At 73.0% G+C, this 96,396-nt stretch carries 88 protein-coding genes, 2 tRNA genes and 2 pseudogenes (1 of these 92 cut by a window edge); 45 read left to right on the top strand and 47 right to left on the bottom strand.

What is annotated here, in order from left to right; translation table 11 throughout:
• Positions 1-81 precede the first annotated feature (81 nt).
• A complete protein-coding gene (locus tag DV20_RS32485; protein ID WP_051736226.1) occupies positions 82-897 on the bottom strand; it encodes a glycoside hydrolase family 5 protein in 816 nt (271 codons plus the stop codon).
• Between the two features lie 69 nt (positions 898-966).
• On the opposite strand from DV20_RS32485, the gene DV20_RS32480 reads away from it, so the two are divergent.
• Positions 967-1,704 carry a GAF domain-containing protein gene (locus tag DV20_RS32480; RefSeq protein WP_043786893.1) on the top strand — a complete coding sequence of 246 codons (738 nt, stop codon included), beginning with the start codon at positions 967-969 and terminating at the stop codon, positions 1,702-1,704.
• 4 nt (positions 1,705-1,708) lie between these two features.
• Entirely contained in the window at positions 1,709-3,118 is a 1,410-nt protein-coding gene (locus DV20_RS32475) for a PP2C family protein-serine/threonine phosphatase (RefSeq protein WP_043786891.1), read from the top strand.
• Between the two features lie 6 nt (positions 3,119-3,124).
• Here the strand turns inward: DV20_RS32475 and DV20_RS32470 are convergent, their stop codons facing one another.
• Both DV20_RS32470 and DV20_RS32465 read right to left on the bottom strand, forming a co-directional pair.
• Positions 3,125-3,520 carry an STAS domain-containing protein gene (locus tag DV20_RS32470; protein ID WP_043786890.1) on the bottom strand — a complete coding sequence of 132 codons (396 nt, stop codon included), beginning with the start codon at positions 3,518-3,520 and terminating at the stop codon, positions 3,125-3,127.
• Positions 3,521-3,622: 102 nt separating this feature from the next.
• Positions 3,623-4,399 carry an ANTAR domain-containing protein gene (locus DV20_RS32465; protein ID WP_043786889.1) on the bottom strand — a complete coding sequence of 259 codons (777 nt, stop codon included), beginning with the start codon at positions 4,397-4,399 and terminating at the stop codon, positions 3,623-3,625.
• A gap of 276 nt (positions 4,400-4,675) precedes the next feature.
• Between DV20_RS32465 and DV20_RS32460 the strand changes: the two genes are divergently transcribed.
• The gene (locus DV20_RS32460; RefSeq protein ID WP_235191042.1) at positions 4,676-5,617 is read left to right on the top strand and encodes a PfkB family carbohydrate kinase; all 942 of its coding nucleotides are present in this window, start codon (positions 4,676-4,678) and stop codon (positions 5,615-5,617) included.
• Positions 5,618-5,622: 5 nt separating this feature from the next.
• Here the strand turns inward: DV20_RS32460 and ligD (DV20_RS32455) are convergent, their stop codons facing one another.
• The 6 genes from ligD (DV20_RS32455) to DV20_RS32440 all read right to left on the bottom strand — a co-directional run bounded on the left by ligD (DV20_RS32455) (position 5,623) and on the right by DV20_RS32440 (position 10,005).
• Complete coding sequence (ligD, locus tag DV20_RS32455; RefSeq protein ID WP_043786887.1) at positions 5,623-7,200, bottom strand: non-homologous end-joining DNA ligase; 1,578 nt, start codon at positions 7,198-7,200, stop codon at positions 5,623-5,625.
• 17 nt (positions 7,201-7,217) lie between these two features.
• On the bottom strand, positions 7,218-7,352 hold the full coding sequence (locus DV20_RS47075; protein ID WP_268747458.1) for a hypothetical protein: 135 nt from the start codon (positions 7,350-7,352) through the stop codon (positions 7,218-7,220).
• Positions 7,353-7,357: 5 nt separating this feature from the next.
• Positions 7,358-7,912, bottom strand: coding sequence for a hemerythrin domain-containing protein (locus tag DV20_RS32450; protein ID WP_043786886.1), 555 nt, complete (start codon positions 7,910-7,912; stop codon positions 7,358-7,360).
• Positions 7,913-7,979: 67 nt separating this feature from the next.
• On the bottom strand, positions 7,980-8,156 hold the full coding sequence (locus tag DV20_RS45675) for a hypothetical protein (RefSeq protein WP_160169770.1): 177 nt from the start codon (positions 8,154-8,156) through the stop codon (positions 7,980-7,982).
• Entirely contained in the window at positions 8,156-8,344 is a 189-nt protein-coding gene (locus DV20_RS32445) for a hypothetical protein (protein WP_043786884.1), read from the bottom strand. Before DV20_RS32445 ends, DV20_RS45675 begins: the two co-directional genes overlap by 1 nt.
• A 101-nt stretch (positions 8,345-8,445) precedes the next feature.
• On the bottom strand, positions 8,446-10,005 hold the full coding sequence (locus DV20_RS32440; RefSeq protein WP_051736225.1) for a glycoside hydrolase family 13 protein: 1,560 nt from the start codon (positions 10,003-10,005) through the stop codon (positions 8,446-8,448).
• A 25-nt stretch (positions 10,006-10,030) separates the two neighbouring features.
• Here DV20_RS32440 and DV20_RS32435 point away from each other — a divergent pair, with 25 nt between their 5' ends.
• The gene (locus DV20_RS32435) at positions 10,031-10,825 is read left to right on the top strand and encodes a class I SAM-dependent methyltransferase (protein WP_043786882.1); all 795 of its coding nucleotides are present in this window, start codon (positions 10,031-10,033) and stop codon (positions 10,823-10,825) included.
• Here DV20_RS32435 and DV20_RS32430 read toward each other — a convergent pair.
• Genes DV20_RS32430 through DV20_RS32410 form a run of 5 tightly spaced genes read right to left on the bottom strand, consistent with a single transcriptional unit; the run spans position 10,809 to position 16,866 of the window.
• Positions 10,809-11,174, bottom strand: a complete 366-nt coding sequence (locus DV20_RS32430; protein WP_043786881.1) for a hypothetical protein — start codon at positions 11,172-11,174, stop codon at positions 10,809-10,811. The two genes, DV20_RS32435 and DV20_RS32430, sit on opposite strands and share 17 nt — an antisense overlap.
• Before the next feature lie 8 nt (positions 11,175-11,182).
• A complete protein-coding gene (locus DV20_RS32425) occupies positions 11,183-14,656 on the bottom strand; it encodes a WXG100 family type VII secretion target (RefSeq protein WP_043786880.1) in 3,474 nt (1,157 codons plus the stop codon).
• Positions 14,656-14,973, bottom strand: a complete 318-nt coding sequence (locus DV20_RS32420) for a hypothetical protein (protein ID WP_043786878.1) — start codon at positions 14,971-14,973, stop codon at positions 14,656-14,658. Before DV20_RS32420 ends, DV20_RS32425 begins: the two co-directional genes overlap by 1 nt.
• Positions 14,970-15,245 carry an acyl carrier protein gene (locus tag DV20_RS32415; protein WP_043786876.1) on the bottom strand — a complete coding sequence of 92 codons (276 nt, stop codon included), beginning with the start codon at positions 15,243-15,245 and terminating at the stop codon, positions 14,970-14,972. Before DV20_RS32415 ends, DV20_RS32420 begins: the two co-directional genes overlap by 4 nt.
• Positions 15,226-16,866, bottom strand: coding sequence for a fatty acyl-AMP ligase (locus DV20_RS32410; protein ID WP_043786875.1), 1,641 nt, complete (start codon positions 16,864-16,866; stop codon positions 15,226-15,228). Before DV20_RS32410 ends, DV20_RS32415 begins: the two co-directional genes overlap by 20 nt.
• Positions 16,867-16,935: 69 nt before the next feature.
• Here DV20_RS32410 and DV20_RS32405 point away from each other — a divergent pair, with 69 nt between their 5' ends.
• The gene (locus DV20_RS32405; protein WP_043786874.1) at positions 16,936-17,415 is read left to right on the top strand and encodes a DUF2087 domain-containing protein; all 480 of its coding nucleotides are present in this window, start codon (positions 16,936-16,938) and stop codon (positions 17,413-17,415) included.
• Here DV20_RS32405 and DV20_RS32400 read toward each other — a convergent pair.
• Positions 17,379-18,347: a sigma-70 family RNA polymerase sigma factor gene (locus tag DV20_RS32400; protein ID WP_043786915.1), complete on the bottom strand. Its 969-nt coding sequence runs from the start codon at positions 18,345-18,347 to the stop codon at positions 17,379-17,381. The two genes, DV20_RS32405 and DV20_RS32400, sit on opposite strands and share 37 nt — an antisense overlap.
• Positions 18,348-18,426: 79 nt before the next feature.
• Positions 18,427-18,942: a bifunctional nuclease family protein gene (locus tag DV20_RS32395; RefSeq protein WP_043786873.1), complete on the bottom strand. Its 516-nt coding sequence runs from the start codon at positions 18,940-18,942 to the stop codon at positions 18,427-18,429.
• A gap of 161 nt (positions 18,943-19,103) precedes the next feature.
• On the opposite strand from DV20_RS32395, the gene DV20_RS32390 reads away from it, so the two are divergent.
• From DV20_RS32390 to DV20_RS46790, 3 genes are read left to right on the top strand one after another with little or no spacing between them, the layout of a single operon-like run.
• A complete protein-coding gene (locus DV20_RS32390) occupies positions 19,104-19,577 on the top strand; it encodes an SRPBCC family protein (protein WP_043786872.1) in 474 nt (157 codons plus the stop codon).
• Positions 19,578-19,623: 46 nt separating this feature from the next.
• Positions 19,624-19,986 carry an MFS transporter gene (locus DV20_RS46795; protein ID WP_051736224.1) on the top strand — a complete coding sequence of 121 codons (363 nt, stop codon included), beginning with the start codon at positions 19,624-19,626 and terminating at the stop codon, positions 19,984-19,986.
• Between the two features lie 20 nt (positions 19,987-20,006).
• Positions 20,007-20,303 carry a hypothetical protein gene (locus DV20_RS46790; protein WP_235191040.1) on the top strand — a complete coding sequence of 99 codons (297 nt, stop codon included), beginning with the start codon at positions 20,007-20,009 and terminating at the stop codon, positions 20,301-20,303.
• On the opposite strand, the gene pdxR is transcribed toward DV20_RS46790, so the two are convergent.
• Positions 20,231-21,646 (bottom strand): MocR-like pyridoxine biosynthesis transcription factor PdxR, encoded by a 1,416-nt coding sequence (pdxR, locus tag DV20_RS32380; RefSeq protein ID WP_043786871.1) that lies wholly within the window; start codon positions 21,644-21,646, stop codon positions 20,231-20,233. The genes DV20_RS46790 and pdxR overlap by 73 nt on opposite strands.
• Before the next feature lie 81 nt (positions 21,647-21,727).
• Between pdxR and DV20_RS32375 the strand changes: the two genes are divergently transcribed.
• The gene (locus DV20_RS32375; RefSeq protein ID WP_043786869.1) at positions 21,728-22,948 is read left to right on the top strand and encodes an MFS transporter; all 1,221 of its coding nucleotides are present in this window, start codon (positions 21,728-21,730) and stop codon (positions 22,946-22,948) included.
• Here the strand turns inward: DV20_RS32375 and DV20_RS32370 are convergent.
• From DV20_RS32370 to DV20_RS32360, 3 genes are all read right to left on the bottom strand, one after another.
• Positions 22,938-23,753 (bottom strand): hypothetical protein, encoded by an 816-nt coding sequence (locus DV20_RS32370; RefSeq protein WP_235191039.1) that lies wholly within the window; start codon positions 23,751-23,753, stop codon positions 22,938-22,940. The genes DV20_RS32375 and DV20_RS32370 overlap by 11 nt on opposite strands.
• A 67-nt stretch (positions 23,754-23,820) precedes the next feature.
• Complete coding sequence (locus tag DV20_RS32365) at positions 23,821-25,329, bottom strand: CehA/McbA family metallohydrolase (RefSeq protein WP_152603782.1); 1,509 nt, start codon at positions 25,327-25,329, stop codon at positions 23,821-23,823.
• Between the two features lie 67 nt (positions 25,330-25,396).
• Positions 25,397-25,717: a hypothetical protein gene (locus tag DV20_RS32360; protein ID WP_043786866.1), complete on the bottom strand. Its 321-nt coding sequence runs from the start codon at positions 25,715-25,717 to the stop codon at positions 25,397-25,399.
• Positions 25,718-25,945: 228 nt separating this feature from the next.
• Here DV20_RS32360 and DV20_RS32355 point away from each other — a divergent pair, with 228 nt between their 5' ends.
• The 4 genes from DV20_RS32355 (at position 25,946) to DV20_RS32340 (ending at position 35,216) form a co-directional block, all read left to right on the top strand.
• Positions 25,946-27,571, top strand: a complete 1,626-nt coding sequence (locus DV20_RS32355) for a DUF6345 domain-containing protein (RefSeq protein WP_043786865.1) — start codon at positions 25,946-25,948, stop codon at positions 27,569-27,571.
• 147 nt (positions 27,572-27,718) lie between these two features.
• Positions 27,719-27,958: a hypothetical protein gene (locus DV20_RS32350; protein ID WP_043786864.1), complete on the top strand. Its 240-nt coding sequence runs from the start codon at positions 27,719-27,721 to the stop codon at positions 27,956-27,958.
• A 248-nt stretch (positions 27,959-28,206) separates the two neighbouring features.
• Positions 28,207-33,684 (top strand): ATP-binding protein, encoded by a 5,478-nt coding sequence (locus tag DV20_RS32345; protein ID WP_043786863.1) that lies wholly within the window; start codon positions 28,207-28,209, stop codon positions 33,682-33,684.
• A 209-nt stretch (positions 33,685-33,893) separates the two neighbouring features.
• Entirely contained in the window at positions 33,894-35,216 is a 1,323-nt protein-coding gene (locus tag DV20_RS32340; RefSeq protein ID WP_043786862.1) for a M14 family zinc carboxypeptidase, read from the top strand.
• A gap of 1 nt (position 35,217) precedes the next feature.
• Here DV20_RS32340 and DV20_RS32335 read toward each other — a convergent pair whose 3' ends face one another.
• The 3 genes from DV20_RS32335 to DV20_RS32325 all read right to left on the bottom strand — a co-directional run bounded on the left by DV20_RS32335 (position 35,218) and on the right by DV20_RS32325 (position 38,175).
• Complete coding sequence (locus tag DV20_RS32335) at positions 35,218-36,249, bottom strand: class I SAM-dependent methyltransferase (RefSeq protein WP_043786861.1); 1,032 nt, start codon at positions 36,247-36,249, stop codon at positions 35,218-35,220.
• A gap of 137 nt (positions 36,250-36,386) precedes the next feature.
• A complete protein-coding gene (locus DV20_RS32330) occupies positions 36,387-37,217 on the bottom strand; it encodes a PadR family transcriptional regulator (protein WP_043786860.1) in 831 nt (276 codons plus the stop codon).
• A gap of 73 nt (positions 37,218-37,290) precedes the next feature.
• Positions 37,291-38,175: an SDR family oxidoreductase gene (locus tag DV20_RS32325; protein WP_043786858.1), complete on the bottom strand. Its 885-nt coding sequence runs from the start codon at positions 38,173-38,175 to the stop codon at positions 37,291-37,293.
• 122 nt (positions 38,176-38,297) lie between these two features.
• On the opposite strand from DV20_RS32325, the gene DV20_RS32320 reads away from it, so the two are divergent.
• Positions 38,298-39,200 carry a LysR family transcriptional regulator gene (locus DV20_RS32320; RefSeq protein ID WP_043786857.1) on the top strand — a complete coding sequence of 301 codons (903 nt, stop codon included), beginning with the start codon at positions 38,298-38,300 and terminating at the stop codon, positions 39,198-39,200.
• Here DV20_RS32320 and DV20_RS32315 read toward each other — a convergent pair.
• Positions 39,197-40,096: a LysR family transcriptional regulator gene (locus DV20_RS32315; RefSeq protein WP_043786855.1), complete on the bottom strand. Its 900-nt coding sequence runs from the start codon at positions 40,094-40,096 to the stop codon at positions 39,197-39,199. The two genes, DV20_RS32320 and DV20_RS32315, sit on opposite strands and share 4 nt — an antisense overlap.
• A gap of 70 nt (positions 40,097-40,166) precedes the next feature.
• On the opposite strand from DV20_RS32315, the gene DV20_RS32310 reads away from it, so the two are divergent.
• Positions 40,167-41,135, top strand: a complete 969-nt coding sequence (locus tag DV20_RS32310) for a YeiH family protein (RefSeq protein ID WP_043786854.1) — start codon at positions 40,167-40,169, stop codon at positions 41,133-41,135.
• Positions 41,136-41,247: 112 nt separating this feature from the next.
• The gene (locus tag DV20_RS32305; protein ID WP_043786852.1) at positions 41,248-42,732 is read left to right on the top strand and encodes a sialidase family protein; all 1,485 of its coding nucleotides are present in this window, start codon (positions 41,248-41,250) and stop codon (positions 42,730-42,732) included.
• Between the two features lie 83 nt (positions 42,733-42,815).
• On the opposite strand, the gene DV20_RS32300 is transcribed toward DV20_RS32305, so the two are convergent.
• The gene (locus DV20_RS32300) at positions 42,816-43,424 is read right to left on the bottom strand and encodes an MmpS family transport accessory protein (RefSeq protein WP_051736222.1); all 609 of its coding nucleotides are present in this window, start codon (positions 43,422-43,424) and stop codon (positions 42,816-42,818) included.
• Between the two features lie 168 nt (positions 43,425-43,592).
• Between DV20_RS32300 and DV20_RS32295 the strand changes: the two genes are divergently transcribed.
• On the top strand, positions 43,593-44,792 hold the full coding sequence (locus DV20_RS32295; RefSeq protein WP_200876542.1) for a sensor histidine kinase: 1,200 nt from the start codon (positions 43,593-43,595) through the stop codon (positions 44,790-44,792).
• Positions 44,793-44,801: 9 nt separating this feature from the next.
• The gene (locus tag DV20_RS32290) at positions 44,802-45,461 is read left to right on the top strand and encodes a response regulator transcription factor (protein WP_043786851.1); all 660 of its coding nucleotides are present in this window, start codon (positions 44,802-44,804) and stop codon (positions 45,459-45,461) included.
• 1 nt (position 45,462) lies between these two features.
• Here DV20_RS32290 and DV20_RS32285 read toward each other — a convergent pair whose 3' ends face one another.
• The 3 genes from DV20_RS32285 to DV20_RS32275 form a co-directional block, all read right to left on the bottom strand.
• Complete coding sequence (locus DV20_RS32285) at positions 45,463-46,734, bottom strand: MFS transporter (RefSeq protein WP_043786850.1); 1,272 nt, start codon at positions 46,732-46,734, stop codon at positions 45,463-45,465.
• 79 nt (positions 46,735-46,813) lie between these two features.
• Positions 46,814-47,320, bottom strand: coding sequence for a flavodoxin domain-containing protein (locus DV20_RS32280; protein ID WP_043786911.1), 507 nt, complete (start codon positions 47,318-47,320; stop codon positions 46,814-46,816).
• A gap of 92 nt (positions 47,321-47,412) precedes the next feature.
• Positions 47,413-48,546, bottom strand: coding sequence for a nitric oxide synthase oxygenase (locus DV20_RS32275; RefSeq protein ID WP_152603784.1), 1,134 nt, complete (start codon positions 48,544-48,546; stop codon positions 47,413-47,415).
• A gap of 447 nt (positions 48,547-48,993) precedes the next feature.
• Between DV20_RS32275 and DV20_RS32270 the strand changes: the two genes are divergently transcribed.
• The gene (locus DV20_RS32270) at positions 48,994-50,019 is read left to right on the top strand and encodes a CobW family GTP-binding protein (protein WP_043786849.1); all 1,026 of its coding nucleotides are present in this window, start codon (positions 48,994-48,996) and stop codon (positions 50,017-50,019) included.
• Between the two features lie 68 nt (positions 50,020-50,087).
• Positions 50,088-50,342: a hypothetical protein gene (locus DV20_RS32265; protein WP_043786847.1), complete on the top strand. Its 255-nt coding sequence runs from the start codon at positions 50,088-50,090 to the stop codon at positions 50,340-50,342.
• Here DV20_RS32265 and DV20_RS32260 read toward each other — a convergent pair.
• Positions 50,339-50,899 carry a TetR/AcrR family transcriptional regulator gene (locus DV20_RS32260; protein ID WP_043786846.1) on the bottom strand — a complete coding sequence of 187 codons (561 nt, stop codon included), beginning with the start codon at positions 50,897-50,899 and terminating at the stop codon, positions 50,339-50,341. The genes DV20_RS32265 and DV20_RS32260 overlap by 4 nt on opposite strands.
• A 98-nt stretch (positions 50,900-50,997) precedes the next feature.
• Between DV20_RS32260 and DV20_RS32255 the strand changes: the two genes are divergently transcribed.
• Positions 50,998-52,128: a YbfB/YjiJ family MFS transporter gene (locus DV20_RS32255; protein WP_235191038.1), complete on the top strand. Its 1,131-nt coding sequence runs from the start codon at positions 50,998-51,000 to the stop codon at positions 52,126-52,128.
• Here the strand turns inward: DV20_RS32255 and ligD (DV20_RS32250) are convergent, their stop codons facing one another.
• A complete protein-coding gene (ligD, locus tag DV20_RS32250; RefSeq protein ID WP_043786844.1) occupies positions 52,129-53,133 on the bottom strand; it encodes a non-homologous end-joining DNA ligase in 1,005 nt (334 codons plus the stop codon).
• Positions 53,130-54,209 (bottom strand): ATP-dependent DNA ligase, encoded by a 1,080-nt coding sequence (locus DV20_RS32245; protein ID WP_200876541.1) that lies wholly within the window; start codon positions 54,207-54,209, stop codon positions 53,130-53,132. Before DV20_RS32245 ends, ligD (DV20_RS32250) begins: the two co-directional genes overlap by 4 nt.
• A gap of 54 nt (positions 54,210-54,263) precedes the next feature.
• On the opposite strand from DV20_RS32245, the gene DV20_RS32240 reads away from it, so the two are divergent.
• The gene (locus DV20_RS32240) at positions 54,264-54,770 is read left to right on the top strand and encodes a DinB family protein (protein ID WP_043786842.1); all 507 of its coding nucleotides are present in this window, start codon (positions 54,264-54,266) and stop codon (positions 54,768-54,770) included.
• Entirely contained in the window at positions 54,770-55,693 is a 924-nt protein-coding gene (locus DV20_RS32235; RefSeq protein ID WP_043786840.1) for a squalene cyclase, read from the top strand. The genes DV20_RS32240 and DV20_RS32235 overlap by 1 nt, the downstream gene beginning before the upstream one ends.
• On the opposite strand, the gene DV20_RS32230 is transcribed toward DV20_RS32235, so the two are convergent.
• Positions 55,690-56,850, bottom strand: coding sequence for a DUF1015 family protein (locus DV20_RS32230; RefSeq protein ID WP_043786909.1), 1,161 nt, complete (start codon positions 56,848-56,850; stop codon positions 55,690-55,692). The genes DV20_RS32235 and DV20_RS32230 overlap by 4 nt on opposite strands.
• A 121-nt stretch (positions 56,851-56,971) precedes the next feature.
• Between DV20_RS32230 and DV20_RS32225 the strand changes: the two genes are divergently transcribed.
• On the top strand, positions 56,972-58,480 hold the full coding sequence (locus DV20_RS32225; RefSeq protein WP_043786839.1) for an MDR family MFS transporter: 1,509 nt from the start codon (positions 56,972-56,974) through the stop codon (positions 58,478-58,480).
• A gap of 71 nt (positions 58,481-58,551) precedes the next feature.
• Here the strand turns inward: DV20_RS32225 and DV20_RS43250 are convergent, their stop codons facing one another.
• A complete protein-coding gene (locus tag DV20_RS43250) occupies positions 58,552-60,771 on the bottom strand; it encodes an ATP-binding protein (protein WP_051736221.1) in 2,220 nt (739 codons plus the stop codon).
• A 189-nt stretch (positions 60,772-60,960) separates the two neighbouring features.
• Between DV20_RS43250 and DV20_RS32215 the strand changes: the two genes are divergently transcribed.
• A complete protein-coding gene (locus DV20_RS32215; protein ID WP_043786838.1) occupies positions 60,961-61,749 on the top strand; it encodes a hypothetical protein in 789 nt (262 codons plus the stop codon).
• On the opposite strand, the gene DV20_RS32210 is transcribed toward DV20_RS32215, so the two are convergent.
• Both DV20_RS32210 and DV20_RS32205 read right to left on the bottom strand, forming a co-directional pair.
• Complete coding sequence (locus DV20_RS32210; protein WP_043786837.1) at positions 61,746-62,627, bottom strand: TIGR03854 family LLM class F420-dependent oxidoreductase; 882 nt, start codon at positions 62,625-62,627, stop codon at positions 61,746-61,748. The two genes, DV20_RS32215 and DV20_RS32210, sit on opposite strands and share 4 nt — an antisense overlap.
• Before the next feature lie 53 nt (positions 62,628-62,680).
• On the bottom strand, positions 62,681-63,118 hold the full coding sequence (locus tag DV20_RS32205; RefSeq protein WP_043786836.1) for a MarR family winged helix-turn-helix transcriptional regulator: 438 nt from the start codon (positions 63,116-63,118) through the stop codon (positions 62,681-62,683).
• A 70-nt stretch (positions 63,119-63,188) separates the two neighbouring features.
• Here DV20_RS32205 and DV20_RS32200 point away from each other — a divergent pair, with 70 nt between their 5' ends.
• The 4 genes from DV20_RS32200 to DV20_RS32185 all read left to right on the top strand — a co-directional run bounded on the left by DV20_RS32200 (position 63,189) and on the right by DV20_RS32185 (position 65,963).
• The gene (locus DV20_RS32200; RefSeq protein ID WP_043786835.1) at positions 63,189-63,581 is read left to right on the top strand and encodes a DUF5313 domain-containing protein; all 393 of its coding nucleotides are present in this window, start codon (positions 63,189-63,191) and stop codon (positions 63,579-63,581) included.
• Positions 63,582-63,602: 21 nt separating this feature from the next.
• Positions 63,603-64,538, top strand: coding sequence for an RluA family pseudouridine synthase (locus tag DV20_RS32195; RefSeq protein WP_043786834.1), 936 nt, complete (start codon positions 63,603-63,605; stop codon positions 64,536-64,538).
• A gap of 112 nt (positions 64,539-64,650) precedes the next feature.
• On the top strand, positions 64,651-65,226 hold the full coding sequence (locus DV20_RS32190) for a dihydrofolate reductase family protein (RefSeq protein ID WP_043786832.1): 576 nt from the start codon (positions 64,651-64,653) through the stop codon (positions 65,224-65,226).
• 110 nt (positions 65,227-65,336) lie between these two features.
• Positions 65,337-65,963, top strand: a complete 627-nt coding sequence (locus DV20_RS32185) for an alpha-ketoglutarate-dependent dioxygenase AlkB (protein ID WP_043786830.1) — start codon at positions 65,337-65,339, stop codon at positions 65,961-65,963.
• Between the two features lie 44 nt (positions 65,964-66,007).
• On the opposite strand, the gene DV20_RS32180 is transcribed toward DV20_RS32185, so the two are convergent.
• The 3 genes from DV20_RS32180 to DV20_RS32170 form a co-directional block, all read right to left on the bottom strand.
• Positions 66,008-67,285, bottom strand: a complete 1,278-nt coding sequence (locus DV20_RS32180; protein WP_043786828.1) for a cytochrome P450 — start codon at positions 67,283-67,285, stop codon at positions 66,008-66,010.
• Positions 67,286-67,338: 53 nt separating this feature from the next.
• Positions 67,339-67,950 (bottom strand): class I SAM-dependent DNA methyltransferase, encoded by a 612-nt coding sequence (locus DV20_RS32175; protein WP_084093782.1) that lies wholly within the window; start codon positions 67,948-67,950, stop codon positions 67,339-67,341.
• 98 nt (positions 67,951-68,048) lie between these two features.
• A complete protein-coding gene (locus tag DV20_RS32170; protein WP_043786825.1) occupies positions 68,049-69,707 on the bottom strand; it encodes a peptide-N4-asparagine amidase in 1,659 nt (552 codons plus the stop codon).
• Positions 69,708-69,835: 128 nt separating this feature from the next.
• Between DV20_RS32170 and DV20_RS32165 the strand changes: the two genes are divergently transcribed.
• On the top strand, positions 69,836-70,831 hold the full coding sequence (locus tag DV20_RS32165; RefSeq protein WP_043786823.1) for a LacI family DNA-binding transcriptional regulator: 996 nt from the start codon (positions 69,836-69,838) through the stop codon (positions 70,829-70,831).
• Between the two features lie 65 nt (positions 70,832-70,896).
• A pseudogene (locus DV20_RS32160) lies at positions 70,897-72,104 on the top strand (MFS transporter).
• A 47-nt stretch (positions 72,105-72,151) separates the two neighbouring features.
• On the opposite strand, the gene DV20_RS32155 reads toward DV20_RS32160, so the two are convergent.
• From DV20_RS32155 to DV20_RS32140, 4 genes are all read right to left on the bottom strand, one after another.
• Positions 72,152-73,042 (bottom strand): ROK family protein, encoded by an 891-nt coding sequence (locus tag DV20_RS32155; protein WP_043786821.1) that lies wholly within the window; start codon positions 73,040-73,042, stop codon positions 72,152-72,154.
• Positions 73,039-75,852, bottom strand: a complete 2,814-nt coding sequence (locus DV20_RS32150; protein WP_043786820.1) for a glycosyl hydrolase 2 galactose-binding domain-containing protein — start codon at positions 75,850-75,852, stop codon at positions 73,039-73,041. Before DV20_RS32150 ends, DV20_RS32155 begins: the two co-directional genes overlap by 4 nt.
• Positions 75,849-77,273: an APC family permease gene (locus DV20_RS32145; protein ID WP_043786819.1), complete on the bottom strand. Its 1,425-nt coding sequence runs from the start codon at positions 77,271-77,273 to the stop codon at positions 75,849-75,851. The genes DV20_RS32150 and DV20_RS32145 overlap by 4 nt, the downstream gene beginning before the upstream one ends.
• A 287-nt stretch (positions 77,274-77,560) precedes the next feature.
• Positions 77,561-77,791, bottom strand: a complete 231-nt coding sequence (locus DV20_RS32140) for a hypothetical protein (RefSeq protein WP_043786818.1) — start codon at positions 77,789-77,791, stop codon at positions 77,561-77,563.
• Between the two features lie 170 nt (positions 77,792-77,961).
• Here DV20_RS32140 and DV20_RS32135 point away from each other — a divergent pair, with 170 nt between their 5' ends.
• The 5 genes from DV20_RS32135 (at position 77,962) to DV20_RS32115 (ending at position 82,794) form a co-directional block, all read left to right on the top strand.
• Positions 77,962-78,786, top strand: a complete 825-nt coding sequence (locus tag DV20_RS32135) for a class I SAM-dependent methyltransferase (protein ID WP_051736220.1) — start codon at positions 77,962-77,964, stop codon at positions 78,784-78,786.
• A 42-nt stretch (positions 78,787-78,828) separates the two neighbouring features.
• The gene (locus DV20_RS32130) at positions 78,829-80,319 is read left to right on the top strand and encodes an MFS transporter (protein ID WP_043786817.1); all 1,491 of its coding nucleotides are present in this window, start codon (positions 78,829-78,831) and stop codon (positions 80,317-80,319) included.
• Between the two features lie 2 nt (positions 80,320-80,321).
• Positions 80,322-80,879 carry a TetR/AcrR family transcriptional regulator gene (locus tag DV20_RS32125; protein ID WP_043786816.1) on the top strand — a complete coding sequence of 186 codons (558 nt, stop codon included), beginning with the start codon at positions 80,322-80,324 and terminating at the stop codon, positions 80,877-80,879.
• A gap of 145 nt (positions 80,880-81,024) precedes the next feature.
• Positions 81,025-81,576, top strand: coding sequence for a snapalysin family zinc-dependent metalloprotease (locus DV20_RS32120; RefSeq protein WP_043786815.1), 552 nt, complete (start codon positions 81,025-81,027; stop codon positions 81,574-81,576).
• A 102-nt stretch (positions 81,577-81,678) separates the two neighbouring features.
• Positions 81,679-82,794, top strand: a complete 1,116-nt coding sequence (locus tag DV20_RS32115) for an alpha/beta hydrolase family protein (RefSeq protein WP_043786814.1) — start codon at positions 81,679-81,681, stop codon at positions 82,792-82,794.
• Between the two features lie 30 nt (positions 82,795-82,824).
• Here DV20_RS32115 and DV20_RS32110 read toward each other — a convergent pair whose 3' ends face one another.
• Positions 82,825-84,732: an alpha-galactosidase gene (locus DV20_RS32110; RefSeq protein ID WP_043786813.1), complete on the bottom strand. Its 1,908-nt coding sequence runs from the start codon at positions 84,730-84,732 to the stop codon at positions 82,825-82,827.
• A gap of 137 nt (positions 84,733-84,869) precedes the next feature.
• On the opposite strand from DV20_RS32110, the gene DV20_RS32105 reads away from it, so the two are divergent.
• From DV20_RS32105 to DV20_RS32095, 3 genes are read left to right on the top strand one after another with little or no spacing between them, the layout of a single operon-like run.
• Positions 84,870-85,028: a ribbon-helix-helix domain-containing protein gene (locus tag DV20_RS32105; protein WP_043786812.1), complete on the top strand. Its 159-nt coding sequence runs from the start codon at positions 84,870-84,872 to the stop codon at positions 85,026-85,028.
• Between the two features lies 1 nt (position 85,029).
• Complete coding sequence (locus DV20_RS32100) at positions 85,030-85,374, top strand: VOC family protein (protein ID WP_043786811.1); 345 nt, start codon at positions 85,030-85,032, stop codon at positions 85,372-85,374.
• A gap of 1 nt (position 85,375) precedes the next feature.
• A complete protein-coding gene (locus DV20_RS32095) occupies positions 85,376-86,251 on the top strand; it encodes a class I SAM-dependent methyltransferase (RefSeq protein ID WP_043786810.1) in 876 nt (291 codons plus the stop codon).
• Here DV20_RS32095 and DV20_RS32090 read toward each other — a convergent pair.
• Positions 86,205-86,813 (bottom strand): TetR/AcrR family transcriptional regulator, encoded by a 609-nt coding sequence (locus DV20_RS32090; protein WP_043786809.1) that lies wholly within the window; start codon positions 86,811-86,813, stop codon positions 86,205-86,207. The genes DV20_RS32095 and DV20_RS32090 overlap by 47 nt on opposite strands.
• 137 nt (positions 86,814-86,950) lie before the next feature.
• Here DV20_RS32090 and DV20_RS32085 point away from each other — a divergent pair.
• From DV20_RS32085 to DV20_RS32075, 3 genes are all read left to right on the top strand, one after another.
• Positions 86,951-87,019: transfer RNA gene (locus DV20_RS32085), tRNA-OTHER, on the top strand.
• Between the two features lie 9 nt (positions 87,020-87,028).
• Positions 87,029-87,106 (top strand) — tRNA-Asn (locus DV20_RS32080).
• A 20-nt stretch (positions 87,107-87,126) separates the two neighbouring features.
• Positions 87,127-89,349: a hypothetical protein gene (locus DV20_RS32075; protein ID WP_043786808.1), complete on the top strand. Its 2,223-nt coding sequence runs from the start codon at positions 87,127-87,129 to the stop codon at positions 89,347-89,349.
• Between the two features lie 256 nt (positions 89,350-89,605).
• Here DV20_RS32075 and DV20_RS32070 read toward each other — a convergent pair whose 3' ends face one another.
• Positions 89,606-91,075 (bottom strand): FAD-dependent oxidoreductase, encoded by a 1,470-nt coding sequence (locus DV20_RS32070; protein ID WP_043786806.1) that lies wholly within the window; start codon positions 91,073-91,075, stop codon positions 89,606-89,608.
• A gap of 1 nt (position 91,076) precedes the next feature.
• Entirely contained in the window at positions 91,077-91,979 is a 903-nt protein-coding gene (locus DV20_RS32065) for an AurF N-oxygenase family protein (RefSeq protein WP_043786805.1), read from the bottom strand.
• 106 nt (positions 91,980-92,085) lie between these two features.
• Here DV20_RS32065 and DV20_RS32060 point away from each other — a divergent pair.
• A pseudogene (locus tag DV20_RS32060) lies at positions 92,086-93,655 on the top strand (adenylate/guanylate cyclase domain-containing protein).
• Between the two features lie 60 nt (positions 93,656-93,715).
• Here DV20_RS32060 and DV20_RS32055 read toward each other — a convergent pair.
• On the bottom strand, positions 93,716-94,729 hold the full coding sequence (locus DV20_RS32055) for a zinc-dependent alcohol dehydrogenase (protein ID WP_043786804.1): 1,014 nt from the start codon (positions 94,727-94,729) through the stop codon (positions 93,716-93,718).
• A gap of 137 nt (positions 94,730-94,866) precedes the next feature.
• On the opposite strand from DV20_RS32055, the gene DV20_RS32050 reads away from it, so the two are divergent.
• Positions 94,867-95,475, top strand: a complete 609-nt coding sequence (locus tag DV20_RS32050; RefSeq protein WP_043786803.1) for a TetR/AcrR family transcriptional regulator — start codon at positions 94,867-94,869, stop codon at positions 95,473-95,475.
• Positions 95,472-96,396: the 5' portion of a CocE/NonD family hydrolase gene (locus DV20_RS32045; protein WP_043786802.1), read on the top strand. The gene runs 692 nt beyond the window's last position; 925 of the gene's 1,617 nt are visible here — the first part of the coding sequence; the start codon lies at positions 95,472-95,474; its stop codon lies beyond the right edge, outside the window. Before DV20_RS32050 ends, DV20_RS32045 begins: the two co-directional genes overlap by 4 nt.

Raw genomic sequence — 96,396 nt, 5'->3', positions numbered from 1 at the left:
CCCGCCGCAACGGCTCGCGCCACGCGCCCCGCTCGAGGTCGAAGGCGCCGAAATCCGTGCCGAACTCCCAGTAGGCCCAGCTCATGCCGAGGCGCTCGGCTCGGCCCGGACGCACGCCGTCCACCGCGCGCGGGAGAGCATGTCCGCCTCGGCGTAGGCACCGAACTCCCCGATGAACAGCGGAAGCCGCCGCGCCCGCCCCCAGGCCGCGGCCCCGGCGAGATCGGCGCGGACGGCGTCCTCGTCGGCGGCGCCGCCCCAGGTGCGGCCGAGCCGGCGCCCGGCCCCGGCCACCCAGCCGGCGCCTTGGTGGGTGAACTCGAACGGGGCGTAGTAGTGGATCGTGGCGACCAGGTTGCCGTCGTCGGGCACGGCGAGCGCGGAGAGCGCGTCGAGGCCGTTCATCCCGGCGGGCCCGATGATCACGGTACGTCCCGGGTCGGCCGCCCGGACGACGGCGAGGGCCTCCGCCAGTACGGCGTTCCACCGGGACGGTGTGAGCCGGCCGCGGGGTTCGTTGAGCAGTTCGAAGCAGAGCCGTTCCGGGTGGCCGGCGTAGCGGACCGCGATCTGCCGCCAGAGGGCGAGGAAGCGCGGAAGCTGCTCGTCCGGCGCGGCGCAGAGCTCGTGGTGGTGGTGGACGTTCAGCACCACCCGCAGACCGCGGTCGAGCGCCGCGCCCACGGCCGCGTCAACGCGGCGGAAGAGCGCCGGATCGATCGCGTACGGCGGCGCGGCCCCGGCGTGCGCCGGCCAGCGGACCGGCAGGCGGACGGTGGCGAAGCCGGCCTCGGCCACCTCGTCGAAGTACCGCTCCTCGAGCGGCAGCTCCGGACCGCCGCCCAGCGCGTCGAGCGCGTTGCCGAAGTTGATTCCCCGCCCCAGCCTCCGGTGCACCGTGCCTCCCGGGCCAACATAGCGGTCCGGACGGGTTTACCGGCGACCCCGGATTGGTAATCACCCGCCATGTCGTCGGAACAGGCCTCGCCGGGCGCCTTGCCGCTGGACGGTGAGCTGGCCGTGGTCGCCGCCCGGATGTCCGGGCTGCTGCTGTCGCGCGAATCCGTGGACTCGGTGCTGGAGCTGATCGTGTCGCTGGCCGGGACGACGATCCCCGCCGCGACCGGGGCGGGGGTGACCCTCGTCGACGCCGAGGGCGGCTTCGTCACGACGAGCGCGTCGGGCCCGCTGGTGCGCGAGGCCGACACCCTGCAGTACGACCTGGGCGAAGGCCCCTGCATGACCGCGCTGGCCGCGGGTTCGCCGCAGCGGGTCGACGACATCACCACCGAACGGCGGTGGACCGGGTGGTGCGCCGCGGTCGCCGGCTCGGGCCTGCGTTCGGTCATCACCGCCCCGATGGTCACGGAGGAAGGCTGCCACGGCGCCATCAAGATCTACGCGACGACGCCGGGGGCCTTCGGGCCCAGCGACGAGCGGACGCTGGAGACCTTCGCCGACCGCGCCGCGGTCCTCGTCGCCAACGCGCGGGCCTACGAACGAGCCGGGCGGTTCAGCGAGCAGTTCCGGGACACCGTCCGCGACCGGGATCTGATCGCCATGGCGAAGGGCTTCCTCATGGGCCGGGACGGCCTCCGTGAGGACGCCGCCTTCGACCACCTGCTGGCGTTGGCCCGCACCCGCGGCACCAGCCCCGCCGAAGCCGCCGCCCACCTCGTCGGCCCCGCGCCGCGGGAAGGGTGAGCGCATGCGTTTCCTGCCCGAGGAGGAACAGCGACGGCTGAGCGCCGCCTGCTTCGCCCGGAGCGACCTGACGCTGGAACAGCTGTGGATGCGGTACTTCGCGCTCGGCGGCAGTCTGAGCCTGCTGGAGCTGGACGCCTACCTCAATGGGCTGGTCCCGCTGCCCCGGGTCGACCGGGACATGCTCGCCCACGCCGTCAACGAGCGGCTCGACGAGGTGACCGGCCCCGCCCGCGCGCCCTACAGCCACTCGGCGCAGGACGCGAAGCCCTTGCACGGCCCCCTGAAGGCGCTCGTCGACCTGCTCGACGGCGCTCACCGCGCCCCACCCGAGCGGCTGCCGGCTGTCGTCACCGAAGCGGGCCGCGCGCTCGACCTGACCATCAACGTCTACCTGGCCGACTACGACCAGCGCACACTCGTGCCCCTGCGGCCGGGAGCGGCGGAACTCGACATCGAGACCACCGTCGGCGGCGAGGTGTTCCGCAGCTCCGGGACCACCCTGACCCGCGACGGCACGCTGTGGACGGTGCTGCTCGACGGCGTCGAGCGGCTGGGCGTCCTCGAGATCGTCCCGGCCGACGGCACCGACCCGGAGGATCCGGCGCTGCGGGAGCAGTGCCGGTGGCTGGCCGCGCTGCTCGGGCACCTCGTCACCATCACGACCAAGTACGGCGACGGCTTGGACCGCCGTCGCCGCCACCGGCGCCGCGGTTCGCCTGCCGAACTGCTGTGGCAGAGCCTGCCGCCGCTGACCGGCGCGACCGACAGCGTCGTCGTGGGCGTGAGCGTCCAGCCGGTGTACGACCTTTGCGGCACCGTGTTCGACTACGCGCTCTCGGAAAACCTCGCGCAGCTGGCCGTGTTCGACGCCGGTGTGCGGTCCCAAGAAGCGAATACCGCGGTCGTGAGCGCCCTGTCGGCCTATCGCGCGGCCCGCCACGCCGGAGCGTCCCTGGCCGAGCAGTTCGCCGCGGTCGGCGCCGAGCTCGAAGGCCGGCCGGGCGCCCCCGCCGTCGACGGTGTGGTCGCCGAACTGGACCTGGCCACCGGGGTCGTGCGCCTGTTCCGCGCCGGGCACACCGCGCCCCTGGTCGTCCGCCGCGGCGAATCGGTCCCGGTCACCGGGCCGGCGGCCCCGCGGTTCGCCTCGGCCGGCCGTCCGGCGGCGGCGGAGCTCCGGCTCGAACCGGGCGACCTGCTCGCGTTGTGCTCCCGGGGCATCGCCGAGACCGCGAACTGCGCCGGGGAGCCCTTCGGCCGGGACCGGATCACCGGGCACCTCGGGCAGCACGCCGGGGAGCTGCCCCCGGAGATCGCCCGCCGGCTGACCCGCGCCGTCCTCGACCACGGCGAGGGCGAGCTGCGGCAGGACGCCGGGGTGCTGATCACCCGCTGGGTGCCACCGCGCTGAGGCCGGTCAGCAGGCCGTGTGGTGCACTCCGGCCGCCGACAGCTCCCGCAGCGCGTCCGACAACGACGCGAACATCGGCACGACCGCCGCCAGCCCGGTGACCCGGAACAGCCGCGCCAGCGTCCGGCTGTTCGCCACCACCCCGAACCGCCGCCCCGCGGCGCCGGCCCGCTCGGCCGCCGCCGCGAGCGCCCGCGCGCCGGCCAGGCCGACGAAGGCCACCTGGGTGAGGTCGACCACGGTCGTCCCCGGTGGGGCCGAACGGAGCTCGCGCTCGAGGATCGGCAGGGTCAGCGCGTCGATTTCGCCGGCGAAGGTGAGCACCAGGAAACCGGGGCGGTACTCCGTCCGGCGCGCCGTGAGGGGCGCGGACCGGGTGGGGACCGGAAAGGCAGGGGACACGGGTTCAGTTGGCCTTCCGCGCCGGCCCGGGGCCGGCGACGCAGTGACGTGATCAAGGACGGGGTCTTGATACCCAAACGGCTGGTCCGGAAACGCTGTTCCTCACGGCGAGACGCTCGTGAAGGCCGACCAGAGCCGTTCCGCGGCGTGGTGGGCCGGGGCGCCGGGCCGGATCTCGCGGCCGCCTTCCGCCGCGGCCGTCACCTCGCCTCCGAGGTGCTCGACGAGGGCGACGGCCAGCTCGCGGACCTTGACGTTGAACTCCTGGCTGGCGCGGCGCAGCGTCTGCCAGGCCTCTTCCGGCGGGCACCGCCGGGTCGCCATGATCGCGCCTTTCGCCTGCTCGATGGCGGCGCGGGAAGCCAGCAGGTCCAGCATCTGGTCGGGGTCACCCGCGGTCGCGGTCTCGGCGACCACCAGGGTCATCTCGGTGAGCTTCGCGTAGCGCCGCAGGACGTCGAGGGTGTCCGCGCCCGGCGGCCGGTCCAGCGTGATCGACAGCACGAAAGCGCCGTCCTCGTCCCAGAACCCGGGCAGCGCGACGGCGCCGGCGATCGCTTCGACCGCCGGGCCGCCGTCGAACACGGTCTCGCGGGTCAGCTCCGGCCAGCGAGCGTCGCCGAAGAGGCGATCGGTGACGACCGGTGCGCCGGTGGCGTCCGCGACCGGAACCGGCCCGCCGTGCGCCAGCTGGGCGGGGAGAACGTGCTCGGCGACGCCCGCGGTCGCCAGCACCCGCAGCGGCCGGCCGCCGCGGGTGACGGTCAGCCCCGCGCCGAGCCACCCGGGCAGCTCGCCGGCGATCCGCTCGAGCAGCGCCTGCAGCAATTCGGCCAGCGGTCTCCAGCGATCCGCCGCGTTCATCAGTGTCTCGGTCACCGAACCTCCACCGGTCTTCGTTCCCTTGATTTACCGCAAGCCGCGGCCCTTCGCCGCGCGGCGGCGCCGGGGCTGTGGGACCGGCCACGCGGACCCCGGAACGGCACCGCCGTCCGGCGGAACGTGCTCACCCGGCTGCGCTGAGCAGCCGCCGGGGAGCTCCCTTACCCGCCGTCGGCGGGAAACCACCGACCCGAACGAGCGGTTTACCCGCCTTCGCGTCCGGGGTAGCCGATCGGTGATCCGAGGAGGCGCCATGACCCACCGGTGGTCCCGATGATGTTCAGCGAAGTCGTCGTCGCCGGGCAGATCGCCCGCGACCTGGTGATCGAGGTGCCGGACGCGCCCGACGCGGACTCTTCGGCGCCCGTGCGGCACCGGCAGGAGCTGCTCGGCGGGAAGGGCGCCAACCAGGCCGTGGCGCTGAGCCAGCTCGGGATGTCGGTGTCGCTGGTCGGCGTCGTCGGCCGCGACCGCACCGGGGACTCGCTGCTCGCGCAGGCCCGGGCCGACCGGATCGGCACCTCGCACGTGATCCGCCGGCCGGGCACCGAGACGGCGCTGCTCGTCGACGTCGTGGACGACCACGGCCGCCGCCGCTACCTCGAGCACGTCCCGGACGGCACGCTGCTGACCGAGAACGACGTCTTCGCCGCGTCCGCCCCGATTTCGGCCGCCGCCTCGCTGATCGTGCAGCTGCAGCAGCCCGCGCCGGTGGCCCTGCTGGCGGCCCGGCTCGCGCACACGGCGGGCACCCGGGTGGTGCTCGACGGGGCACCGGAGTCCGACACGCTGACGGCGGACCTGCTCGCCCTCGCCGACGTCGTACGCGCCGACGGCCACGAAGCCGAGCTGCTCACCGGGCAGCCGGTGGACGATGTCACCGCGGCCGCGCGAGCCGCGGCAGAGCTCCGGCGGCGCGGGCCGTCCCTGGTCGTGCTCGAGGTGTCCGGGCAGGGGAACCTGTTCGCCGGCCCGGAAGGGACCTGGTTCGTGCCCGACGTGGAGACCGACGTCGTCGACCCCACCGGTGCCGGGGACGCGCTCGTCGCCACCCTGACCGCGGCGCTCACCCGCCGCCGTCCGCTGGAGACGGCGGCGAGCCTGGCCGTCGCGGCCGCCGCGGCGACGACCGAGCACGCGGGGGGCCGCCCCAACCTGTCCCGCGCGGAACTCGACCGGCTGCAGCCGCGGGCGCTGGAAACCGTCCGGGCCTGAGGGGCTTACAGGCCCGGCAGCCGTTGTTCCAGGCCCAGCAGCACCGAGAACGGGTCACCGCGCTCGGCCAGGCGAGCCGGCACGTCCCGGATCGTCCACCGGTCCGGCGCGAGGTCCGGGTCGTCCAGCTCGTCCCACTCCAGCGGCACCGAGACCGGCCCGCCGGGCCGCGGCCGGACGCTGTAGGGCGCGACGAGGGTCTTGTTCAGCACGTTCTGCGTGTAGTCGAGCCGGGCGCGGCCGCGGCGCTTGTCCTTCGTCCAGGCCCAGCTGACCAGGTCGGGCAGCACCCGCCCGATCGTCCTGGACACCGTCTCCGCCCACGCGCGCGTCTGCTCGAAGGTGCAGTGCGGCGCGATCGGCACCCACACCTGGATGCCGCGCTGCCCGGTCACCTTGGGCCGGCCGGTGAGGCCGAGGTGCTCGAGCGCGGTGCGGTGCAGCCGGGCCAGCTCCAGGACCTCTTCGAACGTCGTCTCGGGGCCGGGGTCGATGTCGAACAGCACCCAGGTCGGGTGGTCGACGTCGGCGGCGCGGGAGGTCCAGGCGTGCAGCTCCAGCGCGCCGTAGTTCGCCAGCCAGGCCAGGGTCGCGACGCTGTCGGCGACGACGTACCGCTGGCTCTCCCCCGGTTCGGCGCGTTCGTTGCGCCAGGTGGTCAGCCAGTCCGGCGCGTGCCGCGGGACCTCCTTCTGCCAGAAGCCCGGTTCGGTGACGCCCTGCGGGAACCGGTGGGTGTTGAGCGGGCGGCTGGCCAGGTACGGCAGCATCGCCGGCCCGGCGGTGACGTAGTACCGGATGAGATCGCGCTTGGTGACGGGCTTCCCGCCCTCGGCGGCGGGGAAGAGCACCTTGTCCAGATTGGTCAGGGCCAGCTCGCGGCCCGCGACCGACCAGCGGCCCTTGGCGCCCAGTGCGTCGAGGGCGGCCAGTTCGTCCTCGGCCGGGGCCTGCCACCCGCCCACGGGCTCCTCGGCCTCCGCGGCCGGGCGGTCGCCGTGCCACAGGGCGTCGGGCGCGGCCGCGACCTCGTCGTTGGTGCGGCCGCTCTTCACCGAACGCGGGTGGTCTTCGGCGTCCCAGCCGGCCTGCGCGTGCTCGTCCTGCTTGTGCAGGAGGAACCACTGGTCCTTCTCGCCGCGGCTGGTGCGGACGAGGACGAACCGCCCGGCCAGCTTCTCGCCTTCGAGGTCGAAGTGCAGCGTCCCGGCCTCGATCGCGCGCGCCGGATCGGCTTCGACCGGCCGCCACACGCCGCGGTCCCAGACGATGACGTCCCCGCCGCCGTACTCGCCGCGCGGGATGACGCCCTCGAACCCGGCGTACTCGATCGGGTGATCTTCGACGTGCACGGCCAGCCGGCGGGCCTTGGGGTCCAAGGTGGGCCCCTTCGGCACCGCCCAGCTGACCAGCACGCCGTCGAGCTCGAGGCGGAAGTCGTAGTGCAGCCGGCGGGCCCGGTGCCGCTGCACCACGAACCGGTGGCCGTCCGGACCGGCCGCCCCGCCGGCCGGCTCGGCGGTACGGCCGAAGTCGCGCATCTCCTGGTAACGCCGCAGTTTGCGGGCCGGGTCTGCTGCCATGCCGCGGGAGTACCCACTCAGTCCGGTGCCGACCAGGGCGGGTTCTTCTTCGCGAGCTCTTCGTATTCGGCGACCTCTTGCGGGGTCGGGTCGGTGCCGGCCTCCTCGGCGAACTCCTCGGGGTCGGTGCGGTCCTCGTCGGGCTCGGTCATCACGCTCAGCCTCCCAGCGCGCCGCGGATGAGGTCGCGGGCCCGGTCCATGATCGCCGCGGGCGCGCCCAGCAGCAGGTTCGCCTTCGCGCTCTCGACACCGGGGTGCGGACGGGTCGGCCCGACCGCTTCGGCCACCTTCGCCGTCGCGGCCATGGCCCGCAGCCGCTCCGGCGGGCGGTGCGCCCGCAGCAGCGGGAACTCTTCGCGCTCCTCGTGCTCGGCGTGCGCGAGCACGTCTTCGCGCAGCTGGGCGAGCAGGGTGTCGAAGCCGTCGGCTTCGACACCCACCTTCTGCAGGGTGGTCAGCAGTTCCTTGGCCCGGTGCTCCTCGCCCAGCCGCGCGTCGACGACGGACTCCGCCGCGGGCTCGAGGTCCCGGATTTCGGGGTGCACGACCAGTTCTTCCGCCGTCTCGTGCACGGCCAGCAGCCGCACGAGGTCGTGGAACAGCTCCTGCCGCCGGTCGCCGTCCGCGGTCTCCAGCGCGGCGAACAGCTCGCGGATCTCCCGGTGCTGGCGCTGCAGGAACTCGATGACGTCCTCGTCGTTCTCCGCCATGGCCGTCCTCCTCCTCGGTCTCGATCTCGATCCTCGGTCGGACCCGGCGTTCCCCGTCCCGGACCGGTTACTCCTCGCGGTGGGCGACTGTGAGCCACAGCGCGCCCGCGGCGGCCAGGCCGAGGCCGGTGACGGCCCACCAGGACCACCAGCCGAAGAAGGCGACGACGAGCCCGACAGCGAGCAGCACGCCCCCGCCGACCGAAGCGGTGTCTTCGTTCCCGGGCCGTGCGGTGAACGCCATCAGCCCACCCGCCCGTCGACGGCGGCCACGACGAGCGCGGCGCACCGCGCCACGGTCTGGCCACGGTCCTGGGCCATGGCGACCAGGGCGGCGTGCGCGGCCGGCCGGCTGAGTCCCTGCGCGGCAAGGACTTCCAGCGCCAGGCCGACGACATCGGTGGCGGGCGGGGTGGCGGCGCGCAGGGGCATCGGAAGACCTCCGGCTCGATCGGCGGCGGAACGAACACGACCGGATACCCCGCCGCGCCGGGTTTCACACCCCTCATCGAACCCTTCGGAGTGGGGCCGGTTCACCTCCTGTCGAGCCACACCGCCGTGTCCGGCGGCACGCGGTCACCGTCGAGCGGCCCGCTGGCCAGCAGCACCCGTGCACCGGCGGGCAGCTCGCCCGGCTCCTCCCCCAGGTTCACCACACAGCCGAACCCCGGCTCCCGCGTGAACGCCAGCACCCCCGCCGGGGCGGGCGACCACGTCAGCGTCCCGTCCCCCAGGGCCGGGTGTTCCCGGCGCGTCGCGAGCGCCGCGCGGTACAGGCCGAGCATCGAACCCGGATCGGCCGCCTGCGCTTCGGCCGTCAGCGTTCGCCAGTGCGCCGGCTGCGGCAGCCAGGCCGGCACGCCGTTGCCGGTGAAGCCGAACGGTGGCTCCGTGCCCGACCACGGCAGCGGCACCCGGCAGCCGTCGCGGCCGCGGCGGGTGCGGCCGGATCGTTCCCAGGTCGGGTCGGCCAGCACGTCCTCCGGGAGGTCCTCGACCTCCGCCAGGCCCAGTTCCTCGCCCTGGTACAGGTAGGCGCCCCCGGGCAGGGCCAGCATCAGCAGCAGGGCCGCCCGCGCCCGCCGCGTGCCGAGCGGTCCGCCGCCGAAGCGGGTGACGTGCCGGACGACGTCGTGGTTGGACAGCACCCACGTCGCCGGGGCGCCGACGGCGTGCAGCGCCCGCAGCGTCCCGTCGATCACCTCGCGCAGCGCGGCCGGATCCCAGGCGCAGCGGAGGAAGTCGAAGTTGAACGCGGTGTGCAGCTCGTCCGGGCGGACGTACCGCGCGAGCCGGTCCGGGCGGTCGACCCACGCCTCGGCGACGAACACCCGGTCCGGGCCGAACCCGGCCGCGATCCGCCGCCACGAGCGGTAGATCTCGTGCACGCCGTCGCGGTCCCAGTGCGGGTGGCGGCTGCGGTCGGGCGGCCGCACGATCTGTTCGCCGTCGGCGCCGAGGTCGGGGAACTCCGGGTCCTTGAGCAGGCCGTGGGCGACGTCGATGCGGACGCCGTCGACCCCGCGGGCGAACCAGAACCGCAGCAGGTCCGCGAAGTCGGCGCGGACCTCCGGGTGCTCCCAGTCGAGGTCCGGCTGTTCCGGGGCGAACAGGTGCAGGTACCACTCGCCGTCCGGCACGCGGGTCCAGGCGGGCCCGCCGAAGACGCTGCGCCAGTCGTTCGGCGGCCCGTCGCCGCGCCCGGGCCGGAAGTGGTAGCGCGCGCGTTCGGGCGAGCCGGGACCGGCGGCCAGTGCGGCGCGGAACCACCGGTGCCGGTCGGAGGTGTGGTTCGGGACGACGTCGATCACGACGCGCAGCCCGAGCCGGTGCGCCTCGGTGATCAGCGCGACGGCGTCGTCGTCGGTGCCGAACAGCGGGTCCACGGACCGGTGGTCCTCGACGTCGTAGCCGCCGTCGACCATCGGCGAGCGGTACCACGGCGTGGTCCACACGGCGTCGACCCCCAGCTCGGCCAGGTAGCCGAGGCGGGCGCGGAGACCGGCGAGATCGCCGGTGCCGTCGCCGTCCGCGTCGGCGAAGCTGCGGACGTAGACCTCGTAGACCACGGCATCACGCCACCAGTCGTCCATGAACCCGAGTATCTACGCTGGGGCCGTGACCGACGCGTGGGAATGGGACCCGTCCCTCTATTCGGGCAGCGCGCGGTACTACGCACGCGGCCGGGTGGCCTATCCCGCCGAACTCCCCGCGGCCTTCGCCGCCGAGCTCGGGCTGGACGGTTCGGGACGGCTGCTCGACGTCGGCTGCGGCCCGGGGTCGCTGACGTTGCCGCTGGCCGGGCTGTTCGAGGAAGCCGTCGGGCTCGACGCCGACGAGGACATGCTCGCCGAAGCGGCCCGGCTCGCGGCGGACGGGGGTATCGGCCGCTGCCGGTGGGTGCACCGGCGCGCCGAGGACCTGCCCGCCGGGCTGGGCCGGTTCCGGCTGGTCACCTTCGCGCAGTCGTTCCACTGGTTCGACCGGCCCCGCGTCGCCGCCGCGGTGCACGGGATGCTGACGCCGGAGGGGGCGTGTGCCCACGTGCACGCGTCGACGCACGAGAGCGTGCACCCGGTGATCGCGGACCTGGTGCGCGAGTACCTCGGCCCGGAGCGGCGCGCGGGCCGCGGTTCGCTGCCGGACGGCCTCCCCAGCGGCGAAGCGGAGGTCTACCGCGCGGCGGGTTTCGCCGGCCCGCGGCGGTTCACGGTGCCGGGGCGGGAGGTGACCCGCACGGTCGACGAGGTCGTCGCGGGGGTGTTCTCGCTGTCGAGCTCGGCACCGCACCTGTTCGGCGAACGGCGGGCCGGGTTCGAGGCGGAGCTGCGGCGGCGGCTCGCCCCGGCGGAGACGTTCACCGTGCGGTTGCCCGAGATCGCCGTCGACCTGTGGTTCACCAGGGGTTGTTGAAGTCCTCGTCGTCTTCGACGGCGGCACGCGGCCGGCGCGCGGCCCGCGGCTCGTCCCGCACCGGCCGCGGCGCCGGTTCGAACCCGCCCGGGCCGGGATAGGCCTCCGCGTCGAAGGCGGAGGCCGGCTCGGCGTGCGACCGGTCGGTGCTCCAGCCGGACTTCGTCTTGCGCTGGGCCATCTCGCGGACGTGCTGGACGTACCGTTCGGCCGCCTGGACCTGCTTGGTCATGTACTCGTGGGAGCGGGCCTTGATCTCCTCCCCCTGCTGTTCGCGCAGGGTACGGCGATCGGCCTGTTCGCGGACGAGGCTGTCGAGTTCGGCCTTCATCCCGGCGATGTCGGTCATGCGTCCTCCTACCAGGTCCGCACGGACGGCGGGTCTTCGTCGTCGAGCGAGCCGATGATCCGCCGCCCGGGCTCACCGAGGTTGTCGAAGACGGCGCCTTCGATCCGGTAGGCCGGCGCCCGGCGTTCGGTGTCGCCGCCCCCGCCCTGGGCCCCGCCCATGGCACCCATGCCGGGCATCCCGGCCATCGACGAGCCGGGTGCGCCGGCCGTTCCGGACGCCCCGGCCGCCGCCGCGAACGCGGGCTGGGCCTGCCCGGGACCGGCGCCGGTGTGGGCCCCGCCGGAGACGGGGGATTCGCCGAGCCCGGCACCGGCCGGGTCGAAGCCCGCCCCGGCGAAGCCGGGACCACCGTGCGAGCCGCCGAGGCCGGCCGCCGAGGGGGCGGCGTGGGAACCACCGCCGGGGGAACCGTCGCCGCCGGGGTGGCCGCCCGGGTCGCCGGGGCCGCCGCCGTGGGAGCCGGCGCCGTGGCCGCTGTGGTCCGAGCCGCCGTGCGAACCGGCGCCGTGATCGGAGCTACCGCTGTGGTCTGAGCCGCCGTGGGAGCCGGCGCCGTGATCGGAGCCGGCGCCGTGCGAGCCGTCCGCGCCGCCGGGGCCGTCCGGGCTGTCACCGACGTGCGATGCGAAGTCCTGGAGGGTGCCTCGGTGCGTCGGAAGGTCGTCCAGCCGCTTCTCGGGGGTGGTGCCGAGGGCGTCAGCGGGCTTGTCGTCCTCGCCGAGGGTGTAGGTCGTCGGAGTGCCCTTGCCGTCGTCGACCGTGACCACCGTCGGGCCGTCCGGGCCGTCGGGACGCTCCGCGGTGATCTCGAGGCCGCCGTCGCGGATGTGGATCTTGCCGTCCGCACCCGGGCGGTACGTGTCGGTGTCCGTCCCCTGTGGACCGTCGGTGGCCTTGCCGTCCGCGGACCAGTCGAGCTTGAAGTCCTTCGGATCGCCGGGCCCGTCGCCGACCTTGATGTCCATCTTGCCGTCGTGGTCCGGCTCGGTCATCTCGAAGGTCTTGTCGCCTTGCTTGACCTTCAGGACATCCGGATCGTCGTCGCCGAGCAGGCTGCCGGGCTTGTCGCCGGACTCCGTCTCGATGCCGGGGCCGCCGAAGTCCTTCAACGCATCCGCGGCCTTTTTCTTCGCCTCTTCCGCGGCCTGCTCGGCCGTGGCCTTGCCGTCCTCGCCCGAGCCGGTACCGCCGTCGCTGCCACCGGCGCCCGCGCCGTCGCCGGAGTCCGTCTCGATGCCCGGGCCGCTGAACTCCTTCAACGCGTCCGCGGCCTTCTCCTTCGCCTCTTCCGCAGCCTGCTCAGCCGCCGCCTTACCATCCTCACCCGAGCCCGTGTCGCCGCCACCGCCACCCAGACCGCCGGCGCCGGACTCCGTCTGGATGCCCGGGCCGCTGAACTCCTTCAGCGCGTCCGCGGCCTTCTTCTTCGCCTCTTGCGCAGCCTGCTCGGCCGCCGCCTTGCCGTCTTCACCCGCGCCCGTGTCGCCGCCACCACCACCCAGGCCGCCCGCGCCTGCGCCCGACTCCGTCTCGATGCCCGGGCCGCTGAACTCCTTCAACGCGTCCGCGGCCTTCTTCTTCGCCGCCTCGGCCGCCGCGGCCGCGGCGTCCTGGCCGCTGTCGGACGGTGGTGGTACCGAAGACGGGGTCGTGCCGTCGGGTCCCGCGTCCGGGCCACCAGCCGAACCGCCGCCCGAACCACCGGCCGAGCCGAGGCCGGCGCCGGCGCCGGATTCGGTCTGGATGCCCGGGCCGCTGAACTGGTTCAGGGCGTCCGAGGCCTGCTTCTTCGCGGCCTCGGCGGCCTGCGCCGCCTGTTGCTTGGCCGCCTCCGCGGCCTGCTGCTTGGCCGCCTCCGCCGCGGCCGCCCCGTCGTCCTGGCCCCCCGACGAGCCGGAGCCACCGCCCGAAGCGCCGCCACCGGACGACGCGGACCCCTCCGGGATCGGCGGCACCGAACCGCCGCCGCCCGCGCCCGAGCCACTGCCCGAGCCCGAGCCGCTGCTGCCCGAGCCACTGCCGGCGCCCGCGCCGCTCGGCAGGTCGATGCCCGAACCGCCGCCGGCGCCCGAACCCCCGACCGGCGCACCGGACCCCGAACTCGTCTCGGGAATCGACGGCACCGCACCACCGGCGCCCCCGGCCCCGGAGCCCGCACCACCGGAACCCGAACCACCCGAACCGGAGCCGCCCCCGAACCCGGAGCCGCCGGCACCCGAACCACCGGGCCCACCGCCGGAGCCGCCGGCCGTCCCGGAGCCGCCCGAGCCCGCACCTGCGCCGCCGCCCGCACCGCCCGTCCCGGAGCCGCCAGGCAGCGAAACGCCCTCGAACTCGTTCCGGATGCCGCCCATGACCTTGTCGAGCGCGTCATAGGCCTGGTCGACCAGGTCCTTCGTGTCCTTGCAGGTCTTCACGAACCCCTGGTACAGCCGGTCCCACATGTCCGGGTTGAACTGGTTCTGCACCCACTGCTTGGCCAGGTCCTGGCCGTGCTTCTTGATCTCGTCGCCGTCGCAGCAGCCCTGGTCGTTGAGCGTGTTGACCAGGTTGGTCCCGAAGTTCAGGTCCATCCAGCCCGCGATCTGGGCCAGGTCCTGCTCGTTGCCGTGTTCGCCGTTGGCGACGGCGACGACCTTCTGCGCCATCGTGTAGTCGGCCTTGCCGACCAGGTCGGTGTACATCCCGATGACCGCGTCGGCCTTGCCCTTGCACAGCTGGAACACCGTCGTGGCGGTGTTCAGCGTCGCCTCGCTCGCGGCGGCCAGCGTCTGGGACAGCTTCGCGGCCTTCGGCTGGATCTTGTCGTTGTAGGTGTCCGACGCGGCGTCGGCACCGGCGCCGCTCCAGCTCTGGTACAGCGTGCCCAGCTGCGAGCCGGTGTCCTGGAGCGTCCGGTCCACCGTTTCCGAACCGCGCTTGAAGTGCCCGGCGTCGGCGACGAAGTCCGCGAAGCTGATCCCGCGCTGTTCGTCGAACGGGGTGCGGATGTCCTTGTCGAGGTCGAGCGCACGGGTGTTGCCGCGGCAGTCGGCCGGGATCTTCGCCAGCAGCGACCCGAACGTCTCGAACAGCTTGAGCGCGGGCGCGGCGGCGTCGAAGATCTCGTCGGACGTCTTGGTCCCGCTGGTGCTGTCCGCCGCGGGCGGCTGCGTCTCGTCGAGCTTCTTCTTGCCGTCGTCGACGGCCTTCTTCTCCTGGTCCTCGTTGTAGCTGTTCTGGTCACCGCTCTTCTTGGCCTTGTCGTAGGCCTCGTCGACCGACTGGCCGGCGAAGAGCGGGTTCGCGCCGTACGCCTGCGCGTACTTGCCGGCCTCCGCCCGCTTCTGCTTGATCTCGTCGGGCTCCTGGTCGGCCAGGAACGGCGGCGGTGGCGGGTTTTCCCGCAGCCAGCTGCTGATCAGCGCGCTCTTCTGCGCCGCAGGCACGCTCGGGTCGTCGAGCAGCGCCTTGACGTCGGACCACTTCTTCTCGGCCATCAGAGCGAGCCCCCGGCGTTCGTGATCGCGCCCGCCTGGCTGTCCTCGTTGGCGCTGTAGCTCGAACCGGCGGTGCCGAGGTTCGTGCCGAAGGAGCCCAGCGTGCTGCTGTAGCCGGAAACCGCGGCCCACAACGCCTGCGCGCCGGCGGTGTACTTGGTCGCGTGGGCGCCGTGCGCCCGGCCGAACTTCTCCGCCGTCACCTGCGGTGTCTGCAGGTCCGGGTTGTCGTCCAGCAGGTGCTCCGCCAGGTCCCCGATGGTCTTGGACGCCGCCGACAACGCCTCGGTCGTCGCGGTGTACCCCCCGCCGCTCATTTCCGCGCCTCTCCTGAAGATCCTCGAGTTGCCCGTGCTTCCGCGAGCACGCCGGCCACGGACGCCACGTCGGTGAACCGGTCGAGCCGGTCCAGGTCGATCGTCACCCCGTAATAGATCTCCAGCGCCGCCAGCAGCTTGATCCGGCCCTTCGAGTCGATGCCCAGCTCCTCCAGGGGCGCGTCGGGCTCGACGAGAGCCGGGTCGAGCCGGAAGGTGTCGCAGACGACCTTCGTGACCTCGGCGCGGTGATCACCCACGGTCGCCACCATAACGTGCTTTCGCGGCCGACCGGGCGACCTTGCCGCTCGATGTGCGCGGAAGTCCACCGGAAGGGACCAGACGTACCGCGCGCAGCGTGAGCCCGTGTTCCCGCGACACCGCGCGCAGCACCGCGCGGGTCACCTCCCGGTCGTCGGCGTCGGCGCCGCGCGCCCGCTCGGCCACCACCACCGCGCCCTCGCCGTCTTCGTCGGTGACGCCGAACGCGGCGACGCGGTCGCGGCGGACCGCGGGGTGGGCCTCGGCGGCCGCCGCTTCGATGTCCTGCGGGTGGAAGTTGCGGCCGTCGACGACGATGAGGTCCTTGAGCCGCCCGGTGACGTACAGGTCGCCGCGGTGCACGACGCCGAGGTCGCCGGTGCGCAGCCAGCCGGCGAGGCCGTCGAGTTCGGCGCCGAAGACGGTGGCGTCGCCGCGGCCCCAGTAGCCGTCGGCGACGTTCGGGCCGTGCACCCAGATCTCGCCGACCCGGCCTTCGGGCTGCTCCCGGCCGTCCCGGACGATCCGGACCAGCTGCCCGACCGGACGCCCGACCGACACGAGTTCCTGCCCGCCCGCGGTTTCCACGGCCCGGCCCTGCGCGAGGGCTTCACGGTCGAACACCGCCCCGCGCGGCCCTTCCTCGCCCGCGCTCGCGACGTACACGGTGGCTTCGGCGAGCCCGTACGACGGCCGGTGCGCCTCACGCCGGAAGCCGCGGGGCCCGAAGACCTCGTGGAAGCGCTCGATCGTGCGCGGCCGGACGGGTTCGCTGCCGTTGAGCGCGACCCGGACGTCCGACAGGTCGAGGTCTTCCCCGGTGTCGGCGTCGGCGGCGAGGTCGTAGGCGAAGTTCGGCGCGGCGGTGAACACGGCGGGGTGGTCCGCCAGCTGCCGCAGCCACCTCGCCGGGCGGTGCACGAACTCGGCCGGCGCCATGAACACCGACCGCCCGCCGGAGAAGACCGGCAGGCACAACAGCTGGATCAGGCCCATGTCGTGGAAGAACGGGATCCAGCCGGCGCAGGTGGTGCCCTCGTCGACGGCGTAGGCGAGGCTGCCCTGCCAGCAGGCGGCGACGATCGCGCGGTGCGGGATCACCGCGCCGGCCGGCTCCCGGGTCGAGCCGGACGTGTACTGCAGGTACGCGGGGCTGTCCGGCGTCACCGGCACCGGATCGGCGCCGGGCCCGGTGAGCTCGTCGACCACCACGACGGGCTCGTGCGCGGGCAGCCCGGCCGCCGCGGCCGCCGACGTCAGCCACACCCGCGCGCTCGCGTCGGCCAGGACGCCGGCGAGCCGGTCCGCCTGCGCGGGGTTCGCGGGCACCATCAGCGGAACGGCGACCAGGCCGGCGGCCAGCGCGCCGAAGAACGCCAGCGGGTAGGCGAGGTCCTGGCCGGCGAGGATCGCGACGCGCTCCCCCGGCCCGGCCACCCGGCGCAGCTCGCCCGCCACCACGCGGACGCGGGCGGCGAACTCCGCCCAGGTGAGGGTGTGCTCGACGCCGCGAGCGTGGTCCTGGTGGGTGAACAGCGGACGGTCGTCGCCGTCACGGGCGAACAGCCGCTCGACGATCGAGGTGCGCAGCACCGCGTCGGGCACGGTCACCGGCACGGTCGGACGGGGCACGCCGGGCAACCTACCGGCCCGCGGAAACCGGGTTCACCCCCGGGGCGAGCGCGGGTACGGTCGCAGACCATGGCCGTACCGGAAGCGCTGGTCTCCGCTCTCGCGGACGAAGACCGGCTGCAGCTGTTCGCCCGCATCTGCACCGCCCCCGACGGGCTCGACGCGTCCCACGCTCCGGCCAAGCTCGCGAAGCGGCTGGTCGGCGCGGGACTCGTCACCGAGGCCGGGGGCCGGTACCGGGCGGTGCCTTCGGTGTTCCGCGACGCGCTCGTCAAGGCCCCGGTCGATCCGCTCGACGCGCTCTTCCGCCACGGACGGCTCGTGTCGATCCCGCACTCGGGCAAGCGGCGGCAGCTGCTGCTGGCGTACCTGGCCGAGCGCTTCGAACCGGGCCGCCTGTACACCGAGCAGGACGTCCGCGAGAAGCTGTCGATGGTCCACGACGACCACGCGACGCTCCGCCGCTACCTCGTCGACGAAGGTCTCCTCCAGCGCAGCAACGACGGCGGCGCCTACGGCCGCCCCTCGGAAGCCCGCGCCGCCGGCTGAGCCGCCGGGAGGCCGAACGGCGCCAGCACGGCGGGGTCGGCGAACACGACGTTGTGCGCCACCCGTCCGCCGCGCACGGTGAACGCCTGCAGGGTGTGCAGGCGGTACACCCCGGCGTCGTCGCGGCAGTACGCCACCAGCGCGGGCTGCCCGTTGGCGGCCGTGCGGGTCATGCGCCACTCCGGGCCGCGCATCCCGAACAGCCGCGCCAGGAAGCGGCCGTAGTCGTCGCGGCCGCGGAACCACAGCGGCACCGGCGGCATCTCCAGCACAACGTCGTCGGTGAGCAGCTCGACCAGCCCGGCGACGTCCGCGCGTTCGAACGCGCGGACGTAGCGGTCCAGAACGGCCTCGACCGCGGCGTCGTCCGGTTCGGGCACCTCGTCCGCCGACAGGCCGCCGAGCCCGGCGCGGGCGCGCTGCAGGGCGCTGTTGACCGCGGCCGGAGTCGTGCCGAGGAAGCCGGCCACCTCCGCCGCGCTGAACTCCAGGACGTCCCGCAGGATCAGCACCGCGCGCTGCTTCGGCGGCAGGGTCTGCATCGCCGCGAGCAGCGCCAGCCGGAGCGTGCCGCGGCGGGCCAGGCGGCGGCCCGGGTCGTCGAGGCGGGCGTCCGGGAACGGGTGCAGCCAGGGGATCTCGAACGACGGCGTCAGTGGTGCGTGCGGGTCGTCGCCCGGGCCGCCCAGCCCGGACGGCAGCGGCCGCCGGGCGCGCCCGGCCAGGGCGGTGAGGCAGGCGTTGGTCGCGATGCGGTAGAGCCAGGTGCGCACCGAGGCGCGGGCCGGGTCGTAGCCCTCCCACGCTTTCCACGCGCGGACCAGCGTCTCCTGCACCAGGTCCTCGGCTTCGTGGACCGAGCCGAGCATGCGGTAGCAGTGCGCGAGCAGCTCTCGCCGGTGTGGTTCGGTACGCGTCGCGAAGTCCTGCATCGTTCTCCCGTCGCCGGCGGCTTCGGTGGGTGTACCGGCGCCGCCGCCGGAATTCATCGCCGGCGGGAGAGCGATCTTCCTACAGGTCGTCGAAGTCCTCGGGCCGCAGGTCCTCGAGCTCGGCGCGGAACCGCTCGACCTCGGCTTCGGCGTCCAGCACGTCGGTGGCCGGGCCCTCGGTCTCCTGCTCGACCTCGAGCTGCACGGACGCGACGTCCAGCACCTCTTCGGCGACCCGGATGGGCGCGCCCTGGCGCAGGCCGAGCGCGACCGCGTCGCTCGGGCGGGCCGACACGCGGGTGCCCGAGGCGAGCACGAGGTCGGCGTAGAAGATGCCGTCCCGCACCTCGGTCAGCTCGACCGCGGCGAGCCCCTGGCCGAACGCCGCGAGCACGTCGCCGAGCAGCTCGATCGTGCCCGGGCGCGGCTGCTCGATCTGTTCCCGCGCGCGCACCAGCGCCTCGGCCTCGCCGTACCCGATCATGATCGCCAGCCAGCGTCGCGCCCCTTCCGGTTCGCGCAGCAGCATCAAGGGCGCCTCACCGGGCACCGGGACGGCCATCCCCACCACTTCGATCGGGATCACGCTGACCACCGCACCCTCCGTGTCGCGGGACTCCTCCGCGCGCGTAGTACCCACAACGCCGGGTTCGCAACCCCCTCCGGCGGCCGGGTTCTCCGAGGTGGGCTCTTCTCGGCTGCGGACTCCGCCCCGGTGCCTTGCCCGGACGCGGCGGGCGCTGTCACCGTCGGAGCGTGGAACCGACGATTTCGCGCAGTGTGACCGTCTCCGCCGGCCCGGACACGGTGTGGTCGTGGGTCACCGACCTGCCGCGGATGGGCGAGCTGAGCCCGGAGAACGTCGGCGGCCACTGGCTGGACGGCACCGGGCCCGCCCTCGGCGCGCGGTTCCGCGGCCGCAACCGCAACGGCGAGCTGCGGTGGTGGACGCGGGTGCGGGTGGTCGCCTTCGAGCCGGGGCGCCGGTTCGCCTTCGACGTGCGCACGCCGTTCGGGTCGCGCGTCTCGCGGTGGGAGTACGTGCTGGCGCCGGCCGCGGACGGCTGCGTCGTCACCGAGAACTGGTACCGGATCGGCAGCTGGGTGGTGCGGAAGTTCATGGGCCCGCGGGTCACCGGCCGCGCCGACCGGCCCGGGTACAACGTCCGGTCGATCGAGCACACCCTCGCGGCGCTGAAGGCTCGCGCCGAGGAGCGCGCCGCCGCCTGAGCCTTCCCCGGCATCCGGGCCGCGTTCCCGGGCGACCCTGTCGTGGGTGCTCAACGGCTACACGGCGCTGTTCGCCACCTGCCTCGCCCCGGCCGGGCGGCTCGCCGACCGCTACGGCCGCCGGCGGCTGTTCCTCGCCGGTGTGGCGGTGTTCACCGTGGCCTCGGCCGCCTGTGCGGCGGCGCCGTCGATCGGCCTGCTCGTCGCCTTCCGCGCGGTGCAGGCGATCGGCGCCGCGCTCGTCATGCCGACGTCACTGGCGCTGCTGCTGACGGCGTTCCCGCCGCACCGGCGTCCGGCCGACCCGATCCTGGTGGCCGGGCTGTCACTGGCGCCGGGACCGCTGGTGGCGGTGGTGCCGGTGTCCGTCCTTGGCGGCCGCTTCGTGCACCGCTTCGGGCCGGGCTGATCCTGCCGAGCCTGTCGGGTGTGGTGGGCACGGTCCTGCCGCCGTCCCGCTGGGGCGCGGGCTCGTCGATGGTCACCACGGCCCGGCAGATCGGCACGGTCCTGGGCACGGCGGTGCTGGTCGCGGTCTTCGCGGGCACCCCGGACCTGGCGGACTTCCGCCGGGGCTGGCTGGTGATCCTGACGACGGCGGCGGCCCCCTGCGCCGGCGGCGTCCTCATCGCCGCGCGGCGGCGGACGGACCACTACGCCGAGCCCCAGGCCGCGTCCAGCACCGCCAGCCCGGCGTCGATGCTGTCGAGGGGGATCGAGCCGTAGCCGAGGACCACGCCCTGGCGGGGGAAGCCGCCGGAGAGGTCCGGCAGTGTCTGGATCGCCGCGCCGGCCGCCGCCGCGCGGGACACCACCGGTGCCAGGTCCGTGTCGTCGTCCGCGAGGGCGCACAGGTGGAGGCCCGCCGCCGAGGGCACCCGGGTCAGGCGGCCGGCGAACACCCGGTCCAGGGTTGTCGTGATGCGCTCGTGGCGGTCCGCGTACACCTTCGTCGCGCGGCGGAGGTGGCGCGCGAACAGCCCTTCGTCGATGAACCCGGCCAGCGCGGCCTGCGCGGGCAGGTCGCCGTGCCGGCCGGACAGCCGCCGGGCGTGGTGCAGCGCGTCCCGCAGTGACGCCGGGGCGATGAGAAAACCCAAGCGCAGCATGGGAAGCAGCGTCTTCGAGAACGATCCGACGTACGCCACCCGCCCGTCGCGGTCCAGGCTCTGCAGCGGCTCCAGCGGCCGGTCGGAAAACCGGAACTCGCTGTCGTAGTCGTCCTCGACGACGACCGCGCCGGCGCGGCCCGCCCAGGCCAGCAGCGCCGTGCGCCGGGCCAGCGACATCGGCGTGCCGAGCGGGAACTGGTGCGACGGCGTCACGTACACGAGCTTCGTGCGCGACGGCAGCGCGGCGACGTCGAGCCCTTCGCCGTCCACCGGCACTCCGACGACTTCGGCGCCGTGCGACGCGAAGAGCAGGCCGGCCATCCGGTAGCCCGGCTCTTCGACGGCGACGCGGTCGCCGGGCTCGAGCAGCACGCGGCACAGCAGGTCGAGGGCCTGCTGGGCGCCTTGGGTGACGAGCACGTCGTCGGCGCCGGCGCGCACCGAACGGGAGACGCCGACGTGCCGGGCGATCGCCGCGCGCAGCCCGGGGTGGCCGCCGGGCTCGGCGTAGTGCGCCAATCCGGCCGTGTCACGCAGTTCCCGCGCGAGCAGGCGCCGCCAGGTGTCCAGGGGGAACAGCGTGGCGTCGGGGATGCCGACGCGGAAGTCGAACCTCGGGACGGCCACGGCCTCGGCGGCAGGCGGCGGGAGCGACCGCCACACCGCTTTCGGCCGCGGCCCCCGCGTCGAGGGGGCGTTGCGCGGTTTCGGCGCCGGGAGTTCCGCGCAGACGTACGTGCCGGCGCCGACGCGGCCCGTGACGAAGCCGTCGGCGGTCAGGCGGTCGTAGGCGACCGCGACGGTGTTGCGCGAAACGGCCAGGCGCCGCGCCAGTTCGCGCGTCGGCGGCAGCCGCTCCCCCGCACGCAGCCTCCCGTCGAGCACGGCGTCACGCAGCTGGCGGTAGATCCGGACGCTGAGGTCGCCACGGCCGGCCAAGCTGACGTGGAAGTCCATCCCGCGAGCCTATATTGGCCCAACGCACTAGCCCGGAATTGGATCTGGGATCGGGCCAAAGCGCGTCCTACCGTTCTTCCCATGACCGTGCTTCTCGAACCTCCGCGGACCCGGCGGGCCGGCCGCCTGCTCGCCGCCGCCCAGCTGGCCGGCTCCCTCGGCGACGGGGCGTTCCTGACCTGCTCCGTGCTGTTCTTCACGCGGATCGCCGGGCTGACCCCGGCGCAGGTCGGGCTCGGGCTCACGCTCGGGTGGGCGGTGGGCTCGGTCGCGGGGGTGCCGCTGGGGCACCTCGCCGACCGCCACGGCGCCCGCGGTTCGGCGGTCCTGCTGGCCCTGGCGACGGGGACGGCGATCCTCGCCTTCCTGGTCGTGCGTTCGCCGCTGGCGTTCGCGGTGGCCGCGTGCTTCTACGGCAGCTGCCAGACCGGGCTGGCCGCCGTCCGCCAGGCGCTGCTGGCCGCGCTCGCCGACCCGCGGCGGCGGACGCGCATCCGGGCGCACCTGCAGTCCGCGGGCAACGCCGGGCTCGCGGTCGGCGCCGGCCTGGGCGGCCTCGCTCTCTCGGCCGACACGGCCGCGGCCTACCTGACGGTCTTCGTCCTCGACGCGGCGGCCTTCGTGGTGACGGCGGCGCTGCTGCACGCCCTCCCGGCGGTCCCGCGGACGGCGTCGCCGCGCACGGGCGCGCCGAGGTCCGCCGTGTTGCGCGACCGGCCTTACGCGCTGGTGACGCTGCTCAACGCGATCCTGCTGCTGCGCATGCCACTGCTGAGCGTCGCGATCCCGCTGTGGGTCGTCGAGCGCACCGCGGCGCCGAGCTGGACGGTGTCGGCGTTGTTCGTGCTGAACACGGTCGTGGTGGTGGTCCTGCAGGTCCGGGTCGCGGGACGGCTGACGGGCCTCGGCTCGGCGGCGCGGATGGTGCGCCGGTCCGGCGTGGTGCTCCTGGCGTCCTGCGTGGCGTTCGCGCTGTCGGCGCTGGGGACGTCACCGGCGGTGGCGTTCGCCGTGCTCGTCGCCGGGGCGCTGGTGCAGGTGCTCGGCGAGATGCTCCAGTCGGCGGGTTCGTGGGAGATCGGCTTCGCCCTCGCGCCGGCGGACAAGCAGGGCGAGTACCAGGGCTTCTTCGGCAGCGGGACGTCGGTGGCCCGCGCCGTCGGCCCGGTTCTGCTGAGCACGGTGGTGGTCGGCTGGGGGTTCGCGGGCTGGCTCCTGCTGGGCGCGGTGTTCCTGGCCGCCGGCTGGGCGATGGGCCCGGCGGTCCGCTGGGCGGCCGCCACCCGGCGGGCTATTCGCTGACCCGGGCCGCCGCGGTCTGGTGGAGCGACAGGTCCTGACCGGCGGCCGGCTCCTCGGCCCAGGCACCGGATTCCGCCGTCCACGTCCGGCCGGCGAAGCTCACCTTGTCCACGCCGAGGGCTTCCGCGCGGCCGACCAGCCACGTCGCGTACATCCAGCCCTGGGCCGGCGGGTGGGGGCCGCTCAAGCGGGACGTGCCCAGCTCCGCCGTCGCCGCCGCCGCGAGGTCCGCGGGCGCCGCCAGGGTCAGGTTGCGGCAGGTCAGCGCGGCGGGGAACTGGCCGTTGAAGGCCGCCGCCATGGCGCGGGCCTGCGGCTCCCACTGCGCGTACGCGTCCGGGACGCCGGAGCGCTGGACCCCCTGCGCCGCCACGGTGATCGGCAGCGTCTCCCAGCCGGGCAGCTTCTCGAGCTTCTCGTAGAACTCCGTGGCCGCGTAGACCGGGTCGCGCAGCTGGGCGATCGTGCCCCAGCCCTGGCTGGGGCGCTGCTGGAACAGCCCGACCGAGTCGCGGTCACCGCCCTCGAGGTTGCGCAGCTTCGACTCCTGCAACACCGTCGCCAGCGCGACCGTCGCCGCGTGGGCGGGCAGGCCGAGCTTGGTGCCGACCGCCGAGATCGTCGCCGCGTTGTTCATCTGCTCCGGCGTGAACGTGTAGGCGGACGGGTCGTCCCCCGGCAGCGCCACCGTGCACCCCGGCGTCCTGACCGAGTCACGCGTCAGCGCCACCACCACGACGATCCCCGCGACCAGCACGATGACCGCCCCCAGGACCATGGCCAGCTTCAGGCCACAACCGCGCACCCTGCCTCCCCCGTCACCCGTTCGCACCAGTCTGCCAAACGGAGGACGCGGCACACCGGGTGCGGGTTCAGTCGCCGGTGCCGAGGAAGATCGGGTTGGACATCGCCACCATGGCGTTCGGCACCGTCGTGTTCGGGCCACCGGACGGGCGGCGGACCTCGACGCGCACCCATCGGCTGTAGCGGGGGTAGGTCGTCCAGGTGACCGTGGCCGCGCCGGAGTCGCCGATCGGCTCGGTGTGTTCCGGGCCGAGCTGGTCGAGGAAGGTCACCGTCGTCCCGGGCACGCCGGCCACCACCGCCTTGACCGTCACCGGTGTTCCGGTGCCCGCGGCGAGCCGCTCGCCGATGCCCGCGCTCCGGCCGCCGCCGGAGACGGTGAAGTCCAGGTGCACGGACGCCGACTCGGCCAGCCACGAACGTCCCGCCTTCAGCCCGGCCAGCAGTTCCCGGCGGCGCAGCCGGTCGGCGAACACGACGGTGTGCGGCAGGGCCACGCGCTGGTCCGGGTGGTGCGCGTCCGAGTCGCCGATCGCCGGGATGAAGCGGCCGCCGCGCAGCAGCCCGTCCCAGTGGATGACGCTCGCTTCGTCGTCCTGCGTCCACGGGCCGTTCCAGACCTCGACGAGGTCGGCGATCTCGTAGGCGAATTCGTAGGTGCAGCCGAAGCAGCCGGCGAACGGGTGCGCCGCGGTGACCAGGCCGCCGGCGCGGTGCACCTGGTCGGTGAAGCGCCGGAAGTCCCGCGGGTCGGCCGCGCGGTAGCGCCAGTCGATCCAGGTGCCGGCGGGCAGGCCGATCGCGGGCCAGTGCCCGGACCGGGTCGTCACCTCTTCGCCGTTGAGGATCAGCAGGTCGTCGGTGGCGTAGTCGCCCCAGACCAGCTGCGAGCTGGCGGTGTTGTGGTCGGTGGAGACGATGAAGTCGAGACCGGCGGTCCGGGCGTCGGCGACGAGCTGCTCCGGCGTCCGGCGGCCGTCGGAGTGGACGGTGTGCAGGTGGCTGTCGCCGCGGTACCAGGCGCGGCCGCGCTCGCGGGCGGGCGCGGCCACCGGCGCCGGGTTCGGCCGGAAGGGCGTACCGTCCGGGCCGAAGGTCAGGGTGATGTCCACCCGGTAGGTCAAGCCCTGCGGCGCGACCGTGTACGGACCGAGGATGACGTGCCAGCGGCCGGGGGTGATCGGGCCGGCGAGGTAGCCGGGGGTGGCCTCGGACGCGCTGATCGAGAACCGGTCGCGGAAGCCGCCGGACCAGCCGCGGAAGCCCCGCGCGTTGCCGAGTTCGTGGCCTTCGGGGCCGAAGATGCCGATGTCGCAGGCATTGCCGCGGGTGCCGGCGGGCACCGGGGGCTTGTCGTAGGAGTACACGACGTCGATCTGCCGCACCCCGCGCGGGACGTCGACGGGCAGGTAGTACCAGTCCGGCACGTCCGGTTGCAGCGTGCCGGTGACGGTCCGGGTCTGGCGGCCCGCCCCGCCGGGCTGCTCGGCGAACGCCACCCCGGGCAGCATCCCCGCAGCCGCCGCCACCCCACCGGCCCGCAGCAGCGTCCGGCGGCTGAAGTCGTTCATGCGCACCTCCGCATCGGACGCTAGGCGCGCCGGGCGAACGCGCACGCGAACCGGCGGTGAACTTTCGGCGGAGTCAGCCGCGCTTCGCCAGGATCTTCGCGACGACGGCAACGGTGACGGCGACAGCCAGCCCGAGCCGCGTGACGTCGACGGCGGGGACCCAGGTGACAGCACCGTCCCGGACGACGAAGGCGCCGACGGGCCGGGCGAGCACACCGAAGCCGGCGCCCTCCCGGACCGGCAGCACGCCGGTGTCATCGCCGCCTCCGCCGCCGCCGCCGAAGACGGCGACAGCCGGGATCACCGTGGCGCCGTCGCGCTCCACCGGATCGCCGTAGACGAGCCGGGCGGAGAACAGGTCCCGTGCCGTCGCGACCAGCCGCCCCAGTTCCATCCGGCCATCCTGGACCGGCCGGTCCCGCGCGCGCACCTCCTGCCGAGCTGTCCACTGTGGCCGGTGCCGGCCGACCGGTTCCCGGCGCCGGGCAAAAATGGGCCACGGAATCGGTGCAGCGCTGAAAAAGTTGAGCTGAAGGTGTGGCAAAAAGATGTATCCGATTGTTTTCACCGCTTTGACGGCTACCTTCCGATCGCCGCGTTCTGCGATCCACGGGGAGGAATCATGGCACTGCTCAAGAACGGCGTGGTCACCGCACCACCGGGTGCACCCACCGGCGCTCAGGCGCTGACCTCGGCAGATCCGTTCGCCGGGACCGGCGTGGCCGCCGATCGGGGGTCGAACCGGTACGGCGTCTGCTCCATCGAGGACTTCCCGCCCGGCATCAACGACCTTTCCTACACCCACGACGACGCCGGCGGTTTCTACAATTACGTCAAGCAGTTCACCGCGCCGAACTTCTGGTACACCGACGGCGGGGTGCTGTCGTGGATCTACGGCGAGCAGTACGACGACTGGCAGGGCACCTACGGCTTCGACGCCTGCGTCGCCGAGTACCACTCCGGGCACGGGACGATGGACTCGGGCGGCGTCTTCCGGATGCCGATGGGCGGCACCTGGGGCGGGTCGGCCTGGGCGAACTCGGCCGACATGCGGCTGGGCAACGAGGTCGCGCGCTACCTGTTCTTCTCCACCTGCCTCTCGCTGCGCATCGGCGACGGCAACAGCCCGATCCGCACCTGGGACGCGGCCAACCTCGGCCTGCGGATGATCTTCGGCTTCGAGACCACCAGCGTCGACAGCCCGCACTACGGCGCCTACTTCTTCAGCAAGTGGAACGGCAACGGCCACAAGTTCGGCAAGGCGTGGCTGGACGCGTCGTGGGACATCGACCACCACCAGGCGCCCTCAGCCGTCGCGTGCGGAGCGACGCAGGCCGAAGCGCAGGACCGGCTGTGGAACGAAGGGACCTTCTCGACCGCCGCCGCGTCGAAGAACTGGTGGTGGTGGACCTGGTACGACGCCGCCAAGAGCATCCGGGCGCCGCGGCTGGAGCTGCCGGGCTCGCCGCAGACCGCCCGGTTCGCCCCGGCACGGCTTTCGCCGGCGCGGCTGACCGAGCTGGCCGGTCACTACGGGGTCCGGCTCGGCGGCGGGGTGGCCGACGACGCGATGGGCCCGCACGGCGTCGTGCTGGGTGCCGGCCAGAGCGGGCCGCGGCTGACCATCGACCACCGCGGCGTCCGCGAGATCACCTTCGCCGACGCCGACGGCACCGGCCGGGACGCGCCGAGCGCGGACGAAGCCGTCCGGATCGCCCAGGACGCCATCGAGACGTTCGGCCTGGCCGACCGGGTCGACCTGGTCGCCGACAAGGTGCGGCACCAGTACCACGCCGGCGGCACGGCCGGCGACATCGCCGACCCGCGGGTGCGCGAGACCCACGTGGTGTTCACGCAGCTGGTCGACGGCCACCCGGTCGTCACGCCCGGCCTGGGCGAGGTCCGGGTCGGCATCGACGGCGGCGGCACGGTGACGACGATCGTCGACGCGACCCGCGAGGTCGACCGGCTGAGCGAGAGCGCACCCGCCGCGTCGCCGCCGGCCGGGGAAGCGACCCGGCAGCCCGCCACGGTGGACGAGGTGCTCGACGCGCCGATGCAGCGGCTGCTGCGCCGGCTGTCCGCCGGCGGCCGCGTGCCCGCCGAGGTCCGCACGATCCCGGACTCGACGGCGGTCGGCTACGCGCTGCGCGGCGACGACGGCACGCCGGTCGTCCGGCGGACGGTCGAGGTCGACTGCGGCGCGGGTCTCGCGAAGCGGTACATCCTCGAGGCGCCGCTGCGCTGATCACCGGGAACGGCGGACGGGCCGGCACCGCGTCGGGGGGTGCCGGCCCGTCGTTTCGCTCGTTCGGGTGTAACCGCGGGGTATTCGGGGCATCAACACGTGACACCTGTACTCCAGGGGAGTGCGCCGTACCGAGGGGAGACCGCGATGACCTTCGATTTCGTCAGCCGCTGGCTGGGCAGGCATCGCGACCGGCCGGGCGTCACCGTCGACCTGGCGTGCGGGGGCCGTGTCACGCTGCGGGAGATCGACGGCCGGCCCGTGCTGGCGATCACCACCGCGCCCGGGCCCGACGGCCGGTGCGACGTCGCCGCCGTCCCGCTGTCGGAGGCCGAACGCCGCGAACTGGGCCAGGTCCTGGACTCCGACGTCCTGCTCGCCTCCTGATCGCTTCCGCGCCACCTCCCGTTTGCGTTCGCGTCGGGTGCTTTGTCGCGAACCTCGCGTGAAAACCGCTCCGGACGGTGTGGCGCGGGTCGCTTTTTGTCGGGTTCCCACAACGCAGCCGCCCCGGCATGCGCCATGGCGGACATTGGTCCGGCCGGGCGTCATCCACCAGGGTGTAGACAGGTGCGGGCGACGTTCCACGACGGGTACGTCGCCTTCTGCGCGTGCGTACTTGGGAGGCTCAGCCGGTGTTCAGTCGTGTCGCCATCGTCAACCGCGGAGAGGCCGCGATGCGGCTCATCCACGCCGTCCGGGATCTGTCGGCGGAAACCGGGACGCGGATCGAGACGGTCGCCCTCTACACCGACGCCGACCGCACCGCCACGTTCGTCCGCGAAGCCGATCTGGCCTACGACCTGGGCCCGGCCTCGGCGCGGCCCTACCTCGACCTGGCGAAACTCGAGCGGGCGCTGGTCGAGACGAAGGCCGACGCCGCCTGGGTCGGCTGGGGCTTCGTCGCCGAGGATCCAGCGTTCGCCGAGCTGTGCGAGAAGGTCGGCGTCACCTTCGTCGGGCCGAGCGCGGACGCGATGCGCAAGCTCGGCGACAAGATCGGCGCGAAGCTGATCGCCGAAGAGGTCGGCGTGCCGGTCGCGCCGTGGAGCCGCGGCGAGGTCGCCACCCTCGAAGACGCGCTCAAGGCCGGCGAGCAGATCGGCTACCCGCTGATGCTCAAGGCGACCGCGGGCGGCGGCGGGCGCGGCATCCGCAAGGTGTCCTCGGCCGACGAGCTGGCCGACGCCTACGAGCGCACGAGCCAGGAAGCGCTGCGCGCGTTCGGCTCGGGCGTCGTGTTCCTGGAGCGCCTGGTCACCGGCGCCCGGCACGTCGAGGTCCAGGTGATCTCCGACGGCGCGACGGCGTGGGCGCTCGGCGTCCGCGACTGCTCGGTGCAGCGGCGCAACCAGAAGATCATCGAAGAGTCGGCGTCGCCGGTCCTCGCGCCGGCGCAGGCCGCCGAGCTGAAGGCGTCGGCGGAGCGGCTCGCGGTGGCGGTGGGCTACCGCGGCGCGTGCACCGTCGAGTTCCTGTACCACCCGGGCGAGAAGCTGTTCGCCTTCCTCGAGGTCAACACCCGCCTGCAGGTCGAGCACCCGATCACCGAGATCACCACCGGCACCGACCTGGTCAAGCTGCAGCTGCACGTGGCAGGCGGCGGGAAGCTCGAAGGCGAGCAGCCCGCCGAGAGCGGCCACGCCGTCGAGGCGCGGCTCAACGCCGAGGACCCCGACCGCGACTTCGCCCCCTCCCCCGGCCGCATCGCGCGGCTGGCCCTGCCGGCCGGTCCCGGCATCCGCGTCGACACCGGCGTCAGCGAAGGCGACATCATCCCGGCCGACTTCGACTCGATGATCGCCAAGATCATCGCCTACGGCCGTGACCGCGACGAGGCACTCGGCCGGCTGCGCCGCGCGATGGCCGAGACCACGGTGATCATCGAGGGCGGCGCGACCAACAAGAGCTTCGTGCTCGACCTGCTCGACCAGCCCGAGGTGATCGACGCCAGCGCGGACACCGGCTGGATCGACCGCGTCCGGGCCGAAGGCCGCCTGGTCACCCACCGGCACTCCGCGATCGCCCTCGCGGCGGCCGCCATCGAGGCCTACCAGGACGAGGAAGAGGTCTCCGTCCAGCGGCTGCTGTCCACCGCGCACGGCGGGCGCCCGCAGGTGCAGCACGACAGCGGCCGTCCGCTCGACCTCAAGCTCCGCGGCGTCGGCTACCGCGTCTCCGTCGCCAGGGCCGGCCGCAGCCGGTTCCGCGTCGGTGTCTCGGCCGGGGCGTCCGAGGTCCACCACGCCGACATCCGGATCGACCGGTTCGACGCCCACAGCGGGCAGATCCTGGTCAACGGACGGCGCTTCCGGCTGGTCTCGGCCACGCACGGCCCGATCCACCTCGTCGAGGTCGACGGCGTCACCCACCGCATCAGCCGCGACGAGGGCGGCGTCGTCCGCTCCCCCGCGCCCGCGCTCGTCGTCGCGACGCCGCTGGCCGTCGGGGACGAGGTCGAGGCCAACGCGCCGATCCTCGTGCTGGAGAGCATGAAGATGGAGACGGTGCTGCGGGCGCCGTTCCGCGCCCGCGTCCGCGAGTGCCCGGTGTCCGTCGGCAGCCAGGTCGAGACCGGCGCGCCGCTGATGCGCCTGGAACCGCTGGCCGACGGCGCCGAGGACGAGGCGGCCGGCGAGACCGAGACCGTCGAGATCGAGCTGCCCTCGGTGCCGGACGGCGTGTCCGCGGCCGAGCGGGTCGAACGCGGCCTGCAGGACCTGCGCAGCCTGCTGCTCGGCTTCGACGTCGACCCGGCCGAGCGCGAGCGGCTCGTCGCCACCTACCTGGAGGCCCGCGCCGAGCTGGGCAACCGGCCGGTCGAAGGCGAGCTGGAGCTGCTCACCGTCTTCGCCGACCTGTCCGAGCTCAGCCGCAACACCCCGGGCGGCGAGGACACCGTGCCGAACGGCGCGGTGCACAGCCCGCGCGAGTTCTTCCACAGCTACCTGCAGAGCCTCGACGTCGAACGCGCCGGCGTCAGCGAAGGCTTCCAGGCGAAGCTCAAGCGGGTCCTCGCGCACTACGGCGTCGACGACCTCGAGCGCACCCCGGAGCTGGAGGCCGCGGTCTTCCGGATCTTCCTGGCCCAGCAGCGGACGGCGGCCGACGTCGCGGTCGTCTCCGAACTGCTGCGGCAGTGGCTGACCGGGGCTCCGCCGGCCGAGCCGCTGAGCGAGCGCGCCGGGCTCACCCTGGAACACCTGGTCGAGGCCACCCAGGTGCGCTTCCCCGCGGTGTCCGATCTGGCCCGCGGCGTGGTGTTCCGCTGGTTCGCCCAGCCGTTGCTGCGCCGCAACCGCGCCCGCGTCTACGCCGCCGTCCGCACCGAGCTGACCTACCTCGACCAGCACCCGGACGCCCCGGACCGCGCCGAGCGGATCCAGGCCATGATCACCGGCTCGCAGCCGCTGGTCCGGCTGATCGGGCAGCGGATCGGGCGGCCGGGCCGCGACCACGCGCCCCTGCTGGAGGTGCTGACCCGCCGGTACTACGGCAACCGGCGGCTGTCCGCGGTCACCGTGCGCGAAGCCGGCGGCCACCGCTGGCTGACCGCCGAGCTGAACACCCCCGCAGGCGTGCTGCCGCTGGTCACCACCGCCGCCGACATCGCCGCCCTGCCCGGCGCGCTGCGCGCGCTCGGCGAGGTGGCCACCGAAGGCGCGGTCGCCGACCTCTACCTGCGCTGGGAGGACCAGCCGGACGTCGACGCGACCGCCGAGCGGCTCGGCACGCTGCTGGCCGAAAACCCGCCGGCCGCGGGCGTGCGCCGGATCGTGGTCACCGTGGCCGGCACCGGCGGCGCCGTCATGCACCACCACTTCACCTTCGAGCGCGCAGGCGGGAACTCCGCCGCCTTCACCGAGGACAGGCTGATCCGCGGCCTGCACCCGCAGATCGCCCAGCGCCTGCAGCTGCAGCGGCTGCGCGAGTTCGACCTCACCCGCCTGCCGTCGGCGGACGAGGAGATCTACCTGTTCAAGGCCGTGGCGAAGACCAACCCGGCCGACGAGCGGCTGATCGCGATGGGCCAGGTCCGCGACCTGACCCCGCTGCGCGAAGCCGACGGGCGGCTGGTCGCCCTGCCGGCGCTCGAGGACGCGGTCACCGCCTGCCTCGACGCGATCCGCAACATCCAGGCGCAGCGGCCGCAGAACAAGCGGTTCGACACGAACCGGATCATGATGTACGTCTGGCCGCCGACCGACCTGACCACCGAGGAGCTGAACCAGCTCGTCCAGCGCATCCTGCCGACCTCGGTCGGGGCCGGGCTGGAGGAGGTCCAGTTCCTGGCGCGGCGGCGCACGGACGCGGGCAAGCTGACCGAGCTCGCCGTCCGGATCACCCTCGACCACGGGCACGGCGCGCGGCTGCACGTCGAGGCGCCGTCGACCGAGCCGGTCAAGCCGCTGGACGACTACCGCCTGAAGGTGCTGCGCGCGGCGCGGCGGGGCACCGTCTACCCGTACGAGCTCACCGGCCTGCTGTCCGGTCCGGAAGGCACTTTCGTCGAGCACGACCTGGACGACTCGGGTGTGCTGGTCCCGGTGGACCGGCCGAAGGGCAAGAACAGCGCGGCGATCATCGCCGGCGTCGTCACGACCCCGACCGAGCGGCACCCCGAGGGCGTCACCCGTGTCGTGCTGCTCGGCGACCCGACGAAGTCGCTGGGCGCGCTGTCGGAGCCGGAGTGCTCCCGCGTGATCGCGGCGCTCGACCTGGCCGAGCGGATGCGGGTCCCGCTGGAGTGGTTCGCGCTGTCCTCGGGCGCGCGGATCTCCATGTCCTCGGGCACCGAGAACATGGACTGGGTGGCCGCCGCGCTCAAGCGGATCGTCACGTTCACCCAGGACGGCGGCGAGATCAACATCGTGGTCAACGGCATCAACGTCGGCGCCCAGCCGTACTGGAACGCCGAGGCCACGATGCTCATGCACACCAAGGGCATCCTGGTGATGACGCCGGATTCGGCGATGGTGCTCACCGGCAAGCAGGCCCTCGACTTCTCGGGCGGTGTGTCGGCCGAGGACAACTTCGGCATCGGCGGCTACGACCGCGTCATGGGCCCGAACGGCCAGGCGCAGTACTGGGCGCCGAACCTGCCGGCCGCGCGCCAGGTGCTGATGGCGCACTACGACCACACGTACGTGGTGCCGGGTGAGGCCGGGCCGCGCAAGGCGGGCACGAACGACCCGGTCGACCGGGACGTCTCGGCGTTCCCGCACGCGATCGTGGGCAGCGACTTCCGGACGGTCGGGGAGATCTTCTCGGCCGAACACAACCCGGACCGCAAGAAGCCGTTCGACATCCGCACGGTGATGCGCGCGCTGTCCGACCAGGACCACCCGGTGCTGGAGCGCTGGGCGGGCATGGCGGACGCGGAGACTTCGGCGGTGCAGGACGTGCACATCGGCGGCCGGCCGGTCTGCCTCATCGGCATCGAGTCGCGGTCGGTGCCGCGGCGCGGCTTCCCGCCCACCGACGGGCCGGACACCTACACCGCGGGGACGCTGTTCCCGCGGTCGTCGAAGAAGACCGCGCGGGCGATCAACGCGGCGTCGGGCAACCGGCCGCTGGTCGTGCTGGCGAACCTGTCCGGCTTCGACGGCTCGCCGGAGTCGCTGCGGAAGCTGCAGCTGGAGTACGGCGCGGAGATCGGCCGGGCGATCGTCAACTTCGAGGGCCCGATCGTGTTCTGCGTGATCTCCCGCTACCACGGCGGCGCGTTCGTGGTGTTCTCGAAGGCGCTCAACCCGAACATGACGGTGCTGGCGCTGGAGGGCTCGTTCGCCTCGGTGCTGGGTGGCGCCCCGGCGGCGGCGGTGGTGTTCGCCGGCGAGGTCAACAACCGCACGGCGAACGACCCGCGCGTCACGGACCTGCAGGCCCAGGTGGCCGCGGCGAGCGGCGCTTCCCGGGCCGCGTTGAACGCCCAGCTGGCCGAGGTCCAGTCGGCGGTCCGCGCGGAGAAGGTGAGTGAGGTGGCGGCGGAGTTCGACCGGGTGCACAGCATCCAGCGCGCGGTCGAGGTCGGCTCGGTGGACGCGATCATCTCGGCGGCCGAGCTGCGCCCCCGCATCATCGAGGCGATCGAGCACGGCCTGAAGAAGTAACCCCCGCGCCGCAGCTTTCACGGGAAAGCTGCGCTCCGGAGGGCGGAGGGCGGCACTTTCACGTGAAAGTGCCGCCCTCCGGCATTCCGGCGCTTCGCGACTTTCGGGGGTATGGGCCCTTTGTGCGCTGCCGACACACTGTGCGTGCCGGTACGGTGACCACGGGTTCCGACCGGACCTCCATCCGTGCGGCGTGAGGAGATCCCCCGATGGCGTCAAGGTCCCTGTCCCGGCTCGCCCTCGCGGCGTCCGGGGTCCTGCTCACCTCCCTGCTCGGCGGCACCGCCGTCGCGCAGACGGCCGACACGCCGGTGTTCTGGCGCGTCCCGGCCACCGCCGCCCAGGCCCAGGCGCTGACCGAAGCCGGGTTCGACGTCGAGGAAGGTGACGACGCCGGCAGCGTCAACGTCGTCGGCGGGCGGGGCGTCGCCGCGAAACTGCGGGCGCTCGGCTACCGGCCTTCCTTCTTCGACACCGTCTACAAGGAACTGCCCGCCGAGACGAACAAGCTGGCGGCGGACACCTACTACGGCGGGTACCGGACCGTCACCGCGCACGAGAGCCACCTGACGCAGGTCGCGTCGGCGCACCCCGACCTGGCCACGAAGTACACGATCGGCCAGTCGTGGAAGAAGACGAAGGGCCTGGGCGGCCACGACATCCAGGCCATCTGCCTGACGAAGAAGCAGACCGGCGACTGCACGCTGTCGACGACGTCGAAGAAGCCGAAGTTCTTCCTGATGGGCCAGATCCACGCGCGCGAGCTGTCGACCGGCGAGCTCGCCTGGCGCTGGATCGACTACCTCGCCGACGGCTACGCCACCGACGCCACCGCGAAGTCCATTCTGGACACGACGGAGGTCTGGGTGGTGCCGATCGCCAACCCCGACGGCGTCGACATCGTCGCCTCCGGCGGGAACTCGCCGAAGCTGCAGCGCAAGAACGCGAACAACTCCCGCGGCAGCTGCACGGGCACGAACATCGGCGTCGACCTCAACCGCAACTCGACGTTCAAGTGGGGCGGCGACTCCAACTCCGCCTGCTCCGAGACCTACCAGGGCGTGAGCGCGGGTTCGGAGCCGGAGGTGCAGGCGCTGGAGAAGCTGGCCCGCGCGATCTTCCCGGACCAGCGCGGCACCGGCGACAACGACCCGGCGCCCGCCACCGCCAAGGGCACGATGATCACGCTGCACAGCTACGGCAACGACATCATCATCCCGTGGGGCTTCACGCAGGCCACCTCGCCGAACGACGCGCAGTACCGCAGGCTCGGCGCGAAGTACGCCGCGTCCAACGGCTACCTCGTCGGCACCAACGAAGAGACCGTCGGCTACGACACGACCGGCACCACCGACGACTTCACCTACGGCGAACTCGGCGTCGCCAGCGTGACGTTCGAGGTCGGCGGTTCGAGCGGCACCTGCGGCGGCTTCCTGCCCAAGTACACCTGCGTCGACAGCACGTTCTGGCCGAAGAACAAGGGCGCGCTCGTCACCGCCGCCAAGGCCGCGGCGGCGCCCTACCAGCAGTGAGTCACGGCCGGCAGGCGTAGATGCAGTTCTGCGGACGCGGGGATTCGAGCACTTCGACGTGCCGGAACCCCGCGTCCGCGAGCATTTCCGACGCCTTTTCGGTCCCCCACACGGCTCCCAGCGCGGCCCCGCCCTCGGCCAGCGACGTCGTCGTGCAGTACATCAGGCTGATCGAGTAGGTCAGGGCGGCCAGCGGGTTGCCGACGTTCTTCTCCAGGTGGCTGGAGAAGTTGGTGTCCACCATGAAGAACAACCCGTCCGGGGCAAGCGCTCCGTGGATCCGGCGCAGCACGACGTCGGGACGGTCCTGGTCGTGGACGGCGTCGAACGCGGTGATGAGGTCGTAGGGCGGATCGGCGGTCAGCTCGGCGGCGTCCCCGACGGCGAACTCGGCGTTCGGCAGCCGGTGCTCCCTGGCCTGCTCGATGACGCCGGCGTTGATGTCCAAGCCGGTGAAGCGGGAGGCGGGGAACGCGCGGGCGGCCACGGCGATCGCGTTCCCGGTGCCGCACCCGAGGTCGAGCACGCGCGCACCGGCCGTGAGCCGGTCTCGAAGGCCGGGGACCGCGCCGAAGAAGCCGTCGACGAGGTGCTCGCGGTAGATGTGCTTCCAGCTGTCGCCGGTTTTCGCGCCGAGGGTCTCGAGGTAGGGCCCGTATGCCGACCGCGGGACGCCGCCGCCCTCGGCGAAGGCGCGTTCCAGCTCGGGCAGGATGCCGGTGAACGCGGACAGGGTCAGCAGCGAGGGCATCAGGTTCGACGCGGTTTCGCCGAGCAGGAACTTGGCGTGCTCGGGCGGGAAGGTGTACTCGCGGCCGTCGTAGGTGAAGATGCCGCCGGTGACCATGGCACCGAGCCACTCGCGGACGTAGCGTTCCTCCAGCCCGGCGCGTTCGGCGAGCCCGGCACTGGTGGCGGGCCCCCGAGCGGCCGCGGCGAGCAGGCCGGTGCGGTGGCCGACGCCGAGGAGCATGGTGAGGGCGCTGCCGGTCATGGTGGCGGTCAGGTGGGCGGCGAAGTCCTTCTCCTCCATGGGGAGAGCCTACCCGCCGGCCGGACCGTCCGAAGTGGACGATCCGGCCGGCGGATCGGCCCGCGGCCGCCCGTGCGGCGCGGGCCGGGCGGCACCCACCGCCACTCCCGGCACCGCTCGCCCCCCGGCCGCGGTCGTCAGGCGTCCTCGTCCTCCAAGCCCGCGTCGGCCAGGACCGCGTATACCCGGCGGCGGGCGTCCGCGAGGATCTTCTTCACCTCCGCCACCTGGGCTTCGTTGCCGCTGTAGCCCACCTGGGCGGCCGCTCCCGACAGCTCGCCCAAGGCGTGCCACAGGGCCGCGAACCGGTCGGCGCCCGGTTCCTCCTCCGGTTCCTCCCACAGGGCCGCGAACTCCTCCTCGCGGCCGGCCACGTGCTCGCGGCCCGCGTCGGTCAGCTCGGCCACCCGGCGACCGGCCGTCTCGACCGTGTGGACCAGGCCTTCGTCCTCCAGCTGCTGCAGGATCGGGTACACCGAGCCCGGGCTGGGCCGCCAGCGGTCGTGCGTGCGGCGGCGGATCTCCTGCATCAGCTGGTAGCCGTGCATCGGCTCCTCGGCCAGCAGCGCCAGCACCGCCGGCCGCACCGGGCGGGCCGGGGGGCGGCCGCCGCCGCGGAAGTCGCGGACTCGCTGGAACGCTCCGCCGCCGCCGGACCAGCCACCCGGGCCGCCGAACGATCCCGGGCCGCCCGGGAAGCCGGGGAAGCCCGGGAACCCCGGGCCGCCCGGGGGCTGGGGTGGGTGCGGCGGGTGGGGTGGCGGCGGCGGGAAGCCGCGCGCCAGCTCCGGGCCACCGTCCCAGTCCTCGTGCCCCGGCAGGCCGTGTCCCGAGAGTCCGTCATGTCCCGGCAGGCCGTGCCCCGGGTGCCCCGGCAAACCGTGCCCGGGATGTCCCGGCTGCCCGTGGTGCTCGAAGTGCCCTCCGAACCCGGCGAACATCCGTCCCGCGCCTGCGCTCATCTCCATCGTGGCCTCCTAGTCGTATCGGCGACATTCACACGATATATCGCCGCTCGATCGACCGCAAGGCGGCCCGCCCTCAGCCGAAGTAGTGCCCGGCTTCCAGATCGGCGAGCAGGCCGGGCCATTCGGGCACCCAGCCGAGCCGCTTCTGCGTCAGCACGCTCGACGCCGGCGCGTCCGGCCCGGCGAAGTGCGCGAGCCAGCCGAAGTGGCCCGGGACGTCCGCCACCGACCGCACCGGCAGGCCGAGGTGCTCCCCGATGACTTCGGCGAGCGCCTTCAGCGGCACGCCTTCGTCGCCGACCGCGTGCAGCCGCACGCCCTCCGGTGCCGCTTCGACGGCCAGCCGGTACAGGCGCGCCGCGTCGAAGCGGTGCACCGCGGCCCAGCGGCCGGTGCCGTCGCCCGGGTACGCCGACACCCCCGTCTCGCGCGCCAGGCGGATCAGGGCCGGGACGAACCCGTGCCCGTCGCCCTCGCCGTGCACCGAGTGCGGCAGCCGCAGCACGGACGCGCGGATCCCCCGTTCGGCCAGTGCGAGCGCCGCCGTCTCCGACGCCGCCCGCGGGAACGCCGGGTCGGCCGCGTCCTCTTCGGTGGCCATCCGCCCCGGCGCCACCGGACCGGTCGCGGCCGTGATGATCAGGGCTTTCCCGGTTCCTTCCAGCGCTTCGCCGAAGGCGCCGATCGCCGCGCGGTCGGTCTCGGCGGCGGCCGCGAGATCGGCGAAGTCGTCGTGGACGTAGGCGGTGTGGATCACCGCGTCCGCTTCGGCGGCTGCCGCGCGCAGGCCCGCCAGGTCGGTCAGGCTCCCGCGCCGGACCTCGGCGCCGGTGGCCGCGAGCGCCGCGGCCTTGTCGTCCGATCGGGCGAGGCCGAGGACGTCGTGCCCCGCGTCCCGGAGTTCCCGGACGACGGCGCTGCCGACGAACCCCGTCGCACCGGTGACGAACACCCGCATTTTCGTACTCCTCGTATGTCGCTGACAGTGCTTCCATCGTTGGGCCGCGACGGCGGGGACGTCCAAAGCCTGGTTCTCATCGGGCGATACGGTTCAGGCATCACCGCAGCTAGACTGCGATCATGGCGGACCTCGACCTGCGGCTGGTGCGGTACTTCACGGCCGTGGCCGAGCATCGGCACTTCGGGCGCGCGGCGGCCGCGCTGCACACCACACAGCCGTCGCTGAGCCGGCAGATCCGCCGGCTCGAGAGCCAGCTCGGCGCGCGCCTGCTCGACCGGACCCCGCAAGGCACCCGGCTGACCGAAGCCGGCGAAGTGTTCCTCCCCCGCGCCCAGGCGCTGCTCCGGTCGGCCGAGGAAGCCGCGGCGAGCACCCGCGCGGCGGCCGCGCCGAGCCGCGTCACGATCGGGTACCGCACGAACCTGTTCGTCACGCCGGCGGTGCGCGAACTGCGCCGCCGGCACCCGGAGGCCGAGGTGGTGACCGTGCACCTCGGCTGGACCGAAACCCGGGCGGCACTGCTCGAGCACCGGGTGGACGTCGCGGTGACGCGGTTGCCGCTGCGGACCGGCGGGCTGCGCGTCACCACGCTCTACGACGAGGAGCGGGTACTGCTGGTGTCGGCCGACCACCGGCTGGCCGGCCGGGCGTCGGTCACGCTGGCCGACTTCAAGGACGAGCCGCTCCCCCGCGTCGACGACCCGGACTGGAACGCCTTCTGGCGCCTCGACCCCCGCCCGGACGGCAGCCGCGCCCCGGACGGCCCGCTGGTCAGCGAGTTCGAGGAGAAGTTCGAACTGATCGCCGCGGGGCAGCTGGCGGCGATCGTCCCGGCCGGGGTCCGGTTCAGCCGGCTGCGGCACGACGTGACGATCGTGCCGCTGGAAGGCGTCGAGCCGTGCCAGGTGGCCCTGGCCACCCGCGCGAGCGACGACAACGACCTGCTGGCCTCGGCGTGCAAGACCCTGGAAGCGCACCTGACCAGCCCGGAAGCGGCCGGCCTCAAGGTCGCGGCCCGTTAGGAACCGGACTTCACCGCCAGCGTCAGCAGGTCCGCCGCCGGGCCCGTCAGCCGCCGGCCCGCCGGCCACACCGCGCGCAGCACCCGGCTCAGCTCCATGCCCGCCACGGGCACCGGCACCAACCGGCGGCCCGCCACCTCGCGCACCACGTCGAGGTCGCTGATCACCGCCGGCCCGGCGCCGGCGATCACCGCGTTGCGCACCGCCGAAGCCGAACCCAGCTCCAGCAACGGCGTCACCGGACCCACCCCGGCCCGGCGCAACGCCGCCTCGACCGTCTCGCGCGTTCCCGAGCCCGGTTCGCGCACCACCAGCGGTGTCGCGGCCAGCTCGGCGGCCCGCAACGGACGGCGGCGCCGGGCCCAGGCGTGCCCGGCCGGGACCACCACCACGAGCCGATCCTGCGCGACGCGGCGGGTGGCCAGGCCCGGCCACGGCCCCGGCGACTCGACGAACCCCAGGTCCACCCGGCCGCGCGCGACCAGGTCGGCGACCTGCTCGGAGTTCACCACCTCGAGCCCGACGTAGGTGTCCGGCCCGGTCCGCTTGACCTCACCGATCCAGGCGGGCACGAAGTGCTCGGCGAGCGTCATGCTGGCCGCGACCCGCAGCTGGGCGCCGCGCTGGGTGCGCAGGGCCTCCGCGCCGGTGCGCAGACCGTCCACTTCGGTCAGCACGCGGTGGGCCCAGCCCGCGATCACCCGGCCGTCCGGGGTCAGCGCCGAGCCGCGCCGGGTCCGGTCCACCAGGGACAGTCCCAATTGGCGCTCCAAAGTGGACAGCCGTTTGCTCGCCGACGGCTGGGCGATGCCGAGCGCCCCGGCCGCCTGGCCGATGCTGCCGAGGTCGTCGACGAGCACCAGCAGGCGCAGCGAGTCCAGATCCGGTCCGGTCATAGCTTCAGTCTATGACCTCACCACGGAGTGCCGGCTACCGCGCACGCCCGGCTCCGGCGACGCTGGAGGCATGGCACTGACGAGCGCGAAAACCTCCGGCCTGGCGATCACCGGGCTCGGCGTCGCCGCGGCGTACGCGCTGAGCTCGGTGTGGCCGGTGGCCGGCGCGCTCACCGTGGCCGTCGTGCTCGGCGTCGCCGTCGGAAGCACGCCGGTCCTGGCCGAGGAGCACCGGCCGGCGGTCGCCCGCCTCACGAAACGCCTGCTGCGCGCCGGCGTCGTCCTGCTCGGGCTCCAGCTCGCCGTTCCCACCGTGCTGGCGCTCGGTCCCGGCACGATGGCCGCGGTCGTGCTCACGGTCGCGGTCACCTTCCTCGGCACGCTCGGCCTGGCCCGGCTGGTCCGGGTCCCTCGCGGGCTCGCCCTGCTGGTCGCCACCGGCTTTTCGATCTGCGGCGCCTCGGCGATCGCCGCGGTGGAAGGCGTGCTCGAGCGCGACGACGAAGACGTCGCCACCGCCGTCGCCCTCGTCACCCTCTACGGCAGCTTCGCCCTGGCCGTGCTTCCCCTGCTGGCCCGCGCACTCGGCCTCGACGCCACCAGGACCGGCAGCTGGGCCGGGATCTCGGTGCACGAAGTCGCCCAGGTCGTCGCGGCGGCCGGCCCCGCGGGCGCGGCCGCGGTCGGGATCGCCGTCGTGGTCAAGCTGAGCCGGGTCGTGCTGCTGGCCCCGGTGGTCGCGCTCGTCGGCGCCACCCAACGCGGCCGCCGCGACACCCACGCCCCGCTCGTGCCGCTGTTCGTCCTCGGCTTCCTCGCGATGGTCGCCGTCCGGAGCACCGGGCTCGTCCCCGCGTTCGTGCTCGACGTCGCGAAGACCGGGTCGACCCTCCTGCTCGCGGGCGCGCTGTTCGGCCTCGGCTGCGCCGTGCGGCTCGGCGCGTTGCTGCGCGGCGGCGGCCGGGCGTTGCTCCTGGGTCTGCTGTCCACGCTTTTGGTGCTGGCGACCGGGTTCGGCACCCTGGCCGCGTTCACCTGAACTTTCCCTCCCGGTCACGTATAGGTCGTTATACGGAGGTTGTACGGGTCTTGTACGGATCGCGCCGACGCTGCTGCCGAGACGTGAAACGAATCCGTAGGGAGCTCGAACCGTGAAGATCACCCGAATCGCCCAGGGCTTGCTGGCCGGGCTCCTGGGGTGTGCCGCCGTCGCCGTCCCGGCGGCCGTCGGCGCCGCGACCGCCCAGGCCGACGTGGCCAGCACGCTGGTGTTCACCAAGAACACCGAAGGCCACGACTGCTACCGCATCCCGACCATCGTCAAGGCCGACAACGGTGACCTGCTCGCCTTCGCCGAGGGCCGCAACGACGGCGCCAGTTTCTGCAACGACCTCGGCAAGATCGATCTCGTGATGAAGCGCTCCACCGACGGCGGCAAGACGTGGGGTGCGCTGAACACCGTCATCACCTCGTTCGGCGACGTGAAGGGCAACCCGGCGCCGATCGTCATCCCCGGCAGCAACCGGATCGTGCTGCTGTCGACCATGCAGTGCTTCACCAATCCCGACTGCGGCCGGATCCCGCGGGTGTCCATCAGCGAGGACAACGGCAAGACCTGGGGCGCGCCGAAGACGCTCACCACGGAACTCGGCTTCCCGACCGCGCCGGGCTGGCTGGCCACCGGACCGTCCCACGGGATCGTGCTGACGCGCGGCGCTCACGCGGGCCGGCTCGTCGCCGGTATGAGCTATTCCAACATCGGCGCGCTGGTCTACAGCGACGACAAGGGCAGCACGTGGCACCTCGGCGCCACCGACCGGCCGGCGTCGGGTGCGATGAACCCGCAGGAGATCAGCGTCACCGAGCTCAACGACGGCCGGATCTACGCCGCCGCCCGCAACCAGGCGAACGACGGCGACCGGTGCCTGGCCGACGGCACGAACAACCGCGCCTTCGCGATCAGCTCCGACGGGGGCGCGACCTTCAGCTCGAAGTTCGCCTTCGCGACCGACCTCGTCACCCCGGTCGTCGAGGGTTCGACGGCGCGGATGAGCGCCACCGACACCGGCGGCAAGTACAACCGCATCGTCTTCGCGGCCCCGTCCGTCTGCGACCGCCGCAAGGAGCTGCGGATCCACTCGTCCTTCGACGAGGGCGCCAACTGGACCGGCACCGCCGGCAGCCTGCTCGTGTGGGGCCAGGACGCGTCGTACTCCGACATGGTCCAGCTGTCCCAGTCGTCGGTCGGCGTGCTGTTCGAGGCCGGCCCGGAGCTCCACGCGAACGACACGATCCGGTTCGCCTCGGTCAGCGAAGCCGCGCTCGGCGCCCCCGCCTGCGGTGGCGGCTACAGCGTGATCGACTCGAATCCGCTCGGCACGGCCGGCACGGTCTACCTGTCGTACAACGCGGCCAACGGGAAGAACTGCGTCAGCACGATGAAGAGCGCGTCCACCGGGACGGGCACGGCGACCTCGGCCTACCTGGAGGTCAAGGGCTCGGCACGGGTCACCGACTCCGGCTCGTTCTCCTACTTCGCCGGCCCGGTCTCGGCGGCCGCGGCGGACAGGTGCGTGAAGTGGGGCGGCTCGGCCGGCGGCCAGGCCTACGACAGCGAGTTCGAGCACTGCGGCTGAAACCGGGTGGGACCCGCCCCCTCGCCGGGTCCCACCCCTCCCCCCTGGCCACCCGGCCCCCTCGCCCGGGTGGCACGGGTGGTTCAGAAGCCGGTGCAGCCGGCGACGGCACCGGGCCCGGCCGCGGTCGCGGTCTTGGCCTCCTTGCCGTCGACGACGACCTTGCAGCTGACCGAGCCGCCCTCCGGACCGGCGGTCGCGGTGAACTGGGCCCCGGCGAGGAACCCGGTGGCTTCCACGGTCTTCGTCCACGGCACCGTGGCCGAGGCCTCGGTGTTGATCAGGATCGTGTCCCGGTCGAAGGTGCTGTAGACGACGTCGACGGCCTTCGCGTCCCCGCTCACCTCGTAGACGATGGTGTGGTGCTGGGTGGCCTGCTCGTTCACGTCGTTGATCACCTTGCCGATCACCACCGCCCACAGGACGCTGACGACGAGGCCGAGCAGCGAAACGACGACACCGGCGATCGAAAGTCCCCGGTTGGTCGCCTTCCGGGCCCGCACTCTGGCGACGCCGACCGCCGACAGGATCAGGCCGAGCACCGCCAGCGGCCAGGCGACCACCCCGGCGACCGGGATCGGCGCGATCACCAGCCCGATCAGGCCGAGGACGAACCCGGCGGTGCCCAGGCCGTTGCGCGGCGGTGCGGCCGGCGGGGCCGGGTGCTGCTGGAGCGGGGTGTAGTCGGTCATCGGGGTTCCTTTCGCCTCTGCTTGACGGCGAGAAGGAAACCAGCGGCACGGTCCCGCCCGCGTCGTCCGCAGGCCTCGACCGCGTACGACGAAAGTCGTCACCGGCCGCGGAACGGACGAGCGGAACGGCTGATGGGGATGTGGTGGCCACCTCGTACGCTGACCCCCATGGGACGGTCCGTGCTGGGCGTGGTGTGCACCGTGCTGGCGGTCGCCGCGAGCGTGCTGACGGGCATCGTGAACGTGTCGCTGGAGATCAGCCTGCCCGGCACCGACGATCTGCACGTGACGGCTCTGCCGGTGCTCGGCTGGCTGGTCGGGATCGGCGCGTCGGTCCTGCTGGTCTGGCGGTGGCGCTGGCCGCTGGTGGTGACGGGTGTCGCGGTGGTGCCGCCGCTGCTGCTGGTGGCCGATTCGCTCGCCGCGTTGATCGCCCTCGCCGCGCTCGCGACCCGCTTCGCCGGCTGGCGGCGCTGGAGCGCGGCGGCGCTCGTGTTCGCCGCGACCGGGCTGGCGGTGTGGCGCGACGCGAGCCGGCCCGAGGACATGTCGCTGACCGCGACCTGGATCTCGGCCGAGACGACCGGCGCCAAGCTGATCGGCGTCGCCGTCACCGCGGCGATCTACACGGCGGTCCCGCTCACCCTGGGGATCGTCCGGTACAGCCTCACCGAGAAGCGGCGCCTGGCCGCCGAAGAGGCGGCCCTGCGCGACCAGGTCGCGCGCCGGGAGGAGCAGGCGCGGATCGCCCGCGAGATGCACGACGTCCTCGGGCACCGCCTGTCGCTGCTTTCGCTGCAGGCGGGCGCTCTGGAGGTCACGGCCGCCACGACGCCGGACGCGGTCGAGGCGGCCAAGACGGTCCGGACCACCGCCCGGCAGTCGCTCGACGACCTGCGTCAGGTGATCGGCGTCCTGCGCACCTCCGGCTTCGCCGACCGGGCGCCCGGCGGGCCCGCGGAGCCGCCCCAGCCGATGCTGGCCGACATCCCCGACCTGGTCGCCGGCGCCCGTCAGGCCGGTCTGGTCGTCAACGTGACGATCCTGCTCGACCAGGCGTCGACGGCGCCGGCCCCGCTCGGCACGGCGGCGTACCGGATCCTCCAGGAGGCCTTGACCAACGTCCTGCGGCACGCACCGGGGGCGCCGGCGGAGGTGCTGGTCCGCGGCGGCCCGGGTGCCGGGCTGTCCCTCGAGGTGGTCAACCCGCTGCCGCCGCACCCGGTGCCGTCACCGGGGTCCGGCACCGGGCTGACCGGCGTGAACGAGCGGATCTCCCTGCTCGGCGGCACCCTCACGGCCGGCCCGGCCGACGAGCGGACGTTCGCGCTGCGGGCCTGGCTGCCGTGGGTGGCACCGGCGCCCTAGCATGGTCGGGTGACCGTGCGCGTACTGCTCGTCGACGACGACCCGCTGGTCCGCACCGGCCTGTCCATGATCCTGGGCAGCACACCGGACCTCACGGTGGTGGCGGAGGCCGGCGACGGCGACGAAGCGGTCCAGCAGGTCGCCCGGCACGCCCCGGACGTGGTGATCATGGACATCCGCATGCGCCGCATGAACGGCCTGGTCGCCACCGCGGCGGTGCTGGCCCAGCCCCGCCCGCCGAAGGTCCTGATCCTGACGACGTTCGACCTCGACGAGTACGTGTTCGAAGCGCTGGCGGCGGGAGCGAGCGGCTTCCTCCTGAAGGAGGGCTCGCCCCAGGAGATCATCGAGGGCGTCCGGGTGGTGGCGAACGGCGACGCGATGCTGTCGCCGCGGACGACGAAGCAGCTGATCGGCCAGTTCGTGGCGACGCGGGCGAACCCGCGGCGCACCCAGGCTCAGGCGAAGCTGGAACTGCTCAGCGCGCGGGAACGCGAGATCGTGACGGCGGTGGCTCAGGGGAAGCCGAACGCGGAGATCGCCGCGGAGCTGTTCCTCAGCGAGGCCACGGTGAAGACGCACATCACGCGGGCGTTCGCGAAGCTGGATGTTTCGAACCGGGTGCAGTTGACGATCTTCGCTTACGAAGCGGCGCTCGTGACGCCGTAAGTCACTTCGAACCCGCCGGTGCCGTCGCCACCGCCGACTCACCGAACTTGATCCCCTTCGCCTCCTTCCCGATCGCCGTCAGCACCGCCACCGCGATCAGGCCCGGCACCACCGTCCACACCAGCGCCGAGGTGTACCCGTGGGACTCCGCGATCGCCTGCTGGATCGGGAGGTTCAACGCCGCCAGCAGGTTGCCCAGCTGGTACGTCACTCCCGGGTAGAAGCCGCGGATCGCGTCCGGGGACATCTCCGTCAGGTGCGCCGGGATCACGCCCCACGCCCCCTGCACCATGATCTGCATCAGGAACGAGCCCAGCGCCAGCATCCCGGCGCCGTGGTCGACCGCGAAGATCGGGACCACCGGCAGGCCCAGGACCGCCGCCGCCACGATCGTCCGGCGGCGGCCCAGCCGTTCCGACAGCGTCCCGAACACACACCCGCCGATGATCGCTCCGACGTTGTACAGCACCGCTATCCACGTGCTCGTCGCCGCGCTCAGGCCCGCGCCGCCGTTGTCGTGGGCCTTCAGGAAGCTCGGGTAGACGTCCTGGGTTCCGTGGCTCATCCAGTTGAACGCCGTCATCAGCAGGATCAGGTAGCCGAAGCGGCGGATCACCTTGGGGTTCAGCAGGATGTCCTTCACCGACGTCCGCGTCACCTTCAGCTTCTCGCGCGCCGTCTCCCACACCTCCGACTCGCGGACGCGCGCGCGGATCAGGAGGCTGATCAGGGCCGGGAAGACGCTCAGCACGAAGATCCAGCGCCACGGCAGCCCCAGTGCCGAGTGGAACAGCAGGTAGGCCAGCGCCGCCAGCAGGTAACCGATCGAATAGCCGACCTGCAGCAGGCCCGAGAAGAACCCGCGGCGCTCCGGCGGGATCTTCTCCATCGCCAGCGCCGCGCCCAGGCCCCACTCGCCGCCCATGCCGATGCCGTAGACGAACCGCAGCACCAGCAGCACCGCGTAGTTCGGCGCGAACGCGCACAGCAGGCCGGCCACGGAGTACAGCAGGACGTCGGCCATCAGCGGGACGCGGCGGCCCACGCGGTCGGCCCACAGGCCGAACAGGAGCGCGCCGACCGGGCGCATCACCAGCGTCGCCGTCGTGATGAACGCCAGCTGCGTGGCCGTCGCGCCGAACGAGGAGTCCTTCGCGATGTCCGCCAGCACGAACACGACGAGGAAGTAGTCGAACGAGTCCATGCTCCAGCCGAGCAGGGCCGCGAGGAACGCGTTGCGCTGATCAGGGGTAAGCGCTTTCCGATCCGTCACGTCCGCCCCGTTCCGTCGGTTTCCCACCGGAAGACCTCAGGCCCGGTTTAGCACCCACCGCCCCGGGCGGGCAAGAGGATCAGAGCGCGACGCGGGTGCGGACCCGGCGGCCGACGTCCCGGGCCCACGCCTTGATCCGGTCCCAGTCGCGGAAGTCGCCGGCACGCCGGCCCGACGCCACCAGCTTCGGGATCAGGCCCCGCACGGTCGCCGGGTCCAGCCGGCCGCCGAAGGTGGCGGTGCGCTCCGCGTCGATGCGCGCGGCCAGCAGTGCCACGTTCGCCGGCAGGCTGACCTGGTGCGTGGCCGCGCCGGGACCGCACGGCCCGCTGTGGAACAACCACACCGGACGCTCGGCGAGCGCCCGCGCGTTGCGTTCCAGCAGCCGGACGGCCTCCGGCCGCCACCGGTGGTAGTACAGCGCGCTGCCGACGACGACCGCGGCGTAGTCCTCGACACCCGCGACGTCGGCGGCGTCGCGCACATCGACGGTCAGGCCCGCTTCACCGAGCTCGGCGGCGATGACCTCAGCGATCTGCCGGGTTCCGCCGTGACGCCCGGCGTAGGCGACGAGGACTGCGGTCATGCGCACCATTGTCGGGCCTCCCGGGCCGGACTGCCCCACGGGTCGCGCACGATCCGCCGAACGGGCGCTTCCACGCTACTCTCCGCGTTTTCTCAGGCCGGCGGCAGGAACGCCGGCCGCTCGGCCGGGTCCGGTTCGTCGTAGTAGCGGTGGAAGACCGCGGTCTGCCCGCCGGACAACGGCGGCACGATCCAGCTCCACTCCGCCGGGCACCGGCGTCCGGCCCGCTCCTCGCGTTCCAGGTGGGACAGGAAGCGGTGCGACTCGGTGTGGTGGTCGGCCATCGTGACCCCGGCCGCGTCGAAGGAGTGCTGCACCGCCACCGTGAGCTCGACCAGCGCCCGGTCTCGCCACAGCGTGCGCTCGGACGTGGTGTTCAGGCCCATCAGCTCGGCGATGACCGGCAGCAGGTCGTAGCGCCGCTCGTCGGCGAGGTTGCGCGCGCCGACCTCGGTGCCGAGGTACCAGCCGTTGAACGGCGCCGCCGGGTACGTGACGCCGCCGATCTCCAGCGGCATGTTGCTGATGGCAGGCAGGGCGTGCCAGCGCAGCCCCAGCCCGGCGAACCAGCGGTGGTCGGGGTGGGTCAGCGGGACCTCCAGGACGGCGTCCGGCGGCAGCGTGAACAGCCGCGGCTCGCCGGGCACGGCCTCGATCAGCAGGGGCAGGACGTCGAAGGAGCCTCGCCGTTCCGGTGGCCGCCAGCCGAGTCTTCGCGCCTGCTCGGTGAACTCGGCGTACTGCGGGTCGCCGAGCACCGAGCCGTCTTCGAGGCGGTAGCCGGCGTAGCGGATGAGCTGCTCGTTGTGGATGCGCGGGCCCGGCGCGTCCGGGGTGTCCGGCGCGAAGACCGTGATCGTCGGCCGGATCCGGCCGCCGCGCGTGGCCTGGCGGAGGTGGGCGACGCACTCGCCGGCGATCGCGGCGGGGCCGGTGACCCGGCGGCGGTCCCCGATGCGCAGGCTGCGCCAGTACAGCCGGCCGATGCAGCGCGCCGAGTTGCGCCACGCGACGCGCGCGCCGTACGCCAGCTCGGCCGGCGTGTGCCGGTAGGTGCCGGTTTCCAGGATTTCCGCACGAACCCGCGCCAACCGGTCCTCGAACCGCTCACCCGCTTCGGCGGCGCCTTCGGCGAAGATCCGGTCCAGGAATTCTTCCGCTTCCGCGGAATTGACGCTTTGCTCCTGAGAGACGCGCTGCGGGCAGAGCGGCAACTCGGCCGTCACCCGCTCGGGGGTAACCGTCACCGCGGTTCCCCACTCTCCGAAATCGCGGTCTGCAGCCGGGCGAAAAGGATCACCGTTCCTCCGAGGGGCGCCGACGACACTGCCGGCCGGAAGTCCCCACCGCACTGGGAACTCCGGCCAGGCGAGGGAGGATACCCCACATTCCGCGGGCCGGGCTCCACCGGCCGGGAACGCCGGCCGCCGATCCCGGAATTCCCGGGCAGATCGGGTGGTGGCGGAAAAACAACTGCTACCAAGCGTTATTCGAACATGGCGCAGCGCGTTTTCCGTCAATCGATCACCGGGCGGCGAAATTCGCGTGATCCTTTCCCGGCCGCGCGCCCGCGTCTTTTCGTGGGCATTCGCCGAACGGGCTTCACCGGGGCCCGTCGCCCGTGTAGGGGCGCCGGCGTTAGAGTCGCGGTGATCGGCAGAGGAGGACGTTTCGTGAAGGCCAGGCGGATTCCCGTGGTGCTCGTCGCCGGGTTCCTCGGCGCGGGCAAGACGACGCTGCTCAACCACCTGCTCGCCAACCGCGAAGGCGCCCGGGTCGGCGTCGTGGTCAACGACTTCGGCCAGGTGAACGTCGACGCGCTCGCCGTGGCGGGTCAGGTCGACACGATGGTCTCGCTCGGCAACGGCTGCCTGTGCTGCGCGGTCGACGCCGGCGGGCTGGACGCGATGCTCGCGAAGCTGTCGAGCGCCGAGGCCGGCATCGACGTCATCGTCGTCGAAGCCAGCGGGATCGCCGAGCCCCGCGACCTCATCCGGCTGATGATCGCCAGCGAGAACCCGGACATCCGCTACGGCGGGCTGGCCGAGGTCGTCGACGCCGCGGAGTTCGAGGCCGCCCGCGAACGCCACCCGGAACTGGCCGGCCACCTGCGGCTGGCCGACCTCGTCGTGCTGAACAAGGCCGACCGGGTGCCCGCGGAGGCGCTCGCGAAGCTCACCGCGACCGTCGAAGAGCTGGCGCCGGGCACTCCGCTGCTGGTCACCGAGCACGGCCGGGTCGACCCGCGGCTGTTCTTCGACCCGGAACCCCGCGGCGAGCGGGCCGGCCAGCTGTCGTTCGACGACCTGCGCGAAGACGACCACGACCACTCGCGGCACCTGCACGCCGAGTACCAGACGGTCACCTTCACCGCCGAGACCCCGCTCGCGCCGCGCGCCTTCGTCGAGTTCCTCGAGCGGCGGCCGGCCGGGCTCTACCGGATGAAGGGACAGGCCGACTTCGGCCCCACCGGCCCGCAGGCGCGCTTCCACCTGCACACCGTCGGCGGGTTCGTGCAGCTGGAGCGATCGGCGTGGCCCGCGGGCGAGCCGCGGCGCACCGAGCTGGTGCTGATCGGCGCCGGGATCGACAGCGACGCCGTGCTCGCCGACCTGAGCCGCTGCCTCGCCGACGACCCGGACACCGTGGACGAGCGCGGCCTGCTGCACATCCTGCGCTACCTGCCCGGCGAGGCCTGACCGCGCCGCCACGCCGAAGATCGGCAAATGCCGTCCCGTCCCGGGCCTCGCGACGGACACTGACCGCCATGACGACCACCGCGGTGAGCGCACCACGCTGGTACCTGGTCGGCGTGCTGCCCGAAGACGTCCCCCTGGCCCACCTGATGACCCGCTCCGGCGACCTCCGCTACCGGCGCTCCGCCTGCGGCGAGCGCGAATCCCGCAGCTGGAAACCCCTGGACCTGGCCACGTCCGAGGTGACGCCGTGCCCGGCGTGCGTCGCGACGCTGTCCGGCGTCGGCGAAGACCGGGGTCAGCTCGCGCTCGACCTGCGGGTCTAGGCGGTCAACGTCCGCGCCAGCCGCTTCGCGGTGTCGAACGGCTGTGAGCTCTGCGCGATCACGGACGTGACCGCGGCGCCTTCCAGCAGCAGCATCAGCTCGTCCGCCAAGGCCTCGGCGCGCTCGGGTTCCCGGCGTAGGAGCTGCGCACGCAGGTAGCCGTGCAACGCGGTCTTGTGGTGACGGACCACTTCGCGGACGGGGTCGCCCGGGTCGGGGTACTCCGAGGTCGCGTTCAGGAAGGCGCAGCCGCGGTAGCCGTCGCGCGCGAGCCAGGCTTCGTAGGCGTCGAACACCGCCAGCACCCGCTCCCGCGGATCGGGGTGCGCGGCGGTGATCCGATCGATCTCCTCCTGCCACCGCCGGTCGCGCTCCCGCAGGTACGCGACGACGAGGCCGCTCTTCGAGCGGAAGTTGCCGTACAGGGCCGCCTTCGTCACCCCGGCTTCGGCCGCCACCGTGTCGACGCCGACGGCGTGGATGCCGTCGCGGTAGAACAGCGCCGACGCGGCCTTGAGCACCTTCGCGCCCGCGTCGCCGGGACGAGTCCGGGCCACAGCGTTCCTCCGAACAGGTCTGTATGGTCTTTTACCTGCAGAGATCGTACCATTACTTGACACCAGACAGACCTGTCTGTTTGGTAGACGTGATGGTAATGCGGACGAAGACGGATACCTGGGCGTCCACGGCCGCGGTCGGCGCGGTCGTCATCGCCCTTTGCTACGGGTTCGCGCGCTACGCGTACGGGCCGTTCGTGCCGCGGTTCAGCGAGACGTTCGGGCTCACGACGCTCGGCGTCGGCGTGCTCGGCGGCCTCTCCACCGCGGGCTACGGCGTCGGCTTGCTGCTCGCCCCGAGAACGTCCGCGCGGTCGGCGCGCGGCACCGTGCTGGTGGCCGCGGCGGCGGCGACGCTGGGGCTCGGCCTCATGGCGCTGGCTCCCCACGTCGCGGTGTTCGGCGCCGGGATTGCCGTCGCGGGCGCCGGCGCGGGGCTCGTGTCGCCGGGGGTCGCCCAGCTGATCGGCGAGACGGTCGGGACGCGCACCCGCGACCGGGCCCAGACCTGGGCCAACACCGGCACCGGCCTGGGGCTGGCCGCGTCGGCGTTCACTCCCCTGCTGGCGTTCGGCTGGCCGGTGATCTGGGCGGCGTTCGCCGCCCTCGGCGTCGCGGTCACGTCCCTCGCGTGGCGAGCGCTGCCGCGGTCAGCCGGCCCCGAGGACGTCCCGGCTCCCGCCGGTCCCGTCCGCGGCATGGGTCCGCTCCTGGCCAACTCCGTCCTCATCGGCGTGACGAGCGCGCCCTACTGGACGTTCTCGACCTCGCGGCTCGCCGAAACCGGGCTCGGTCCGGTGGCCGCGACCTGGTGCTGGGCCACGATCGGCGTCGCCGGGCTGCTCGGCGGCCTGGCGGGCCGGGCGGCCGGACGCGCGGGCCTGCGGACGGTCAACCTCGCGACGTGGACCCTCGCCGCCGCGGGCATCGCCCTCCTCGCCCTGCCGCACCCCGGGGTGGCTGTCGCGTTGCTGTCCAGCGCGCTGTTCGGCGTCACCTACATGGCGCTGACCGGGCTGTGCATCCTGTGGGCGGCCCGCCTGGTCCCCGACCGGCCCGCCCGGGGCATCACCTGGTCGTTCGCCGGGCTCGGCGTCGGCCAGACCGTCGCCTCGCCCCTGGCCGGCGCGGCCGCCGCCGGCCTCGGCTCCGCGGCGGTGTTCGGGGTGGCCGCGCTGGTCGCCCTCACCGCCTGGAGCCAGCTCCACCCCCGCCTCGGGCCACCCTGATCACGTCTTCTTCGCGCGGCTCGGCGCCACCCGCGGCGGCTCGTTGGGCATCTTCGGGTACACCGGCGGCCACGGCGCGTCCATCAGCCCGGCCGCCATGTCGCGTTCGGACATCGCCAGCAGCGGCTCGATCGACTGCGGCCGCTCCCCCGCACCGGCCCACGGATCGCCGCGCTCGGCCAGCCGCGCGGGCACGGTGCTCAGCGTCAGCGTGTCCGGCTCGACGGTGTCCAGCTCGTCCCAGCCGATCGGCGTCGACACCTGGCCGCCGACGCGCGGGCGCACGCACCACGTGCCGAACACCGTCTTGTGCGGGGCGTTCTGGTTGAAGTCGACGAACACGCGCGTACCGCGTTCTTCCTTCCACCACTGCGCGGTGATCTTCTCCGGGTGCCGGCGTTCGAGCGCCCGCGCCAGCGCGACCGCGGCCGCCCGCACCTGGAAGCCGTCCCAGCGCGGCTCCAGCATCACGTACAGGTGCAGCCCGCGCGAGCCCGACGTCTTGAGGTGGGCCTCGATGCCGTGCTCGGCCAGGAACTTCCGGGTCAGCACCGCGGCTTCGCGCAGTTCGCCGAAGCCGATGCCGGGCGACGGGTCGAGGTCGACGCGCAGCTCGTCGGTGACCTCGGGGGTGTCGGCGAGGTAGGGCCAGACGTGGAAACCGAGGCAGCCGAGGTTCACCGCCCAGAGGATGTGGGCCAGGTCCTTCGCCACCAGCGCGTCGCTCGTCGTGCCGTTCGGCGTCGAGACGACGGTGGTGGCCAGCCACGGCGGCGCGCCCTTCGGAACGCGTTTCTGGTACCAGTTCTTGCCGCCGGCGCCGTCCGGGTAGCGCTCCAGCAGCAGCGGACGGCCACCGAGCCGGGCCAGCAGCGGCCCGGACACCGCCCGGTAGTACTCGACGAGGTCGAGCTTCGTCTCGCCGCGCTCCGGGAAGTAGACCTTGTCCGGGCTGCTGATCTTGACCTCGACACCGTCGACCTCGAGGACGACCGCCCCGCTCACCGCGCCTCCCCGAACAGCTTCGCGAGCTCGGCGGGCGGTGCCTCGTCGAGCTGGGCGTACGTGCACGACTCCGGCGTGCGGTCGGGCCGGAAGCGGACCAGCCGCCCGCCGTGCCGGAACCGGCCCCCCTGCAGGTGCTCGTAGCGGACCTCCGCGACCCATTCCGGGCGCAGCGGCTCCCACGACAGGTCTTTCTGCGGGGCCCACCGGCTGTTCGCGCCGGGTTGCCGCCCCGGCTCTGGCTCGTATTCGGCCCAGGTCCGCCACGGGTGGTTCTCGAGCGCGTTCTCGCGCAGCGGCGCCAGTTCGCCGACCAGCTCGGCCCGCCGCGCCTTGGTGAAACTGCTGGCCACGCCGACGTGGTGCAGCACGCCCTCGTCGTCGAACAGGCCCAGCAGCAGCGAACCGACGCCGGCGCCGTCCTTGTGCCACCGGAACCCGGTCACCACGCAGTCGGCCGTGCGCTCGTGCTTGACCTTCAGCATCACGCGCTTGTCCTGCTCGTACGGCAGGTCACCGGGTTTGGCCATGACGCCGTCGAAGCCCGCGCCCTCGAAGCGGGTGAACCAGTCCTCGGCCTGCGCCGGGTCCTCGCTCAGCGGCGTCAAGTGGACGCGCTGCAGCCCTTCGGCGCCGGTGCTCAGGACGCTTTCGAGCTGCTTGCGCCGCTCCCGGAAGGGCTGCTCGGTGAGGTCGGTGTCGCCGAGGGCCAGCAGGTCGAAGGCGATGAAGCTGGCCGGCGTCTCCTCGGCCAGCTTGCGCACCCGCGACGCCGCCGGGTGCAGCCGCAGCTGCAGCACCTCGAAGTCGAGCCCGTGCGGGGTGACCAGCACGATCTCGCCGTCCACCACGCAGCGGGGCGGCAGCGCGGCGGCCAGCAGCTCCACCAGCTCCGGGAAGTACCGGGTCAGCGGGCGGTCGTTGCGGGAGCCGAGCTCGATCTCGTCGCGGTCGCGGAACACGACGCAGCGGAAGCCGTCCCACTTCGGCTCGTACAGCAGCCCCGGTGCACGAGGTACCTCGTGCACCGCTTTCGCGAGCATTGGCCGCACCGGCGGCATGACGGGCAAGTCCACCGCGCGAGCTTAAAACACGGGTACGACAATTCTCGGCGTGATACACACTCCCTCGTGACCACCGAACGCCCCGCACCGCCCCTGACCGGGGGCGAGCGCGAGATGCTGCGCACCTTCCTCGACTTCCACCGCGCCACCCTCGCGATGAAGTGCGAAGGACTGTCCGACGAGGACCTCCGCCGCGCCTCGAGCCCGCCGTCGACGCTGTCCCTGCTGGGCCTGGTCCGGCACATGGCCGAGGTCGAGCGCACCTGGTTCCGGCGGGTGATCAACGCCGAAGACATCCCCCTGCGGTGGTCACCCGAAGGCGACTTCCAGGCCGCCTACGACGCGAGTTCGTCGACGCGCGCCGAAGCCTTCGAAGCGTGGCAGGCCGAGGTCGAACAATCGCGCAAGATCGAAGAAGCGGCCGAGTCGCTGGACGTCACGGGCTACCAGCCGCGCTGGGGTGAGCACGTCTCGCTGCGGCTGGTGATGCTGCACATGATCCACGAGTACGCCCGGCACAACGGCCACGCGGACTTCCTGCGCGAGGCGATCGACGGCGTCACGGGGGCCTGATGGACCTGCTCGCCTGGTTGCGCGACTCCGACCCGGCCCTGCGCTGGCAGGTGGAGCGCGACCTGGCGGGCGAGCCGCCGGAGGTCTGGGAGGCGACGCGGGCGCGGGTCGTGTCGGAGGGGTTCGGGGCCCGGCTGCTGGCCGTGCAGGACGCCGACGGCCGGTGGGCGGGCGGCGCCTTCTTCCCGGCGGGGTTCCGCGGGGACGAACCCCAGCCGTGGACGGCGACGACCTGGTCGCTGAACGCCCTGCGCGAGTGGGGTCTGGACGGCGCCGTTCTGAGCGGCACGGCCGAACTGCTCGCCCGGCACTGCCGCTGGGAGTACGACGACCTGCCGTACTGGGACGGCGAAGTCGACTGCTGCATCAACGCCTGGACCCTGGCCAACGGGGTGTGGCTCGGCGCGGACGTCGCCGGCATCGCCGAGTGGTTCGTCGAGCACCGCCTGCCCGACGGCGGCTGGAACTGCGCGTGGGTCGAGGGCTCGACGCGCTCGTCGGTCCACTCGACGCTCAACGCGCTCAAGGGCCTGCTCGCCCACGAGACGGCGACGGGCGGCACACCGGCATCCCGCGCGGCCCGGCTCTCCGGCGAGGAATACCTGCTGGAACGCGGGCTGTTCCGCCGTCGGTCCACGGACGAGCCGATCGGCCCGTGGGTGCGCGAGTTCGGCTACCCGTTCCGCTGGCGCTACGACGTGCTGAACGCGGCTTCGTACTTCCGCGACGCGGGCCGCCCGGACGAACGGATGGCGGAGGCGATCGCACTGATCCGCGCGGCCCGGCAGCCGGACGGGACGTGGCGGCAGGCCCGGACGGACGCCGGCCGGGTGTGGTTCGCGGTGGACGTCCCGGCCGGGCAGCCGTCGAAGTGGCTGACGTTGTTCGCCACCCGGGTTTTGAAGTGGTGGGACGCCCGCTAAAGCGCGGCCAGCACGAGCCCGCTACGCGGCTTCGGCGTGAAATAAGTGGCCTTCCGCGGCATCCGGCGGCCGGCCGCGTGCACGGCCAGGACGTCGGCGTAGCTCACCGGGGCCAGCAGGACCACGGCGTCCGCGTCCGGCGGCAGCGGACGTCCGGCCGGGAGCGGGCGGACGCACGGCCCGTCCGGGTCGATCCCGAGCGCGCCGGCGAACAGGACCTGCTCGACGATCTCGTGGTCGATCACCGGCCAGGGGGCGTCCGGGGCCGGCAGCGGCACCCGCAGCACGGCCGCGCCGGCTCGCACCACCGCCTCGCCGGTCACCGGCACGGCGTGCTCGTCGTAGCGGACGTCCAGGCCCGCCGCGCACCAGCGGGAGACCAGGTCTTCCGGGCCGAGGCCGGTGCCGGTGAGGACGCGGTGGATCGCGCCGATCTCCAGAGCCGGGCCCGCCGTGACCAGGGCGAGCAGCGCGCCGTGCCCGGCCGCCGCCGCGGCGGCCACGCGGTGGTTGCCGTCGGCGACCAGCAGGTCCGTGCCGGCGACCGCGGCCAGCAGCCGGCTCTGCAGGGGTCCTTCGGGCACCACCCACAGGTCGTGCCGCCGCCCGGCCGCGTCCGAAGTGGACAAATCAGGCAGGCCGAGGCCGGCGCAGGCCTGCTCGACCTGCTGGGTCAGCTCCGGTCCGCCGGCGGCCGGGACGAGCAACGCCGCGCTCGTCGCGCAGCCCAGCCCGGCGAGGACGGCGGCGCGTTCGGCGACGACGTCCGGGTAGACGTCCTCGGTGTGGCGGACGCGCGCGGCGCCGTCGTCGGTCACCGCCGCCGGGTCGACCAGGCAGAGCAGGCCGAGCGCGACGCCGTCCGGCCCTTCGATGCGGTAGGGCGCGATGATGTTCCGCACCGGCCGGTAGAACCGCTTGCGCAGCCGTTCGAGCACGGCGCGGGCGACCGGGACGGCGGCCGTCAGGTCGAGCCCACGGGCCAGGGCGGCGGGCGTGCGGGCCGGGTGCTGCACGGCCAGCAGGCTGTCGGCGGCGCCGGGGGCGGCGAGGGCGGCGATCACCTGTTCGGGCTCGGCGAACTCGTCGACGTCCGGGCCGGGGACCGCGTCGCGGACCACCCAGCCCCGCCCGATCGGCCGGATCCAGTCGCTCATCCTGACCATCTTGCGCCACGGGCGCCGCGAAATTCGCTGGGGCCGGTCCCGCCGGGATGGAATGGTTAGGTCTGCAAAGTAGTTGACTCCGGTCATGACCGTTCCGAGGAGCACCCCGCCGATGACGACGTCCGCCGCCGCGAAGGGGGTCGGTTTCCGGTCCGAACGCGGCCCGGTGCTGATCGCGGTCATGCTGAGCACGGCGCTGGTCGCGCTGGACAGCACGATCATCGCGACCGCCGTCCCGTCGGTGGTGCGCGACCTCGGCGGCTTCGCGCAGTTCCCGTGGCTGTTCTCGATCTACCTGCTCACCCAGGCCGTGACGGTGCCGCTGTACGGCAAGTTCGCCGACGTCCTCGGCCGCCGTCCGGTGATGTTCTTCGGCATCGCGGCGTTCCTGGTCGGCTCGGTCCTGTGCGGCGCGGCGTGGAGCATGCCGGTGCTGATCGCCGCCCGGGCGGTCCAGGGCATCGGCGCGGGCGCGATCCAGCCGATGTCGATGACGGTGATCGGCGACCTGTACACGGTGGAGGAACGCGCCCGCGTGCAGGGCTACGTGGCCAGCGTCTGGGGCGCGGCTTCGGTGGTCGGCCCGACGCTCGGCGGCGTGTTCGCCGAGTACCTCGACTGGCGCTGGATCTTCTTCATCAACCTGCCGCTGGGCGCGATCGCGGCGTGGATGCTGTTCCGCGGCTTCGCCGAGCGCGTGGAGCGCAAGCCGCACAAGGTCGACTACCTGGGCGCGGCCCTGCTGACCGTCGGCTGTTCCCTGATCATCCTCGGCCTGCTCGAAGGCGGCGTGGCGTGGGCGTGGGGCTCGCTGCCGAGCGTGGCGATCTTCGTCACGGGCGTGCTGCTGCTGGTGGCGTTCGTGCTGGCGGAGAAGCGCGCGGCGGAGCCGGTACTGCCGCTGTGGGTGTTCACCCGCCGCGTCCTGGTGGGCGGCAACCTGGTGGCGCTGGTGGTCGGCGCGGTCCTGATGGGACTGACGTCGTACTTGCCGACGTACGCGCAGGGCGTGCTGGGCGCGGGAGCGCTGGTGGCGGGCTTCGCGGTGGCGGCGTTGACGGTGGGCTGGCCGATTTCGGCGTCCTTGGCGGGCAAGATCTACCTGCGCATCGGCTTCCGCGACACGGCTTTGATCGGCAGCGTGTTCATCATCGCGGGCGGCGTCCTGGTGGCGTTCCTGGGCGCGGGTTCCTCGCTGTGGGCAGCGGCTTTCGCGGCGTTCGTCCTGGGGATCGGGCTGGGCCTGGCGGCGAGCCCGACGTTGGTGGCGATCCAGTCGGTGGTGGGCTGGGACCGCCGCGGCGTGGTGACGGCGACCAACCTGTTCAGCCGCTCCCTCGGCAGCGCGGTCGGGGCGGCGGTCTTCGGGGCGATCGCCAATGCGACGTTGGCCGCACGGTTCGCTTCGCCGCCGGCGGGGGTGGGACCGCTGCCGCCTTCGGTCGATGCGACGAGCCTGGTGCTGGGCGGGCATGCGGACGATTCGCCGGCCGCGGTGTTCGTGCGCGGGGCGCTGGCGGATGCGACGCACTATGTGTTCTTGGGGTTGTTGGCCGTGGCCGTGCTGTCTGTCGGGGCGTTGCTGCTGATGCCGCGGAAGACGGAGCAGCTGGAGTTCTGAGTGTGCGGTTTCCCGAGGCAGGAAACCGATCCGCCGCCGCATTCGCCGACGCCCGCGCGCTCATCGCCCGGTCATTCACCGACCTGCCCGGGCTCTCCGTCGCCGCCGTCGGAGACGTTGTCGGGGAGCGGGCCGGCGGGCTCGCGGTGGTCCGGGGCGGCCTGGCCGCGGTCGCCGCCCATGTCTGGGTTCTCGGGGGGCGGCCGCTCGGCGAGCTCGGCTCCGTACGCCTCCAGGCGGGCCCGGATCCGGGCCACCTGCGGCCCGCCGACCTGCTCGTACAGCTTCAACGCCTCGACGAGGTGGCCCCGCGCCGCCGCCGGGTCGTCGTCGTACTCCGCCACGTCGGCGAAGCCGACCAGGACGTCCGCCTGGTAGACCGATGAACCCGACTGCGACAACACCGCCCACGCGCTCTCCAAGCGCCGCGTCGCCGAGGGGACGTCGCCGCCGCGGGCGTCCAGGCGGGCGAGACCCACCTGGACCTTGGCTTCGTCCTTCTCGTCCCCGATGTCGGCGAACATCCGCCGGGCCCGCTCGAGGTGTGACGCCGCTTCGGCGTCACGATCCGCCTTGGCCAGCACCTCGCCGATCCGGCGGTGCCGCTGGGCGACGCCGCGGTCGATGCCCAGTTCCGCTTCGATCTGCAGGCTGCCCGTGTAGAACGCGATCGCCGCCTCGACGTCGCCGCGGCCCTGGGCCGCCGTGCCCAGCTGGTCCAGCGCCACCGATTCGTTGTGCCGGCTCCCCGCGGCCCGCGCCAGCTCCAGCGCGCGGCCGCACTCCTGCTCCGCCGCTTCGAAGCGGCCCAGGTCCAGGTGGGCGCGCCCCAGCTGGCACCGCAGCCGCGACTCCGCGACCGCGTCGCGGCAGCGCTGCGCCGCCACGATCCCGATCTCGTGCGAGCGCAGCCACTGCGGGAAGTACTTCCGGTGCAGGAACAGCTCCCACAACGCCTCACACAGCTGCCACGCCACCTCGTCGTGCCGCCGCGCCGCCGCTTCCTCCAGCACCGCCAGCACGTTCGGCCGCTGCTCGTCGAGCCACTCGAGCGCGGCGCGGCCCGAGCCGAACGCGGGCGGGATGTTCCGGTACTGCTCGCACACCGGGCTGACCCGCCAGCGGATCGGGATGACGACCATGTTCGCCCGCGTCATCGCGTGCAGGTACCAGGTCGCCACCCGCGGCACCACCTCGGCGCGGTCGTCGTCGCGCTGGGCGCGGGCGTGCAGCCGGACGAGGTCGTGGAAGCGGTAGCGGAGCTCGTCGACCTCCTCCAGGAGGCTCGCGTCGACGAGCACCTGCAGGCCCTCGGCCGGGTCGTCCAGCTCGGTCGCCGCCACCGCGACGTCGGGGCCGAACGAAGCGCCCGGGAACTCGCCCATCAGCCGGTACAGCTTCGCCGCCGGCTCCGGGAGGGCCCGGTACGACCAGTCGAACATCGCCGCCACCGGGGCTTCGCCTTCCGCCGACAGCCGCTTCAGCCGCGAGCGTTCGTCGCCGAGTTCGGCCACCACCCGCGCCACCTGCCACCGGGGGCGCGACGCCAGCCGGGCGGCCGCGACGCGCAGCGCGATCGGCAGCCGTCCGCACAGCACGGCCAGCTCGGCGACCTCGTCGAGTTCGCCGGCGACGCGGGTCCGGCCCACCGCGTTGACCACCAGCTCCACGGCGTGCGGCTGGGAAAGGGGCGCCACGTCGAGGAACCGCGCGCCTTCGGAGACCAGGCCGTCCAGCCGCAGGCGGCTGGTCACCACCACCGCGCAGCCGGCGGACGCGGGGATCAGCGGCCGCACCTGAGCCGCCGAGAAGGCGTTGTCCAGCACGACGAGCAGCCGGCGGCCCGCGGTCATCGTCCGGAACAGCGCGGCCTGCTCGGCCAGGTCGGGCGGGACGCGCTCGGGCGCGACGCCGAGCGCCCGCAGGAACGCGCCGAGTGCCTCGTCCGGCAGGACCGCGGTCCCCGGCGAGAATCCCCGCAGGTCGGCGTAGAGCTGGCCGTCGGGGTAGCGCCCGGCGTTCCGCCCGCCCCACGTGACGGCGAGGGCGGTCTTGCCCACCCCGCCCGGCCCGATCAGCACGGCGAGCGGGGGCTGCCCGCCGGCGTCCTGCCCGGCGACCTCGTCCAGCGCCGCGAGCTCGTCGGCCCGGCTGGTGAAGTGCGACGGCGCCGGCGGCAGCTGCCGCGGCACCGGGTGCGGCGACCGCGGGCCGGCGACCCAGACGTCGCCCGTGATCGTCCCGGCCTGCAGCACCACCCCGGCCGCGCCCCCGTCGATGTGGTTCTGCACTTCGGATGGTGATGCGGCACCGCTCCGAGACGTCATCCGAGAACTCCCGCCCAGACTCGAACTTCTCTGTGTACCTGTCCCCGGACGGCGACGACACGGGAAGCCGGGGGAATTACCTCGAACGTACGAGGAGAGCGGGTCCGCGGTCCGTCAGAATCGGGTGCACCGGCAGCTCAGGAAGGCACGAACTTGTCCGTCGAGGAACTCCCGCCCTACCGCGCCCTGCTGGTCGTCGACACCAAGGGGTTCGGCGGCCACCCCGCCGCGACCCAGGCGATGCTGTCCGCCGCCGTTCCGGACGTGCTTTCCCAGGCGTTCGCCCGCGCCGGGCTGCGGGAAATCTGGGAAACGGCACTGTTCCCGCACGGCACCGGCGACGGCTACGGCCTCGGCTTCGACCCGCGGTTCCTGCCCGCGGTGGTCACCCGGTTCTTCGACGAGCTCCAAGCCGTGCTCGCCGAGCGGGACGCGCGCCTGCGCTCGGCCGCGCGGTCGGTCCGCCTGCGGATGCGGGCGAGCCTGAACGTCGGCCCGATCCTCGAACCGGCGCCGGGCACGACGTCGGCGGCGGCCATCGGCAGCGCCGTGATCACGACGCACCGGCTGCTCGACGCCGCCCCGGTGCGCGCGGTGCTGGAGCGGTCGGACCCCGACCAGACGTTCCTCGCCGTGGCGTTGTCCCAGCGGGTCTTCGAAGACGTGCTGGCCAGCGAATACGCGAAACTGCCCGCGACGAAGGTCGTCCCGGCGGACGTCGAGATCAAGGAGTACCGCGGCACGGTCTACCTCTACATCCCGAACCCGAGCGGCGACCTGCTGCGCCACGGCGCCGGCGGCGATTACGCGGAGGAGCTGGCCGTGGCCAAGGCCAAAATCGCACCACCGGCGCCGGGCAGCACGACGAACGTCATCAGCGGACAGGTCAGCGGCACCGCGTTCCAGATCGGCCAGGTCCACGGCGACGTCAGCCACGGCTAGTTCTGCAGCGGCACCAGTTCCGCCTGGAACTTCTCCAGGAAGCCGTCGAAGTCGCCGTGCGCGGGCCGGATCACGAACTTCGACAGCCCGGCTTCGATGTGTTGCTCCACCAGCCGCCGGGCCTCCGGCCAGCTCGTCGCCACCAGGTCCGTGACGGGGACGCCGGGGCTCCGCCGGGCCGCCGCCGCCACGAGTTCGCCGGGTATCCCCTGGTCCGCGACGGCCAGGCTGAGCCCGAAGTGATCCTCCTCGATCTCACGGCCGGCCTCGGCCGCGGCCCGCTGGATGGCGATCCGGGCGTCGCGGGCTTGCGACGGGGTCTGGAAACTGCCCAGCCAGCCGTCGGCGAGGCGGCCCGTCCGGCGCAGGGCCGCCGGGGCCGACCCGCCGAGCCAGACGTCGAGGCGCTTCGCCGGGCGAGGGCCGAGGCGGACACCGTCGACCTGGAAGAACTCGCCGTCGAAGGAGACTTCATCTTCCTCCAGGAGCCGGCGCAGCAGCACGAGCGACTCGTCGAAGACCGCGGCGCGGCGGCCCGGCGGCACCGGGAACAGGTCGGCTTCGGCCGGGCGCGCCGGGCGGAGGCCGAACACCGGCAGGACCCGCTTCGGCGCCAGCCCGGCCAGGGTGAGCAGTTGCTTGGCCACCAGCACGGGGTGCCGGCCCGGCAGGATCGCGACGCCGGTGCCGACCTTCAGCTTCGACGTCCGCGCCAGCGCGTGCGTCATGCCGATCATCGGATCGACTTCGGGCGAGTAGACCAGCTCGGACAGCCACAGCGAGTCGACACCGGCGTCCTCCAGCCGCGCGGCCAGCCCGGCGAACTCCGCCGGCCCGGTCCCGGCCGCGGGCGCGACGCCCAGCCTGATCTTCAGCAATGTTCCTCCCGGAAGGCTCTCCGGGAGCAACGCGCGAGGCGGCCGGGAATTCCTCAGGCGGTCGCCTCGATGACCCGGCTCAGCACGCCGTGCAGGGCTTCCAGCTCGGCGACTTCCATGCCGAGCGTCTCGACCACCTTGTACGGGATCTTCTCCGCCTCCGCCCGCAGCGCGCGGCCGGAGTCGGTCAGCTCGACCGTCAGCCGGCGTTCGTCCGAACGGCTGCGGGTGCGCGTGACGTACCCCAGTGCCTCCAGCCGCTTGAGGAGTGGCGAAAGTGTCGCGGGTTCGTGCCGCAGGGCCGCGCCGAGGTCCTTCACCGACCGGGGCGACCGCTCCCACAGCGCGAGCATCACCAGGTACTGCGGGTGGGTCAGGCCGTACGGCTCGAGCAGCGGCCGGTAGATCGCGATCACGCTGCGCGAAGCCACCGACAGCGCGAAGCACACCTGCCTGTCCAGCTTCAGGGGGTCCTCACCCAGGTCGATCATGTCCCGATCCTACTGTGTCGTCGATCGCGCTAATAATTAGCGCACTAAGCATTAGGGTACTATCAACCTCATGGAACGACCGAATGCGCTTCGCTGGCTGGGGTACGCGGTGGGTGTACGGCTCCCCGACCGCTACAACGACTGGGCGCTGTACGACGCGACGTCGAAGCACTGGCGCGCGCGGTACGTGCTCCAGCGGTCGATCGGCATCCTGCCGCTGTGCGCCGTGTGGCTGCTGCTTCCCGGCTCGATCTGGCTACGGCTGTCGCTGGTCCTGATGGCCGCCCTCGTCGCGTACTTCTACTCGTGCGCGTATATGGAGGAAAGCGTCGAACACCGGCTCGGCCGGCAGGGTTTCCCGCACAACACCGGCCGTCGCCTCCGCGCCGAGGCCGCCGAGGCGAAGAACGCCGAAGCGACCGCCCGCTACCTCGCGCGCTACCGGACGCCGTCGGAGGGTTAGGCCCGGTTACAGTCGGGGACGATGAGACGCAAGCTCCGCCCGCCGATCCCGCCCCGCCACGGGCTGGATCCCGCCCGGCTGAAACTGCCCGACGGCGAGTGGCCGACGCTGCTGGCGCACCTCGTCGAGCGGCTGCCGCGCGTGGCGCCGGACCGCATCGAGGAGATGCTGCGCGAAGAACGGATCCACGGTGCCGACGGCCCGCTCGGCGTCGACACGCCGTACGCGCCCGGCTCGTTCGTCTGGTTCCACCGCGACCTGCCCGACGAGGTGCCGGTGCCGTTCGAGATCGACGTCGTGCACCGCGACGAGCACCTGCTCGTCGTCGACAAGCCGCACTTCCTCGCGACCATCCCGCGCGGGCAGCACATCCTGGAGACGGCGCTCGTGCGGCTGCGCCGCGAACTCGACCTGCCGCACCTGTCGCCGGCGCACCGGCTGGACCGCGTCACCGCGGGGCTGGTGATGTTCGTGATCACCCCGGAGCTGCGCGGCAGGTACCAGACGCTGTTCCGCGACCGCCGGGTGCACAAGGAGTACGAGGCGATCGCGCCGTACGAGCCGTCGCTGCCCTTGCCGACGACCGTCCGGAGCCGGATCGTCAAGGAGCGCGGGGTGCTGGCCGCCCAGGAGGTGCCGGGCGAGCCGAACGCCGAAACCTACGTCGAGCTGCTCGAACACCGCGACGGCCGGGGCCGGTACCGGCTGGTCCCGTCGACCGGCCGGACCCACCAGCTGCGGGTGCACCTGAGCGGCCTCGGCGTCCCGATCCTCGGCGACGACTTCTACCCGGTGCTGCGCGAGAAGCCACTGGGCGACTTCACGAAACCGCTGCAGCTGCTGGCCAAGGTCCTCGACTTCGACGACCCGCTGACCGGGGCTCACCGCCGGTTCACCAGCCGGCGCCGGCTGTCCGCCTGGGACGACCCCGAGGCCTGGGCGGCGCCCCCGGCGTGACCCGAGGACGCCGCCGCGGTGTGCCGGAAGTTTTCCGCGGGTGCCGTGTCGAATCCGGCTCGCCCCGTTCGACAGACTCTCGGAAGCAGGATCGACCTCCGAGGAGCACCCCATGCGCACCCTGATCTCCACCTCGTTCGTTTCGCTCGACGGCGTCGTCGAAGCCCCCGGCGGGGAGCCGGGCTACCGCAACGCGGGCTGGACGTTCAAGGACATCGAATTCGACCCCGCCGCCTACGCGATCAAGGGCAGCGAGCAGGAAGAAGCCACCGCGCTGCTGCTGGGCCGGGTCAGCTACGAGGCGTTCGCGCCGGTGTGGCCGGGCATGACCGTGGAGTTCGCCGGGTACAACGCGATGCCGAAGTACGTCGTGTCGACCACCCTCGGCGAGGCGGACCTGGTGGACAACTGGGGCGAGACGACCATCCTCCGCTCGCTGGACGAAGTGGCGGCGCTGAAGGAGACCGAGGGCGGCCCGATCATCGTCAACGGCAGCGCCACCTTGAACCGCGGCCTCGCCGACGCGGGCCTGATCGACCGCTACCACCTGCTGCTCTTCCCGGTCCTGCTCGGCGCCGGCAAGCGGCTGTTCAGCGACACCGACAAGGACAAGCAGAACCTGAAGCTCGTCGAGAGCGAGACCTACGGCAACGGGATCCAGAAGCTGGTCTACGAAGTCACGCGCTGACGGTCCCCCGGGCCGGCGCGATCGCCGGCCCGGGGTCCGCCACACCAGCGTGCGCCTTCGGCGATGTTTCACGTAGAACATCTGTTCGAACATCGTGTACGGTCGGACCCATGACGACCCCGGCCCTGCAGGCATCGCTGTTCGGCGAGTCCGGTCCCGTCACGCTGCACACCCTGGCGCCCCGCCGGACCGGACTCGGCGCCGGCGCGTGGGTCGACGTGCAGCCGGGCTGGCTCGCCGGCGCCGACGAGGTGTTCGCCGACCTCGTCACCGGCGTCCCGTGGCAGGCGGAGCGGCGCCGGATGTACGACCGCGTCGTCGACGTCCCGCGGCTGCTGTGCTTCTACCGCGAAGCGGAGCCGCTCCCCCACCCGGTACTGGCGGAGGCGCGCACCGCGCTGAGCGAGCACTACGCCGGCGAACTCGGCGAGCCGTTCCGGACGGCGGGCCTGTGCTACTACCGCGACGGCCGCGACAGCGTCGCCTGGCACGGCGACACGATCGGCCGCGGCAGCACCGAGGACACGATGGTCGCGATCCTGTCGGTCGGCACGGCCCGCCACCTGGCCCTCCGCCCCCGCGGCGGCGGCGAGTCGCACCGCTACGCGCTCGGCCACGGCGACCTGATCGTGATGGGCGGCTCGTGCCAGCGCACGTGGGAACACGCGGTCCCGAAGACGAACCGGGCGGCCGGGCCGCGGATCAGCATCCAGTTCCGGCCCCGCGGAGTGCGGTGAGCATCCCCAGTGGACGGATGCCGTACGCCGGGTGACGTCCGGGGTCAGTCCACCAGGACCGGGAGCTCGTCCAGACCGTACACAATGGACACTTTGCGGAAGGAGAGCCGCTCCTCCGGCACCGCGAGCCGCAGGTTCGGGAAGCGGCGGACGAGGGCCGGGTACGCCGTGCGCAGCTCCATGCGGGCCAGTTCCGCGCCGATGCAGCGGTGGATGCCGTAGCTGAACGCCAGGTGCGACGTCGGCTCGCGGGTCGCGTCGAACGTCTCCATGTCCGGGCCCAGCTTCGGGTCGCGGTCGGCCGCCGACAGCGACACCAGCACGATGTCACCCTCGGCGATGTGCACGCCGCCGATCTCCATGTCCTCCTTGGCGAACCGCGGGAACGCCATCTGCACGACGGTCAGGTAGCGCAGCAGCTCCTCGACGAACCGGTGCACGGACTCGTCGTCGCCGCGGACGGCGTCCATCGCCTTTTCGTCGCGCAGCAGCACCAGCGCGCCGAGCGCCAGCATGCTCGCCGTCGTCTCCAGGCCGCCGGTGAGCACGCCGTCGGCCAGGCCGGCCAGCTCGCGGTCGTCGATCTCGTCGCCGTGTTCCTTGATCAGCATGCCGAGCAGGCCGTCGCCGGGCTGTTCGCGCTGCTTCTTGACGATGTCGAGCAGGTAGGTCAGCGACTCCGACATCGCGCCGAGCGAGGCGCCCGCGCCGCCGAAGAGGTCGAACCGGGCGGTGCTCAGCCGCTGGAAGTCCTCGCGGTCCTCATAGGACACGCCGAGCAGCTCGCAGATGGTCAGCGACGGGATCGGCAGCGCGAACGCCTGCCACAGGTCGACCGGGTCGTCGGCCGCGGCCATCGCGTCGAGCTGCTCGGCGACGATCTCGTCGATGCGCGGGGCCAGCCGGCTCAGCCGGCGCATGGTGAACTCGGGCGTGAGCAGCTTCCGCAGCCGCGTGTGCACCGGCGGGTCCGCGAAGCCGAGGCCGCCGGGGTTCTGGTCGGCGGTGACCCCGGCGTTGCCGACGAGGTTGCCGAAGTCACTGGAGAAGCCGGTCGCCTTGCCGAGCACGGCCTTGGCCTCGTCGTAGCCGGTGACGAGCCAGGCGTTCATCCCGAACGGCAGGTCGAGCTTCCCGATCGGGGCCGCACTCCGCCGGGCGGCCATGTCCGGCACCGGGTCGAGGCCGTCCCGCTTCAGCGGCAGCAACGCCGAATCGGGCAGCAGCGACGACATCTTTTCGAGGTCGAAGCCCTTCTTCGACTGCCGGGCGAGGTAGCGACGGCCGACCCAGCCCAGGACCCGCGAGCGGAGACTCCCCATGGGACCGACAGTACCGTACTAGCCCGATCGGGTGACGGACGGCGAGACGGGGTTCACCCCGGCTTGCGGGCCAGCAGGTACGCCTGCGGCGCCTTCTCGAACGGCCCCTGCGGCTCCCGGACCAGCCGCGCTTCCACGACCAGCCCGGCGGCGAGGCAGAGCTCGGCCACGAAGTCCGGCGGCAACCGGTACGCATCGAGGGAAATGTCGTGACCGTAACCGTGACTGATGTGACGGCGCTCGTCGCCGACGTGGAACCCCGTCAGCAGCCGTCCGCCCGGCGCCAGCACCCGCGCCAGCTCCGCGACCACCGGCGCCAACTCCTCCGGAGGGGTGTGGATCAGCGAATACCACGCGACCGCACCCGCCAGGCTCCCGTCTTCGGCGTCCAGGGCGGCCATCGAACCGACCTCGAAGCGCAGCCCGGGGTGCGCCCGGCGGGCGGCGTCGACCATGCCGGGCGAGAGGTCGACGCCGAACACGTCCAGCCCGAGCGAGGCCAGGTACCCGGTCAGCCGGCCCGGGCCGCAGCCGAGATCACCGACCGGGCCGTTTCCCCCGACCAGTTCGGCGAAGGTGGTCAGCACCGCCCGGTCCCACGGGCTGTCGTCCAGCAGACTCCGCAGCTCTTCGGCGTAGGAGTCGGCGACGGTGTCGTAGGCCATCCGGGTCTCGGTCACGAAGGCGGGTTCGGTCACGAGCCGGAACCCTATCGGTTCATCGGCCGGCCGGGGCGGTGTCGAACCGGAGGCACGCCGGAGAACTAGTGCGGCGGCAGCTCCCGGTTCTCGGTGATCAGCCCGTGCTCGCTCGCGACGTAGTGGAAGTACGGCCGGCCCAGGTCGTCCGTGCCCGTGAACAGCGTTTTCGAACGGCCGTCCGCCTCGGTGTTCACGCCGTTCGTGCGGGCCAGCACGCCCGATGAGGCCAGCCACTCCCGGGACGCGCGCGACGGGCGCCAGTTCCGGCCGTCGCCGGTGAAGTCGGCGAGGGTCTTCGTCATCTCCGCCGAGCCCGAGATCCGGAGGTTCTGGTCGTCGGTGATGTTCGCGGTCGCGTCGGTCGTCAGCGGGTAGGACCAGGTGTGGCGGGCCGCCGAGCGGACTCGGCCGTCTGCTGTGGACACCGAGGTCTGCTGCCCCGAGTCGGCCTGGACGACGTGCTGGGTGAAGCCGCCGCCGGTGACGTCGTCGGTGTTGCGGTAGTCGCGGGTGCGCTCGACCCGGGTGTACACCCGGCCGGCGGACGTGTCGACGTAGCCCGCCGTGACGTCGTGGCGCTTCGCGGTGACCGTGACGTTCACGCCGCCGGGGATGTCCTTGACCGTCGTCCGCCGGGCCGGGGCGGCCGCGACGTCGTCCTGGGTGAGGGCGCCGGAGGTCTGCGCGGCGTGCTCGTCGGTGTAGAGCAGGAGCGTCGGGACCACGGTGAATTCGCCGCCGATGTCCGGGAAGGAGAACGAAAGGTCGTGGGTACCGCCGTCGACGAGGCGGCCCGCGAACGGCGTCACGTCGTAGGTCTCGGCGTGCAGGCTGAAGGTGTCGATCGCGACGATCGGCCGCCACAGCTGCGGCACGATCCCGCCGGAGTAGATGTGCGGGAAGGTGAACGCGCTGCCCGCGGCGATCCCGTCGATCGCGAAGTTCGCCTCGCGGTACGGGCCCTTCCCGCAGAGTCCGGCCGCCGGGTACTTCGCGGCGACGTCGTCGGGGACGTCGTCGAACCACTGCTCGTCGCAGGCGTGGCCTTCGAGGGTGACCTCGAGGTAGGCCCGGGTGATGTTGCGCGGCAGGTCCCGGGCGGTGAAGTGCACGACCGGCGCGGCGGGTGTCGCGTCGGCGTGCCCGAACCCGGCGACGTGGCCGGGCGTCTCGGGCGCCGGGTGCCTGCGGTCCGCCTGGTAGTAGGTGAGCGTCACGGTCTGCGCGTAGACGCCGGTGTAGATCGGCGAGGTGTAGTTCTCGACACCACCGCGGAAGGGCTGCGGGGTGCGCAGCAGCGCGCTGTAGGGCGTGAGGTCCTTGTCGAAGTGGTAGGTGATCGCGCGGCGGCCCTCGCCGGACGGTTCCTCGGTGGTCCCCCACCAGACCTCGGTCCCGCCGATCCGCAGGTCGCCGATCCGGTCGTACTGCCGCCCGCTCACGGTGACGGTCTGGTCCATGACGACCTTCGCCCACGGCCCGGGGCAGGCCTGGGGCGGAGGGAGGGTGCCTTCGTAGAACCGCGGGCTGCCGTCGGCGGCGTTGGAGCGGAAACCGTCGGCGAGCGTGACGCTGCAGTGCGGCGTGTCCGGCCGCGTGACGCCGGGCGCGGCGGTGACGGGATTGTCGGTGTCGCCTTCGACAACAGGCGCGGCCGAGGCGACCGCCCCGGACAACACCCACGCCAGCACCAGTGACAGGACGATCGTGAAGATCCGCACCCGGACTCCTCCCAGCGGCAGGCTCACCCGCCCGGAGCCTAGCGGCGCGATCATGCGACCAACGTCGGTAATCGGCTGATGAAACGTTTCAGATCGTGCTAGGCTCACGCTTTCAGCGAGGGGGTCCGGTGGTCGGCATCAAGGACGTCGCCAAGCGGGCGGGTGTTTCGATCGGCACGGTGTCCAATGTGGTCAACCGGCCGCACGTCGTCGCGGCCGCGACGCGGAGCCGGGTGCTTTCGGTCATCGAGGAGCTCGGCTACGTCCGGGACGAGTCCGCGCGGCAGCTGCGGGCCGGGCGCAGCCGGGTCATGGGGCTGCTCGTGCTCGATCTCGGGAACCCGTTCTTCGTCGACGTCGTCCGAGGCGCCGAGGAAGCCGCGCACGCCGAGGGCCTCAACATCATCACCTGCAACAGCGGGCAGCGGTCCGAGCTGGAAGCGTCGTACCTGGCGATGTTCGCCGAGCAGCGCGTGCGCGGGGTGCTGCTGAGCCCGGTCGCCACCTCCGGCGAGGCCCTGCGGACCTTCCGGCGCACCGGCACGCCGTACGTCTTCGTCGACCGCAAGGCCCCGGCGTCGGAGGCGAGCTCGGTGTCGGTCGACGACGTCGCCGGCGGCACCCTCGGCGCGCGGCACCTGCTGGAGACCGGGCACCGGCGGATCGCGTTCGTCAACGGCCCCGCCATCCTCACCCAGTGCCGCGACCGCGAGCAGGGGGTGCGCACCGCGCTGGCCGGCTCCGGAGCGGAGCTCACCGTGCTGGAGGCGATCGGCCTCGACGTCTCCTCGGGCCGCGACGCCGGTGCCCGCCTGCTCGGCGCGAGCCCCCGCCCGACGGCCGTGTTCTGCGCGAACGACCTGCTGGCGCTGGGCGTCCTGCAGGCGATGGTCGGCGCGGGCGTCCGCGTCCCGGACGAAATGGCGATCGTCGGCTACGACGACATCGAGTTCGCCGGCGCGGCGGCGGTGCCGCTGACGTCGGTCCGCCAGCCGGCCCGCCGCCTCGGCCGCACGGCCGCGGAACTGCTGCTGGCGGAGACGTCGGACACGAAGCCGGACCGGCGGGCCGTGGTCTTCACCCCGGAACTGGTCGTCCGCGAATCGACCCGGGTGCGCCGCTGAGCTCTTCGCCACCCCGGCCGGTAAATCGGTTGGGATTCACGGGCCGGTTCGGCAAGCTCGGGATCATGGCGTCCAGGTGGGTGCGGCTTCAGGCCGTCATGGTGTCCGGTTCGGCCTCCGAAGGCCTCCTCTTGGCCGCTCTTCCCCTGCTGGCCGTCTCCGTGACCACCGATCCGCAGGAAGTGTCGCTGATCAACGTCGTCGGGGAAGCGCCGTGGCTGCTGCTGTCCCTCTTCGCCGGCGTGCTCATCGATCGGGTGAAGCGGACCACCGTGCTCGCCTGGGCCTACGCCGTGCTGGCCGGGGCCGCCGTCGTGCTCGCCGCCGTCGCGTCCGCCGGCCTGCTCAGCCTGCCCGTGCTGCTGGTGGTCGCCTTCGTCATCACCTCGGCCCGGGTGCTCGGGGACGGCGCCAGCGGCGCGCTCGTCCCGGAAGTGGCCGGCCCCGGACGGCTCGCCCACGCCAACGCGCGGCTCACGGTGATCGACCAGGGGGTCGTGCGGTTCGTCGTCCCGCCGCTGACCGGGTTCCTGATCGCGGTGGGCGCCGGGGCGCCCGCGTGGCTGGCCGTGGCGTGCGCGCTCGTCGCGCTCGTGCTGGCCCGCCGGATTCCTTCGCAGTCCGTCGTGGCGGCGACGACACACCCGCTGCGGGACCTCTCCGGCGGACTGCGGCACCTGGTCCGGACGCCGCTGCTGCGGTCGATCACCATCAACGTCGCTCTCGGCTCGTTCGCCGCGAGTGCCGGCAACTCGATGTTCGTGCTCTACGCGACGCAAGTGCTGCACGTCGGCCCGGTCGGCTACGGCCTGCTGCTCGCCTGCCTCGCCGTCGGCTGGGTCGCGTCGTCGTTCGTGGTGCAGAAGGTGGTGGACCGGCTCGGCTACTCGTGGTCGATGCGGTTCTCGCAGAGCTTCGGCGCCGTGGTGACGCTGCTGCTCGCCGTCGTCCCGCCGTGGCCGCCGCTGGTGGGTGTCGTGCTGGTGTCCCTGACGGCGACCGTGCTGATCTGGAACGTCTGCTCGCAGTCCAGCCGCCAGCGCTTCACCCCGGCGCCGCTGCTCGGCAGGGTGCTGACCAGCCACCGGGCGCTGGCCTGGGGACTGACGCCCCTGGGCGCGCTGGCCGGCGGTCTGGTCGCGGCGCACTGGGGCCTGCGTGCCGTCTGGGTGCTGGGCGCGGCCGTCCAGGCCTTCAGCGCCGTTCTCGTGTGGTCCAGCTCTCCCCCGCCGCCTTCCGGCGGACCGAGGAACTCGCCGCCGCCGGGGCCTGAAGCCGGGTGGCGTGCCGGGTCGGGGCACCGGCACACCACCCGGACGGCTAACCGCCCAGTGCCAGCGCCACCGCGCCCAGCAGCGCCGCGTCCTGGTCGAAGCGGGCCGCCACCAGCTGCGGCGGGAACGGCACGGCGTGCGCGAGGCGGTCCGCCAGTGCCGGCAGCAGCACGTCCGCCGACCGCACCAGCCCGCCGCCGACCGCGATGCGCTCCGGGTCCAGGGCGATCGCCAGGTTGGCCACGTGCATCGACAGCTCGTCGAGCGCGGCCGTCACCAGTTCCTTGGCCTCGACGTTCTCCCTGGCCAGGGCGAACAGTTCCCCGGCGGTGACCGGGCGGCCGAGCAGTTCGCTCGCCCGGCCGCCCAGCCCACGCCCACCGACGGCTTCCTCGAGCGGCGCCGCTCCGCTCGCGAAACCCTCGGTGTCCTGCGGCGAGAGCAGGTTGTACCCGATCTCGCCGGCAGCTCCGTTGGCGCCGGTCAGCAACCGGCCGCCGACCAGCACCGCGGCCGCGATGCCGGTGCCCAGGGACAGGAACACCGCCGGGTCCGCCCCGGTCAGCGCGCCCCAGCGCCACTCCGCCAGCGCCGCCGCCTTCGCGTCCGTGCCCACCGAGATCGCCACCCCGGGGAACTCCGCGGCCACCAGCTCCGCCAGCCGCAGCTGTTCCCAGCCCGGCACGTTCGGCGCGAGCAGGATGCGGTCCGGCAGCACGATCCCCGGGCTGACGACGCCGATGCAGGCGGGCACCGCGCCCTCGTCGGCCAGGAGGGCCCTGGCCGCGGCGAGGGTGCGCACCACCACCTGCTCGGCCCCCGCCTGCGCGTCGGTGTCCAGCCGGCGCGTGGCCAGCAGGGTGCCGTCGCGGCCGGCGAGCCCCAGCGCCACCTTCGTGCCGCCGAAGTCGATCCCGAGAATCCGATCCTCGCTCACGCGTGCGCCCCTCCCGTCCCCCGCACCACGACCCGGCCCGTGTTGAACCCGTCGACGCTGACCACCGGCGCCGCACCGCGCAGGTCGGCGGCCCGGTAGGTGACCGTCAGCGTCTGCGACTGGCCCGGCCACAGCGTGATGTCGTTGTCGTCCCAGGTCGCGTTCGCGAGCTGGTTGTCCCCCGGCGCCTCGCGCCCGTCCGGCGTGCCTCGGCGGACGTCGGCCCGCAGGAAGAACGCCGCGCCCGGCGTCTTCGAGGTGTTGGTGACCGTCACCGTGGTGACCAGGCCCGTGCCGCCCGGGCGCGTCGCCGCCACCGCGCTGACCTGCGACTTCGGCAGGTTCCGCAGGGCCTGCAGGTTGCTGTACTGCGACAGCGTCGCCTGCGGGTTGCCCAGCGTCTTGGCCCAGTCGACGACGTCCTTCTGCGTGGAGAGCCAGTAGACGTTCCGGTCGACGACCTGTCCACCCCGGCTGACCTGCAACTCGACGAAGTAGACCTGCGCGGGCGCCGGCGCCTTCGTCTCGGCGGGCACCTTCGGCTTCAGGACTCCCGTGCGCACGCCCTGCGAACCCAGCGAGATGTCCGAAGCCGTCTGGTCGTCCAGGACCTTGCCCGCCGTGTCGAGCACCCGGGCCCGCACCGAAAGCCCGGACTGGGTCGTGGCCCCGAGGTTGTCCAGCGTCACCGATCCGTCGTCGTAGCCGTAGATGGCGTGCAGCGGCTTGTTCGCCTTCTGGGCGCCGAAGTACGCGCCCGCCTGGTCGCCGTCGTCGTTGTAGAGCGACCACAGCAGCGTCGGCCAGCCCTTGTTGAGCTGCCAGTAGACGACCCCGGTCGCCGGGTTGGCGCGATCCGTCGAGTGGTGCAGGAACGCCTCGAACTGCGAGCGGGTGTTCTCGTAGTTCGCGATGTTCGCCAAGTCCACATAGGACTTGAGCGAGGTCCACTTCCCGTACCGCCGCGCGATCGACTGGTCGAGGGTGTACAGCGTGCCGAAGGCGTAACCGCCGTGGCCCGGCTCGAAGTTCGCGTGGTACTGGTTGTACGCCGGGTCCTGCCACAGCTTGGCCTGCTCGGCCGGCGAGAGGAACCGCTTGATCGAGTCGAGCGTCGGCACGGTGTGCCCGGCGCTCTGCTCGCTCGCGAAGCCCCAGGCGCCGCCGGCGTTGGTGCGGGAGGAGTCCTCGGGGTCGAAGTGCGAGCTGTCGTACCAGTAGGACGGCGGGACCCAGTCGTACGGGCCTTCCTTTTCCCCGGACTGGCCGAGCGTCGGCGTGCTCTTGTACTCCGCCGAGGCGATCACCGGGACCTGGAAGTCGGCTTCCCGGAACGCCTTGAGCGTCTCGGACTCCTGGCGCGGCACCGGCTCGTTGTCGCTCCAGCCGTAGTTGAAGACGCTCGGGTGGTTCCGCTCCAGCTGCGCGATCGTGTACGCCGAGTCGTGCATGATCCGGTAGTCGCGCTCGGTCAGCGTCGCGGCGTCTTCCGGCTGCCAGGCGTCACAGCACAGGAACCCGCCGATCACCAGCAGGCCGGCGCGGTCGGCCTGGTCGTAGAAGTCCGGCGGCATGTCGTGGCCTTCGAGCCGGACGCCGGACAGGCCCAGGTTCTTGATCAGCGCGATCTGGTGCGCGGTGTCGGCGGAGTCGTAGCGCAGGAACAGGTCCGGGGCGAAACCGCCGCCGCGGAACACGAAGTCCTTGCCGTTGATGGTGAACTGCCGCGCGCCCTCCGGCAGCGGCGCGGACTTCCCGACCAGCCGGGAGGTGACCGTGCGGATGCCGAAGGTGCTCTTCGACGACGTCGACAGCACGCCGTCCTGGGAGACCGCGGTGGTCAGCGTGTACAGCGGCTGGCCGCCCATCGAGTACGGCCACCAGACCTGCGGCTTCACGATCTTCACCGGCGCGAACGCCACGGTCCGCTTGGTGTTCGCCGGGATCGTCACGCGCTGCTTGACGACGACCGGCGCGCCCGCGGGCGGGGTGATCGTCGCGGCGACGTCCCCGGTCCGCGCCGTGGCCGCGTTGTTGGTGACGTCGACCTTCACGGTCAGCTTCGAACTGGACAGGTCGGGCGCGTTGTCCTGCACGACGTGGGCGTTGTCGCCGGTCAGCGCGTCGGAAACCTGCAGGGTCGGCGGGAACTGGATGCCGGTGTTGTTGTCCGGCGGGATCTGGCCCCAGTCGACCTGGTCGAGGGTGTACATCTTCGTCGGGTCGTTGGGGTAGACCTTGATCGCCAGCGTGTTGCGACCCGGCTTCACCAGCTTCGTGACGTCGAAGGTGTGGCCGGCGAAGGCGCCGCTCACGACGTCCTTCGTGGCGACGAGCTGCCCGTTCACCCAGACGTCGCCCTCACCGACGATGCCGGGGATGGTCAGCTTCGCGTGCTGCCCCGGGCGGATTTCCGGGGCGAAGTCGGTGCGGTACCACCACGGGTCGGAAAACGGCTTCGTCACGACGGGGCCGAGCTTGTCGACGTACCCGAAGCACTTGCGCATGTTGTCCGAGTAGAAGACGTCCGGGCACTTGCCGTTCTGGACGAGGGCGTTGATCTCGGTGCCCGGCGCGCCCGCGTCGTCCGGCTTGACCGGCAGCCAGCCGCGGGTGGCGTACCCGGGCGTGGACACCCGGTCGCCGCCGTCCTTGACGCTCGCCGTGGTCAGGACCTGCCAGCCCTGCAGGCCGATCGTGGTGAGGCCGTGCGGCCTGGCGAAGTCCGGCTGCGCGGACGCCGGCGCGGCCACGCTCAGCACGCCAGGCACGAGGAGCAGCGCGGCGAGGACCGCGAGCTTCCGGGTCATGCCTGAGCCCCTTCCGGTTCGGTGGCGAAGGCTTCCTTGATTTCCCTGGGCCCGAACGGCCAGGTGTTCTCGGTCTTGGCGTAGACGAGGTACGCGATCGCCCCGACGGCAATCCAGCCCAGTGACAGCCCGATCGAGAGCCAGTCGGCCGAGACGTAGATGTAGACCCAGCCGACGAGGGCGATCAGCGTCGGCACCGGATACAGCCACTGCCGGTACGGGCGCCGCAGCTCCGGCTGGCGGCGGCGCAGCACGACGATCGCGGCGACCTGCGCCAGCGACTGGATGATGACGAGCGTCGCGACCGCGGCGTTGATCACCGTGGTCAGGGTGAACAGCGAGCCGAGGATCGTGATGGCGCCCATGGTGAGCACGCCGGCGGTGGGCAGGTGCAGTTTCGGGTGCAGCTTGCCGAACACGGGCAGGAAGACCTTGTCGCGCGCGGCTTCGAACGGCACACGCGAGCCGCCGAGCAGCCCGGCGAAGACCGAACCGATGGCGGCGATCACGATCAGCACGGTGATGGCCTTCGCCGTGCCGCTGCCCCACACCTGCTCCAGCACCGACGACGCCACCGACTTCGCGTCCTTCAGCTGGTCCAGCGGGATCGAGCCGAGCACGCCGACCTGCAGCAGGAAGTACAGGCCCATGATGCCGAGGATGGAGAAGATGATCGAGCGGGGCAGCGTGCGGCCCGGCGTGCGCACCTCCCCGCCGAGGTAGGCGGAGGTGTTGTAGCCGAGGTAGTCGTAGATGGCGATGATGAGGCCGGCGCCGAGGCCGCCCCAGAACGTGCCGTCCCCGAAGGAGCTGAACGCGCCCGGGGTGAAGGCGAACGCCTGCGCCGCGCTGAAGTGCGAGAACGCCGCGACGATCGTGGTCAGCACGGCGACGAGCATGATCACGAACAGCACCGTCGTGAGTTTGGAGATCTGCCCGATCCTGCGGAACAGCGCCAGGATGATCACGAGCGTGATGCCGACGCCGATGATCTTGCCCAGCGGGGTCGTGCCCGCGTCGTCGGTCACGCCGGGGATCAGGTAGCCGAGGTACTGGACCAGGCCGATGATGCCGGTCGACATGATCAGCGGGATGAACAGCACCGCGCTCCACACGAACAGGAACGGCATCAGGCGTCCGGTGCGGTACTGGAACGCTTCGCGCAGGTAGAGGTAGGTGCCGCCGGCCCCCGGCATCGCCGCGCCGAGTTCGGCCCAGATCAGCCCGTCGGCCAGCGCGACGATCGCCCCGATGATCCAGCCGAACATCGCCTGCGGCCCGCCCATGGTGGCGACCATGGCGGGGATGGTGACGAACGGGCCGATCCCGCACATCTGGGTCATGTTGATCGCGGTGGCCTGCAGCGGGCCGATCTTGCGCTCCAGGGTGGGCGGCTCCCCGGAACGAGCGGGTGAACTCACGACGTGCCTCCGACTCGTAGTTAGTAAAGTTTCTTAACATAGAACGCCCCGGGCCGGAAGGGTTCGCCGATAACCTTGCGGCAACTCAGGAGGACGCGCGGGACGAAACGGGCCGGGACGCCGGCGTCGAGCCAGGGCCTTGAGCCGGACCGGCTACGGGTGCACGCTCTTCCGCGGCGCGGTGGGCGAGATCGCGGACCTGCCGTTCGGCCGCTGCCGTCGGCGCCTGAGCGCGCGAGGCTTCCCACCGCGGACGAGCGCACGCGACGCAGTGCGTCCACTGTGGACTAGTCCGACGGCCCCCGGAGGGTGAGCACCACCCGCAGCACGTACTCCACCGCCGTCGGGAACGCGGCTCCGCGCAGCTCTCCGCGGTCGGCGAGGTTGCGGGCCGCGAACTCCAGCTCCCGCTCGGGCCCGCCCCGGCGGACCACGAGCGCGGCGATCTCCTCGAACTCGAGGTCCGGGTGATCGAGGCGCGTCAGGGCGAACTCGATGATCAGTTCCTCCGCCGTCACGTCCGCCTCCTCCCGCTTCCTCCAGCGTACCGGCGAACAGGGCCGTCCGGCCCTGTTCCGGTCCTCTCTTCCCCGGGACCGGCGAGGACCTTCGCCCCCGGCACAACCACCGCGGGGCCGACGACAATTCCCGATGTCGGCAATCCCCTTCCCACTGGACGGTGACCGGAATGTTCAGCTTGGCGCCGAGTACGTCGACCGCGACCCGGCAGGCGAAACGGCTCGCCCGGCGGGCCGAGGAGCTCGTTCAGCGGACCTTGACCGGCGTGGGTGCCCGGCACTCCGAGCACCGGATCTCGGCCGACGCCCAGGCCTACTGGCGCGAGCCGGCCGGTGACCGGTGGCAGGCGAACTCGCACTGGCGGGACGCGTCGGTGTTCCAGGACAACGACCTGTGGGCGCGGATCGGCCGGGAACACCTCGAGCTGTTCGAACGGGGTGCCCGGATGGCCGGCTTCACCCGGCCGTGGAACCGGATCGTCGACTGGGGCTGCGGCGGCGGCGCGAACGCCGTGGAGTTCGCCCCCCACGCGCGGGAGTACATCGGGGTCGACATCTCCCCCGCCACCCTCGGCGAGTGCGAACGCGAGGTCGCCGCCGTGTGCGACACGCCCTTCACGCCCGTTTCGATCGACGTCGATGCCCCGGAAGCCGCACTGGGGCGGATCACCGAGCCCTGTGACGTCTTCCTCAGCTTCTACGTCTTCGAGCTGATCCCGACGCCCGAGTACGGCGAGCGCCTGCTCCGCATCGCCTCCAGGCTGCTCAACCCGGGCGGGCTGGCGCTGATCCAGATCAAGTACGACACGGGCAGCTGGTGGACGCGCCCGCGCCGCCGCGGCTACCGGTCCGGGCTCGCCGAGATGACGACCTACCCGATCGCCGGGTTCTGGGAGCTCGCGTCCCGTTGCGGCTTGACTCCCGCCGCCGTGCAGCTCGTGCCGCGCAACGAGCTCGACAAGCACTACGCCTACTTCTTCCTCACGAAGGGCTGAGCCGACGGCTTACTGTACCGTCCAGACGGTATAGTAAGCCGCATGACCGCCACCTCGCCGACGTCCGTCCGCCCATTGAGCCCCCGCCGGCGCTGGGCCGCGCTGGGCGTGCTCGTCGGCGCTGTGCTCCTGCTCGCGATCGACGGCACCGTGCTGTACCTCGCGGTGCCCTCGCTCACCCGCGAACTGGCGCCGACCGCCACCGAGATCCTGTGGATCGGGGACGTCTACTCACTCGCGCTGGCCGGGCTGCTCGTCACGGCCGGGAACCTCGCCGACCGCTTCGGGCGCAAGAAGGTGCTGCTCATCGGCACCGCGGCGTTCGGGCTCGCCTCCGCGCTGGCCGCCTTCTCCCCCACGGCCGGCGTGCTGGTCGTCGCGCGGCTGCTGCTCGGGGTCGCCGGCGCCACGATCATGCCCTCGACGCTGTCGCTCATCCGGACGCTGTTCCCCGACCCGCGCGAGCGCACCCGCGCCGTCGCCATCTGGTCGGCCGGCTCCGGCGGCGGCATCGCGCTGGGCCCGCTGGTCGGCGGGGTGCTGCTCGAGCACTACTGGTGGGGCTCGGTCTTCCTGATCAACGTGCCGATCGTCGTCGTCTTCCTGATCGCGGGCGCCTGGCTGCTGCCGGAATCGCGCGATCCGAGCCCGGGCCGGTTCGACCTGCTGTCGGCCGGGCTGTCGATGGCGGCGATCGTCCCGCTGGTCTACGCGGTCAAGCACGCCGTCAGCGCGGGCGTCGACGTCCGGGTGGCCGTCGCGGCCGGGCTCGGAGTGGCCTCCGGTGTCCTGTTCGTCCGCCGCCAGCGACGGGCCGCCGCGCCGCTGATCGACGTCACGCTGTTCCGGCACGGCGCCTTCAGCGGCGCGGTGCTGGCCAACTTCATCGCGGTCTTCGCGCTGATGGGGCTGCTGTTCTTCTTTTCGCAGTACCTGCAGCTCGTCCGCGGCTTCTCCCCGCTGCAAGCGGGCTTCGCGGAGATGCCGGCGACCCTCGCCTCGATCGTCGTCGTCGCCGCCGTCGGCGTGGTCGCCGGACGGCTCGGCCAGGGCCGGGCCGTCGCGGCGGGGCTCGCCGTCGCCGCGCTGGGCCTCGCCCTGGTCGCCATCGCCGAACGCGCGCCGCAGTACTGGTGGCTGGGCCTGACGCTCGTGCCGGTCGGGCTCGGCATCGGCCTGGCGCTGACGCTGACCGTCGATTCGGTGCTGTCGGCCGTCCCGCGGGACAAGGCCGGCTCGGCGTCGGCGATCTCCGAGACGGCCTACGAACTCGGAGCGGCGCTGGGCATCGCGATCCTCGGCTCGCTGGTGACCGTGGTCTACCGCGCCTTCCTGCCGGCGGGCCCGATCCCCGGCGCGGTCCGCGACTCCCTCGCCGGCGCCGCGAGCGTGCTGGACCCGGCCTCGGAGCTCGCCCACGCGGCTCGGGAAGCCTTCACGGGGGCCATGCAGGTGACGTCGCTCGCGGCGGCCGCCGTCACCGCCGTCGCCGCGCTGATCGCCTGGCGTACGATTCCGTCCGGAAAGGACTGAGCATGCCTCGCAAGGCCGGGCGCAGCCCGGAAGAGACGCGCCGCGCCCTGCTCGACGCCGCCGCGACGGTCATCCGCACCCGCGGTGTCTCGGCCTCCCTGGACGACATCGCCCGGGCGGCCGGCGTGTCGAAAGGCGGGCTGCTGTACCACTTCCCGGCCAAGGACGCGCTCGTGCGCACGCTCGCCCAGGACCTGCTCGACAGTTTCCGCACCGAGGTGCACGCGGCGCTCGACCCGGCCGACACCGCCCCGGGCCGGCTGACGCGGGCGTACGTCCGGGCGTCGCTGGACACCTCCTACGACGAGGTCGCCGTCCGCGAGACCATCGCCCTGATCGCCCAGCTGATCTCCATTCCCGAGATCGCCGGGCTCGCCCGCGCGGACGCGGAGCGGTGGGAGCGCGAACTGCACGAGGACGGCCTCCCGGGCGACGTCGTCACCTTGGTCGTCGCGGCGGCCGACGGCGCGAGCACGGCGCCGCTGTGGGGTGCGGGCATCGACGTGGCGGCCGCGCGGAAGCTGGAGCAGCAGCTGCTCGCGCTGACCCGGACCACCTGACGGTTTGTCAACCCGACTTTGGTGTTGGTAAATCACCACTTTCCGGCCCTACGTTCGTCGGCTCCGGCACAGGTGACTTCCCGGTAAATTTTCGGCAGCGCGCGCAATTCCGGCAAATCCCCGTCCCCTCCCGAGGAGTCTTCCGATGTCGAGGAAGTTCGCCCTGGCCGGCGCCGTCGCGCTCGCCCTGGCCGTGACCCCGCTCGCCGCGGGCACGGCGTCGGCCGCCACCGAGCAGGAAGCCGCCGTCACCACGGTCTACTACAGCACCGCCAGCGCACCGACGTTCCGCTCGGTGATCAACGCCGGTGCCGCCAACTGGAACCGCAGCGTCACCAACGTCCGGCTGGTCGAGCGCAACTCCGGCGCGAGCCTGCGCTACACCGAGGGCAACGACCCCCGCGGGTCCTACGCCTCGACCAACGGGCACGGCAGCGGCACCATCTTCATCGACTACACCCAGGCCCGCCAGTACAACCCGACCCGGATCGCGGCGCACGAGACCGGGCACGCCCTCGGGCTGCCCGACCACTACTCGGGCCCGTGCTCCGAGCTGATGTCGGGTGGCGGCCCCGGCCCGTCCTGCACGAACGCGGTCCCCAACGCGACCGAGCGCGCGCGGGTCAACCAGCTGTGGGCCAACGGGCTCGTCGCGAACAGCGAGCAGCGGGTCTACGAGACCGTCTACGGCTTCTGAGCCTCCGGGGCGGTGGCCCGGCGCCCGGGCCACCGCCCTGACGGGGTCGATCTCGGTGATCATCCCGATGGCAACCCGCCAGACCGTCAATACGGTCGGAACATGCGAAACCTCCTCGTCGCCGGCCTCGCCGGCGCCCTTCTCCTGACCGCGCTCCCCGCCGCCGCGGCCGCGGCCACCCGGCTCGCCTTGCCCGCCCCCACCGGGCCGTACGCCGTCGGCCGCGTCGATCTGCACCTCGTCGACCCGGCTCGGCCGGATCCCTGGGTCGCCGGGACGCCCCGGGAACTCATGGTCACCGTCCGGTACCCCGCGCGTCCCGGCGGCGGGCCGAAGACGCCGTACGTGACCTCAGTAGCGGCCGAGATCCTCGCCGAGGAAGACGCGCGCCAGCTCGGCATCGCCGCCGACCGGCTCGATTACACCTTCCCCACGCACGCGCGCGCCGGCGTGCCCGCGGCCGGGGGGCCGCGGCCGGTCGTGCTCTATTCGCCCAGCGCCAAGTACCCGCGCTCGGTCGGGACCACGCAGCTGGAACAGCTCGCGAGCGAGGGCTTCGTGACGGTGGCGATCGACCACACCCACGAGCCGGCCGCGGTGGAGTTCCCCGGCGGCCGCGTCGAACGGCGGGTGCTGCCCTCGGGTCCCGAGGCCGGACGGCAGCTGATCGCCACCCGCGTCGCGGACACCCGGTTCGTCCTCGACGCGCTGGAAACCCTGGCCCGCGGCGGAAGTCCGGACGCCGAGCGGCGTGCGCTCCCGGCCGGGCTGAGCCCGGACGTCTCGCGTGCCGGCATGTTCGGCCACTCCGCGGGCGGGTTCACCACCGGCGAGACGATGGTGTCGGACGCCCGCCTGGACGCCGGAGCCGACCTCGACGGCAGCATGGCCTACTCCCAGTCGGCCCGCGAGTTCGGCCGCGCCGCCGACGAAGGGCTCGACCAGCCCTTCCTGCTGCTCAGCGCGGGCGACCACAGTGCGGCGTCCGACCCGTCGTGGCAGGAGTTCCTCGCCCACCAGCGCGGTCCCGTCCGCACGCAGCACCTGTCGGACGGCGAACACTTCAGCTACACCGACTACCAGGCGCTCCTCCCCCGGCTCGGCCTGGACCCCGCGTCGATCGCGCCGTTCGTCGGGACCGTCGACGCGGATCGGAGCGTCGCCACGCAACGGGCGGTACTCAGCGCGTTCTTCGGCCGTTATCTCGCGCGGCGATGATCCGTTCGGGACGGGACCGGGTCGCCGATGTCAGCGGCGGGTCCACTGCTGGTTGGCGCCGCCGCTGCAGGTCCAGAGGATGAGCTTCGTGCCGTTCGCGGTGGCCGCGCCGCTCGCGTCCAGGCACCGCCCGGACACCGCGTTGGTGATGGTGCCGTTCGCGGTGAGCGTCCACTGCTGGTTGCGCTGGCCGTTGCAGTCCCAGACGACCACGGCGGTGCCGTTCGCCGTCCCGCTGTCGTAGGCGTCGAGGCACTTGGTGCCGTTGACGACGAGCTGCCCGCGCACCGGTGCCCAGGTCTGGTTCGGGCCGGCGGCGCAGTCCCAGAGCTCGGCCTGGATCCCGTTGGCGATGCCGTTGTCGTCGACGTCGGCGCACCGTCCGGACTGGCCCCCGGCGAGCTGGACGCCGTTGCTGCCGGGAAGCGGCAGCACAGAGACGTCGGACAACTGCGGTGGGGTCCCCGAGAACGTCAGCGTGTTGGTGTTCCCCTTGCCCAGTGACACGACGGCCGAGATCGTCTTCGCCGACCCGCCGGTCGCCGGGAAGGCGAGGACGGTCGGCTGCTGGCCGTTCACGGCGAGGGTGGCCGTCTGCGTGGCGGTCGCGTTGTAGGAGAACGTCGCGACGGCGAGCCCGGTCGCGGCGGCGGTGACGCCGGTGAACCGGGAGCCGGTGGCCGGGTAGCTCGCCGACGCGGCGTCGGCGCCCTGGACGGTCAGCAGCACCGAGTCACCTGCTGGGACGTTGACGCTGTAGCCGGTGGCGGAGGCACCGGCATTCGTTGCGGCCCAGACGTTGCGCACGGTGGCCGAGGCCGGGGACAGGCCGAGATCGGCCCACCGCACGGACATCGTCGCCGCCGAGGACGTCCGGTTGAGCAGCACCACCGCGCGTTTCCCGGATCCGCTGAGGACCTTCGAGTAGACCTGGAGCCCGGCGGCGTCCTCGGCGACCTTGACGCCCTGCAGGCCGCGCGGGTCCTGGTCGACGGCGATGACTTCCCGGTTGGCCAGGACCGACTTCGTGGCCGCGCTCATCGTCGCGAGGTTGTTGCCCGCCAGCAGCGGCGCCCCCGAAACGGCCCACAGGCTCATCTCCGTGCGGGCCTGCGCGTCGGTGAGGCCGGGCATGCCGACGGTGAGCATGTCGGGGTCGTTGACGTAGCCGGTGTGCTGCGACACCGGGTGCTGCGCCTGGTCGAAGTTGGTCAGCACCTGGCCGAGGGTCGCCGTCTGGCCGTAGAAGATGATGTCCGTGCTGGTCCGCCACATCGGGGCCGTCCCGGCGCCCCAGTTCCACGGGTTCTTCTTGCCCCAGTCGCAGATCGACAGCGTGAGGGTGCGTCCGGTCTGCGCGGTCGCGGCCCGGTTGGCGTCGCTGATCGCCTGGTAGGTGCTCTTCGGGTCGAGGCCTTCGGCGTCGCCGCCGCACCAGTCGACCTTGACGAAGTCGAAGCCCCAGCGCTGGAACTGCAGCATGTCCTGGAGGTAGTGGCCTTCGCTGCCGCTCCCGGGCGCGGCGGGCCGCCCGGTCGGGTAGTAGTAGCCGCAGCCGTCGCGCCCGGCGTCGGTGTAGATCCCGGCCTTGAGCCCCTTGCCGTGCAGGTAATCCGCGATGGCCTGCATCCCGCCGGGCCATTCGGCGGTGTCCACGGTGATGTTCCCGCCGCTGTCGCGGGTGCCCTGCCACCAGCCTTCGTCGATGTTGACGTAGCTGTAGCCGGCGTCCTTCAAGCCGGACGACACGAGCGCGTCGGCCTGGGCCTTGATCGTGGCGTAGTCGATCTTGGCCGCGAAGGTGTTCCACGACGCCCAGCCCATCGCCGGCGGTGGGACGGCCACCTCCGCGGCGGTCGTGCTCGCCGCGGCGGCTTCGAATCCCGGGACGAGTCCGGCGATCAGCACGAGCGCGGACAATCCGAGGCGCAGCTTCATGGCAGGGCTCCGACTTCGTCGTCGAGGAGTGTTAGCGCTAACAAGAACGTCTGGATTGTTGACCCCGCGCGGCGTGACGTCAACCCGCGGACGGCGGGACTTGCGGAGTTAGCTTGCTAGCATGCTAGCCTGCGGTCGTGGGCGATGACGACGTCAAGCAGTTCAACGTCTACCTGCCGATCGGGTTGATCCGGCAGGTGAAGCACCGGGCCATCGAGACCGAGCAGTCGCTCTCGGCGCTCGTCGCCGAAGCACTGCGCGCCTACCTCGAAACCGATCCCGAAGAGGAGCACTGACATGACGACCGAGGGCATCGAAGCGATGTACCTGGAGACGCACAACTGGGGCAAGGCGGCCAAGTTCTTCCAGGCGCTGGGCTACGAGATCGAGTTCGCGACCGACCACAACTCCGGGCAGCTGCGCAACGGCGACGGCCCCTGGCTGTTCATCGCCGAGGTGCCCGAGAGCCAGGAGCCGCGGACGCGGATCCTGTTCAAGGTCCCCGACGCCGAGGCGTTCCGGGCCGACGACATCGTCGAGGTGGTCACCCCGTTCGAGGAAACCCATTACGGCACCCGGGAAATGACCGTCCGCGACCCCGACGGGCGGACGTGGACGCTGTCGGCACCGGGCGCGGCCTGACGTGGCCGCGCCGGACAGCACGGCGGTGCGGACCGCGTTGTGGCGGGCCCTGCACGTCGCCGTCGATCCGCCGCCCCACGTGTTCGCCGACGAGCTCGGCCTGCGGCTGGCCGCGCCGGGCGACGGCTGGCGGGAGCGCGACGACATGGATCCGGCCACCGCCGGGCGCTACCGGGCCGGCATGGTGGCCCGGGCCCGGTTCGTCGAGGACCTGGTCGCCGAGCGGGCCGCCCGGGGTGTCGGGCAGTACGTGATCCTCGGGGCGGGACTGGACACGTTCGCCCAGCGCCGTCCGGACATCGCGGCGCGGCTGCGCGTGTTCGAAGTGGACCAGCCGGGACCGCAGGCGTGGAAACGCGCCCGGCTGGCCGAACTCGGCCTCGGCGTGCCGGACTGGCTGCGTTTCGTGCCGGTCGACTTCGAGACGACGTCGTGGTGGGAGCGGCTCACGGCCGCGGGCTTCACCCCGGACGAGCCGGCGGTCGTCGCCTCCACCGGCGTCAGCATGTACCTCACGAAGGAGGCGAACGCGGCCACGCTGCGCCGCATCGCCGGGTTTGCCCCGGGCTCCACGCTGGCGATGACGTTCATGCTGCCGGCCGAGCTCCTCGACGAGGACGAACGCGACCGGCACCGGGCCACCGCTCGCCGGGCCGAGGCGGCGGGGACGCCGTTCGTCAGCTCCTTCTCCCCCGCCGAAATGCTGACGCTGGCCCGGGAAGCCGGGTTCCGCGACGCCGTCCACGTTTCGGGCGCCGAACTGGACGCGCGGTACTTCGCCGGCCGTGCCGACGGGCTGCGGATCGTGCGGGGCGAGGAGTTTCTCGTCGCTACGGCCGGGGCTGCTGTTCGAGGTACGCCCGCAGCATCGTCTTGACCGGCTCGAGGAGTTCGGTGGCGCCGTCGCCGCGGAACGCCTCCTGGAGCACGGCGTCGGCGGCGAGGAACGCCGTGCGGCACGCCACCGCGGCCGGATAGTCGTCGCGCAGGAGCTGCTGGGCGACGAGGATGCGGTGCACGCCGGTGGCCATCACGCGCTTGTGCGCGAGGTCGGCTTCCCGGGTTCCGTCGGAGAGGCTGCGGCCGAACCAGAGCGCACGGAACCCGGGTTCCGCTCGGTAGAGCCCGGCGAAGGCGTCGACGAGCAGGCCGACCGGGTCGGTCCAGGTCTCCCGCGCCGCCTGCTCGGCGAAGGAGTCCATCAGTTCTTCGAGGCGGGCGAGGTAGACCTCCGCCAGCGCCTCGGTGATGGCGTCGCGGTCGGGCAGGTACTGGTACAGGGCGCCCACGGAGACGCCGGCTTCGGCGGCGACCCGGGTCGTCGTCAGCGCTTCGACGCCTTCCTCACCGAGCAGCCGATCGGCGGCCGCGAGCACCTTGGCCAGCTTCTCCCGCGAGCGCGCCTGGCGCGGCACCCGGCGCAACCGGCCGTCGGTCATCCGCTCCCCAACCTGAATGTGACTTTGGTTCAGGTTCATCGTAACCCCGGCTGACGGCACCCGCGAGCCGGCGGACGTCCGGAAAGTCGGTCGCCCGCGGCCCCGGCCGCGACCTACCCTGGACGTGCGGGAATGCGCATGGAGTGGATCAGCGGCAGATCGCCCGGCTCGGACCGGGGGCGCGGGTTCGAGTCCCGCCTCCATGTCCCCCCGCGGCTTGGAGTAGTTCAGCAGGCAGAACACCCGGCTGTTCTCCGGGAGGGCGCAGGTTCGAGTCCTGCCTCCAAGTCCCAGTTCACCAGGGGGAGTCCACATGGCACAGGAGGCGTCACCCGGTTACGCCTACGGGCAGCTCGAACGCGCGCTGCGCACCGCTTCGTCCACAACGGACGCCGGAGTCCGCCGCCGCGCCCGGGCCAAGGCCGGGCGGTGGCGGGCGGTGCTCGCCGGCATGGCCGACGGGACACGGGAAGTCGGCTCGCGGACCCCGGTCGCGGACACCCCGGCGTGGGTGACGCTCGAGGTCGCGCACGGCGGGTTCGCCACCGGCCGGTACCTCGCCGAGGTCCCGGTGCGCGCGGAGGAACTCGCCGCCGTGCCCGGTGGCGCGCCGGGCCGCACCGACCGCGAGCGCGTCAACCTGGGATACCTCGCCGACGCCGGGCTCGCCGCCCTGCGCGCGGCCCTGGCCGCCGGGGACTACCGGGTGGAGGTCCCGGAGGACGCCGCGCTCCCCGTGGTCGCCTGGCTGCTCGACCACGGGCACGCCGAGGCCGCCCTCGACCTGGTGGCCGAGCTGCGGCCGCTGCTGCACCGGCTGCGCCTCGCCCCGCTGCCCGGCGCGGCACCGCGGCCGTCCGGCGCGCTGGTGCGGCTGGCCACGGTCGGCGAGGTCCGCGAGACGCTGCGGGCGGCGACCACCAAGCCCGCGATCGCGGCGATGCTGGAAACGCTGCGGATCTGGCACCCGCTCTACGACCGGCTGGTCGCGCTGTGGGCGGAAACGGTCGAGGGTGAGCTGCCGCGGCTGACCGCGGACGGCGTCACGGGCGGCTGGCCGTGCCGGACCTGGCCCGAGGGCTGGGGGTCCCGGCGGGCGCAGTGGCTCGTGGACTACGCGACGGCGTGCGCGCGGCACCAGGCGTCGATGTCCCACCGCAACCCGAAGGGCAACTTCGCGCGGCTGTACCGGGCGCTCGCGGCCTGCCAGTTCGCCGGCTCGCGGCTCACCGGCCGCGACGTCGGCTGGATCCGGCGGGCGCTGGCCAACACGATCACCAAGCACGGCGAGCCGGGTTCCGAGCGGCGCGCCGCCCTGCGCGCGGTCCAGGCGGAGGTGGCCGCGCGTCCCACGCACGCCGAACTCGCGGCCGTCCTCGCCGGACGGCTCGACGCCTACCCCGGCGACGGTGGCCTGCCCGCGCTGGAGCCGGTCGTCGAACCGGTGGACGGCGTTCCGCCGCACTTGGCCGCGAAGGTGGTGCGCGCGCTGGAGGCGCCGGTCGAGGAGCTGGTCGAGCGGGGTGTGATCACCTCGGGCGACGTCCTGGCGGCGGTGCTGCCGCAGATCACCGCGCAGCTGATGGCGGCGAACGTCGAGGACGAGCGGCTGGCGGCGTTGTACGCGCAGACCTACGCGGCCTTCCGCCGTCGTCGCGGGCTGCTGCTGCTCGACCTCGAGCACCAGGTCCGGCTGGAGGAGCTGCCGTGGATCCGCGTGCTGGAGCCGTTCCGGGCGCGGCGTCCCGACGTCGCCAGGGCGGCACGGCAGGCGTTGACGCAGACGGTGCTGCTGGCGCTCGGCTCGTTCCCGCAGGCGATCCTGCCCAACCCGCTGGTGCGCGAGCTCGGCGCGCTGGCCGGCCAGGCGGGACTGCCGATGCCGCTGCTGGAGGAGCTGGCGGCCGACATCTTCGTGGGCACGTTCACGGAAAAGTGGCGCACCGCGGCGGCGGCGGCCGGCCGCGTCCTGGCGGGCACGCTGTACGCCAGGTACTACGACCTGCCGGACGAGCACCGGTGGACGGCACCGCCGCGCCGGCTGCGCAGACGCACGGCGGACGACTTCGCGGCGGTGTGCGAGGCCCGGGCGGGCCGCCGGTCCGGATCGGTGGCGGGCAACGGGATGGTGCTCGAGCAGAGCCAGATCCTCACGACGCACAACCTGGCGGTGCTGGTGGAGGCCCTGGAGCTGGCGCCGCGCCTGCGCGAGACGGGGGCGGAGCTGGCCGGGGAGGCGTTCACGTGGGTGGTGCGCCGCATGGCGGGCGACCGGCCACCGATCAGGAACGTGGCGTACGCGTGGCGGCAGGCGGTTTTCTTCCTGAGCTTCGCCGAAGAGGAGCAGCAGCGGGCGGCGGTGGCCGCACTGGGTGAGCGGGTGAGGCAGGCGGGCTTGGCGGACCGGTTCGGCCCGGCGGTGACGGGCTTGGCCGCGGTTCTGGAGGGCGCGAAGTTCTCCCCGGGCGGCACCCTGCGGGCCGGCCGGGGACGGCGCTTGCTCGGCTGGACCACGGGCCCGCACTGGTGCGGATAGCCGTGGCCGAGCGCGGAAGCTGCCGGAAACCGAATCCCACCCCGGTTTCCGGCAGCGGCTCGAGCCTGGCCGCGCAGCCTCGGCTCCTTGCCGCCCAGGGGAGCCTCTCGCCACCGCTCCGAGACCGCTCGGGCGTGGCCGCAGCCGCGGCTCCTTGCCGCCCAGGGCAGCCCTCGCCACCCGCTCCGAAGCGGCCCGGGCGCGGCGGCGCGGCTCGGCGGCTCCCGCACCGCCCCGGCAAGCCGCCGTCAGTGGCTCAAGAGCGGCCGAAGAACCTCGTCCCCCTGCGCCGCAGCGGGAGCCGGCCGGCTACCGCGTCCTCCAGCAGCGCTCCCACCGTCTCGCGCGCGCAGGCCTTGTTCGCGCCGATCCCGCCCGACGGCCCGCGCTTGATCCAGCCCGCCACGTACACCCCCGGCCGCCCGGTGACCCGGCCGGCTTCGTTCGGCACGACGCCCGCTTCCTCGTCGAACGGCAGGCCCCGCACCGGTACCCCGCGGAAGCCCGCCGCCCGGATCACGCGGCCCGTCGCGATCTCGACGTCACCCTCCGGGCCCGACACCACCGCCGCGCGGACCTCCGTGTCCCCGCCGAACGCCACCGGGGCCGAGTGGAACCGCAGGACGATGCGCCGTCCGTCCGGCGGTGGGACCGACCAGTCCACCCGCTCCCGCGGCACTCCCCGCAGCCACGCCGCCTTCTCGCCCGGCTCCGGGTCGTCGATGGCCGCCGCGACGCGCGGGTCGTGCGTGTCCACCACCAAGCCTCCCCTGGCCGCCAGCGCCAGGAGTTCCGGGCGCGTGTACGCCGCCGTCTCCGGGCCGCGGCGGGCCAGCAGCACCACCTCGCGGACCTTCGACGACCGCAGCCGCGCCAGCGCTTCCGGCGCGATCGGCGTCTCCGCCAGTGCCTCCGGGTCCGCCGTGAGGACGCGGGCGATGTCCAGGGCGACGTTGCCGGTGCCCACCACGACCACGCGTTCCGCCGAAAGGTCGACGGCGTCCGGCTCGACGTCCGGGTGGCCGTTGTACCAGCCGACCACCGTCGCGGCCGGCAGGCTGCCCGGCAGGTCCTCGCCCGGGACACCGAGGCGCCGGGCCTCCGTCGCGCCGACCGCGTAGACCACCGCGTCGTGGCGGTCGGCCAGCTCCGGACCGGCCTCGACGCCGAGGCGCAGCCGCAGCCGCGGGTGGTCGTGGAACCGCGCGAACGTCTCGCCGATCTTCTTCGTCGACGGGTGATCCGGTGCGACGCCGTAGCGGATCAGCCCGCCGGCCACCGGAAGGCGGTCGACGAGCGTCACGCGGGCGTTCGTGTGCAGCAGCAGGTCCTCCACCGCGTACATCCCCGCCGGGCCGGTGCCGACGACGGCGACGTCCAGCGGCGCGAAGTCGCTCGGCAGCACCCGCGCGAACGACGGCGGGGCCCACCGGTGGAAGTTCGGCGCGACCGAGACGTCGGCGAGCACGTCCCGGCCCGCGTAGTACTCCGCGTTGATCTGCTCGTACGCCCGCAGCGGCCCGGTCAGGTCGCCGGCCGGGAAGATCGCGTCGACCGGGCAGGCGTCCGCGCAGGCGCCGCAGTCGATGCACGTGGCCGGGTCGATGTAGAGCAGGTCGGTGTGCCCGAAGTCCGGCTCGTCCGGCGTCGGGTGGATGCAGTTGACCGGGCACACCGACACGCAGGACGCGTCGGCGCAGCAGGTCTGGGTGATCGCGAAAGCCATCTCAGATCAGGCTCGCGCGCTTGTAGAACCAGAGGGACGGCTTGGTCAGCAGCCCCGCCGAGTGCAGGAACTCCATCAGCCCGGAGCAGCTGGAGCGCAGCATCGACTTGTGGTGCTCGTTCGCCTTCGCCTCGCGCCGCGCCCGCTTGCCGTCGAGCCCGGCGTTCTCGTAGACCTTGCCGTTCACCATGCTCGTGACGATGAAGTACGACGCGATCGCGACGACCAGGCCGTTGATCTGCCGCCGCAGCCACCCGGCGCCCTTCAGCCGCTCGCGGGTCTCCTCGCGGGCGAACTTCATGTGCCGCGACTCCTCCACGACGTGGATGTTGTTGATGGTGCGCACGAACGGGACCACGCGCTCGTCTCGCATCCAGTCGCGCTGCATGACGTCGAGGACCTCTTCGGCGACGAGGATCGCCGCGTAGGCGGCTTCCCCGGTCGCGGTGGCCTTGAAGACGCGGCCCAGCTCGACGACGAACCGGCGCGGCCGGTAGGCGGGCGCCCGCAGCTTCGCCGCGCCGCGGGCGAACATGATCGAGTGCCGGCACTCGTCGGCGATCTCGGTCAGCGCCCACTGGAACGCCGGGTCGGTGGGGTCCTTGGCGTAGAAGTCGCGCAGGACCATCTGCTGCAGGATCATTTCGAACCAGATGCCGGTGCTCGCCACCGACGCCGCCTCCTGGCGGGTCAGCTCGCGCTGCTGCTCGGGAGTCATTTCGGCCCAGTAGGAGGTGCCGTAGAGGGTGCTCCACTCCGGACTCGCGCCGTGGTAGCCCGTGTCCAGCGGCGTCTCCCAGTCGACCTCCTTGACGGGGTCGTAGGACAGCTGCTCCGACGAGTCGAGCAGCCGCCGCGCCACGGTCTCCCGGTCCGACACGCCCGATTCGCTGATGCTCGTCACGACCGACCTCCTCGTCAGGTGTTACCCAAGTTCACTGTTACCAACCGTAACACATACTCGGGCACCCGTCTGCCGGGAGTTCAGTGAACGACTGTACACTCAAGCGGTGACCCCAGGACGCTCCCCCGCGGAGCCGTTCGGCTCCGGCCTGCTCGGGCCGCTCGACCAGCACGCCACGGCGTTGCGCCGGCGCGTCCAAGGCCTGCTCACAGCGGCGCTGATCGCCACCAACGTGATCGGCGCGCTGGTCGTGGTCGGGCTCGCGGCGCTGCTCATGCCGGCGCCGGGCATGTCCGGCGAACTCGTCCGCGTCACCGCGGTCGCAGTACCCGTGTACGTCGTTTCGGCGGTCGTCGCCGGCACGCTGTGGGGCACCCGCGGTGCCCTCCGCACGCTGCGCTGGGCGGCCGAGGGACGCCGTCCGACCGACGCCGAACGCGCCGCGAGCCTGCGCGTCCCGTTGCGGCTGACGTCCGTGCAGGCCGTGCTGTGGGGCATCGCGACGCTGCTCTTCGGCGGGCTCGCGGCGCTGGGTGCAGCCGGAGGTCGTGCTCACCGAGTTCCTCGTGGTCGCCTTCGCCGCGGTCGTCGTCTGCGCGATCGCCTACCTCTTCGGGGAATTCGCCCTGCGGCCGTACGTGGCGCTCGCCCTGGCGGGCACCGCGCCGCCGAAGCCGGTCAGCGGCGGCGTCAACCGGCGGATGCTGCTGTTCTGGTGCCTGGGCACCGGGGTGCCGGTGGCCGGGCTGGTCGTCACCGCGGTGCTGGCCTGGGTGCGCGGCGACGTCTCCACCACGAAGCTCGCGGTGTCGGTGATCGCGCTCGGGCTGGTCGTGCTGTGCTTCGGGCTGCTGGTCACCGTGTTCACCGCCCGCTCGGTGGTCAACCCGATCTCCTCGGTCCGCGACGCGCTCGGGCGCGTCCGCGCCGGCGACTTCACCGTCGAGATCCCGGTCTACGACGGCACCGAGCTGGGCCTGCTGCAGGCCGGGTTCAACGACATGACGGCCGGGCTGGCCGAACGCGAGCGGCTGCGCGACCTGTTCGGCAGGCACGTCGGCCACGACGTCGCGGTCGAGGCCATGCGGACGTCGGCCGAGCTGGGCGGCACGGTCCGGACGGTGTCGGTGCTGTTCGTCGACCTCGTCGGCTCGACGGCGCTGGCCGCGAGCCGTCCGCCGGAGGAGGTCGTCGGCCTGCTCAACCGGTTCTTCGCGGTGGTGGTCGACGAGGTCGACCGGCACCACGGCCTGGTCAACAAGTTCGTCGGCGACGCCGCCTTGGCGGTGTTCGGGGCGCCCGCGCCGCGCGGCGACCACGCCACCTGCGCGCTGGCCGCCGGCCGCGCGATCGCCCGCCGGCTGGCCGCCGAGGTGCCGGATGGGCCGGCCGGCATCGGCGTGGCGACCGGGGACGCGGTCGCGGGCAACGTCGGCGACCCGCGCCGCTTCGAGTACACGGTGATCGGCGACCCGGTCAACGAAGCCGCCCGGCTGACCGAACTGGCCAAGCACGCGCCCGGCCGGCTGCTCGCTTCGTGGACGGCCGTCGAGTCCGCGGCGGCGGCCGAAGCGGCCTGGTGGACCGCGACCCGGGACGTCACCCTGCGCGGCCGCACCCGGCCGACGACGCTCGCCTCGCCCCGGCAGGCGGACGGATCACCCGCCGGGCCCTGACGTACGGGTGCGGAGCGGACACGGCGTTCGGGGAAACCCCGAGCACCCGTCCGGCGGCGCTCAGCGGCGCGGGTCGATGTGCACCTTCGGGCCCGCGCCGTCGGTCCGCTCGCCCGCGAGCACGGCCCCCACCTCTCCGAGGCCCACGGTCGCCGCGACGAGCGGCCTCGGGTCGACCGCGCCGCTCGCGTACGCGGTGATCGTCTCCGCCAAGCCCGGTGACGCCGACAGGACCCCGACCGCCGTGACGTCCTTCAGCACCAGCTCGCGGGTGTCGATCCGGCTGGGCCGCCCGGACAGTCCGATGTAGACGACCCGGCCCGCGGGCTCCACCAGCTCCACGGCCAGCGCGGGCGATCCGGCGGCGCCGGTGGCGTCGACGACCGCGTCGAAGGGCAGCGACGGCAGGGTCTCCCGGGTCCACGTGTTCGCGAAACCGAGACCACGGGCGAATTCGAGGGAACCGACGCCCAGCACGTGCACCTCGGCGCCCGCCGCGCGCAGGAACATCGCCGTCAGGAGCCCGATCGTCCCGGGCCCGAGGACCAGCGCCCGGTCTCCCGGACCGGCACCGGTCGCGCGGGCGGCGCGCAGGGCGTTGCCGCCCGGTTCGACCAAGGCGCCGAGCACCGCGTCCACCGCGTCGGGCAGCGCGTGCAGCGACCACGCGGGCACGGCGAGGCGTTCGGCCAGCGCGCCGGCCCGGCCGCCGCGGATGCCGACTTCCTGCCGCTGCTCGCAGGTGTGCTGGTGGCCCTTGCGGCAGCGGCGGCACGTCCGGTCGCCCAGCATCGTGTCGCCCATGACGCGGCGGCCGAGCCAGGCCGGGTCGACGCCCTCCCCCACGGCCGTGACCGTGCCCGCCCACTCGTGGCCGAGCCGCATCGGGTACACCGAGTGCCCCTGGTGGAGGTAGGTCATCTCGCCGGTGAAGAACTCGACGTCGGTACCGCACACCCCGGCGCGTTCGACGTCGACGACGACCTCCCCCGCGACGGCCCGCGGCACGGGCACCTCCTGCACCGAGCACTCGCCCGGCCCGGTGAGCACGAACGCCCGCATGGTCGAAGACATGCCCGCATGCTCGCACCCCCGGGTGCGTCCGATCAGCCCGGCCGGCCGCCGAGGGCCGCGGGCAGGCGCGCCGAGGGCGGCGCCCCGGCGCTGATCGACACTTGCCATTTTCTTGACACCTGTCCATTATCAACGGGGTGGACGGCGACTGGACCACCGAAGCGCCCGCCAAGGACCGGCGGGTGCGCCGGTCGCGGGCGGCGCTGATGCGGGCCGCGGTCGAGCTCGTGTCCGGACGCGACTCCACCGCCGTGCCGGTGTCCGAGATCGCCGAGGCGGCGGACGTCAGCCGCCAGGTGCTGTACCAGCAGTTCGGCGACCGTGACACGCTGCTGCTCGAGGCCGCGCTCGACCTCGTCCGGCGCGAACTGCTCGGCGAGCTCGCCGACCTCGCGACGCCCGATGGCGAGCACGCGTCGCTGCTGGCACTGGGCCGGCATTTCGCCCGGTACCGGCGCTTCTACCGCGCGCTGCTGACCGGGGCGTCCGCGTACTCCCTCAACAAGGCGCTGACCGGCCTGTTCCTGCCGGTCAACCGGGAGAACCTCGCCCGCGCCCTCGGCGGCCGCCTCGACGCCGGCGGTCTCGAGGACCTGGCCACCTTCCTGACCGGCGGGGCCGGGGCGGTCGTCAACACGTGGGTCGTCGACGGGCCGGACCCGCTCGACCCGGAAGAGTTCGCCGACCGGCTGCAGCGGATGCACTCGGTCGTCACCGCGATCATCACGAAGGAGGCCGGCCGGTGATCAGCCGTCTCGTCGAACGCCTGCTGAAGCTGCCCGCGCCGGCCACCCGGCGCCTCGCCGTCCAGCGGGACCTGCGCGTCCCGATGCCCGACGGCGCCGAGCTGCTCGCCGACCGGTGGGCGCCCCGCGCGAACGGCGACGGGCTGCCGGTCGCCCTGGTGCGCACGCCGTACGGCCGCCGGGGCGCGTTCGGGGCCATCCTGGCGCGCCCGCTGGCCGAACGCGGGTTCCAGGTGCTGATCCAGAGCACTCGCGGCGGCTTCGGCTCCGGTGGCGTCTTCGACCCGCTGCGGCAGGAACGCGAAGACGGCCTCGCGACGCTGGACTGGGTGGTGGACCAGCCGTGGTCAGGTGACGCGATCGTGCTCGTCGGCCCCAGCTACCTGGGTTACGTGCAGTGGGCGGCCGCCGATCGCCTGCCGCCGCAGGTGAAGGCGATGCTCCCGCAGGTCACCGAGTCCGGGCTGACGCTGGAGTTCCTGCGGGAGGACGGCCTTTCGCTGGAGACGCCGTTCGGGTGGGGCGTCCAGGTCGCGGTCCAGGAGCGCCGCTTCGCGCTGCTGCGGCAACGCGGCCAGGCGAAGAAAGTGGTGCGGGCCCTGAACACGCTGCCACTCGCCCAGGCCGACGTCGTCGCCATCGGCCACCGCTCCGACTACATCCAGGACGTCCTCGCCCACCCCGGGCACCACCCGCGCTGGGCGGAGGCCGACCACCGGCACCGCGTCGCCGACGTGACCGTCCCGGTCAGCTCGGTCGCCGGCTGGTACGACATCTTCCTGCCCGGCCAGCTGCGCGACTTCCGCACGCTGCAGGACGCCCGACGGCGGCCGCGGCTCACGGTCGGGCCGTGGACCCACGCCGGCGACCTGTTCGCCAGCACGGGCGAGACGCTCCGGGAAACCCTCGGGTTCGGACTCG

The organism is Amycolatopsis rifamycinica, from assembly GCF_000695625.1.
Lineage (GTDB): Bacteria > Actinomycetota > Actinomycetes > Mycobacteriales > Pseudonocardiaceae > Amycolatopsis > Amycolatopsis rifamycinica.
This window is presented reverse-complemented; position numbering and strand designations above follow the sequence as displayed.

What these genes read in the sequence shown, in the direction of transcription:
- DV20_RS32300 (WP_051736222.1), bottom strand. Translation starts at nt 43,424, where the DNA reads ATGACCGACTACACCCCGCTCCAGCAGCACCCGGCCCCGCCGGCCGCA.
- DV20_RS32200 (WP_043786835.1), top strand. Translation starts at nt 63,189, where the DNA reads ATGGAACGACCGAATGCGCTTCGCTGGCTGGGGTACGCGGTGGGTGTA.
- DV20_RS32235 (WP_043786840.1), top strand. Translation starts at nt 54,770, where the DNA reads ATGGACCTGCTCGCCTGGTTGCGCGACTCCGACCCGGCCCTGCGCTGG.
- DV20_RS32360 (WP_043786866.1), bottom strand. Translation starts at nt 25,717, where the DNA reads ATGGAACTGGGGCGGCTGGTCGCGACGGCACGGGACCTGTTCTCCGCC.
- DV20_RS32450 (WP_043786886.1), bottom strand. Translation starts at nt 7,912, where the DNA reads ATGGCGGAGAACGACGAGGACGTCATCGAGTTCCTGCAGCGCCAGCAC.
- DV20_RS32205 (WP_043786836.1), bottom strand. Translation starts at nt 63,118, where the DNA reads ATGATCGACCTGGGTGAGGACCCCCTGAAGCTGGACAGGCAGGTGTGC.
- DV20_RS32120 (WP_043786815.1), top strand. Translation starts at nt 81,025, where the DNA reads ATGTCGAGGAAGTTCGCCCTGGCCGGCGCCGTCGCGCTCGCCCTGGCC.
- DV20_RS45675 (WP_160169770.1), bottom strand. Translation starts at nt 8,156, where the DNA reads ATGGCGTTCACCGCACGGCCCGGGAACGAAGACACCGCTTCGGTCGGC.
- DV20_RS32415 (WP_043786876.1), bottom strand. Translation starts at nt 15,245, where the DNA reads ATGGTGGCGACCGTGGGTGATCACCGCGCCGAGGTCACGAAGGTCGTC.
- DV20_RS32125 (WP_043786816.1), top strand. Translation starts at nt 80,322, where the DNA reads ATGCCTCGCAAGGCCGGGCGCAGCCCGGAAGAGACGCGCCGCGCCCTG.
- DV20_RS32185 (WP_043786830.1), top strand. Translation starts at nt 65,337, where the DNA reads ATGACGACCCCGGCCCTGCAGGCATCGCTGTTCGGCGAGTCCGGTCCC.
- DV20_RS32190 (WP_043786832.1), top strand. Translation starts at nt 64,651, where the DNA reads ATGCGCACCCTGATCTCCACCTCGTTCGTTTCGCTCGACGGCGTCGTC.
- DV20_RS32335 (WP_043786861.1), bottom strand. Translation starts at nt 36,249, where the DNA reads ATGGAGGAGAAGGACTTCGCCGCCCACCTGACCGCCACCATGACCGGC.
- DV20_RS32460 (WP_235191042.1), top strand. Translation starts at nt 4,676, where the DNA reads ATGATGTTCAGCGAAGTCGTCGTCGCCGGGCAGATCGCCCGCGACCTG.
- DV20_RS32330 (WP_043786860.1), bottom strand. Translation starts at nt 37,217, where the DNA reads ATGGAGATGAGCGCAGGCGCGGGACGGATGTTCGCCGGGTTCGGAGGG.
- DV20_RS32440 (WP_051736225.1), bottom strand. Translation starts at nt 10,005, where the DNA reads ATGGACGACTGGTGGCGTGATGCCGTGGTCTACGAGGTCTACGTCCGC.
- DV20_RS32090 (WP_043786809.1), bottom strand. Translation starts at nt 86,813, where the DNA reads ATGACCGACGGCCGGTTGCGCCGGGTGCCGCGCCAGGCGCGCTCGCGG.
- DV20_RS32420 (WP_043786878.1), bottom strand. Translation starts at nt 14,973, where the DNA reads ATGAGCGGCGGGGGGTACACCGCGACGACCGAGGCGTTGTCGGCGGCG.
- DV20_RS32340 (WP_043786862.1), top strand. Translation starts at nt 33,894, where the DNA reads ATGGCGTCAAGGTCCCTGTCCCGGCTCGCCCTCGCGGCGTCCGGGGTC.
- DV20_RS32400 (WP_043786915.1), bottom strand. Translation starts at nt 18,347, where the DNA reads ATGCAGGACTTCGCGACGCGTACCGAACCACACCGGCGAGAGCTGCTC.
- DV20_RS32175 (WP_084093782.1), bottom strand. Translation starts at nt 67,950, where the DNA reads ATGGCCTACGACACCGTCGCCGACTCCTACGCCGAAGAGCTGCGGAGT.
- DV20_RS32070 (WP_043786806.1), bottom strand. Translation starts at nt 91,075, where the DNA reads ATGGCTTTCGCGATCACCCAGACCTGCTGCGCCGACGCGTCCTGCGTG.
- DV20_RS32375 (WP_043786869.1), top strand. Translation starts at nt 21,728, where the DNA reads ATGACCGTGCTTCTCGAACCTCCGCGGACCCGGCGGGCCGGCCGCCTG.
- DV20_RS32320 (WP_043786857.1), top strand. Translation starts at nt 38,298, where the DNA reads ATGGCGGACCTCGACCTGCGGCTGGTGCGGTACTTCACGGCCGTGGCC.
- DV20_RS32425 (WP_043786880.1), bottom strand. Translation starts at nt 14,656, where the DNA reads ATGGCCGAGAAGAAGTGGTCCGACGTCAAGGCGCTGCTCGACGACCCG.
- DV20_RS32075 (WP_043786808.1), top strand. Translation starts at nt 87,127, where the DNA reads ATGGCACAGGAGGCGTCACCCGGTTACGCCTACGGGCAGCTCGAACGC.
- DV20_RS32475 (WP_043786891.1), top strand. Translation starts at nt 1,709, where the DNA reads ATGCGTTTCCTGCCCGAGGAGGAACAGCGACGGCTGAGCGCCGCCTGC.
- DV20_RS32110 (WP_043786813.1), bottom strand. Translation starts at nt 84,732, where the DNA reads ATGAAGCTGCGCCTCGGATTGTCCGCGCTCGTGCTGATCGCCGGACTC.
- DV20_RS32130 (WP_043786817.1), top strand. Translation starts at nt 78,829, where the DNA reads ATGACCGCCACCTCGCCGACGTCCGTCCGCCCATTGAGCCCCCGCCGG.
- DV20_RS32315 (WP_043786855.1), bottom strand. Translation starts at nt 40,096, where the DNA reads ATGACCGGACCGGATCTGGACTCGCTGCGCCTGCTGGTGCTCGTCGAC.
- DV20_RS32225 (WP_043786839.1), top strand. Translation starts at nt 56,972, where the DNA reads ATGACGACGTCCGCCGCCGCGAAGGGGGTCGGTTTCCGGTCCGAACGC.
- DV20_RS32265 (WP_043786847.1), top strand. Translation starts at nt 50,088, where the DNA reads ATGACGACCACCGCGGTGAGCGCACCACGCTGGTACCTGGTCGGCGTG.
- DV20_RS32115 (WP_043786814.1), top strand. Translation starts at nt 81,679, where the DNA reads ATGCGAAACCTCCTCGTCGCCGGCCTCGCCGGCGCCCTTCTCCTGACC.
- ligD (WP_043786887.1), bottom strand. Translation starts at nt 7,200, where the DNA reads ATGGCAGCAGACCCGGCCCGCAAACTGCGGCGTTACCAGGAGATGCGC.
- DV20_RS32480 (WP_043786893.1), top strand. Translation starts at nt 967, where the DNA reads ATGTCGTCGGAACAGGCCTCGCCGGGCGCCTTGCCGCTGGACGGTGAG.
- DV20_RS32310 (WP_043786854.1), top strand. Translation starts at nt 40,167, where the DNA reads ATGGCACTGACGAGCGCGAAAACCTCCGGCCTGGCGATCACCGGGCTC.
- DV20_RS32405 (WP_043786874.1), top strand. Translation starts at nt 16,936, where the DNA reads ATGGCCGTACCGGAAGCGCTGGTCTCCGCTCTCGCGGACGAAGACCGG.
- DV20_RS32150 (WP_043786820.1), bottom strand. Translation starts at nt 75,852, where the DNA reads ATGACCCGGAAGCTCGCGGTCCTCGCCGCGCTGCTCCTCGTGCCTGGC.
- DV20_RS32135 (WP_051736220.1), top strand. Translation starts at nt 77,962, where the DNA reads ATGTTCAGCTTGGCGCCGAGTACGTCGACCGCGACCCGGCAGGCGAAA.
- DV20_RS32430 (WP_043786881.1), bottom strand. Translation starts at nt 11,174, where the DNA reads ATGACCGACATCGCCGGGATGAAGGCCGAACTCGACAGCCTCGTCCGC.
- DV20_RS32055 (WP_043786804.1), bottom strand. Translation starts at nt 94,729, where the DNA reads ATGTCTTCGACCATGCGGGCGTTCGTGCTCACCGGGCCGGGCGAGTGC.
- DV20_RS32445 (WP_043786884.1), bottom strand. Translation starts at nt 8,344, where the DNA reads ATGCCCCTGCGCGCCGCCACCCCGCCCGCCACCGATGTCGTCGGCCTG.
- DV20_RS47075 (WP_268747458.1), bottom strand. Translation starts at nt 7,352, where the DNA reads ATGACCGAGCCCGACGAGGACCGCACCGACCCCGAGGAGTTCGCCGAG.
- DV20_RS32325 (WP_043786858.1), bottom strand. Translation starts at nt 38,175, where the DNA reads ATGCGGGTGTTCGTCACCGGTGCGACGGGGTTCGTCGGCAGCGCCGTC.
- DV20_RS32230 (WP_043786909.1), bottom strand. Translation starts at nt 56,850, where the DNA reads ATGAGCGACTGGATCCGGCCGATCGGGCGGGGCTGGGTGGTCCGCGAC.
- DV20_RS32195 (WP_043786834.1), top strand. Translation starts at nt 63,603, where the DNA reads ATGAGACGCAAGCTCCGCCCGCCGATCCCGCCCCGCCACGGGCTGGAT.
- DV20_RS32100 (WP_043786811.1), top strand. Translation starts at nt 85,030, where the DNA reads ATGACGACCGAGGGCATCGAAGCGATGTACCTGGAGACGCACAACTGG.
- DV20_RS32280 (WP_043786911.1), bottom strand. Translation starts at nt 47,320, where the DNA reads ATGACCGCAGTCCTCGTCGCCTACGCCGGGCGTCACGGCGGAACCCGG.
- DV20_RS32180 (WP_043786828.1), bottom strand. Translation starts at nt 67,285, where the DNA reads ATGGGGAGTCTCCGCTCGCGGGTCCTGGGCTGGGTCGGCCGTCGCTAC.
- DV20_RS32295 (WP_200876542.1), top strand. Translation starts at nt 43,593, where the DNA reads ATGGGACGGTCCGTGCTGGGCGTGGTGTGCACCGTGCTGGCGGTCGCC.
- DV20_RS32355 (WP_043786865.1), top strand. Translation starts at nt 25,946, where the DNA reads ATGGCACTGCTCAAGAACGGCGTGGTCACCGCACCACCGGGTGCACCC.
- pdxR (WP_043786871.1), bottom strand. Translation starts at nt 21,646, where the DNA reads ATGGACTTCCACGTCAGCTTGGCCGGCCGTGGCGACCTCAGCGTCCGG.
- DV20_RS32350 (WP_043786864.1), top strand. Translation starts at nt 27,719, where the DNA reads ATGACCTTCGATTTCGTCAGCCGCTGGCTGGGCAGGCATCGCGACCGG.
- DV20_RS32255 (WP_235191038.1), top strand. Translation starts at nt 50,998, where the DNA reads ATGCGGACGAAGACGGATACCTGGGCGTCCACGGCCGCGGTCGGCGCG.